Consider the following 97,332-nt stretch of genomic DNA (forward strand, 5'->3'; position numbering starts at 1 on the left):
TGGGCATCAGTTTCACTGAGCAGTTGCCCGATTAAGTCCTCAAAAGCTTGGATGAATCCTGATAAGGGAATGTCGCGTTGCAACTGGTCAAATTTTCCTTGGATAAAGTAACTACGCTGTCGCGCGATTGCCCAAGGGGCAGTGGCAAAGCCAATCGCGGAGCGGGCACTTTGTGCCATCGCTTTGTGGACTTCGTTGACCACTGCTGTCTTGCCCACACCAGGCACACCAGATACTAGTATCATTTCAGTTGTCCCGCTGCTTGTCACTTGCTTAAAAGCAGCAAGTAGGGTTTCAACTTCATATTTGCGACCATAAAGTTTTTGAGAAATTAAGAAACGGTGGGAAATATCCTGTTTTTTTAACTCAAAGGGTAGAATTTTTCCTGTTTCTTGCCACTGTTGCAGGCACACTTCTAAGTCATACTTTATTCCTTGGGCACTCTGATAACGGTCTTCAGGGTTTTTTGCCATGAGTAAGTTGATGATGTCAGACACAACTGAGGGAAGGCTGGGATTCATACTGCTTGCATTTGGTGGTTGTTTGGCAATATGGCAGTAAACTAACTCCATTGGGTCAGTTGTGGTGAAGGGCAACTGTCCGGTGAGAAGTTCAAAGAATGTGACACCAAGAGAATAAAAGTCAGTGCGGTAGTCGATACCTCGGTTCATCCTTCCTGTTTGTTCAGGAGAAATGTAAGCCAGTGTGCCTTCTAAAACGTTCGGATTGGTAAGAATTTGAATTTCTTTCGGCACAAGAGAGGCAATACCGAAGTCAATAAGTTTGATTTCAAGAGTTGTGGGATTAATTAGGATGTTCGCAGGTTTGATGTGTTTGTGAATGACACGGTTACGATACAACTCATGTAAGGTAGAGGTGATTTGAATAGCGATGTGGAGAAATTGTTGTAGAGGCAGGCATTTTGGCGACTCTATATGATTCATGTAATCCTTGAGAGAGATCCCAGCAAAATCTTCCATAACTAAGGCATAGCTGTTTTGGTAGGGTTCCAGACTATAAGGTGTGATGATGCTTTGTAATTCGAGGTTTTTGGCAATCGTATATTGATTGCGCAGTTGTGACAGTTCTTGAAAGCTAGGATACTTACGCCGTAGGACTTTAATGACAACTGGTTTTTGGTCTTGTTCTCTTATTCCTCGGTATACCAAAGTTTTACCGCTTGCATAAATTTGCCCAATAATTTGATAACCAGCCAGTTTCAGCATTGCTGCCTTATATCCCTACGTCATTAATAACCTTATTTAAGATTATTATTCGCCGATTGTGAGTGATAACACGCACACCTAAGGTATGTCAGTAGTTAAATAACACTTCTGTAGTTGGTGATCAGGTTAAGCTAACTTCGACAGCATCTGCAACAGTAATAGGTTGAGGTTGCCATTACCCAGTTTCGAGGCGCTAAGGAACGTGGTGCGTCACGTTCCTTAGTTTCAGAGGTATGTACCTTAAGAGGACGTTGAAAAACTTTAACTGATTTCGCGGAATTCAAGAGTCCGCCATGCGGTGAGGTACTTCACTGTTTTCACCTTTGACTGTTGACTCTTACTTGGGTGGGCTGGTAGTCTGAACCAAGTTTATTGGCACAAAAACCAAAGTCGCGTACTTGATTTGGCTCAACCACTCTTCCCCAGTCTAGAGGCGTGACAACATACTGCGTCCCCCCCTGTGGTTTAAAGTTACCGTTCCAAGAGTTATTAATAGCAGCTTGTTTCATACTAAATGTCATCAGCCAATCGTTAACCTTAGCATTGCTCTGATTCATAATTTTGAAGCTGACACAAAATCCCGTTTGCCAATTTGTATAAATATCAGAAGTGACTGTCAGTTGGGAAGAAGAGGAAGAGATACGGGAACCAGATGAGGGAGATGAGGGAGATGGGGAAGATGAGGGAGTGAGGGAGTGAGGGAGTGAGGGAGATAAGGGGGATGAGGGAGTGAGGGAGTGAGGGAGTGAGGGAGATGAGGAAGAGACTCCTAATTTTGAATTTTGAATTTTGAATTTTGAATTGATTTCTCCCCTGACTTCCCCTACTTGCCCTACTCCTCCACTCGTTTGCACGGGTGCTACTTGAGAAAAATTTACTGGCAGCAGTTGCGATAGTAGTTGCTGCTTAGGAATATCAATACTTAGCCAATCATCTAATAAGATACCACCTGTATCAGCACTGTTAGGATTCCAGCTCCAGTAGGCAAAGCTCAATTTTTTCTGTTTGATATATTTGACAAATTCGTTTTGCCAAATTCCTTCTTTAGAATTTGTATCTACTTCCCGTCCACCAAACTCACCAATAAAAATGGGCGCAATATTTTGACTAGAAATATAGTGAAATCCTATTTGCCAGCGAGCAATAAGATTTTTGGGAAATTTTCGCTCCCAAAACCAAGGCTGATCCGCAACTCTAGGACCATACTCGTGAGGTGAATAGACAAGCTTGTTGCGACGAGATAAACGTATTGGGTAGCGCTTTACTCCTTCTAAATTGCCACCCTGCCAATGCTTGGGTAGCTTTTGTGTAGGAACGTTCTTTTCTACCCCTTCCACAACAATTAGCCAGTTAGGATTAACATCAAGAATAGCATTACCAGCCCGTTCTGCTGCTAGTCGCCAGTCTGTGGCTAAATCGTTAGTACCCCAGCCCGCTTTTCCGTGGGGTTCATTTTTTAGATCTGCACCAATAACGTTCGTTTGATTCTTGTACCTATAGGCTAACATTTTCCAGCTATCAATCCAGTCTGCTTCTGTGAAGCCGTCTTCATACCACAATTCAGAAATGCGGCGATCGCTTAAACGGTGGTTATCGAGTAGAACGAGTAACCCCTGACGTTGTGCTTCCTGAATGATTAAGTCCATGACTTGTATTGGGGTTTTCCCCTCAAGTTCTTTGTTACTACCAATACTGAAGTCAATACCGTTAACATTAGGCGAACGTAGTGCTTCCAGAGAATAAGGCAAGCGAATCAGGTTGTATCCCAAGCTCTTAATCTGCCCCAGTATCTCTTTATAATCTCGCTTCCACAAGCCGTGAGGTACGTGCGTTTCTGTTTCGATACCAAACCAGTTCACGCCTCTAAGTAAAACTTGCTGACCTTTGGCATCGAGAATTTTTGCGCCACGGGTTGAAAGTGGTAATTCCATTGTCATTTCAGCATCGACCACATTTACCTGGCTACGTGCAGGCATCGCCACGATACCCATAATAAATACGACTATAACTACTGAAAATATAAAGAATTGGTTAGAAAACTTTAATTTTTTTCGTTTCTTTTTATGGATGTATCGCATACTATAGTTTCCTTACTCACGGTTGACTTCTTCTTCAATAAAGCAACTCTCTTATGTGTGTATTATCATCTCGATAAATAAAATTAAAATTCATACGAGTGACTTAATCACCGAGCTATCAACGCAAATAGTATGACTATTAGAAGAATAATTGCTGTAGAAATCACCATGGTCGAGAACGATGCTAATTGACCTACAAAAGTTTCAAAAACTTATTTGAAAATAGCTCATGGATGAAAATGATAGCATCGCTTTTAATGCAGTAATTCTTCCGTTAAGGAAGACGGTTTTATTGATTGGCAGACTGACACCAAGTTGCACTTAGACCTAGAGTAAAAACGTTTCCCAGTGTAGGAGTCAAAAAGGTGGAGCCATCAAAGCCAGTTAACATAGATAGATGGTAGGGAGCATTCCGTTTTTGCAAAAATACCGTTTCATCGCGCGTACTGAAAAACTGCGGTGCCTCATTACCAGTTAACTGGTAAGAAGTCCACGACCTTGACGTAAGATGCCCCGAAAGTACTGGTATACAAAAATCACAATCTTTCCTAGGGCGATTTTTCCTCTGGCTCGGCAGATTTTTCGCTCGTTTTGACCCAACCCTACAGGAGGGCGATTTTTCCTCTGGCTCGGCAGATTTTTCGCTCGTTTTTACCCAACCCTACAGGTAAGAAGCTTGAAGCCCACGCACGATGGCTTTGTTTGTATAGCCGCACCCTTGGAGGGTATAAAGTCTTGTTTGAAATGCGCGATCGCATGACTGCGCGCACTTTGTGCCATCGCACCCCAGGCAGGCACTGGGCCCCTTTGAGACACGCTGCGTGCCGAGAATGTCTGCCTGCGCATACGTGCCACCGCCCGTAAGTGCAGTGCGCTACAACCAGCAATCATGTATCCAAAGTTTCGTATGTCGTGTTAATGGGATTCTGAGAAACTAGGTTGCTTAACCTTGTTATAACCTCTAAAAATATGCTAAGATAAAATACTATCCTATAAGTTCTTCACGAAATCAGTTATCAATGAAAAATACTTATTGAAATTTCTTAACTTTTAGTTAAGGGAATAATTAGATAACTGATCACTGAACACTGGTGATGTAGTTCTTTCCAAAAGAGGAATGTATTGCTATAGACAACAGTTGTGCAAACAGGTGAAGCTCAAGAGTTAAAATCTAGCAAATAGCCACATCGCTTCTGTATATATGTTAGTAAGTAAAGTAAAAAAATAGGCAAAAATTATACTTATATCCGACCCAGACTCAAAAGGGGGACTAGATGAAAAAACATACAGCTGACCTCCAGGAAAGTTTGGGTTCTGGAGCGAGAGGATATCGGGAAGTAGCACGCCTGTTTTCTGGTGATAGCCAGTTTGGGTCTCCTGCTACCAGGGAGAGCCAAAAGGTAAGTCAAAATCTCGCAATTTAGTTGCCTTTGACACAAACCATGTGCTGAAAACCGTGGAAGTATCAAAAAAATCCAGGTTAAGCTAGAGAAGAGAGTTAGGGTTAGCTTTGCACCCCTTTGGGGAAGGAGCAAAACTCATTCTCAAGGCAGGAATTTTCTCAAGTTGGCATTGTCCTTACTCCATGCTGCGAATCATTACTCAGCAGGCAGACGTTAGAGCAGAACTACAACGGATCTGCGATCGCACCCATGATGAACAGGTGCTCCACAAAGAAGCAACAGTGCGGGAAGTGTTGCAGACAGTGAAGCGCCAAGGCGATAAAGCTGTACTGCATTACACAGCCGAATTCGATAAGCAAACCCTCAAGCCAGAAGAACTGCGCGTGACAGGCTCAGAACTGGATGCAGCATACCAACAGGTATCAAAGGAATTGCTCCAGGCAATCAGGCTGGCTTGCCGCCAAATTGATACATTTCACCGCCAACGAATTCCCAAAAGTTGGGTACAATTTGGCGATGATGAGGTCGTTTTAGGCAAACGGTATACACCAGTAGACCGAGCAGGGTTATATGTGCCGGGTGGTCGCGCCGCCTATCCAAGCACGGTATTGATGAATGCAATTCCGGCAAAGGTAGCTGGTGTACCGCACGTGGTGATGGTGACACCACCAGGAGCAGACAAAGCAATTAACCCAGCCGTGCTGGTCGCAGCACAAGAAGCTGGAGTGCAAGAAATTTATCGCGTCGGAGGCGCACAGGCGATCGCCGCTTTAGCCTATGGTACAGAAACGATTCCTAAAGTTGATGTGATCACAGGTCCAGGTAATATTTATGTAACTTTGGCGAAAAAACTCGTCTATGGCACCGTAGGCATTGATTCCTTAGCTGGACCAAGCGAAGTGCTGATTATTGCCGATGAAACCGCAAATCCCGTACACGTTGCTGCTGACTTGTTGGCGCAAGCCGAACATGACCCAATGGCAGCAGCAGTTTTGCTGACCACGGATACAGCATTGGCAAAGAACGTACAAGTGGCGGTGGAAAGACAGCTTATAGATCACCCTAGGCGCTTGCTGACAGAAAAGGCGATCGCTCACTATGGTTTGATAGTGATTGTCGAATCCTTGGAAGCAGCAGCCCAACTCTCAAATGAATTTGCCCCCGAACATTTAGAGTTGGAAGTAGAAGACCCCTGGGAGCTACTACCACTCATTCGGAATGCGGGTGCCATTTTCTTAGGGTATTCTACACCAGAAGCCGTAGGAGATTATTTAGCTGGACCTAACCACACCCTACCAACTTCTGGTGCTGCTCGCTATGCCTCAGCCTTGGGAGTCGAAACTTTTATGAAACATTCAAGTATCATTCAATACTCCCAAACCGCACTAGAAAAGGTGGCGGGTGCAATTGATGTGCTAGCAACAGCTGAAGGCTTACCTTCTCACGCTGATTCTGTCAGACGCCGAGTGCAAAAGGAAGAGTAAATTTGAATTTGAATTATTAATTTTTTCCTGAGACATTTGGCAAAACTGAGCCTATGGGTTACAAATGAAACTTTAAGGCTATACAAACTTATGTCCTGAAATTGGGCAGGTTGGTGTAGCCATTAATCTCCTTCTGCCGTTACGTATCTAAAAGGTCTACTCTTGTGGAGACGACATTGGTGCTAAAGACTATTTTGGTTGCTCTGGATGATTCCGAACTTGCAGACAGAGTCATTCAGGCTTTACAAGAATTGGTGCTGCCAAAAGATAGCAAAGTCATTCTCTGCCATGTGTTTCCTACATCAGAGTCCGAGATGGAACTACCAGCAGACCGTCCTCAAAGCGAGTCACCAACATTTTCTTATTTCCATATTGAAAAACAATTGCAATCCTACCAGACAATCTTGCCAGTTGAAAGCGATATAGAAATTGTTACTGGCGATCCAGCAGAAGAAATTATTCGCCTTGCCAATATTTACAAAGCTAATTTAATTATGATCGGTAGTCGCGGCTTAACTGGTATGAAGCGAATTGTTCAGGGTTCCGTGAGTTCTCAAGTGGTGGAAGAAGCCAATTGTTCTGTATTGGTTGTTAAGCCGGGATGAAATAGGTAGGGAAAGAATCATCCCTTAGGGGGATTTTAAAATTAACTCATTATGATTGCACGCTCTGTAGGCACGTTGCGGGAACAAAATTAACAATCTTTGTACCATAAGTTGAGGCTTGTAATTGCGAGGTCACAAACCTTGCAGTTGCTGTATGGCTTAAAGTATTTTTACTTTTATTAAAACGCCGTGTGCGACTTTTTCTTAAGCCTCCTTTTTAACTCTGTTGGGAGATCTAAAATCTGGCTTACATCACGTGAAGATGCCCCCTAACCCCCCTTGAGAAAGGGGGGGAACAAAATAAAGTTGCACCGAAGCGTTTATTAAATAAATTTATAAATTAAGAAATTAAGGATTTATAAAGTTTAAGTGGTTGCCCGAGGGCGATCGCTCTGTGTCATCGCACCGTTTACACAGCATTTCAAACTAAAACAGCGTACATCAGCTTTCGCAGTTTTTGGAGTATAACTTCGGACTTTACCCAATGCCAAGGTTGATCCGGTGTTTTAGGTCAGATTAACCGGGAGCAACGCGAAAAAGTGGGTAAAAGGTTAAAGTCTGTATGGATGGGCACAATCTACCCTAGCAATATTTGCCCATTCCAGAAATCAGCGATAGTTTATGACATTACTTTTAAACAACCGCTATCGAATTCTTCGTACTCTGGGGAGTGGTGGATTTGGTGAAACTTTCTTAGCAGAAGATACCCAAATGCCATCGCTTCGTCGTTGTGTGATTAAACAACTTAAACCGATTCACAATAAGCCCGAGATTTACCAACTGGTGCAAGAGAGGTTTCAACGCGAAGCTGCGATATTAGAAGAATTAGGTGGAAGCAGTGGTCAAATACCAGCTTTATATGCTTATTTCCAGTTAAATGAGCAATTCTATTTAGTTCAAGAGTATATTGAAGGCGATACGCTGACAGCCAAAGTCAAACAGCAGGGAGTCTTGAGTGAAAGTGCAGTTCGGGAACTATTGCTAACTTTATTACCCGTACTGGAGTACATACACTCAAACCACATAGTCCACCGTGATGTCAAGCCAGATAACATTATTTTGCGTCATCGAGATGGAAAGCCTGTACTGATTGATTTTGGTGCTGTACGGGAAACAATGGGCACGGTGATTAATTCCAAAGGGAGTCTCGCTAGCTCAATTATCATTGGAACGCCAGGTTATATGCCCAGCGAGCAAGCAATGGGTAGACCAGTTTATGTAAGTGATTTATATAGTTTAGGAATTACGGTCATTTATCTGCTGACAGGGAAACACCCGCAAGAACTGGAAACAGATCCACACACTGGAGAAATTATCTGGCGTTCTCATGCCTTAAATGTTAGCCCAACGATGATATTTATCATTGACAAAGCAATTGCTTACCATCCACGGGATAGGTTTGCCAGTGCTAGAGAAATGTTGCAAGCTTTGCAGGAGATAGCAAACACAATTTTACCGACACAACCGCCTTCTCAACGACCTAGGATTGCTGCAGCACCCACCGCAAAAACTCAAAACACCATTTCCATAACTCGAGAATCTTCCCAGATACCTTCGTCTCAAGACAGTAAGGACAAAGGAATCCTGATAGGCAGTATAATTGCTGCGGGCGGTTTGATTGGTGCGTCAACAATTATTGGTTTAGTGTTAACAAAATCTTCTCAACCAGTTGCACAAAAAACGGTTTCACCTTCGGTTCAGCTACCATCTGTCACACCCCAAGCTATAGAAACTCCAGATCATCAATCTGTTCCTAGCCCATTGACGCCATCAGTTTTATCTGCAAATGATTACTCTTGGCTTTCTCAAAGATTGGTAACAGATGAAGATTTAGAGGGGAAAAGCGGTTTTGAGCTTGATATTATGCGAAATTCAATTTTTGCACGTTACGGTCGCCGTTTTAACACTCCTGGGTTACAAAAATACTTTAATTTACAGCCGTGGTATCGTCCAATTTATTCACCAATGGAATTTGATCAGCGCAACGTGTTATCTGATTTAGAACGGCGGAATGTTGAATATATTTCAGAATATCAAAACCGTTACGACCGGAGATATTTTAAAAAATAACCTATTGTATAGTTAAGCAAGTTTAGCAACGGTAGGGTTAGTTCCGCCACCACAACTGTGGGTAAGCGATCGCAGTGCTAATTACAGTCAGAAGGCAGCCAACAGCAGTGGCATAAAACCTTACAGGCAGCAGTACCAGATCGCCACCGTGTGTGAGTGTGAGCAAATCAATCACCACCATCACAAGTACCGTGGTTGCAACGCAGCATACAGTGTAGTTTCGAGCTAAACCAATCGGAACGAAGGGAGCTGCCATTATGCTGCAAGCGGTTAACAGCCAAGGATTTTGAGTCAAGTGAATAATTCCTCCCACAACCAACACGCCAATTAAAGTTCCAAAGAGCCGCTGCAACGTTCGTCGCACGGTTGCCCGACTGTCTGGTTGCATCACCATTAGGGTTGTCACTGCCACCCAAAAAGGTCGAGGTAATCCAAGCAGCCCACTTCCTGTAAAGGCGATCGCCGCTACAACACCGTAGCACAATCCAAAGCGTAAACCTGCTGTTTGTCTTGCGCGAATGCGTACCCAGCCTTCATACAGTTTGGATTCGACTATCGGAGGTTTTCGACACAGCAGGTTTTCGATGGCAACCACCAGAATCGTCCAGATTCCACCTGCCAAAAATGCAACTGCCGCTCTATGATCCAGATCAATCAGTTTTGTTCCAAATGCCGACAATTGAGAAGCACCGAAAAGAAACCCAACGACTGCAAATCGACACATCACTTCAATCGCTTTGTGAGAGGTATGCAACCAGCCAGCCGCGACTCCCAGGAGCAAAACGCCTAGATCTACAACAATAGGAAGATTGGCAAACAGTCCACCGAGGTAAGCACATCCTGTGATTAAGATTGCCCCCGTAACCGTAGCAAGCAAGCGATCGCGAAAACTTCCGTCAACATTTGCCACTAAACCAACATACACACTGCCAATCAAGGCAACCACACCATAACGAATCTGTCCGACAGCAACTCCAGCAATCAGCGGGACACTGATCTCTACGGTGTAACGAAGTGCTTGATTCCAAGGCAACAACTTTAACTTAACCCATATCCGATGCAGTGAAGATTGCAGCATTAATCCCTCAACTTCTCAGTGCCTGATGTCATCTATGTGCCTTAGTTCCCGGCATTATTCACAGAGCTAAAGTGTTTACCTACTCCGACCACCAGGTTAAGCTATCGTCATCAATTATCATTTTTATTCCAGCCCAACCCATAGATCAACCCGTTCAGCGAACTTGGTATTATCAGGAACAGCGACGGCAGGTGCTGTCGGCTTAATAGGGGTTTCAAAGAGTTAAGGGACTTCCAAATTAAAAAATATCCAACTTTTTCTTGTGGGATGGGCGAACGTCCTATAAATTGGGCGTTCCGGATTGCCCACCCCATTGTTATTGGATAATTTATTTCTTGGAAATTCTTAATTAAATATCTAGAGAAATTTAGCAAATCAAATCAAAACCTAGTACTATAAATCAAGATAAAGCCGCTGTCAAATCGGATAGGTAAGCAGAACTTTATCTGGGCATGTTTACCAATTTGGTAATATTTAAAAGTAATTCCTAATTGCTCCAGGAATAAAGGAATTGCCGTTTATTGCTGTACTAGCAACGACTAGGAACAACAAATTTAGATTTTTCTAGATTTTGTTGAGCGGTAAAATGTCTGTCGGATGTATTTCTCCTGACAGACGGTAAATATGCAAAAGCTGCTGAACAACCGCTATCGAATTCTTCACACTTTGGGAAACGGTGGATTTGGAGAGACTTTTCTAGCAGAAGATACCCAAATGCCTTCACTCCGTCGTTGTGTCATTAAACAACTCAAACCAATTAAGGATAATCTCCAAATATACCAGTTGGTACAGCAGCGGTTTCAGCGAGAAGCAGCAATTTTAGAAGATTTAGGAGAAGGCAGCACTCAGATTCCGCGATTATATGCTTATTTTTCTGATTTTTCAGAAAGCAGTCAATTTTACTTAGTACAAGAGTATGTAGAAGGACAAACTCTCGCATCAAAGTTACAAGAGCAAGGTTTGATGAGTGAGAGTACAGTCAAAGAAATTTTGACAAGTATCTTACCAGTTCTTGAATATGTTCATAGCAAAGGGATTGTCCACCGAGATATTAAGCCAGATAATATCCTCATTCGCCATGCTGATGGTAAACCCGTTTTAATTGACTTTGGCGCAGTTAAAGAAACAGTAGGAACTCTAATAAGTCCTTCGCTTAATTCCACACAGTCAATTGTCATTGGTACACCAGGATTTATGGCTAGCGAACAATCGGTTGGACGCCCCATGTTTGCCAGTGACATCTATAGTTTGGGACTCACCGCCATTTATTTACTGACAGGCAAAACGCCGCAACAATTAACAACTGATCCAGCTACGGGTACTCTTGTATGGCGACAATATGCTTTAAATGTCACTCCCAGTTTTGCCACTGTATTAGATCAAGCGATTCAGTTTCATGCACGCGATCGCTTTGCCAGCGCTAGAGAGATGTTGCAAGCTTTGTATCTTGGTGCAACGCCTGTGACTCCCACAGTACCAATTGTTCGTCCTATTTCACCGACTTCTCCAATCGTACCTTATGACCGTCCACCAGTATTAACTGTACCGCCTCCTGCAACACCTCAACATAGCATTCCTGTCAGCCCAGGCTCAGCTCCTCTACCTTTTTATCACAGTGGTAGACAAAACAGTGAGCAGAAGGGTTTCGTTCTTGGCAGCATCATTGTAGGTGGTTTGATCGGTGCATCTGTGATCATTGGTTTTGCCCTTAACAGACAACAAACTCAACCAGAGGTGGCACAACCACTGGTACAAAACACACCCATTCCTAGTTTTCCATTAGCTTCAGAACCCAAGGTGGCTGCTGTGTCACCTACTCCCCCTCAAAAGCCATCAACAATTCCCAGTTTTCCAGAACCCACTACAATACCTGTTGAAACTCTAGAGCCTGTGCTCCCAGAACTAACGCCAGTTCCCAGCACTCACCTTCCTAATCCTACCGAAACCCAATCTTCTCCACTTCCTCTGGCAACACCAATGCCAACAAACAATCAGCCCTCACCAGTAGAGGCTGTGCAAAATTATTACTTAACTATTAATCAGGGTCAGTATAGAACAGCTTGGGAGCAACTATCTCCCAGCTACCAAAACAATCAACGTTTTCACCCTAAGGGTTATCTTTCTTACATTGATTGGTGGGGAGGAAAAGTTCAAAGTGTAGAAGTTGAGCAAGTTAGCATAGTAGAAGCAAGTACAGAAACAGCTACAGTATATGCTCAATTAAAATATCTTATGAAAACCGGACAAGTTGTCCCTACTTCTGTGCGCTTTTTGCTTTTGTGGGATGCTGATAACAGCAGATGGGTTGTCGCGGATGTCAGCTAGTTTTTAGGAACAGAGTTATCAGAACGGGATACATTGGGTTTTTATTGTCGTCAGGGTGCTTATATACATTTTTGACACTCCCACAGCTAAAGCCGATGGGATTCTTGGTTCATCCAGTCCACTTACCATAATTAGTTTCCCAATCATGCCAGAGGTGGGTCTGTCCGCAAGCTTTTTGCTCCATTACAGAAGCCAGATCCCGTGTGCCCCACGGTACTGTTTTCAACCAAAACTTTGGTTTTCTGGTGAACCAGCACTGCAGGAGGGTTTCCCGACAGAGGTGACTGGTGAACCCGAAGGGTACTTGGTGCTTGAAGATTTTACCTACACAAGCATTCCTGTGTAGAACCCCCTATCTTCAGTTTTCAAGGTGCGATGCCTTTCGGCTCTGGGTTTTTTAAGTGGTTGAATACCCTACCCACTAGAATAATGATAGCATATGTGAGTAGAATTTACTCACAACATGGAAGAAGTTCGGTTAAACGTTAGACTGCCAAAGGATGAGATGCAGATTTTGGAAAAGTACGCCAAGAAAACAAAACGAACCAAAACAGACTTAGTTCGTGAGTGGATTCGTTCGCTAGAAAAACTTGACTGCAACTAAAGTTGCAACGCATTCATCCCACGGCTAAAAGCCAGTGGGCTTTCTGCTTTTATTGCTGTAAAGTGTACAATGTCCTATTGGGCTGCGTTATATTCTAACCGAATGAGAGCTGGGATAACGGAGCATGACAACCAAGCTGCTGAACAATCGCTATCAAGTTATCCAGGTACTAGGTGCCGGTGGATTTGGTGAAACTTTTTTGGCGGAAGATATGCATATGCCTTCTCGCCGTCGCTGTGTAATTAAGCAACTCAAACCCGTAACTAACAGTCCGCAAACCTACCAACTTATCCAAAACCGATTTGAACGAGAAGCTGCAACCCTGGAGTTTCTGGGCGAAGGTAGTGAGCAAATTCCTAAACTCTTTGCCTACTTTTCTGAGACAGGGCAATTTTACCTCGTTCAAGAATGGATTCAAGGTCAAACCCTAGGAGACATAGTCAGAGCACAAGGGATACTGAGCGAAACGAGTGTTAGGGAAATGTTATTGAGTTTGCTGTCCGTTTTGGATTATGTTCACAGTAAAGGCATTATTCATCGCGATATTAAGCCTGATAACATTATTATCCGCTCCGCCAATCGCAAGCCAGTTTTAATTGATTTCGGCGCTGTTAAAGAAACAATACGTTCAGTAGTTAGTCCTGGAGGATATCCGACACAATCGCTGGTGATAGGGACACCAGGATATATGCCTAGCGAGCAAGCCGTTGGACGTCCAGTTTATGCCAGTGATATCTACAGCTTGGGCATGACGGCAATTTATTTGCTCACTGGCAAACATCCGTATGAACTACAAACGCATCCTCATACTGGTGAAGTTATCTGGCATCACCTCGCCCCTGAAGTGTCCCACGATTTGACGATGGTACTCAATCAGGCAATTAAACCACAAGCTAGCGATCGCTACACTACTGCTAGCAAAATGCTTTATGCTTTAAAATCTGCAACTTCTCTTCCCACAGCAGAACCAACAGCTGCTTATCAACCGACAGTACCCCTATCACCTCCAGCAGCTGGCGCATCATCGTCATCCCGGCACACCCAACCACCGTTAGCTTCCAATCAAAGAGTTCCTGTGATTCCAACTGCTTCCCCAAGCACCAACTGGCAAAAACCAGCTTGGATTGTCGGCAGTTTAATTGTGGGTAGCTTGATTGGGGCAGTCGCGATCGCCAACATAACCCGTCAAGAGTCTGAAGTTCCAATTACCATATCGCCCGCCTCTACACCGCTTCCAGAATCTAACGCTACAATTCCAACTCCTCCAACAGCATCCCCAACTCCTACTTCCGAAGCCACGACACGCAGAAATAGGAGGATTGTTGCACCACCTCCAGTTGTCACTGCACCTAACCCACCACAACAGCAGCAGTCAGAAACTTATACATCTGCCCCACCCTCAGTTACTCCTAACTCACAACAAGAGCCATCAATATTTGAACCAGCACCAGAAGAACAAGTTCCACCAGTAGAATCCCAAACCCCAGCTGCTTCCACGCCAAAAGAAACGACACCGCCAGAATCGATTCCACAACAACAAACTACACCGCAAAAAGCGGAACAGCCAGCTGCTCCTACTCCTACTGCTACTCCTACTGCTACTCCTACTGCTACTCCTACCCCAACCCCAGAGGCTTCCACCCCACCTCCACAGCAGCAAAAAGAAAACACTGCAACTTCCAATACTAGCAGTCGCAGCATTCCTACATTTCCCGTTGGCACCTCGGAAGATACTGTCAAAACAGCGTTAGGAAATCCTAGTAGGGTTTCCAAAGGTTTGTGGAAAACTCGTGCTTATGTTTATCAGCATGACCCAAACCGCGTTGACCTTGGTTATTTATTTGACCGTAAAACAGGAGTGCTGCGTCAAACAGAAGTTTCTTTTGCCCAATCTGTCGAACCACAGGTTATGGAGAGTACATTACAGGGAATACTGGGCGGTAATGCTTCTAGTGACATTAAGCAAGGGCTACAAAAAGTTTATGAGCGTAAAACGAATCAATACTCTTTTAACGTTAGTGGATTAAAAGGGAGCATAGAACGTAATTCAGAAGACCAAATTTACATTGCTGTGTGGGACCCCAACTTGCATCGATAAGAAAATCTCTATCCACGGGTAGGGTTTTTTCTTAACAGTTGCGATAGAACACTGGGTAATGTTGACTGGAGATCTACCATGACAGGCAATAAAACGACCCGGCGCAATTTTCTGATCACCAGCATGGCTGTTGCTGGGGGAATTGTCGGCACTTCAGCTTGTCAAGAATTAACCAACACCACGGAATCACCAGAACATCCCAGTTCTACTGCTCAAACATCTCAAAACCAGCCCGCCTCTGCATCTCGTCAACCCGAGGCAAAGATGCCACAACGAGTGCTGGGACGCACAGGTGTGTCATTGCCCATTCTTGGTTTGGGAGGATCTGCATCACCTCTATCTCGTCCGCCAAAGGAACAGGAGGACAAATCTATAGCGATTATAGAACGAGCATTTGAGCTAGGGATTCGTTACTTCGATACCGCTGCTAATTATGGATCGAGTGAAGAACGCCTAGGCAAAGTACTTCGACCACATCGAAAAGAAGTGTTTTTAGCCACTAAGAGCAACGTTAGAGACAGAGATGGGGCGTGGCGAGAATTAGAGCAATCTCTTAAACGTCTCAAAACCGATTATCTTGACTTGTGGCAGTTTCACTCCGTTTCCTATGATTGGAATCTAGATGCCATCCTAAATACCAAACATGGTGCAATCAGGGCTGTACAAGAAGCGAAAGAGCAAAAAATAGTGCGGTTTGTCGGCATCACAGGACACCATGACCCCACAATCATTGCTGAAGGGCTACGCCGCTATCCATTTGACACCGCTCTTATACCTATCAACGCTGCTGACAAACACAACCCAAAACCTTTTATTACTAAAGTCCTACCAGTGGCTCAGCAGAAAAATACTGGTATCATTGCGATGAAAGTACCAGCATACGGTCGGCTGTTCAAGCCCGGTGTTCTGGAGGGAATGCATCAAGCTATGGGTTATGCTCTCTCTCAAAGCGGTGTCCATTGTTGCATTATTGCAGCAGAAGATGTTGCTTTGTTAGAACAAAATGTGAGAGTCGCTCAAGCTTTTCAGACTCTTTCAAATGATGAAATTTCAGCTATTGAGCAACGTACTGCTGCTGTTTGGCAGGAGAATAGCTTTTTCCGTGAATGGGCTTAGTTTTGATTTCCAGGAAGCTTACTTGTTTCCTACCAAAAGATGACTTATGAATTAACCGCAGAGGACGCTCCAGAACAACAGAGGAGATAAATGGAGAATATAAGTAATTTTAGAGCGGGAAGGGAGTAATACCAAGCATCAGCTAAGTGCTACAAAGTGAAAAATGTTCACTGCTTGCGCGACACCATTGTCCGCTTTAAGTCATCTTAATTCACCTAAATCAAACTCAGGGCTATTTTTGCTTAAGATAATATTTTGAGGCTTTGAACTTAATTTTTCTTCAGTGAGTTTGTAGTTTTTGCCATCAAACTTGAATACTCTCCAATTTTCTTCTCTTAATTCATAAGTAAATACGCGAGCAGCAATATCTAGCCAACCATGACTTCTAGTTGAAAGTACCGCTAGTTCTATAGCGCTTCTCGTTTGAATGAAGTACAAATTTATCTGTGTCCATCTGTGTCCATCTGTGGTTTTTATTTCTTGGTGTATTGCACTCAATTGAGAACCGCTATATCTTAATTTTTAGAGCCTGAGCTTATGACAAAAAACGAACTGTTAGGAACAGCTTTAGCCTTTTTTATCGGTGCGGGCGGTGGATGGTTTGTATCTCAGAGAACTTTTTGTGTATTCAGTGAATGCATTTTGGCTTATGAGGGTAATTCCATCTGGAACGCCAGAGGCTATAAAATTGACGAATTTTGGGTGAAATTAATCCAAGCTTCCCCGTATGCCTGCGGTGGATTAGGGGCTTGTTTCCTGATTGCCAGATTGATTAAGTCGTAATCCAATACTGGCAGCAGATAGAAAAAGAACAACAGAAGAGTTATTACAAGCTACTGCCTTACCCGATAGTCCGTGGGTGAAGTACTTTAACGGTCGGCAGCGCGGCTATGTCGTCTGTGACCTGACTCGCGAACGGTGGCGAACCGACTACCGACTACTGCCACAGTCTGCACCCACCGGATCGACAGTCCCCGACCCCAACGCACCAATTACCACGGCTGCATCTTTTGAACTCCCGGATCGGGGGGTTGTGAGACGAGTGTAGTTTCATTAGTCAATAATCAAAATGCCAGATTTTCATCTGGCACATTCCTCTAATAGCCAAAGCTACCTCTCCCCGCCCTAGGCTCAAAAACTAGCAGCCCAAGTCACACTCGACATTGGGCTGCTAGCTAATCATGACTACGTACTTTCTTGTAATTTAATTACAAATTACTTGACAGTTACCTTGCCGCCAGCATCTTCCAACTGCTTCTTAGCAGCTTCAGCCGCATCCTTGGCGATCGCTTCCTTAACTGGCTTAGGCGCAGCTTCTACCAAGTCTTTTGCTTCCTTGAGGCCCAAACCCGTCAACTCGCGCACGACCTTGAGTACAGCAATTTTCTTATCGGCGGGGACGCTTTCTAGAATGACGTCAAATTCGGTCTGTTCTTCTACTGGTTCAGCAGCAGCAGGTGCACCACCAGGTGCTGCTGCCACAAAGCCTCCAACTGGTGCAGCAGCACTGACGCCAAAGGCTTCTTCAATTTGCTTCACCAATTCAGATGCTTCGAGCAAAGACAAGGTTTTTAGTTGTTCCAAAATTTGATCAGTTGCAGCAGACATGGATATAACTCCTGTAATGTTGATTAATGATTTGAGTTGTTCTAATTAGTACTAACGACTCACTAGGAAGCACTTTCTTCGCCTTCGCCACCTTTTTCCTGATCCGCGACAGCCTGCAACGCACGAGCCAGCGAACCGGGAACTTCGTTGATACCCACAGCAATCTTGGTAGCCAAGGCGTTGATAGCTCCAGCAATTTGCGCCATGAGTTGTTCTTTGGATGGCAAATCTCCCAATGCCTTGACATCAGGTTCTCTCAGCAGGCGACCTTCCATAACGCCGCCGCGAATTTCTGTTTTCTTGCTGGCTTTCTGGAAATCTTGGTAAGCCTTAATTGCAGCAGAGAAATCGTCTTTAACTAGCAAAAAGGCAGAAGAACCTTTGAGCAATTCCGACAGCACTTGCCATTTTTCATCGTCTTGAATGGCAATGCCCATCAGGGTGTTCTTAGTCACCTTGCAAACAGCCCCAGCGGGACGCAGCCGTCGCCGTAAATCTGTGATTTCAGCAACCGTTAGCCCTTGGTAGTCAATCACCAGTGCGAGTTGAGACTGGCTCAAAGTTTCTTTGAGGTCAGCAACTATAGCTTTTTTGTCTTCTATCGTTCTTGGCATCTAGGTTGTTTCACCTCCTTTAAAAATGCTTTTCTTGCTAATGGCTCATTGCCTTTTGTGCTATTAGCTACAAAAACAACAAACCCCAGCTTTCACAGCCGGGGTTTTGCAGTAGAGACGCAGCAGAGAAATGCATCTGTACATTCTGATCCTTATGCAGCAGTAGTCACACAATGCGCGTGAGGTACTTTTAGCAATTAGGGCGCAAACCTCGGCAGGATATTAAGCGAATAGCACCTGCTGTCTTTGGCTGTTGCTTATTTAATTTTGGCAATTTGTTTATAGCAAACGCAAACAGCGCTGACTACGAACGTATTATGCTGCTTCGGTCAATTTTGCATCGCGTAGGGCGTTAATATCTACCCTAATCGATGGTCCCATTGTGGAAGACACGTACACTGTGCGCCAGTAACGACCTTTAGCTCCTGAAGGACGGTTACGGTCGATTGTTTCTTGCAACGCCTTCAAGTTTACTAGTAAATCCTCTGGAGAGAATGAAGCCTTACCAAACATAACATGCACAATGCCAGTACGATCAGCTCGGAACTCTAATTTACCTGCTTTGAATTCGCCGATCGCACTTGCCACGTCGAATGTCACTGTCCCACCTTTGGGTGATGGCATCAAACCACGAGGACCGAGTAACTTACCAAGCTTTGCAACCTGAGGCATGATATCTGGTGTGGCAATGAGCTTGTCAAAGTCCATCCTACCTTTTTGAATTTCGTCAATCAGTTCTTCTGAACCAACGACATCAGCACCAGCATTTGTTGCTTCTGTTACCTTTTCCCCTCTGGCAATGACTGCCACCCGTACGGTTTGTCCTGTTCCTTTGGGCAGTGCTACCGTTGTCCGCAGCTGTTGGTCGGTATATTTTGGGTCAATTCCTAACCTGATATGCGCTTCTGCTGCTTCGGGAAATTTTGCTGTTGCCGTTTCTTTCAAAAGGGCTAACGCCTCTAAGGGTGCATAATCCCTGTCTTCAACTTTTTCTAGTAACGCCTGTATTCGGCGCGATACTTTCTTCGCCATTTTTTTTCTCCTGGGGTCTATTACGAAGCTTTGCCTCTCCCCCGAATAATTTTGGATTTTGAACCGAGTCGTGGACTCGTGGACGCTGATATTTGACTAATCCGTAACTGTGACGCCCATGTTTCTTGCGGTGCCTTCGATGATGTTCATCGCTGCTTCAACATCATTGGCGTTAAGGTCAGGCAGTTTTGTTTGAGCAATTTGCTTCAATTGCTCTCTAGTAATAGACCCAACTTTCTTTTTGTTGGGTTCACTAGAGCCTTTGTCAATTTTAGCTGCCTTAGTAATTAACACCGATGCTGGAGGAGTCTTGAGTACAAATGTAAAACTCCGGTCTTCATACACCGAAATTTCTACTGGAATCACTGTTCCAGTTTGATCTGCTGTTTTAGCGTTGTACTCTTTGCAGAACATCATGATATTAACGCCATGCTGACCTAATGCAGGTCCCACTGGCGGTGCTGGGTTGGCTTTCCCAGCATTCAGGGCCAATTTAATGACCGCTACTACTTTTTTCGCCATTTTTATTAGCTCTGTTTTTCTACCTGATTAAATTCCAATTCTACTGGTGTATCCCGTCCAAAAATCGAAAGCAAGGCTTTGAGTTTACTCCGTTCTGGACTGACTTCAATCACCTCACCTTCAAAATCCTTAAACGGACCAGAAAGCACAATTATCTTATCACCAGCAGCCATATCAATTTTGACAACTGGTTCCTGTTCGCTAGTCTGTTTGAAGATTCTTTCTACTTCTGTATAACTCAGCGGTAGCGGTTTTACGTGACCCCGACCTTTGCCACTACCACGTTTTTGTTCTGCTCCCACAAAATTAATCACATGAGAGGTGTTTCTTACCACCTGCCATGTGTCGTCATCCATCATCATCCTCACTAGCACATAGCCAGGGAAGACTTTTTCTTCCGTGTGCTGGCGACTACCATCTTTACGGATTTTCACTGCTGGTGTGTGTGGAATTTCCACTTGGATAATTTTATCAGCGACATCAAAGGTTTGAATGCGCTGCTCCAAGTTTGTCTTAACACGCTTCTCACAGCCAGAGGCTACTTGTACTGCATACCAGCGGGCTTCTGTTGAAGAAGCATCTGACGCTGTTTCTGCGGCATCATCTGACTGCTGCGTCGCATTGTAATCTCCGTCTGTTGCAGAAGTCATTAGAACACCTGTTGTGCTGCCCAAATAAAGAATTTATCTACCAGAAATATCAAGGATGCGGAGAGAGTCACCATCAATAACACAGCAGCTGATTCACTTATAAGCTGCTTGCGACTCGGCCAAACGACTTTGTCGAACTCTTCCTTTATTCCATTCAAAAAGTTCGCTATGCTAAACCCATTGCTGGTTTCTGTCATTTGTGCTTCGTTTTTTTTGGCCACGGTCTTCTCTCGCCCCCCCATTTCTGAACCAGAAAACTATTGCCTGTTAATTTTATCTTTGTATAACAGCTACTACTCAAACCAACTTGTTTGAAGCAAAAAGCCGCATACACAAAAATTACACCCGAAATTTTCAATCATACTGCTATGTTAGCAGATGTTGCATAATTTTCGGGCTTTATTTTTGCTTTCAGCGCGCCCTGGAGGACTTGAACCCCCGACATCAGGTTTTGGAGACCTGCGTTCTACCAACTGAACTAAGAGCGCACAGGCTTGCTTTTATTCAGTTATTACACTTAATTTACCTCAGTTTAACGCAACTTGGCAAATTTTTTTAGTTGATTTTGGTCGAGGGAACTTAGGAGCGGCTCCCGCCGCTTTTTGTTGAACCCTTGGACCATATCTAGGTCTTACATCAAAGAGCGCGGTCAAAGCGCTGCTTGATTCGGGTAGCCTTACCAACGCGATCGCGTAGATAATAAAGTTTAGCACGCCTTACCTTACCACGACGCAATACTTTGATACTGTCTATCCGAGGAGAATGCACCAGAAACACCCGTTCGACGCCTACGCCTTGGAATACGCGACGGACTGTAATGGTTTCATTGATACCGCCATTGCGTTTACCAATGACCACACCCTCGTACGGTTGTACCCGGTATTTGTCGCCTTCCTTAATTTTGACTCCGACTTTGACTGTATCGCCCACAAATATTTGGGGCAAATTAGATTTTAGTTGTTCCGCTTCAATAGAGCGGATTATTTCTTGAGTATTCATAATCCAGGAAAAAACTCACAATCAACAATAATAAATCGACAACTACCTTACAGTCTACTTATTTTAAAGAGAGAATTTTTTGACGACAACGTCATCGAGAACACAAAACTATTACAAAAAATACATAAACGCTGTGGAAACAAGTGCGAGATGTATGAATTGAGCCGGAATTTCTACGGTATTTTGGGCAATTGCATTCATTTTCAAGGCTACCTGCTGTCAAGTTACTATAAAAATGGGCAGGGGGGTTGCTTGGATGAGTCATGCATTTCTGCGGTTAGTCTCTACAAGTGGAGAAACGTCTTACTCACTGCTGAGTAAGGGTGAGGTGGTGATTGGGCGCGATCCTAGTTGCCAAATTGTCTTGAATTCCAATGATTATGCAATGGTTTCGCGCCGTCATGCCATTGTTCGCTCATCTAAAACGCTAGATGGCAGAACAAGCTATGTGCTGTGTGATTTGAATAGTGCCAATGGGATTTATTTAAATGGAGAGGTTTTGCACCGATGTCAGGAATTGCAAGCGGGCGATCGCATTAAGCTTGGCAATAGTGGTCCAGAATTATTGTTTGAGTACCAATACAACTACCAAGACGTTGGCGAACCACAGCCAGCAGTCACGATAACTTCGATGGCGATGAGTGCAAATCCTCGAGCGTTAGTTAACAGCGATACTGAGGCGAGTTGGTCGCAAATGCTTCCTATTCTTTTTCGACCAAAAGATTTCACTCGCAAGGCTTACTTAGTACCAGGAATCATCACAGTCATACTCGTGGTACTACTGTTTTTTGTGCAAGGATTTTTATATCAAATATTATTAGGTGCGTATTTAGCGAGTGCTGCCTTATATTTTGTTTACCAGTTGTGTGGTAAGCCGAAGGCTTGGTGGGTGCTGATCGCTTCTGCTATTTTTACGATCTTAATTTTGCTCAGCCCTGTTCTGAGTCTATTTTTTTTGGTGTTTCGCAGCATTCTTCCAGGAAGTATACCAGATAACCCTAGTACTGTTAGCTTTGGCGAGTTGTTTCTGCGATACTTTTTTGGTTCTGGGCTGCTGGAAGAATTGCTTAAAGCTTTGCCAGTTATCGGATTTTATCTTTTAGGAAGAGCATTTACATCTCCCACGCGAGAATATATTGGCGTTGAGGAACCTTTAGATGGAATTTTGATCGCAAGTGCTTCTGCAGTTGGCTTCACCTTATTTGAAACTTTAGGTCAGTATGTGCCTGGTACTATTGCACAGGTTGCACAACAGATGGGAACAGATGCTGGTTTGCGGCTGGGGTTAGAACTGCTGATTCCGCGAATTTTGGGTGATGTGGCAGGTCACATGGCTTGGAGTGGATGGTTTGGATATTGTATTGGCTTGAGTATACTTAAGCCACGTCACGCTTGGCAAATTTTGGCTTTGGGATATTTCAGTGCGGCTGGGCTTCATGGGTTGTGGAATAGCAGTACAGGACTAGCAAGTACCTTAGGAATCTTTGTTTTATTGTTGTTGATGGTAGTTGGTGGCATATCTTACGCTTTGTTAGGGGCAGCAATTGTTAAAGCGCGTGCTTTGTCGCCGTCGCGATCGCAGAACTTTGCCACGCGGTTTTATCATTAGATTTTTGAAGTCGTAGAGGCGATCGCCCAAGGGGCAGTGGCAAAGCCAATCGCAAATCAAGGCATTCGTCTCTACCTTAACTACGTTGAAGCCGTGCGAATTCTCCTTAAGAATTGGACTTTTCATAACTTTTATTTATCGTTTTGAAAAAAAAGAAGATTTGCTTTCATTGAGTAGAAAGCCCTAAATTGTAGTCATGCGCTGCCAAGGTACCTGGCTGAGACAAAAATCACTAATTTGATTGACAATTGAACAATTTCCTGCCCTGCCCTCACTTAGAGAAGCAGAAAAGGACAAGGAAGAACAGCATTGAATCATAGTGAATAACAGTTATGACTTGGCTAATTAGCACATTAGTTCTTGGGATTTCTACGGCTTTAGCAACCACATTTGACGATAATTTATACCTGACAGCCTTCTTTGGAAAAGTCAATCGCAGCTTTCGTCCTAAGCATATTGTTCTCGGTGAATTTGTTGGATTCACGGCATTAGTGCTTGCTAGTCTCCCTGGTTTCTTCGGCGGTTTACTCATTCCAGAAGCCTGGATTGGATTGCTAGGTTTCCTTCCAATCACCATTGGTATCACTCAGCTCATGAGTCGAGAAGACGGAGGAGAGGAAGTGCAAACGGTGTCAATGAACTTCACCTCTGATGCCAGATCTCACCGCCGTAAGAAATCGCTATGGGCAACTCTACGCGATCCCCAAACCTACCGTGTTTCCGCAGTCACCATTGCAAATGGAGGCAACAACATTGGGATCTACGTGCCGTTATTTGCCAGCAGCAATCTCCCAAGTTTGGGTGTGATTTTGTGTGTTTGCTATGTGAGTGTTGGAGTGTGGTGCTGCCTTTCTTACTTCATGACTCGTAATCCTCTCATGGCTCCCCTTCTCACTCGCTATGGTCGGAAAATCTTCCCGTTTGTGTTAATCTGGTTGGGATTCTCGATCCTGATGAAAAGTGAATCGTATCGGCTTTTTATCTAGTTTTAAGCTGTTATTGAATGAGGCGAAACTTATAATAAAATTTGTTTGTAGTAAGGACTTTAGTCCTTGCTTTCGTGTAAGAGGACGCCCATTCCTCACTACGAACTTCCCCACTTTCAAAATTGGAAGCCTGAACTGATTTCTGTCAACTGTGTGTGTCGCAGTTGAAATTGTTTGTTCAGATGATGCGTTAGAGCTCACTGAACAGCTTTCTTGCTTAGCTAATCCTGGTTGCTTGCAGTCTTCACTGGTGATATTTTTTGTCGTCGTTCCTGAAGTTTATTTTCAATAAGTTTGGCAAGAAGCCAGGAAATAGAGCGTTCTTCCTCTTGTGCCCATGCCTCCAACTCTGCTTTCAGTTCCGGGGAAATGTAGGTTGTTACACCAGACAATAGAGTTTTGCCGCCCATTTCAAAATCTATATATTGCGTAGATAGTACTTACCATAGCATTTTACTATAGCTTTTATTGTCTTACCTTTCAATAAGCTATGCTAAGCTATGCTACATTAGCATATTGAATTTTAAGCATAGTGAATTTTACCTCTCTCGGCATGAATATCCTTGATACCCTCTTCACCCAGCCCGTTACTCAACGGCAAAGTCGTGGTATTAGCGTCAAGTCCCAACGTGAAATTGAAATCATGCGTCAAGCAGCTTCGATTGTTGCAACTGTGCTTAAAGAGATTTCTCAAATAGTGCAACCTGGGATGAAGACTGCTGACTTAGATGCCTACGCAGAAAAACGCATCCGAGAAATGGGCGCGACACCCAGTTTTAAAGGATATCACGGATTTCCTGGCTCTATCTGCGCTTCGATTAATCATGAAGCCGTGCATGGTATCCCCAGTTCTAAGCGGGTGATTCGACCTGGAGATGTTTTGAAGGTTGATACAGCGGCTTGTTATCAAAATTTTCACGGTGATTCTTGTATCACTATTGCTGTGGCTAAGGTGTCCCCAAAAGCAGAAAAGTTGATTCAAGTTGCTGAAGAGGCACTCTACAAGGGAATTGAGCAAGTCAAAGCAGGAGCGTATCTAATGGATATTGCGGGCGCTGTTCAAGATTGTGTAGAGGCGCACGGCTTCAGTGTTCTTGAAAACTACACTGGGCATGGAATTGGTCGCAATATGCACGAAGAACCTTCAGTGTTCAACTTTCGTACTCGTGAAATGCCAAATGTGAAACTCCGGGCTGGAATGACATTAACAATCGAACCGATTGTGACTGCTGGTTCTAAACAGACGCGTACGCTATCAGACCGTTGGACTGTAGTCACATTAGACAAATCCCTAGCTGCTCAATTTGAGCATACATTGCTTGTGACTGACAATGGATATGAAATCTTAACTGACCGTACGAAAGTTTAGTTATAGCGGTTTGCAACTTTTGTAAGGTACACAAAGAATAATGAACCACAGATGGACACAGATGGACACAGATAAATCTGTACTTCATTCAGATGAAAAACGCTATATATCCAAATCCGGTTGATTAGTTATTATTTAGGGCATGGGTGCAAAAATTTTAAAACAGCAAATTTGCTGCCCCTTTAATTCGGTCTAGCGCTTCCACAGAACGGGGTAAAATCGGTAAGTGAATAATAGTTTGATCGGCAAATAAACCAGCATCAAGTGAGCTATCTTGACTGTAGCGGTTATGCACTATGTAACGCTGGGGAACTCCCATATTTTGCAAAGACTCAGTTAACCGCACTTGTTCTGCAATAATTGCAGCTTGAGCTTGGATGACACCAATAAATTCGGTGTGGTTGGGGTCTTTCAATTTCTTCTGCGCTTGTACAACTTGTTGTCGCAAATTCCGCAGCCGCCCCATGAAATCTACCCTACCTAAAACATTTTGATACTTCATCCACAGCTTGAATATCCAGGCTAACCAATCTGCCAATGCAGATGGCATTTCCAGAAAGCGTAAAAGATGACCGGTGGGGGCAGTATCTAGGATAATTAAATCTTGCTGTTTACGGTTTAATAAGTCCATCACAGTGATCAGGGACAGCATTTCATCAATACCAGGTAAAGCTTGCGCTACAATTTGTCGCCAAGCTTCGGGAGTGTAAGCAATTTTCACCGCCCCTGGAACCGTTCCTTCGCCGCTCATCATTTCGGCTAATTCCCAAAGATAATCATTTCGGAACTGTTCTAAGACTATATCAGCATTGATTTCTTGACCGCTTAAATTGGTTGTTATCTGAGTGGGTTTGTGTTCTAATTTTGCCCCAAAAGCATCTCCCAAAGAATGGGCGGGGTCGATAGAAATGAGGCGAATATTTTTATCAGGATAACGACTTGCTAACGCCCACCCTATAGCAGCTGCTACTGTCGTTTTTCCAACTCCTCCTTTGCCGGCAACAAGGATAAGTTGCCGTCCTTCTGCGATAAAATCGCTGAAACTGGGTAGAACTTTAGGGGGCCATTGTATCGGTGGTGGTGGAGCAATTGCAACTGTATCAATTTTTTGAATTTGGCTAATAATATTGTCTAACGCCGCACTGCCCAGTGGTTCTAATGCCTGTTGCGGTACAATAAAAACAGATTGGTTTCCTGGTAGTTCTACGAATTTTTCTAGCAATTTTTGTTGTTCGCTATAGCGGTCTAAATCTGTATCGGCATCTGTTAAAATCCGGTTAATGAATAAGCCACCGCTCTTAATTTCTAATACTTGCAAGCTTTCTAGAAATCGTTGTGTTTCTAAGAGGCTCATAGGTTCGGCGATCGCCACCACCAAGCAAGCGCTTATATCTTGATTTTGCAGCAGGCGTCTGCCTTCTGCTAATTCATGTTTCATCTTGACCAAAAAGTCATCGACTTCATCGGCGGTATAACTTCGCTTAAAAGTTTGGGTAATGACTCGATGTTTTTCTTGGAATAATTCTAAAGAATTTAAAACTATATCTAAAAAATCTTTGATTCCCAATAAGTTTAAAGTGTGACCGGAAGGAGCCATATCTACTACTATGCGGTCTACGACTTTTTCTGTCAGCAGGCGTTGAATTTCCAACAGACCCATAACTTCATCTAAACTGGGCCAGTCTAAATCCCAAACAGGTGTTAAGTCTTCGCCTTCAATAAAACTTCCCCGCTCAACTAATACCTCTAAAAACTTACCGTTTTTTGCCTTAAATTCTAGGAGTAATTCTTTAGCATCTAACGCCCGAACGCTTAAGTTAGGTAAATCAGGTAAACGTAAGGCGTTGTTTTGCACTTTTATTTGTAGCACATCGCCTAAAGAATGTGCCGGATCTGTAGATATTAACAGTATTTGTTCGTTGGGAAATAATCTGGCCCAGCGCCGAGCAAAACCGCAGGCAATGGTAGTTTTTCCTACTCCGCCTTTACCGCTAAACATTGCTAGGTGAAGCGAGTCGTACTTTACTATATCATCCATCTCTACACGTCCTGATATTTTTTATCTTGAAAAAATCAAGATAGAAATTTTAGAGAAAATGGTAAGGAGGTAGGGCGAGTCCTAACTGTAATTCCCAACGAAAACACGTTTTTTGCCAAGCTAAAAATTGTTCTGCAAGTAAGGGTTCGTCTTGGCGACTGACTAAAAGATAAATCCGCCCTTCTTCACCCTGCGGTTGAACAACAATTGCCGACTTATATATCTGGGTAATCACATGAACTGCGTGATTCCATTCCGCAGTTTGAGCTATTTGAAAGTCTTGCTGTGTTTGATAACGTTGTTTCTTGGCTAAAAAATATTGTCTTCCTCCTGATGACGGCGTTATAACTGGTTCATCTAGGGTTCGAGGAATAAACTTTAAGATATATTCGGCTTTACCATTGAGTTGGCGTAGCTTTTCTAGATATTCCTCTGCGTGGGATTCTAGATGAGTCAGTAAACTTTCTTTTGAGGCAAAGGAAGTGCCGAACCGCAAGGGTAAAATTGTAGTCTGGCGAAATAGTTCGCAAATCACTCGATCATGCGACAAAACTGCTTGGATTAATCGTTCGTCATCGTTCTGCAATGATTCACTAGACACCTCTGGTTCCACCAAAGCTGAAACGCCAGCACGACTGATAAGAAGTACGCTCACGCCAATGCCGACAGGTAACTCCAAAACAGTGGCTGGTGTCAAGAGAAAAGCGTAAGTGTAAAAGTTAGACTGTTCCACTGTACCTTTCATTCAGATTCTTCTGCTGCTTCTTCCAAGGCTTGAATTTTCAGCAAAAGTTCTTCTTCTTGAATTTCAAACTCCTCTTCTGAAATCTCACCTATATCAAATGCTAACTGCAAAGCTAATAACTGTTTTTGCAAATTTTGTGCATCATCTAATTCAGCATTAGCACGCTCTAGAAGTTGCTCTCCTAGCCAGATGATTCCACCTAGTGGTGCTGAAACGGGAAAAGTTAATAGTTCCAGAAACATAATGTTAGTTTCCCTTAAGAAAGCTGGGCAAATGTATAAGGAGCCGTAAAATTGTTGTAGCGAATTCGTAGGCGATCGCCAAATTTATGGTCGATTGCTTGTACTTTTTCGCTAAAGTTAGATTCACTTTCCCAAGGAATCAAATAAGCCGCATTGTAAATCATCTCTTCCGTCATCGTATCGTTTTCCACAAATTCTTCTGCCAAAGCGTTCAATTCACAACGGAAAGCATCAATGATTGCTTGCTTACGAAGTTGCAAACCATTTTCAATCAGCTTACCAATTTCGATGATTTCTGACGTACTTAAAGCTTTACCTTCCATCGCATCGCGCTTTTTTTTCAAGCTGGCATTTGACTCTAATAACCCCTGAATCTCCGACTGGCTATTCCAAAATACCTTGACGCTCACTTCTCTGCGTCCTTCCAATTTTTGAAATAACTCTTCCAGTTTTTCCTTATGGGGACGAGTCAATTGATCAGTAACCGTTTCCCAGGTTTTCACGACCAATCCAAAGCGAAGAGGTAGTAGGGTGCGGAACCCTTCACTCATCGCGAGTTCCAAAACTTTTTCATGGCACAATAAATTGCGTCGGGAAGTGAGATATTTTTCTTTTTTCGCTTCTGAGTATAAAAAGTTGAACCCGTCAACACTATAGCTCTGAACTGGTTGTTGATCTAATCCTTCCAGAACCACTTTTTCCGAAATAGGTGCGGGTAAAATGCCGTAAAGATAAAGACCATTATTCATAATTTTTTTATCAAACAACCTTTCTATCGGTTTTGATGTCAAAATCAGCCGCAGCTTTGCGTGAATCAAATTCAGATTACCCAAGCCCAAATCAACATCGCCATGCACCACGATTCCAATATTTAAAAGTCTGTCTAGCAGTTCCAAGATAGAAGGGTTGTTGCTAGTTTCCCCCGGATAGTAAGTTCCTGGTGGTGGTAAAAGGGTGCCGAATTCTCCCAAATTCACATTCAAATCTGCTGGTTCGATTTCAAAAATTTCGCATAACTGCAACACTTGTTCTTCCAGCTTTTGCAGGCTTTCTGCTGCTTTATCTAACTCGGTTTCGCTGAGAATTTGTTGTTCCATCCGGCGAATGACTTGCGCTTCCATAAGCTGGCGAAGCAATTCTATCACTGTTAACAGTAAAGAAGCCAACCCCGCTTTACTGTTCAATTTGTTAGTGGTAGTTACTATCTCAGGATTTTCAGAGGTTGATCCAAGTAATGCCATAATGCTAATTTTTTACATTTCATCTACAGGGTTAGTGTCCTTTTCAGTAGAGGGATTTCTCGGCACAGAATAAGGGTTTTTTAACTGCTCACTTGCACCGAATTCTATTTGACTGGTAGCTAAAGCTTTGAGCGATCGCATTTCTGCTTCTAAACTTTGCAACCGTTCCTGAAGTTGGCGATTTTCTTCAATTAAAGCCTGGGACTTGCTGGTGAGATAAGGGTCATTTTCCCACCAATTGATTCCCATCTCCCGCGCTTTATCAACTGAGGAAATCAATAAACGAATTCTGATATGCAAAAGTTCGGTGGAGGCGACAGAAACAGAGATATCACCTGCAATCACAATTCCCTTATCCAAAACTCGTTCAAGAATATCCGCCAAAGTTGACCCTTGGGTAGATGTTGTAATTGTTCGATTCGCGTTGGATTGAGAACTTTTTGGCAGGCTCGGCGTAGAAGTCACGATTGTTTCGACTTTTTATGTATAGTAGACGCTTTCCCATGTTAGACGAGAATATAATATTTTTCTTTTTTTGAATCCCCTGAATTGATGTAAATTTCTTTATTAAAATGCCTTTTTAGACCTAGCGTCGCTGCTTTTTCAACAGCAGTTCTACGAGCAAATGCGAGAATCTCTTCTATCTAATAATTTTGGAGTTTGGTCCACGCCTTACGGCGTGCGCTACGCATGCAATCGCCATGCTGGGCAGTGAGCAACAATTGCTCGTAAGAACCGTGGGCTACGCATGCAATTGCCTAGCCTCTTGATAATAAATCGGCTCTCGTGTTTTTAGTTTTTAGGATATTTAAATATATATTAAAACCTCTGCAAAACAATAAAAAGTAGGAAAAGTAGGAAAATTCTCAAAAGTAGGAAAATTCTCAAAAGTAGGAAAAGTAGGAAAAGTAGGAAATATAGAATTTAAACAAAAAAATAAAACCCTTTTACCTTTTAGCTCTTTTAAAAAAAAATATTTATTTTCACGTATTTGCTAGGGTTTTGCAGCAACAATTCAGAAAATTTTCTTCAATTTCAAAAAATTAAACTTAGGACATAGATACAACATTTGGATTTGAAAAGTTCTATTTTTCGTATTAGGATAAAATTGCGAATTAAAAATTTGTAGCCATTAACTTGTTACACAATTTGATATATATCAAAAGAAGTAATCATGGCAGTTGAAACAGTAAACTCATCTTCCAGTCTGGCTGAAGTCATTGATCGCATCCTCGATAAGGGTGTCGTTATCGATGTGTGGGTACGGGTATCCCTTGTAGGAATTGAACTGTTAGTAGTGGAAGCAAGGATTGTCCTGGCATCAGTAGAAACTTATTTGAGGTATGCACAAGCTGTTGGCTTAACCGGTCAAGCTGCTGTACCTCCTGCACGTGCTGTACCTGGTCTACCTGATTTAGGTCTACCTGGTCTACCTGCCGTACCTGCCGTACCTGGTGTGCCCGCGGTACCTGCTGTGCCTGGTGTGCCTGCGGTACAAGATTATGTATCAAGGACGCCCATTCCTTCTGCTGGCAGTTATGCAACAGGTGTTTCACCTTCGCAACCTTCCACTGCTAACCCAACAGATGTCGTGCGAGGGATTGAGTTGTGACTACAGTTGTGCAACCTAACTCCTATAATTTTGTCAATACACCACCAATCAATCGTCTGATTCAGCGTGCGCTGCGCTATCTTCACGCTGGCTTCTCTGTCCACCTGCGCGGTCCGGTTGGAACCGGCAAAACAACATTGGCACTACATTTGGCGAATCTTTTGCAGCGTCCGATTTTGCTGACGTTTGGAGATGATGAGCACAAGTCCTCCGATCTGATTGGCAACCAACTGGGCTATAACAGCAAGAAAGTTGTTGATAATTATATTCGCAGTGTTGTTAAGCTGGAAGATGAATTCCGCCCGATTTGGGTCGATGGCCGCCTGACCACTGCCTGCCGTGAAGGCTTCACGCTGGTCTACGATGAGTTCAATCGTTCCCGTCCTGAAGTTAATAATGTGCTGCTCTCCGTATTGCAGGAAAAGCTACTGGTGCTACCAACCGCTGCTCAGCAACAGGAATATATTGGTGTTCATCCCCAGTTCCGAGTCATCTTTACCTCGAATCCAGAGGAGTACTGCGGAGTTCATGAAACTCAGGAGGCACTGATGGATCGCCTGATAACGATCGATATTCCAGAGCCAGACGAACTGACTCAGGAAGAGATTGTTGTCCAAAAATCAGGATTGACACGACCAGATGCCTCAGTGATTGTGTCTCTTGTCAAGAAGTTTCGGGAGCGCACACCGCATTCAGGAAAGTCCTCCGGTTTGCGGGCGTGTCTGATCATTGCTAAAGTCTGTCAGAGCAATAATGTTCCTGTTGTACTTACCAGCACTGACTTTCAAGATGTCTGTGCAGATGTCCTGCTGTCCCGTTCCAAACTGTCGCACAGTGAAGCAAGCTCGATTTTTGGGGAACTGTTTCAGGAAGTTCGCTCAACAAAAAAAGTTTCTGCTAAACGGAAGGTAAACCAATGATCCTTATTCGCACCATGCGGCAAATTCGTACTGGTGCGACGATTGCTAGTACATGATGGCGGAAATAAACCGACTATTATTGTCACAGAATAAGTAACGAAGAATAAAAGCCATTGTGGGTTGTTTTGAAGGAATCAAGGTGTGGCACGATTAGCTCCAAAAGCATTAAAGTTGGGTCAGCAAGGGTCAATAATCATCTGTAGAAGGGGTAAATGAGCAATCGAACAGAAAGTTACGCGCTTGGCTGTAACCCCTGCTGGGTAAGCATTCCGTCAATCAATATTTTTGGCAATTCTCAATGTACCAATTAACCTATAGGCTATTAGGTACAGTTTTTAGTACGGTACAGCAAGGGTTTGAGGCTTCTAAATTTCAGGAGCTTCAATTGGTACATTTTTATTCCGGGTGGACAGGATGTTGAAAATAGGTCATCAAGTCCTTGGCGTAAATGTCTGTACGGATGCTTATTTCACCCCATCAATGATGCCTAAATCCGTCTAAAAATAAGTTATACCAATTCTCCATGAAGATGCACTTAATATTTATTAAACGAACCGCCAAGACGAGCCAGCGCTGCAGGAGGGTTTCCCTCCGTAGGCGACGCCAGTCGCCAAGCACGCCAAGAGTGAAAGAGCGAGTATTAAGTGCAAGTTTACAGAGAATTGGTATTAGACTAGTAAAATTACTCAATAATGCCTCACTTGTAACCGCTGTAACCGCGTGCAGTCAGAATAGGAGTAATAGTGGAATCAACGTTCTTGCTTCACAAGCCAGTCAGTTACGGAAGCTCCCTTGCAAACTATGTCTTCTTGACGATCCTTTTACTCCACATTATTGCAGGGGCGATCGCACCGATCTCCGCTATTGTGTCCTTCACAGCGCGAAAGGGTAGCAAATCGCACGTGCGCTCCGGACGCTTTTTCGCTTGGTCGATGGTCATCGTGGCACTCACTGGTGTCGTGATCGACGTGGTTCGACTCTGCTTTTTCGTGGAAGAGAACCATACAAAATACGCAGGTTACACCATGCCCAGCACCTATCCGGCACGCTTGGGCTTCCTGTTCGTGGGTCTCTGCATCCTCTATATTTTACGAGAGGTCACGCCGCCACGTGTATTCCGTCGGCAGCTCGGTGATACGGCTGTGACGGTGGTGCCTGCCCTGCTCGTCGCGACCGGGCTACTACTCACGGTGATCATCACTTTGCGACTCAATCCGTGGACTGGTGCGCTGTGGATGATCTGGACTTTCGTCCTCATTGTTGTCGTCGTTGCGCGAACAACCTCATCCCCAAATAATAACCGTGCGACGGCTGTGGCGCAACATCGCTTTGGCATGAGCTGCTTGGCAGCATTCAGTTGGTGGGGTGCGCTTCAGGGGTTTGGACCGGCGATCGGCATCGCAATCAAGGGCGACGATCCAGCTACCAGCGCATACCTGGGCAACCAGCCTGGTTCGTTTTCGCCAGCGTTTTTTCTCTTCCTCGTTGGCTGGGCACCGTTCTTTTTCCTTGCTGCATATCTAATCCGCCGCTTCACCAAGCTGCGTCACACCTAACTAGGCGTAGATATAGCTTCGCTGACACCAGGGGCAAGATAGTCTGAAATTCGTACTGTATAAGCTTTAAGGTAAGGAACTGCTCAGACAGTTAATCCAATATGGACTATGACATACGATCGGCAAACCCTCCTGCATAGGGCTGGTTCACCGCAACGGAGTGGCTTACCATTTCCTCAACTTATCCAGCTTATTAAACACGGGTTTTGCCCATTTCCCACCAAGCAAATCGTGCAGCACAATGTAAAAACAGGGGATAATAAACAGCGTGAGCATTGTGGCGATCGCCATCCCAAAAAACACGACAATCCCCAAAGGTTGCAAAAACTCTGACCCTTCACCAATGCCCAAAGCCAAGGGGAACAACCCCAAGATGGTCGTGACTGTAGTCATCATAATCGGACGCAAGCGCTGAGGAGCGGCTTTGAGGATGGCGACTTGACGAGTACAACCTTCTTCTTCCCGAATTTGGTTTGCCAGTTCTACCATCAAAATTCCCGCGTTCACCACAATACCCACCAACAGGACTACACCGACTATCACCGTTGCGCCGATTGCCGTTTTGGTGATGTAAAGTCCGAAAATTCCCCCAGCCAACGCCAGTGGTACGGTAAACATAATCACCAACGGGTCAATCAGCGAGTTGTATTGCACAGCCATGACGACGAAAATTAAGAATACTGCTAACGCTCCCAAAGTTTTCAAAGAGTTTTGTAGCTGCTGATTAGTTTCTTGGGCGGAACTTGGCACAATGGAAACACCATCAGGTAACTGAACGCTCTTAAGTACCTCATTCACTTGTGCTATGGCATCACCAAGACTAGCACCTTCGCTGAGGTTACCTGCAATGATAAAAACCTGACGCTGATTTATACGCTGAACCTCTCCCGGTGCTTGACCTTCTTCAATCCGGGCAACGTCCAAAAGACGGATTTGTTGGTTATTTTCTGTAAATAGCGGTAATCCTTCTAACTGGGAAGCACGCTGGATTGCTTCTTGATTTAACTCTACGCGCACATCAACTAAGCGGTTCCCGCGTTGAATTTGCGTAGGAACTGAACCTTCTATCGCTGTCTGAATCGTTTCACCAATTTGTTGCGCTGTCAGCCCCAAAGCTGCAACTCTTTCCCAATCAGGGCGAATTTGCACTTCTGGTTGACGGGGGTCGGCATCTGGTCGGAATCTCGCTAATGTTGCCTTTTCTTCCAAAGCTTGCAGCACTTGCCTGCCTGCTTGCTGTAACTTTTGTTCATCTTGTCCTTGCAAGATGACGTCAACTTCTGAACCTTGAGCTGGGGTATTACTCAAGATTAAACCCCGCACCTGACCGGGACTCAGCCGCAGCAGAATTCCTGCTAAATTGAGTTTGTTAAATTCTTTATTAACCGTTTGGACGAACTTCTCGACATCCTTGCCCTGTTTAAGAGTAATAGTGCTACTGGCGCGTAGAGGATTTTCACTGGTAGTGCTGCTAAAGAGAAAACCACCTACTGTTGTGAAAACAAAATCAGTTTCTGGTTGCTTCATTAAAATATCATCCACAACCTGCATGACTTTCTGAGAAGTTTCCAGAGGTGTACCAGGAGGAAACTGCACTCTTAAGTTGGCTTGTCCAGTATTGATGCGTGGTAAGATTTCTTGCGAAATTTGACCTGCCATGAACAAGCTGCCGCCACCTAAAATCACAAAAGCTACTGCGATCGCGATTAGCCGATAACGTACAATCTTCTTTAACAAAGAGCCGTAGAGGATTGTTGCATCTTCAAAGCGGCGGTTAAACTGGCGCAACAACCAAAACTCCCTGATACGACTAGACCAGGGAATTGCCAGCAGTCGAGAGCATAGCATCGGCACTACTGTCACGGCAACGACCAGCGAAGCGGCAACTGCAAAGCTGATCGTCAGAATCATTTCATTAAATAACAGTGAGATAAAGCCGCCAATCAGCAAGAATGGAACTACAGAAACCAAGTTGGCAGCGGTAGCGGCAACCAAAGCAGATTCTACTTCTTGGGAAGATTCAATTGCAGTATCAATAAAGAATTTTGAATTGGGTTTTCTCCCCATCTCCTTGTCTCCCAATCTCTCCATCTCTTTCTGATTGGGGTTCATGCCTGTTTTTTCGGAAATGTTCTCTAAAATAACTACCGATGTATCAATTGCTTGACCAATTCCCAAGGTTAGACCTGCCAAACTGAAGACATTCAAAGTCAAGCCGAACAGCTTCATGAGAGCGATCGCTGCCAAAGTACACAGCGGAATTGCCAAACTGATAATAAATGTTTGCCGTATCGACCCCAAAAATAGTAGCACTGCTGCTGCTGCTAACAATGCCCCAGAAACTGCCGAGGTAATCACATCATTCAACGAATTGCGAATGAAGCGAGATTCATCTGTCGTGGGGGTCAAAATCATATCTTGAGCAATTAAGCCGGACTGTCGCAATTGTTCAATCCGCTGCTTGACGCCATCGACAACCGTGATTGTGTTGGCATCAGGCTGCTTTTGAATTGACACTTTGACAGCTTGCTGACGGTTCAGGTAGACAAATACTCGCTGTTCTTCTGTGCCGTCACTGACTTCAGCAAAGTCTCGCAGATAGACGCGGCGGGGTGGGGAAGGGGGGGAAGTGGAGGAAGATGAGGGGGATGAGGACGATGAGGGAGATGAGGAGGATGAGGGGGATGAGGACGATGAGGAGACTTGAAAGGAGAGGTTACTGATTTCTTCTGCTTTTTTGAACCTTCCTACCGTACGGGTTAATGGTTCGGTATTTTCCCCCAAAATCCGACCACCAGAGATATCTTGGTTACGGGCTGTTAATTCATTGAGTACATCGGTTAACCCAACGCCCAACGCTTGCAAACGTTTTAAGTCAACTAGCACGCGCACTTCTTCTTCAGCAGCGCCAGATACATCAACAGAGGCGACTCCCGGTACGACACTGAGTTCGCGAGATAGTTCTTCATCCGCAAATACCCGTAAATCTTTACCTTGCAGCGAGCCAGATGTCATCGCCAATTCGTAGATTGGTTGTTGTGAGGGATCGAATTTATAGATGCGCGGCTCTTCGATAGTGTCTGGTAGTTGTCCTCTACCTCGGTTAAAAGCAGCAGTGGCATCGTTTAGAGCCTGGTCAATATCGCCTCCTGGCTGGAAAAATAAATCGAGGCTCACCTGTCCCTCACGCGTGCGGGAAAAAACTTGCACCACATTCTCGGTGGCTGATAAAGCTTCTTCTAAGGGTCTAGTGATTTCATCTACTGCGACTTCAGGTGATATACCAGGTGCTTCTAGCCGAACACCAATTCGCGGATAAGTAATTGCTGGTAGCAAATCCACTTGAATTGTTGTGAGAAAAAATATACCTACGACAATTACCGCCACGGTGAGCATGAGTGTGCCTATATGCTGGCGGATGGAAATCGCGCTAATACTGAATCCGCTACCTTGCTTTACCTGCTGCATAATACGTAAATGCTGAGTGAGTACTGCGTGTTGAGTATTTTTGTCTCGGTATGGTAGGTGATGCCCTACGATTTTTTCTCAGAAAGAATTGAAAGACTCACAGCCTCACCATCTTTCAAGGGTTTGCCACTGCGCGCCACAAATCTTTCTCCTGGTTGCAACCCAGATAAAACTTCTACTTTGCCATCAGCCCTTTCTCCAAGCGTTACGGATCTAGGTGCTACCTTCGCTTTGCCATCTACTTCCGTTACAACAAATACTGTTCCCTGGCGATTTTCCCCTTGTCTGCTTGTCTGCTTGTCTGGTTGTCCGCTTGTCCCCTCAGTCCCCTGAAGGGCTGTCTCAGGTATTACCACTCGCGCTTGTGTCTGGCTTTCAAAATTAACTCGTGCCAACAAACCACTGCCAATCTTACTATCATTGTTGGGAATGACGACTTCAACTGGCACTAAGCGAGCTGTTGTATCGGCGGCGGGAGAAATACGCGTTACTTGCCCAGTGTATGTTTGGTTGGGGAAGGCGTCTAACCGCACTTTTACAGGTTGCCCTAAGCGAAGTTTCCCCAGTTCTAATTCCGAAACTTGAACCACGACTTTGACACGGCTGAAATCACCAAGTTTCAAGGCTTCATTCCCTGGTTGGAGGAGATTTCCCGGTTCTGTCAGCTTTTCTAAAACTGCGCCAGTAATTGGGGATGTCAGCCTTGCATACGAGCGGCGCTCTTTAGCTTCGGCAACTACGGCTTGTTGAGCAACGACTCTACCTTGGGCGGCTGCTAGAACTTGCTGTTCTGTACGGACTTGCTCTTGTGCAGCGCGGAGTGCTTGCGTAGCTGTTCGGGCTTCAGTGCGTGCTTGTTCGGCTGCTTGTTGTGCGATCGCCCCCTCTTTCAAGAGTTTCTGCTGCCTTTGTGCGTCTGCTTGTGCTTGCTCTAGTTCTGCTTGTGCGCTAGCTACCTGGGCACGAGCATTGCTTATCTGAGCGTTTGTCCTTGCTACTTCTGACTTGAGAGCTGCTAATTCTGCTTCTGCTTGATTTTGCGCTGTTCTTAAGAGAGCATCATCCAACTGTGCAATGATTTGCCCTTGCTTGACACGATCACCCACATCGACATTCAACGCCAAAAGCCGCCCTTCCACTTGCGATCGCAGTGACACGGTGCGGAATGGTATGGTACTACCTGTATATTCTGGGTCTTGTCGTAACACGCCAGTACGGGCAACTGCTGCATCCACAGGTGTTGCACCGCCTCTTTTTTGGTTACCGCCAGGGCGTTCTGATTGAGCTTCAGCTGATTCCTTCGGAAGTGAACCGCAACCCCCTGTCAGTAGTCCTACGCCAAGTACAGAAGCAATCAAAATCCTATTAACTTGCATTTTTTCGGAGGTCATTGTTAGCTGTCTTAAAAAACAATCTTTGTTTTTCTGCCTTTCGCTATGTGATACTTTAAGCTGTTGATGTCCTTCCAAAACCATCTACTCAGGCTCCTGTTAGGGCAGTTTTGGGTTAACACAATAATTTGATTCTCTAAAACTTAGTATCCTAAGTAAAAGTTCATACAATTAATACATAAAGAGGACAAATGCCCTTTTTACCTCCTGCAGTTTTGCCGGACAAAGCGATTTTTACGTAAAGTCGTGCAATTTTTGTTGAGGTTATTATAACTATTTTTTAATTTTCCTTGACTCTGCCTCAGGGTCAACCCCTTCGCTTAATTCAAAATTCAAAATTCAAAATTCAAAATTCAAAATTGAAGACCCTAAAGGGTGTTGACGGGGGCTTGAATAATTAGCTTGTGCATTTTTCCTGTCCATGAATAAATACATTCGCATATATCCTTTTCTTTTTCGGTCAGCTATCTCATGTCGTTTGCAAGGGCAACTTTACAGACGTAGACACGCAGAAGGCAACTTACCAATCGGTAGTCAGGAAGACAAGAAATCATGTCTGCGGAAGCAAGGTTTATATATAAAGACGAGTCTTTGTGTCTATTGGTTCCAACAACTGCAATATTTCATAATTTGGAGAAACCAAATTTCTCAGTCTTGGTTTCTTACTTTAGATAGTTGTAAAAAAAATAAAAATACTTATTTCTACTATTGTAGCAAAACTATCAGCAATTCTCCTAATCTTAAGATAATCTTAAGAAAAGTAACGATATCTGGTATTTGGGACACAGATAGTGTAGTAAGTCTCAGACCCGATGACAAATTCCCTTTACGTGAGGAAGGATACCAGTGACATCACCGCTCAAACTGACACAAACTACTGACGAATCTCTACTGGCAGAATTTTTTCAAAAATCAGTCGGTAAGTGGCATTCGGAACGGCGCTACTATACATTACCGGATGGAGAAACCAAGGAAATGGTGAGTCTGATCACCATTCGGTTTTTGACACAGGGATGCGATGAATTGCAAAAGCTAGCTCAGATGCACGGTCTATCTGATACAGTCAGTTTAGTCTGTGGCGCTGAAGTGATCTGGGAAAGTGAGAATTCTGTGACGGGAAGGAAGGAGTCTAAAGGTTCAACACTCTTTGGTGCTTTAGGAAATATTTTGTATCGCGATCGCGGTTTTGCCACAAGCAAACCTGTCACCGCCGAGTATCACTTCCCCAATCCCAAAACACTGTGTTTGCGGACTGAATACAATGGTTCAGTGTTTGAGGAAGAGTTAAAGCTGATTGGCAGCAAATACCGCACACGCCAGTCTATTATCTCTCGTGCTGGCGAACAGTTGATGATTGGTCAATATTTGGAAAAGAGAATAGATTAGAAAGCATTTTTGATTTCACACTTGTAATATCAAGTCCGGTTGATTACTTATAATTCCTGCTTTACCTCACCCCAACCCTCTCCAAGGCATCAAAGAGGGGAAGGGAGGCGGGTGAGGTTCTTCGTTTTTACAAGTGTTTATCCGGACATGATATAACTCAAACCCAAGCAAAACTTCTTCTCCAGAAAAGAGTGCTCGGATTTGAACGACCGCCACAGGTAGCGCTGCTAGTTGTTAAGAAGGCAGAAGTACGCGCGGCAGCTATGCTGCTATGCTTCCCCACCAATGAATTCGGGGGATTTAATAAAGTATTTATTCAGTGCTTTTTTGGGTAGGTACGTCAATCAGGATAAGTTGTCACTGCGGGATGCTCTAAACGAGTATCCGGGGCTGGAACCAGCCTTGTTGGAGGCGTGACAACGTTATTTAACTCGCAATTCCCGTAGGCGCGTCTGTTCGCGCAGCGTGCCCGAAGGGCATACGCAGGCAGTCTGATTCTCCCTCAGAGCGAGTCTCCAATCAGCCAATAATCTCTGACCAGATAGCTGAATCGAGCAAAAAGTCAGTCCTTGGATGTGGCCGTACCGCCCCGTTTTCGCGCGCGGGGGAGGGTTCAACAGAGAAACAACAAGTTAAAACTTGTTGTGTCGGGTTTCATCCCCGAATTAAAAGCAAGGGGTTCTCACCCTCCCACTATGCTTTGATAGTTTTAACTTTTTCTTTTCTGACGCTTAATAAACTTAGAGTAAGCATTGGAACAGAAAACGACGCGCGATCTTAGCAGTACAAGAGTACGCTGATTAATCAAGTGGGCGACATAATGGGTATCCAAAATCAAATCCGCCGTTTGTTAAGCATACAGAAGAGTATCGAGTGCGTAAGCGAAAAAACAGCCACTTGTAGGTGGGGTAATGTCAGTCTAGCCGCCATACTACTGTGTTTTCTTCCGGTTGGAACTGCCACCGCAGCTACCAAAGTCATGTCCTTAGGAGACTCTCTATGTGCAAGCAATATTGCCGTTCTACGTAGTGCGGTGGCACAGACCAAACTTGGATCTACCATAGACTGGGTGGGAACTAAAAAAGACGGCGCATATACTGACCCCGATAATGAGTGTCATGGTGGTTGGTCTGCGGCGCAAGTGTTGCAACAACCAAAATCAAATGTTCGTCTTCCTTCGTGGGAGGGGAAGCCAGGAAGCGTTCGGGACTGGGTTCAAGCGACCAAGCCTGATGTGGTGCTGATAATGCTTGGCACCAATGATTTCTTTGCTAGTGATGCACGAGGCGATAACACCTCAGACTTTCTCACAAAATCCCTTCAAGGAATTATCGATGATATCTTGTTATTACGTCCCAACGCCAGAGTTGTGGTCGCCTCAATTCCCCCGTTTAAATGGGAGATTCAGAAGGGTGTTGATACTAGTCAAACGAAAACGAAAGCCAACGCATTCCTTAAGCAGCGTGTACTGCAGCTCTCTGCACGGGGCAAGCGGATCTTCTTCCTAGATATGCATGCCGCAGTACTTGCTCGATTAAAACAGGGCGATATTTTTAGTGGCGACGGTCTCCACTTTAACGATGAAGGCAATAAGTTTATAGCACAGCAGTGGATACGTGCCCTGAAAGCGGTACTCCAAGGGGCACGAACGCCCATTGTTCCGACAACTTCTAAAAACTATTAACATCAACAAGCGCGTTTTTGTACTAAAAATTCTCCCACTCCGTGCTTGTTGAGTGACTTATCATCCAATACGGTTCAGATAAGACCAGAACCCTGATCAAGAACACAATGTAGAGACGCTTTCATTCAGCGCGTCTCTACAAAGAACGCGAATCCCACCAAAAATCCTTAACTGAACTGTATTGACTTATCATCAACAGCACAAAGTGGGATGTTATTCGTATAAATTTATAGCTCACGTTAATAATGACTTCCAGACTTGCGGTGATGCACAGCAGTTACACCATCGTTATCTAGCAATTTGCCATTATCCACAGTCGCATAAACAAGCCAGTGATCGCCTGCTTCCATCCGGTTTTTTACTGAACACTCTAGGTATGCTAGAGCATCAGTAAGAATGGGGGAGCCGTTTTGGGCTTCTTCTTTTGATACACCATCGAATCGGTCTTGTCCTGGACCAAAGGGTTTGAGAAAGTGCTTCATCAACCCTATGTGATTTCCTTCTTTAAGAACGTTGAGGACGAATTTGTTTCCAGAGTGCGTCAGTAGTTCCACAGCGCGGTCTTTAGCCACAGCAACTGTTAAAGCAGGTGGGTTAAAGCTTGCCTGAGATACCCAAGAGGCTAACATGGCACTGGATATATCACCTTGCTTTGCTGTGAGAATGCACAGTGAACCAACAACGCGCCCAACTGCTTGTTCAACATTTGTTGCAGGTTGGCTGGGGGTACGGACTTTTTTAGCTTTCTTCAGGGCTTGGGCAAAGTCGGTTCCTGCTTCTTCACACAATTGCAAGGTAGCATCGTTGGGTTTAAACTTGACGCGGATACTGTCAAACCCAAAGCGATATCCAGCATCTTTCAGTTTGCCTTCGATTAAATCAACTGCTTCTCCACTCCAGCCGAAGGAACCAAAGACACCTGCAAGTTTGTTGTTAGTCGCGGTGGAAAGAACAATACCCAAAGCTGTTTGGACAGGAGTTGGTGCATGACCGCCGAGGGTGGGAGAACCAATGACAAAGCCAGATGCTTTTTCAACTGCAGCGCGGATTTCTTCGGGGTCAGCAAATTCGCAATTAATAGATTCTACACTGACACCTGCTTTGGTGATGCCACGAGCGATCGCCTGCGCTAAAGTTGCCGTGTTTCCATACGCTGAAGCATAAATCAACGCTACCGTTGTATCGGCGGATGTTTGCTGCTGACTCCACTGATAATAACCTTTGGTCAGTTCGACTAAGGCATAGCGCACTAGAGGACCGTGCCCAGTAGCATACAATCTGACGGGCAGCTCGGCAAGTTTATCCAGCGCTGTTTCGATTTGACGGGCATGGGGAGCCATGAGGCAATCAAAATAATAGCGCCTATCTTCGTTAAATATTTCCCAGCCTTCATCGAACACCTGGTCGCTACACATATGCGCCCCAAAAAGCTTATCTGTGTAGAGAATTTCTGTTTGCGGGTCATAAGTGCAAAGTTGATCTGGATAGCGGGGGTTGGGGGTGGGGATAAATTGCAAATTATGACCTTTGCCTAAATCGAGAGTTTCTTCCCCCCGCATAACGATGACTGGCAAATTTGGATTTTCCAATGCACCACGCAAATTTATTGCCCCTGGGTTAGAAGAAACAAAAGTGATTTGCGGCGCAAGTTCCAGCAAAGCTTTTAAAGTTGCGGCGCGATTGGGATTGACGTGACCAAGAATGACATAATCAATATCTGTTAAATCAAACCGCTGCTGCAACGCTTGCAGGTAAATTTCCGTAAACGTTTCCCCTGGAGGATCAATAAGGGCGGTTTTATCTCCTTTGATGAGATAAGAATTGGCAGTTGTTCCTTTTGCCAGAGCGTATTCTATTTCAAATCGCAGGCGTGTCCAACTGCGGGAACGAAGGACAGTTGTGTCAGTAGCGATGGGGAGAACCTGAACGTCACGGGGCTTAGTTTCTGACATAAGTTATATTAAAATTCAATATTGAACATATTTGGCTTATCCTGGAACTGCTCGAACTTATCAGCTTCTGGCGGATCGTAGCCTATTGCCTTGAGTAAGTTGGGATTTATCTCGTCATAAAACTGGTCAAGGGAACTTACACCAATGTGCGGGATGAGTCCAGCAACGAAAACAAGCTGAGGCACTGGACGCTGACTGCCAACGACGGGGATAATTAAGCCTGCCATCGAATGACCAACCAGTACCACATCATCTTCAAATCCTTGCAGCACCTCGCTCACGACTTCGGCATATTGAGCGACACCAACAGCTGGGTCTTCAATAGGCAAATCCACTGCTACTGTCTGATGACCTCGCGCCTCCATCTCTTGGGTAAGTAGATCCCAACTCCACGTACTCAGGTAAGGACCGTGAACCAGACAAAAAAGACTCATCGAAAATTTGGGTCTGAAACCCCGTCCTTTAGCGAAGCGAAGGACGGCTTTACAAAATCTAGTAAGTTACGATCAACCTGTTTGAACGGTGAATCAATTGAATCTTGCTAGACGCTATCTGTCCTAACCGTTTCCAGTTAGCATCGCTGACAGATATTTGTTTTTCGGTATCACCACTGACGTAGCCAATCCCCTTGGGAGATTGAACCAGATCACCTTTTCTGAAGCCGTGGCGGGTAACAGTGCCGCCATACTTGCGTCTAACTCCACCCTTGGCAAAAACCATGAGATGAAGTTGACGCCGTGAGATTGGCGGATGCCGGATCACAGCGAAAGGAGCGGATTGTACTGTCACCTCTCCCCTCCAGCCCATCGAATGAGTTGAGGTGACGCCATATTGAATGAACGCACTACAGGCTAAGGCAACCCCATCAACGGCGTGAGTCGCGGGTATTGCGTCCCCTTTAGAATGCTTCTGTTTTTGCAATCCTAGTTGTTGCCTGATCTGGGAAGTTTGCCAGCCTTCGATCTCGCGTACATTGCCGTACCCTTCCAGATTTTCTAATTGCCACTTTTGCCCAACCATCACTGGACTGAACGCCTTATCACCGCGAGCCTTAACGATTTCGTATGCAACATATGTGATCGGGTAAATCAGAGATAGTTCCTCAAGAACTCGTAACTCTAGCTCGCGATTAGCTCGGATACTAGGGGGTAACTTGGATTGACGCCGATTATTAAAACGTTTCTCGCGGTGAGCGCGTTGATTGTAAGGTAGTTTGCGATTGATTCGTCGCCCTCTACGACCACGCCGCATCATGGCGCGTTGCTCCATCCGCTTTTTGACGATTTCAAAGGGTAACTGTAAGTGAGCAGTCCACAAGGTAAACTTGGCAGATTGAATGGCTACGCCACTATATAATTTACCCGGATCAATACCAACCGCAATTGGTTGAGCGTCTATTGCTCTGGGACACCTAACTAATTGAACTTGGAAGATTCCAAGGTCGTTATAAACAACTTTTGCTTTCCCAAGTTTTAACCAACGACGCGCCCTACTGGCTTTTGTTGGCATCAATGGCTTACCTGATGGTGTTAATACTGGAACTCGTTGCATGGAGATAATCCTTACGAGTAAAGTTTTTAGTCCCCTCGCCCAACTAACTACAGATGTCTTGGCATTACCCAACGACCAAGCAAATGGTCTTAAAGTGTGTCCGAACTGGGGAAGTATCCGGAAGTTTTAACCGCAGTTAGTCTCGGTGGGCTAGTCAAACACGTAAAGTTTGCTCTTTACAAGCTCCGTCCCTTTTAGGGCGGAGTTATTGACAGGCGGTTATCAGTTATTTGGTAGAGTGGACTGCTGTTTTTAATAGTGATTTCCGACTTTACGATGGTGAACTGCTGTGAGTGCATCCGGTTTGGAAACCCGTCCTGCATAAACGGTGCTGTATACAATCCAATGGTCGCCACCATCCATGCGACTGATAACTTCACACTCCATATATGCCAACGCGTCAGCAAGGATGGGCGCACCGTTTTCGGCTGGCTGGGTTCTCACTCCTTCAAAGCGGTCAGCACCTGGGGCAAACCGTTTGAGGAAGTGCTTCATGAGGCGTTGATAATTGCCTTCTTCAAGGGCGTTGAGGACAAATTTATCACCTACTTGCATGAGTGATTCAATTGCCCTATCTTTGGCGACAGCTATGGATATTCCCAAGGGTCTGAAGCTGGCTTGATTTACCCAAGAAGCTAGCATGGCGCTGGACACATCACCTTTTTTGGCGGTGATGATGTATAGTCCGCCGCTGATTCTGCCTAATGCTTTGTCGAGATCAGCACCGAGAGATTTCATTGCTTTGATGCTGCGATCGCGTGTCACCCACTGTCCTAAGTCTGTCCCCGCTTCTTCACATAGTTTGTATGTACCTTCCCCTGGAGTTTCTTTAATCCGAATTCCTGGGAAGGCTGGTGTTAAACCCAAATTCCGGAATTTACTCAGCAACGGGTCAATTGGTTCGTCATCGCCACCGCCTGATTCAAAAATGCCCACAGCTTGCTTTTCATTCACAGAGCCTATAATCGTGCTCAGAGCTGATTGCATACTGGCTGCACTAGAAGCTGGAGGTATTCCGACGACAATTCCAGCACAGCGACCTACAAGTTCTCGCAACTCTTGTAAATCAACGCCAGCACGCAAGTCTACCATTTCTACACCAACACCAGTTTTGGTAATACCGCTGGCAATTGCTTGCGCTAGGCGATCGCTATACCCGTAATCGGAAACGTAAAATACTCCAACCGTCGTTTCTGCCTTTGCCTGGGTTTTGCTCCAACTGCGATAGCGTCCGGTCAGTTCGTCAACATTGTGGTATAATAACGGTCCGTGACCTGTAGCAATCATGCTAATTTTTTTCAGTTCATCCATCCGTTTGAGGGCAGACAGAACTGAACGAGCATTGGGAGCCATCAGGCATTCGTAGTAATATTCAAAATCTGCTTCAATCGTTTTTAAATCTTCGTCAAACGTACTATCTGAGCAATAGTGCATCCCAAACGCATCGCAGGTGAAGAGAGTTTGGGTTTTGTGATCGAAAGAGAAGATGGTGTCGGGCCAGTGTAAATTGGGTGCAATGACAAATTCTAGTTCGTGTCCGTTGCCCAAATCGAGGCGATCGCCATTTTTGACAATTTGCCGCTTAAACGGAGTATGCACCAAATTTTCAAGAAACTGGATTGCCACTTTGGAACCAACAACGGTGACATCCGGCGCGAGTTGCAGAACATCTTTGACTAAACCGCTGTGGTCTGGTTCAGTGTGGCTGATAATGAGATAATCAATCTCTGCTGGATTAATCAGACCTTTGAGAGTATCTAAAAACAGCTGGCGAAATTTTTCATGCGACGTATCGACCAGAGCTGTTTGCTCACCGCGTATGAGGAATGAATTGTATGTAGTACCATTTTGCAGACCAAACTCGATGTCGAAGCGATCGCGATCCCAATCCAGAGAACGGATTGCCGTCGTATCGGGAGCAATCTCGACAGTCTGCATGGTGAGCCTTTTTTTTGTTCTTTCGGTGAGCGCTACCATAACCAGCCTCCTTAGCAACTGAGTATTTATTACTCTGTCCCTATTGTGACACGAGTTAATTGTAAAGTTTTAATAAATAATCTATAGTTGGGTTAAAAAAACCAAAAGTATCACTATGGGTGAGGGGTGTAGGGATTAAACAGCAGATGAGAGACTCTCAGCAGACAACTTGGTTGGGGTTAATGATTGGAAATTCCCGGCTACATTGGGCGTGGTTTACAGGCGAAAGACTCATTCATGCTTGGGATACAGACTATCTACCAGCAAATATTGTCCAGCAACTGTCTGAATCTCAAACACTGCACAACCTACCACCAGAAATTTTCCCACTTAATGAGAAATTTTTCTCTCCCTCATCCCCCTCATCTTCCTCATCCCCCCCTCTTCCCCTGCTCCTCGCCTCTGTCGTTCCCAGTCAAACGGCACTGTGGCAAACTTACCCTAATGTTCGTATTCTTACCTTAGACCAAGTACCCATAAAGGGGATGTATTCTACACTGGGAATCGACCGCGCCTTGGCTTTATGGGGTGCTGCACAGACTTGGGGTTTTCCTATGCTGGTGATTGATGCTGGAACAGCACTGACATTTACAGGTGCGGATGCTAACCATTATTTGGTTGGAGGCGCAATTTTGCCAGGGTTGGGCTTGCAACTTGCCACTCTTAGTGGAAGAACAGGACAATTACCAACAGTTGAATTACCGCAGCAACTTCCCCACCGGTATGCTCTTAATACTCAACAGGCTATGCAAAGTGGGGTTATTTACACTCTACTAGCTGGAATCAAAGATTTTATTGAAGCGTGGTGGCGCGAGTTTCCGCAAGGTAATGTTGCAATTACTGGAGGCGATCGCACTTTGTTAGTAAAGTATATGCAATCGCAGTTTCCTGAAATTGCAGCGCGTTTAAGTGTGGAACAGAATTTGATATTTTGGGGAATGCGATCGCTATTTTTTTAGATAGCTAGCGGCTTGTTTCTGTCCGAATTGCGTTTGAGTAGTAAACCTGCAAGAGCAATACCAAAACCTAATACACCTAAGCCAGAGTTCGATTCAGGGACAGGTTGCTTACGGACAACTTGAAGATTGGTAATATCGTCATGCAGACGCTCTCGAGTTGTGGGATCGTAGAAATCAACACCAAGTCCTATAGAGTAGGAATTGGGGTTATCGGAAAGTTTGGGCAATTCTGAAAGGTTGCCTGAGTAGAGTACAGAAATATCAAATAAACAGGTTAAACCTGGTGCTGTTATGCATCCTGCTGGATAACTAACAGCGCTAACAACCCCTAAATTAGCAGGAAGACCAATAAAATCAGAAGTCAAGGATGGGACGACATTAAAGTCAGTTGTAACGCTGCTCAAATTTATATAGGGCGCTGAAAAAGAGAAGTTAGAGACAGCATTAGGGTATGAAATTCCTGTAACCCCCATCCTTAATAAGGCTGGATCACCAGAGGGAGGAGTGTCCGTTTCTAGGGTAAAAGAACCTGTTGCACCCCTTTCAGTAGTAAAGTTAAAGTCTAGCGGGGCAGCTTGAACTGGAGCTATGGCTAGAGTTAAGACAGCGCTAAATGCCGCTCCTGCAACAGTTATAGATAAGCTTTTGATCTCCATACATATTTCCTTAATCATGTGATTGCCCTTTGGGCACTGCGAAGAGCGCAATCGCACTTTGCTGGTAAACTATATGCGATCGCAGTATCTGGAGATTGCAGCGCGTTTAAGTGTGGAACAGAATTTGATATTTTGGGGAATGCGATTGCAAGAAGGCGGGGCGTAGCCCATCGCTATTTTTTTAGATAACTACCTGCTTCTTTCTGTCCGAATTGCGTTTGAGTAGTAAACCTACGCTTGCAATACCAAAAGCTAATACACCTAAGCCAGAGTGTGATTCAGGGACAACTTGCTTACGGACAACTTGAAATTGGGTAAATTCCTCAATTCCAACCGACTCCCGTGTTATGGGGTCAATTAACATAACACCAAGACCTATACGGTCGGAAGGGTAGGAATTAGGATCATCGGAAAGTTTTGGAAGGTTTCCTGCGTAGCCTACACCAATATTAATGACACAGGTGAAATTAGTTCCCCTTGCACACCCAGCTGGATCATCAACACCAGCAAGAACCGGACTACCAGGAGGACCAAGAAAAATAGATGGGATAACTTCCCAGTCAGCAGTTTCACCGCTCACCTGAAGCTGTGGTGATGAAAAAGAGAAGTTAGAAACAGCATTGGGGTATAAAATCCCTGGATTGTCTGGTCCAAGTCCTAAAGCTGGCTCACCAGAGGGGGGAGTGTCTGTATCTAAGGTAAATGTTCCTGTTGCACCACTTTGACTCTTTAAGCTAAAGTCAAGTAGAGCAGCTTGAGCTGGATTTACAGCTACAGTTCCCAAAGTTATAAACGCTGCTCCTGCAACAGCCATAGATAACCTTTTCATATCCATAAATATTTCCTCAATCATGCGATCGCACCTTACTAGTAAACTATTTGCAATCCCAATTCCCTGAAATTGCAGCGCATTTGATTATGTAAGCGAATTTGATTTTTTGGGGAATGCGGCAAAAAACTATGAGCTATGAATTAAAGCTTGTTTAGCCTTACCTGTTCTGTCGGAATTGCGTTTCAGTAGTAAACCTACGCTTGCAATACCAAAAGCTAATAAACTCAAGCTAGAGCCTGACTCAGGCACAGGTTGTTTACGGACAACTTGAAAATTGGTAATATCGTCAGTGAGCAGCCGCTCTTGAGTTGTGGGATTATAGAATCTAATACCAGCACCTCTAGAGTAGGAAAGTGGATTGTCAGAAAGTACGGGAAGTTCTGAAAGATTTCCTGAGTAAAGTACCGCAACGTCAAATAAACAGGTGAAGCCTGGTGCTGTTATGCATCCGGGTGGATAACTAACACCGCTAAGAACCCCCAAATTAGCAGGAAAACCTATAAAATCAGAAGTAATAGATGGGACAACATTAAAGTCAGTAGTGACGTTGCTCAAATTTATATACGGTGCAGAAACAGAGAAATTAGAGACAGCATTAGGATATGAAATTCCTGTAATCCCAGGTCCAAATATACCCGGCTCACCAGAGGGGGGAGTGTCCGTTTCCAAGGTAAACGAACCTGTTGCGCCGCTTTCAGTCGTAAAGCTGAAGTCTAATAGAGCAGCTTGAACTGGCGCTGTGCCTTCAGTTAAGAGAGCGATAAATGCCGCTCCTGCAACAGCCATAGATAATTTTTTTATTTCCATGTATCCCCTGGATGATTAGTAAAAACAATCTGGTAATGGAGAAAAATTAATCATTTAGCTTGATTTTTGAGCTTTGTAATCTATTGCCCATAGTGCCTATAGGTAGATATAAAAAAACTTAAGTGTAAATTCTTAATAAAGTATTATTATTGTTTTTGTAAAGCTAATACTTAATATTTGCTACGTAGATATCATATATCCAAAAAATATTCTCCTATGCTCCAAGGGCAATTAGCTCACAACTGACATCTTTGCTGCTCCAAGCTGGCTTGGGTTTGCATGACTCTCATTTACGCACATCAGTATATTTATAAACACATAGAAAGTGTATTTATTACGTATATTAAAGAGAGTTGTGAAATATTTTGCGCAAAAATTACAAACGTCCTCATTGATCTTACGTAGGTTAGTAATGTCCTTGACATTTGCAACCCTATTAGTGTCTGCATCGTATAATACTACTTAGAATAAATATATATTTTTTAGGTATTTTTATAAAAAAAAGTCAAATACGAATTTTTTGTATATTTTTGGACTGAAAAACACTAAAAATCAAACAAATTTTCAGTAATTTTTCTTAAAGTCGATGAAAAATTTATGAAAAATAGGGATAAATGAAGATACTTATAGCCGTTTTCAACCCTTGTATAAGACACGTCAATTGTAGGGGCACGAAGCTTTGCTGTGCCCCTACGGCGTGGTATATGCCGATAAGAAAAGCTACAGTTGAAATATGTAATATTTATAACTCTACTTTTTTGGTGCGATCGCCACGCAATCGCGCTTCGCGATCTCTATAGCTCGGGCAATTGACTAACGGCTGTTGAATTAGTTTCAAACGTCTGTGGCAACTGGACTCCAAGTACCACGACTCTTGTTGCCATAAACGCTGATGTCGCCAACCACAAAAGATGGTTACTGTGAGCCGACCACGCCCAAACCGCCACAGGTGCAAATCCCAAGAAAGTTGCTACTTAGGCAGCGTTACGTAGCGATTGCCCTTTTGCTAATCCCGCAAAATAACCCTCCACAATCCAAGGAATTGAAAAACAACTCAAGACCAGAAATAACCAAGGAATATAGCGTTTAAGTGGCTCTATAACTTCGGCATGATTGGTTAATAGCCCAAAAACAGTCTCAGGTAACAGAATCCACGCGCAAGCAGCAACAACTGCTGCTCCTAAGCTAGTTAAGAGCGAAATCTGCAATAGGGGTAATAACTGATCGTTAGCTTCTTGACCTTTAAAGTTCCCAGTTAGGGTTTCCGTAGCGAAGCCTATTCCTTCAACCAAGAACATGATCAGAAATACTATCTGTTGGAGCAAGGTATTTTCAGCTAAAACATCTGTTCCGAAAGTGGCACTCAGATTGAAAAAAATTGTCCAAGTGGACATATAGACTAAAGATCTAACCAATAGGTCACTATTGAGGGAAAAAGTAGCTGGAGTGTGTCTAGTAAAACTTTATAAATTTCTAAGCCCCAGACTCAGCGGAGTCGGGTGAAACCCCGTCCGCGCCTCCCGGCGGGGTAGTTCATCGCTTGATAAAGTCGCGAATATCCCCAGCCACAACTCCAGCGCAGGACTGTGGTAAATCATTTCCTCCGTGAGCAATTGTTTTCAACTGTGCTTGAGGAATATATTGAGCATAAGCCCGACTCATGGCTATAGCTTCTGAGGAGTCTTTTCCACCTTGTAGAATGAGAACTGGGACTGTGATGAATGATAATTGGTCATCCACCAATTCTGCCTTAATTTCTGGATGCTTGCGCTCAAAGAGGAGCTCGCTGGCTGTGGGATATTGCTGCATCACCTGATGAAAATGCCAATCCTGTTCAATTTGTTCATTCAAACCAAAGATTTTGGTGATCGGACGAAGAAGTCGCAACAATTGAAACACCAGTGGTGGACGTTTCAGTATCCGCTGCATTCTCTGCAATCGCTGTTTTTGTCCTTCTATCTCTACACCCTCTGGCGCTAGTAGTACCAAACCATTAATTTGTTCTGGATACTTCAAAGCATAGCTAGCAGCAATCCAACCCCCAAGCGAATCTCCAATTAAATACACCCTTTGTTGCTTCACAGCGTGTAGGAATTGAGCCAAACACTCAATTTGCAAATCAATTGAATAGTGGACATTCGGAAACTCTGACTCACCAAATCCAAATAAATCTGGAGCAAAGCAATGGAAATCCCGCGACAGCATCTCCATAACAGATACCCACTGGCTACTGTCATTCCAAGCACCATGTAAGAAAACTAAAGAGGTTCCTTCACCAATTTCACGCCAAAAAAGTATCCCTTGAGAGAGCTTTATCCGGGAATTACGGAATGGATAATCCATATTATTTAATTATTTAATATAAGAGTTATTTTTAGCAGAATTTGGATTGGGAATTGTTAGCTGTTAATTATAAGTTGGTAGTTGTAGAGACGGTTTCATTCAGCGCGTCTCTACATTTGTTAGTTGTTCTACTAACCACTAACCACTAACCAGTCTTAATCCAAAATCCAAAATCTAAAATCGCATTATGCCAATGTTGTCAAGCCATCTAGATAGTCTTGCAACTGGCGATTATGGTCGTGAGACATCTGTCCTGGAGGTAGGGAATTGAGTGGAAAAGCTTGGATTTCCATCACTTCCAAAGTATCTTGAATTTCCATTTTTCCCCGCACTTCTGCTTCAACTACAATACAAATGGAATGAATTCTAGGATCGCGGTCTGGTGCGGAGTAAACACCAACTAAACGCCGAATTTTCACCAGTTCTAGTCCGGTTTCCTCCATCAACTCTCGTTGGACAGCATTGGGAACATCTTCTCCCCAGTCCACCATACCCCCAGGTAATGCCCACAGACCATTGTCACGCCTGCGGATGAGCACAATTCGACCATCTGGCAAAATAGGGATAATACTCGTGCCTGGGATGGGATGACGGAAGATAATGCCCAGTACGGTTTGTCCAATACGCCATAAGTTACGTGTGGACTGAACAGTCACACCAAAAAAAGCAAGAACGTTCAATTTTCAAATGTCTGCCTTGTAGTGTAGAGTTCCCCCACCACTCACACTTTCTCAACTGTAATGCTGAGTTGTATGTTGTACAACAATGCTCGTGGTTTGGGGTATTATTCTAACGATTTAACGTAGAATTTAAATTAATTCTACCATTTGCTGACAAGAAAAACAGTGTATGTATATATACATATAATTCGGAGTCGATGTAATTTTTAGCTTATAGCAAAAGCATTATACTTGCTGTCACCAGCAGTAAAATCTGTTTTTTGATACAAATTCATCAGATAAATAAAAAAATTCAATCAGTTAAATTGAAAACTCAAATCAGTTCCGCAACTATAATTTGTATTTTTACTTTTCTACAATTTTTTCATCACAATTTCTCTTGATCAAGGAGCAGCTTTCCCTAATAACTACAATACTAAGGCAGGGTTATGGTTAGCTCTCAAATTGGCTTGGTTAAGAATTTGGGCATTCGCGATACGCACAACTACTCATTGTAAGCAGAGTGATCATTCGAGAGAGCAATTGACATCAAAAAAATAAATGTGCTACTATTGTTGACCGTCTGAAAGTATGTAACTTGCAGAACTAGGCTAAAATTGCATAAGTCATACTAATAAGTGTTATTGCCTAAATTGAGCCTAGAGGCAGTTTTTTTGTTGTTTATTCATGAGGTGAACATGGCTAAGCGCCGCAATCCAAAAAAAGAAAAGGCGCTACGGAACCAGGCATACGCCCGAAAGTTTCGTAAACGAACCACAACAGGGCGTTTCCAAAGAAGGTTCCAACAACGACCGCCGAAGAGCGAAGAAGATGAGGGCGCAGCAGCAATTGATGCTGAATAAGTTCCCAGTTGAAATGTTTTTTGCCCTATAGCTCTTTCGGGTATCAGGGCGTACATTTGTACGCCCTGATTCATTATTCAGCGGTAATTTGAGCGCGGGCGGCAACAAGTGCTTGCCTAACTTGGGCAAAACCTGTGCCACCATAGCTATTACGAGCAGCAACGACTTGCCGAGGCGATATCGCCTCGTAAATGTCTGCTGCAAATGCTGGATGCAGTTGCTTCCACTCCTCCAAGCTCAGATCTTTGAGGAGTTTCCCGGCGGCAATACTAGTTTTTACCACTTTGCCCACAAGATTGTATGCTTCCCGGAAAGGTACACCGCGTGCGGCAAGATAATCTGCTACATCGGTAGCGTTAGAGAAGTCTTCTGTCACTGCTTGTTCTAAGCGCGCTTTACGAAATTCCAAACCTTCTTGGAGTAAGATCGTCATTGCTTGCAAACAAGCTTTAACAGTATTGACACTGTCAAATAAACCTTCCTTGTCCTCTTGCAGGTCTTTGTTGTACGCCAAGGGTAGCCCCTTCATCATGACTAACATTGCCTGGAGATGACCAAATACACGTCCTGTTTTCCCCCGCACGAGTTCCGGTACGTCGGGGTTTTTCTTTTGGGGCATAATGCTAGAACCAGTAGCGCAACTATCTTTGAGGGTGACAAAGCGAAATTCCTCTGACGCCCAAAGAATCACCTCTTCTGAAAGACGACTGAGGTGAACCATAATGAGACTGGCAGCACAGAGAAATTCGATCGCAAAATCGCGATCGCTCACTCCGTCCAGGCTGTTTGCATAAACTCCCTCAAAATCCAAAAGTTGGGCTGTATAGTGACGATCTATGGGGAAAGTTGTTCCAGCCAAAGCCCCACACCCCAACGGTGAGATATTCACTCGGCGAGAAACATCTGCTAAACGTTCCCAGTCACGTTGCGCCATATGAAAGTATGCCAGCAAGTGGTGAGCTAAACTCAGAGGTTGGGCGCGTTGCAGATGCGTATAACCAGGAATCAGTGTTTCAACGTGTTGTTCAGCGATATCTAGTAAAACTAGTTGAAATTCTCGCAATTGGTTGCGGATTTGTTGAATTTGGTCGCGTAGGTAAAGTCTGGTATCAGTACCTACTTGGTCATTGCGGGAACGAGCAGTGTGTAACTTTTTACCTAAATCCCCGACAATTTCCACAAGACGCCGCTCAACGGCAAAATGCACGTCTTCCGCTTCGATACCTGGGTGAAATTTGCCTTGGCGATATTCTTGACGAATTTGCTCTAAACCCGCAACGAGTTGCTCTCCTTCTGCTTGAGAAATGATCCCAGTGTGAGCCAGCATTTTGGCATGAGCTTGAGAGCCTGTAAGGTCGTACTCTATTAATTGAATGTCAAAATTAATACTAGCATTAAAGCGAGCTATTGCAGGATGGAGTGCTGATTCAAATCGTTGACTCCAAGTTTGTTGTTCTGTCATGGTGTGCGAAAATTATGAATGCCAAATTATGAATTATGAAATAATTAACGTTAATCTTCAATGACATCCACCCAAAACCAGTTCTGATTGATTTTGAAAGAATCTAAGAGCCAAACAAAATAAGTTAAATTTTTCACTCCAAATATGTGATTTTCGATGGATGTCCCAGTATCGAATCTATACATCCAAGCTGTGTAATTTGGTTCTCCTTTAAACTTACCAACACTGGTAAAGAAAACAATTATTTTAGCTTTCTTATCTTGATCAGCTACAATATTGATTTCTCCACCTCTTTCACCACTTTTAGAAAGATGTGCATACTGAGGTGGTAATTGCATCTGGTAAACTTTGTATCGAATATGATTATCTAACTTTATTCTTTGGGATTCATTTGGTTGTAAATCCCCAGATTTTATCATGGCAACTACTGCTTCACGCTCTCGTAAAAGAGAATAAAAATCTGGTAGGATAATAGGATATTGAGCTAACCACAAACTTATAAAAGTAAGTAGAGTTATCAGTAAAAGAACTATCGATTTATATTGATTGCGTTGAAAATTTTGTAAAAAATACTGAACTGAAAAAATAGAAATAATGATAAAAACTATTAATAAACATAGAAAATAAACAGTTGGAGTGAACAGACTATGTTTTAAACTAATAGATAATATAGAATACAAGAGTGTATAGTTCAAAGAATGAGGTAAAAATAAACTTCTAACTAGAATTAATAAAATACTTATGAACAAAGATGAGTTTAGAATGATAAGCCGTTGTTTTCGTAAATTATCTCTAATCATTTAAATCTCCTAAAATTAACTCATAAAACATGACAAATTCTATTTCTTGATTAGCTATGCTTACAGCGATTTTCTGTAAGGTAGGTATTAATAAGATATCTCAAAGGTCGATTTTATAAGCTTTTATAGGCAAAAAAAGCCAAATGTTAGTGGTCTAATCATAGAAGAAGCACTGTAAATGGCAATATTTTTAGTAATTATCTACTCCTTTGCCGCTATAAGAATACCGATTAAATGAACCACGTTCAAAGCAGGGTACCCTCTGGAAATAGGCACGAAGGAAGAAAGGAAGAAGATAGGTAATCTTGTAGCAATAAGGGAGTCATAAAAAAAGAAACTTTTCAATTAAATTGACTCTCCCACAGGGAATTTGTTCCAAGAACAAAATTTTGTATCTACTTGATGAATAGCTGAAATGAATCTCAAATTAATAGTTTATTGAACTGTTCAAAAATAGAGTTTTAGAAAAAGATTTAGCGTGAGTCAGTATGGCTTATCCTCAGTCAATAGTATAGTTGTCAAGCCCTGGACGGATTGACTGCCCTATATATCAACTTACTTTGACAGCTAATAGGGAGAGTTGAAAATCATGTTTGAAGATAAGCCTAAAACTTCTGCTCTCCCAGAGATAGTCGTACCAGATATCCTACCCAACCAGCCTATTCTTGCGAGTCAGCCCCAAGCATGGAAGGGCATTATCGTAGAACACCATTCTCAACCGCCGTTTGAAATTCCTGAGCATTGCTTGCCACAAGATCTCATTGCCATTCAAACTGGACCTCCTATTAAGGTAGAAAATGTGGTGAATGGACGCTTCCAAAGCGGGTATTCTGTGAGTGGCGACCTAAGTATTCTGCCTGCTCACCAGCTCAACTGGGAGCGTTGGTATGGAAAAGCCGAATATATAGCTATACGCCTTGAGCCAGAATTGGTTGTAAGAGCCACAGAGCGATCGCCCGAAGCCAACCGCATTGAAATTATTCCACATCTGAGAATCCGCGACCCACTCTTGCAACAGATAGGGTTAGCACTGCTCAGAGAAGTCAAAGCCGAGGGAACTATAAGTCGTCTCTACGCTGAATCAATGGCGACTACGCTAGCGGTTCACCTCCTGAAACATTATTCCGCATCTCCACCAACTATTAAAAATTACACCAATAATCTGCCGCCGTCCAAATTGCAAGAAGTCATCGAGTATATCAATGAACATTTGTCGCAAGATTTGTCCTTGGCTGAACTCGCCGCCGTTGTTAATTTGAGTCCAAATTACTTTGTCACCTTGTTCAAACGCTCAACTGGTTTGTCTCCTTATCAGTACGTGATTCATTGCCGGGTTGAACGTGCTAAGGCACTACTAGCTGAGAATAAGTTACCTATTATCGAAGTTTGCGATCGCGTGGGATTCCAAAATCCTAGTCACTTCACAGCAGTATTTCGGCGGTTCATGGGAACAACGCCAAAAGCGTATCGAGAAGAAACCAGAAATTAGCCATCCATACCAAAAATCTTGATCATGCATTGCCAACGTAATTTCGTAAGATTACGACATTCAACGCAAGAATTGGCAAGACAGCAAGAGCCCGAGTTCTGTATGATTGCTACCGATTGAGGAACCAAGGAGAAATCAGCTGTAGGAAAGCGATGAGCAACACAAAAGATAAGAACCAACAATCAGGGGACAGTGGAAAAAGAAAAAATTCTCCGATGACGCGGCGCAAAATGATTGGCGCAGGTGTCGTAGGACTAGCAGCAACAGCAACAGCTCAAAGTGCTTTTGCCAATACCCAAAAACCAGTAGAACCAGAAAGCGGTAAGGTAAATTCTAACGGTAGATTCAAAGACAAGGTTGTACTGATTACCGGAGCAACATCAGGCATCGGCAAAACTACTGCTTACGCTTTTGCCAAAGAAGGAGCCAAAGTGTTCTTTTGTGGTCGTCGCACGAATCTTGGCGAAGCGAATGTTCTTGAAAATCAAGCTTTTGGCGGTGAAGCCACTTATATGCAAGCGGATGTCAGAAAAGAAACCGATGTCAGGAATTTCATTAATGGCTGTGTCCAAAAGTACGGTCGCATTGACATTGCCTTTAATAACGCTGGGATAGAAGCTCCACCAAAGGCGATCGCCGAATTGTCCTTGGAGGAGTGGAATAATGTCATAGCAACTAATGCGACAGGCGTTTTTCTTTCCATGAAGTATGAGATTCCTGTCATGCAGCGGCAAGGTGGCGGTATCATTGTCAACACAGCTTCAGTCGGCGGACACCAGGGATTTCCAAACATTGCGCCTTACGGGGCGAGCAAGGCTGGAATCATGTCCCTCACAAGAACTGCAGCTATGGAACTCACGGGTAAAAATATTCGTGTCAACTCCTTTTCTCCCGGTGCGGTTGACACGCCTATGTTGCGTCGAGCGTTGAGTTCTTGGGGTACGACGACCCAAGCCACTGCTAAAGATTATCCCATCAACAGACTGGCAACGGCAGAAGAGATGGCACGAGTTGTCATGTGGTTGTCTTCCGATGATGCTACGATTATGGTCGGCACCGATATCGATGCAACAGGTGGTTATCTCACCAAATAGTGAAAGTGGCAGATTCTTCCACAAATAGCGTGGATAAAATCTTATTTGCTTAATTTATAAGCCGTTCGCAAAATTTGCCCTGCTAGAACTGCTGCGCCAAAGCCATTATCAATATTCACCACACCCACACCAGCAGCACAAGAGTTGAGCATTGTCAAGAGTGGTGCTAAACCCCCAAAACTTGCGCCGTAACCAATGCTGGTAGGAACAGCGATCACAGGACAATCCGCCAAACCTGCAACCACGCTGGGTAAAGCGCCTTCCATCCCTGCTACAACAATCAACACCGATGCTGATTCGATGACGTGGCGGTTATTGAGCAAGCGGTGAATTCCTGCAACTCCCACATCCCAAAGCCGCTGCACCCGGAAACCAGAAAGTTCTGCGGTGACAGCAGCTTCCTCAGCAACAGGTAAATCAGCAGTGCCAGCAGAAAGAATCCCAATCGTGCCAAGATACTGTGGTTCAATGGTAGGCGGTGTAATGGCACAAATTCGCGCCGAGTCGTAGTAGCACAAACCTTGAACTTTTGTTTCCAGTGCAGCAAAAACGTCTGGTTCTATGCGTGTTGCCATCACCACTGGGTTGCGTTGGCGCATAGCTTCCATAATTTGAGCAATTTGATCAGAAGTTTTGCCAGGTCCCCAAATGACTTCTGGGAAGCCAGTTCTTAAGGCGCGATGATGGTCAATTTTGGCAAACTCGCCGACAGGTTCATAAGCTAAATTTTTGAGTTTTTCTAATGCTGCATCTGGGGTGATGTTACCATTGGCAACGGTTTCTAAGAGCGATCGCAAAGATTTCTCATCTGTCATTTGTCTGTTTTCCTTTGTCGCTTGTTCTTTGTTTAGCAGTCCTTTATCCTTGGTAATAAATGACTAATAACTAATAACTATTGTGCGACTTTAATTTCATACTTGTTCCACAACGCTCCTCTTTGAGAACCCATAGCAGAGAATTTGACATTTTCTAGGCGATCGCGTATCGCTGCTAATGATAAAGGATTCACCAAGTAAACGAAAGGTAAATATTCCTGTGCGAGGCGTTGCGTTTGGGCGTAAATTTCTTTGCGCTTCTGTTGGTCAAACTCTTGCGCTGCTTTTACATAAAGACGACCAATTTCTGCCTCCCAGTCTGGGACTTCTCTACCAATGAGCGGTTCTCGTCCTGGTTGTGATTTTTGGTTAAAGACGTGCAATCCACCATCAGGTGTCCAGATATTTGCTCCATCATGTGGTTCTGGTCCTCCAACAAAGCCTCCTATGTAACTTTCCCAATCGAAGGTATTAGTCAGCTTATCTGTGAGGGTATTAAAAGTCATTGGGTTAAAATCAGCTTGAATACCAATTCTACTTAAATCTTGCTTGATTTGTGAACCCATTGTCACACGGGTTTTATTTTCAACATTAGTTAACAGAGTGAAACGTACGCGATTACCATCAGCATCTAACAATTCGTTCCTAGCATTATATTTAAAACCTGCATTTAATAATAATTCTTTAGCTTTTTCTGGATTGTAATCATATACTTTCACTCCTTTCCTTAAAGGAGTATAAAAGGGGCTTTGAGGCTCAATTGGTGAATCTTGTAGCGTACCAATTCCCCGAAAGACGTTAGTCAAAATTGCTTTTCTATTGATAGCATGAGCAACTGCTTGCCGAAATGCTAACGTATTAAACCAACGAGATTTAACCGGATTAATAAGAGGCTGTCCGTTTTGCCGGCGACCTTTATTTAAATTGAAGGAAATAAAAGTTGTCGTAAATTCTGCCCCTCCATTGTAGATAGTAAATTTTCCCCGTTTTTCTTCACGCTTGAGCAACGAAAAATTTTCAGGACTCACAAGAACTGTATCTAGTCCACCAGAGCGAAATTGTAGAATCATCGTATCAGTCGATTCAATAATTTGCCAAACAATTCGCTCAGTATAAGGCAATTGATTACCTTGGCTATCTTTGCGCCAGTAATAAGGATTGCGCCGAAATACCACACGTTGACTGGGAGCATAACTTTCTATTTTGTAAGGACCATTAACAATAATTTTTGCAGGTTCGGTACCTGTTCCCCAAGTCGAGAGAAATTGAGGATTCCCATTTGCATCCTGAGATTTGAGAGATTCTTCTAAAGCATGTTTTGGCAAGATAGCAATTGAATTTGTTGACCCTCCAGTCGTTGAGTAGAGAAAAGGTGAAAACGGTTCAGGAAAAATAAATTCAACTTGGCGATTGTCTATTTTTCTTATTTTTGGAAAAGCTCCACTCGAACCAACTTTAACCCCATCTTTCCAATCAGTAGGAATTTTTGGGTTAAAAATAATATCTTGATAAGTAAAGATGACATCATCAGCAGTTAGTGGTTCGCCATCAGACCATTTCAAACCCTCGCGTAGGGTAAAAGTCATGCGCTTTTTATCATCAGAAATATTCCATGATTCAGCTAAGGCTGGCTCAATTTTGCCTGTCATAGCGTTAAGGGTTGTCAGTCCTTCAGCCGTAAACAAAAAAACGTGAGGATACTCTTGATTGAAGGCATAGTTAAAGGTTTTTGGGTCACCAATAGTACCTGTTACCCATTGGGAGACTTGCGCCGCATTAGTCTTGAATTTGGCTGGGTTGCAGCTGGTGAAAATTAACTGACAACTGAGCCATAGAGTTAATATCAGTACAATGGAAAACCAGCGGCGACGAAAAGGTAAGAGGGCAAACATGATGAGAGTGAAACACTAATCTCTTCGCATCATACACCTGAGTGTCCAGCTTGTACGACATATGGCAATTAACAAAGCAGTAGATTGGGTATAGCGCAAGCGTTACCCAACCTACTACTATACGACTATTGACTAATCCGTTACTTTGATTTCATGAATGTTCCAGAATGGGCCGCCAAGGGCAGAGTATTGAATGCCTTCAACGCGATCGCGCACCGCCGCCAATGAATAGGCGTTCACTAGGTAAATAAACGGTAAATATTCCTGGGTAATCTGCTGAGTTTCAGCATAAATCGCTTTAACCTTAGCTTCGTCAAACTCCCGTGCGGCTTGGATGTAGAGCTTCGCAATTTCCGCTTCCCAAGGAGCCACCTCCCAACCTTGAATGGGCTTTTGTCCTGGTTGGGGTTTCTGATTAAACATATGTAATCCACCTTCTGGTGCCCAGACATTAGCACCATCATTCGGTTCTAACCCGCCAGTAAGTCCCATCAGAGCAGCTTCCCAGTCCAAGGTGTTAGAAACTTTGTCTGTGAAAGCACTCCATGCTAATGGGGTAAAATCGACTTGAATACCGATTTTGCTCAAGTCTTGTTTAATTTGCGATCCTAGTGCCTCACGGATTTTATTTCCTGCATTGGTGACCAAAGTGAAGCGGACGCGGTTCCCCTCAGCATCTAGTAGCTCACCTCTGTCGTTATACTTAAATCCTGCTTTCAGTAGCAGTTCCTTCGCCTTTTGTGGATTGTAATCGTAAACTTTCAGCCCTTCTTTAGCCGAAAGGTAATAGGGGCTTTGCACAGAAATTGGAGAATTTTGCAGTTCTCCCAAACCACGAAAAGTATTGTTAATCATCGTTTGGCGGTCAATTGCATAAGCTATAGCCTGCCGAAATTCTACAGTATTGAACCAACGCGACTTTACGGGATTGACGAGCGGCTTGCCGTTCCTTTTACCTTTATTTAGATTGAACCAAACAAAATTCGTACCAGCAGCAGGACCACCATTGTAAATTGTGAACTTACCTTGTTTTTCTTGCCGCTTCAGCAAAGAAAAGAATTCTGGCGATACCCCCACAGAATCCAAGCTGCCAGAACGAAATTGCACCAAGGAAGTATCTGTTGATTCCACAATTTGCCAAATCATGCGTTCAATATAAGGCTGGGAATTGCCTTTATCATCCTTACGCCAGTAGTAGGGGTTGCGCCGGAGCACGACACGCTGGCTGGTTTCGTAACGCTCTAGCTTGTAAGGACCGTTGACAATAATTTGGTCTGGAGGAGTATCGATGCGCCACTTTGCTAGAAAGGTCGGCTTCCCCTCTGTATCTTTAGTCTTTACCGATTTTTGCAGCGCATGGGCAGGCAAAATCGGATAACCTGTATTCAGTAGGAAAGGTCTAAAAGGTTCCGGTACGCTAAACTCAACCCGACGTTCATCTACTTTTCGTACAGTAGGTAGCTTTCCACTTTCACCAATCCTCAAGGTGTCCCTGGCATCTGTAGGAATCGCTTCATTGAGGTAAATGTCATTGTAACTAAAGACTACATCATCTACTGTAAGTGGCTGTCCATCAGACCATTTCAAACCCTCGCGCAGAGTAAAAACAATCCGTAGTTTGTCATCAGAAATTTGCCAGGATTCGGCTAGGACTGGCTCGACTTTACCAGTTATTAGGTTTTGGGTGATTAACCCGTCAAAAAGTAATCCAAGAAGGGTTGTTGTTGATGCATCTTGATTGAGTGGGTAGTTAAAGGTTTGTGGGTCACTGAGCATGCTACGTACCAATTGCGGGACTTGAGCAGCTTGACTTTTAAACTGACTGGGATTGCAGCCATTGAGTGCTAACGTTACCCAAATACCCAGTAAAGCCAAAATCCAACTACGTCGAAAAATTTGTTTAAAAATGCCAGTATTCATAAATATTAACTTTATACTTAAGTAACAAGGCTAATATTGTAGCCAATTGAAGTATATTCTAGTGCTGCCAAAGCAGTTTTTCACACCAACGCTGTGTAAATTAATATGCAGCAGACTCAATTAGACTGAGACTGTAGCCAACCAAGTTCTGGGTGTTGCTGAAATACTGAACACCAGTATCTTGTAAAACTTCTGTCACTTCCCGCTTGCCGAATTCTTTAGAATTGCTACTTAAAAATACTTTAGTTTCATTAGGATGCAAGCGTGCGTGGTGAACTATGCACTCCAAAATGAGTTTGTCTATAACGTGTTTTTCTAGAATAGGTCTATTTAAATTTTCCTGAAGGATGCCTGTATTTAATGTAATCATTTCTGCCTTGCTAGAAAGCTGGTTAAAGGCTGAATAAAAAAGTTGCTCAATGTCATTTGTTCGTTTATTAAAGCTAACTCTGGCTTGGTCTAGCAGAGTACGAAGTAATTGTGCATTTTGTGAAGTTTTATCTCGTGCTGCCTCATTGATTTGGATGTCTACTCGTCTCAGGAAGTCTTTACTGTATTTCTCCTCTTGCTCCCATGTCGTAAGAGCTTCTACATAACAAATACTTGGCACTGCTAAACGGACTGATGTCGGCGTATTTTTCAGTAAGTCTTCTGCTTGACAATCTTGCCCTTTAGCAATGCTCATCAAAAAATTTGTCTCAACGTAAAGTATCACCGTTTATTATTAATAAGCTTGAGTGGTTCCCTCTTCTAATAACTGCAACAATCCAATTTTTGCCATCTCTTTAGATGCTGGCGATATTTCTGATTTCCAATGATAAGCTAAGTCACGCAGCCAAGCTTCTGTCAATCCTGTAAGGTAAAGATAAAATATTTTTTTTTGCTAAAATCTGGTTCATAATGACTTAGCACGTTAGCAGTATTAAGGCAGAAAATAGGTTCTGACAAATTCTTCCCGTCCCATTGAAAAATCAGAATGTTCTCCACATCAACAAGCATGACGTAAAGAATTAGAGTTCTTGCTAGTTGCAAGTAATCAATCAGTCGCAAAATTGCATATTTTTTAGTTTTTTCATCTGTAAAATTCAAGGAAAAACCTTTGACTTCAGCTATCAGAATAACTTGCCCTTCTTTATCTAATACCGTTTCTTTGTGAAGCTGCAATATATTTACCCCCGGCTAACGCCGTCCCCCCAAGGCATCGGGGGGACTACAGGGGGGTATTAATTAAGGCGGCGCATCTTCATACAGAATTGGTATAAGGCAACAAAATCTGGACGGTCTATGTCTTCTAAATTTATAGCTTGCATGGCTGTAATTTCCCACCAAGTTATGTTTTGTTTGCTGCTATCAACCATTGATTTCCATCGTATATCAATCCTAAATCATTCATGGATAACAAGATTCCCGACAACTTCGGCGAAGTCGGGAATCTTGGACAGCGCCCACCATACTTGGAAATTTATTCCTGCGTTAGCAAAACAACAGCGTAAGCACTAATACCTTCCTCGCGTCCAACTGGACCTAATTTTTCGTTGGTGGTGGCTTTGACGCCAACTTGATTCGGCTGTATTTGTAAAACTCCCGCTATTTTTTCCCGCATCTTCTCAATATGGGGTTTCAATTTTGGACGTTCTGCTACAACCACCGAGTCAATATTACCTATTTGCCAACCACGTTCTTGAACCAACTGATAGACTTTGCTTAACAGTACCAAACTATCTGCTCCTGCCCATTGGGGATCTGTGGGAGGAAAATAATGTCCAATGTCCCCCAAGGAAAGCGCCCCTAGCATAGCATCCATAATCGCGTGTGTTAGAACATCAGCATCGCTGTGTCCTAGCAAACCCAAGGAGTGGGGAATATTGACTCCGCCCAAAATTAGGGGGCGATCGCTCACCAAGCGGTGGATATCGTAGCCGTTACCAATACGAATATTCATTTTTTGGTTATTAGTCATTAGTCATTAGTCATTAGTCATTAGTTGTGGCTCACAAGTCAAGGATCAAGTAGAGAACCAAGCAAGTGTTAGGATTTGTAATTTTTCCCTTGCTCCCCTGCTCCCTTGCTCCCCTGCTCCCCTGCTCCCCTACTCCCCCGCTTACTCTCCTCCCAACTTTTGAGCAAATCAGGACGGCGCAGGCGTGTTCTTGTAATTTGTTGTTCGTAGCGCCACTTAGCAATTTCGGCGTGATTCCCAGAAAGTAGGACATCAGGAACTTTCCAGTCGCGAAATGTTGCTGGACGGGTATACTGGGGATAGTCCAACAACCCCTCTTCAAAGCTTTCTGCGGTTAGGGACTCAACTTTACTGACAGTTCCCGGTAGGAGGCGCACTACACCATTCATTAATGCCATTGCTGGAATTTCCCCACCAGTGAGAATAAAATCGCCCAAAGATACCTCACGGTCAACTAAATGCAGCACTCGCTCATCCACTCCTTCGTAATGACCACAAATGACGACCAACTGGTCATAATTCGTCGCTAATTCTCGCAACAGCGGCTGATTCATCGTTTGACCTTGGGGGCTCATCAAAATCACCTCTCTGCGGCATAAAATCGGCAGCGACTCCACAGCGGCAAAGATAGGTTCTGGCTTCATCAGCATTCCCACACCGCCGCCGTAAGGTTCATCATCGACTTTCCGGTGCTTATCGGTGGTAAAGTCCCGTGGATTAATCAGATGCACAGAGGCAATCTGCTTTGCTAGAGCCTTACTTATCAGCCCGGAATTGAGAACAGAGGTAAAACAGTCAGGAAACAGCGTAACTATATCAAAGCGCACAGTATTTCGTATTGGAGAACACTAATCTGAAATTGGATGATTTAAAAATGATGTTGTGTCACAGACATCTCAACATGATCAAGCGTATCTAAAAGTACCGGAAATATTGGATCTTCCGTGTGAACACAAGTTTTTCTAATTACTTAATTTATGTTTAAATATTGTCACATCTAGATTTAGATTATTAAACTGAACGTTTGTTAACAACTTCCAGGATGCATCAAGCCAGCCTCAGAAGAAAGCGTGTCAAGACCTGCTTTTCTCCCTTTTCTGGGGGTGTAGGCGGTACGGGGTGAGGAAAGCCCCCAAAAATAAATTTGGGGGACTCAATAAAGAATCTGGTTGTTTTTCTCGATGAACAAATTCAGAGACTTCAAATCAAATTTTCGCTCGTCACAGGTGTTCAAACCCCCCTGTTCCCTAACAACCGAACAGGTGGCTCATTGTCGCCGCGTCTCTACACCCCAACACTTTCCCCTTTTAAGGGCTTTGGTGAAAAACAAGGTGCCGACGAGTGAGGAACGGCAAAGGACACTCCCCACTTCTGAGCATTTTGTGCGTGAAGCACTGTCCTAATCCGAGGCGAAGCGTAAAAAGAATCAGGCGAAAGCTACCTTGTTTAATTCACCTGAAGTTGTTGACAGGAGAAACACAATGCCGCAATTAAAAGCCAAATCGCTGGAAATGAGGACACCCCAAGCAACTAAAACCGCCGTTCTGGTTATCGGAGGCGCAGAAGACAAAGTACATGGACGCGAAATTTTGCGGACATTTGTCAGTCGCTCTGGTGCCAGCAATGCCCATATTACAATTATTCCCTCTGCCTCCCGCGAACCAAGTATCATAGGTGGCAGGTATGTCCGTATATTTGAAGAAATGGGTGCTAAGAAAGTCGAAATCTTAGACATTCGAGAACGAGAGCAATGTGAAGACTCCTACATCCAAGCATCTCTAGAAGGTTGTACGGGAGTATTTTTGACAGGCGGAGACCAATTGCGCCTGTGTGGCGTTTTGTCAGATACGCCAGCAATGAGTATTATCCGCCAGCGGGTCAGGGGTGGACAACTCACCTTGGCAGGCACGAGTGCAGGAGCGGCGGTGATGGGGCATCATATGATAGCAGGTGGCGGTAGTGGTGAATCGCCAAATCGCTCCCTAGTGGATATGGCTACCGGTTTGGGATTTATCCCAGAAGTGATCGTAGACCAACACTTCCACAATCGCAATCGCATGGTGCGCCTGGTGAGCGCCCTGGCTGCTCATCCGGATCGCCTTGGTATTGGCATCGATGAAGATACATGTGCCATGTTTGAGCGGGATGGTTGGTTGCAAGTCTTAGGCAAAGGTAGTGTTACGATTGTAGATCCAACTGAGGTCACTCACACTAATGAGCCACACGTAGGTGCAACTGAACCGTTAAATCTTCATAATCTACGGCTGCACATTCTCAGTCACGGCGATCGCTATCACTTGTACCAACGTACAGTATTACCAGCTGTGTACCGAGTCTCCAGCTGACGGCAAACAGTAGCTGAGGTTACACTGGGTTGACCGCTAAATTCTAGATTGCAGCAGAAAAACAGAGAATAATACGATGTAAGCAGAAAAAACTGTTTACCATGAACAGTTAAGCGGTCAATTCCAGTAAGAAACTAGAATTTTGGTTCCGAATCTCCATCTACCTATTTCCCATGAGAATCCTCAAGATCCAGACTTTACGCGGCCCCAACTATTGGAGCATTCGACGCCACAAGCTGATTGTCATGCGCCTCGATTTGGAAAATATTGCCGAGACGCCCACCAACGAAATTCCCGGCTTTTATGAAGGATTAGTTGAGGCTCTACCCAGTCTGGAAGGTCATTTTTGCTCACCTGGCTGTCGTGGTGGTTTTTTGATGCGCGTGCGCGAAGGCACCATGATGGGTCATGTTGTGGAACACGTAGCCCTAGAACTACAAGATTTGGCTGGAATGCACGTAGGCTTTGGTCGAACCCGAGAAACGTCAACATCGGGAGTTTACCAGGTAGTGTTCGAGTATCTGAACGAGGAAGCGGGACGCTACGCTGGTAGAGCAGCAGTACGGCTGTGCCAAAGTATTGTTGATCGAGGTCGCTATCCAAAGGCAGAATTAGAGCAAGATTTGCAAGACCTGAAAGACTTATGGCGTGACGCGGCTTTAGGACCGAGTACGGAAACACTTATCAAAGAAGCAGAAAAAAGAGGCATTCCCTGGATGCAGCTTGGGGCACGCTTTTTGATTCAGTTGGGCTACGGGGTGAATCAAAAGCGTGTACAAGCGACAATGACAGACAACACCGGCATCTTGGGAGTAGAACTCGCCTGCGACAAAGAAGCCACCAAACGCATTCTCGCCAACGCCGGAATTCCTGTACCAAGAGGTACGGTGATCAACTTCTTGGACGATTTAGAAGAAGCCATTGAACAAGTTGGCGGCTACCCCATTGTGATCAAACCTTTGGATGGGAATCACGGACGCGGTATCTCCATCAATATCACTTCCAGGGAAGAAGCAGAAGCTGCATACGATTCTGCCAGACAGGTTTCCCGGTCAATTATTGTTGAGCGGTATTACACCGGGCGCGACCACCGGGTTCTCGTGGTGGATGGTAAACTCGTAGCAGTTGCTGAACGTGTGCCAGCTAATGTGATTGGCGATGGCAAATCCACCATCTTTGAACTGATTGAGGAAACTAACAAAGACCCAAACCGTGGTGAGGGACATGATAACGTCCTCACCAAAATTGAACTAGACCGCACCAGCTACCAACTGATGGAAAAGCAAGGTCGCACGCTTAACACCGTGTTACCTAAAGGCGAAATTTGTTATCTGCGGGCAACGGCAAACTTGAGTACAGGGGGCAGTGCCGTAGACCGTACAGATGAAATCCATCCAGAAAATGTTTGGCTGGCACAACGGATAGTGAAAATCATCGGTTTGGATATTGCCGGAATTGATATTGTGACAGCGGATATTAGCCGTCCCTTGCGAGAAGTGGATGGTGTGATTGTAGAAGTTAACGCAGCTCCCGGATTCCGGATGCACGTCGCTCCAAGCCAAGGTATCCCTCGTAATGTCGGGGGAGCAGTGATGGATATGTTGTTCCCATCTGATAAAACCAGTCGCATACCCATTCTTGCCGTCACAGGCACCAACGGCAAAACCACTACCACCCGGCTATTGGCACACATTTTCAAGCAGACAAATAAAGTCGTAGGTTATACAACTACAGACGGGACATACATAGGAAATTACTTGGTTGAAGTGGGAGACAATACTGGTCCCCAAAGTGCGCAGCTGATTCTACAAGATCCAACAGTGGAAGTGGCGGTACTGGAAAGTGCTCGTGGGGGTATTCTCCGGTCTGGACTGGCTTTTGAAAACGCTAATGTAGGTATAGTATTAAATGTTACGTCTGACCACCTGGGGATAGGCGACATTGATAATATTGAACAGTTGGCGCATCTCAAGAGCGTGATTGCTGAAGCGGTGTTTCCCGACGGTTACGCAGTCCTCAATGCTGATGATCCCCGAGTTGCTGCTATGGCAGAAAAAACAAAAGCAAATATTGCTTACTTCACCATGAACCCAGATGCGGAATTGGTGCGAAAGCACATTCAACAGGGAGGAGTCGCCGCAGTCTATGAAAATGGCTATCTGTCAATATTGAAAGGCGATTGGACGCACCGGATTGAACGAGCAGAAAATATACCCCTGACAATGGGCGGACGTGCGCCGTTTATGATAGCCAACGCTTTAGCAGCTTCTTTGGCAGCATTCGTACAAAATGTTTCGATAGAGCAAATTCGTGGTGGTTTGAATACCTTTCGCGCTTCGGTGAGTCAAACACCAGGACGGATGAACTTATTTAATTTGGGTAACTACCACGCGTTGGTAGACTATGCGCACAATCCAGCGAGTTATCAAGCATTAGGCGCTTTCGTCCGTAATTGGACTTCTGGTAAACGTATTGGGGTGATCGGTGGACCAGGCGATCGCCGCGACGAAGACTTTATCATGTTAGGCAAACTGGCAGCAGAGATTTTTGACTCAATCATCGTCAAAGAAGATGATGACACTAGAGGACGGGTGCGGGGTACAGCTGCTGATTTGATTGTTCGAGGCATTAAGGAAGTCAACCCCAACCGTGAGTATGAAACAATTCTTAATGAAACAGAAGCCGTTAACAGAGCCTTGGACACTGCTCCAGATAACAGTCTAGTCGTCATTTTGCCAGAAAGCATCAACCGCGCTATTAAGTTAATTACAGCGCGTGGAGTCGTCAAAGAAGAGATAACTCAACAAAATACCAACTCGCCCATTGTAGATTCCCAAATTGGGGTACCATCTTCTGTGGTAAATACAGTATTATGAGTTTTAAAAAAGGAAGAAAGAAGATAGAACTTCATTCTTCAACTTTCTTTCTTCACTCTTGTGTTTTTTCCGGATTAGTATCGTCACTGGGATTCTTCAGTTCCTCCTTAAAACCTCGCAGAGTTTTCCCCAGTGCGCTGCCTAATTCTGGAATTTTTTTTGGTCCAAAAATGATCACAGCAACCAGGGCGATTATACCGACTTCTGGCCATCCCAATCCAAACATAAGTTTCTCCTATCTACGTAACCAAGCAACAGACCTTTATTAACTATAGACATATGTGCTCAGGCTACCACCAATCTCACAAATCTCAAGCCAGAATTTGGGTTTTTTTGGTTGCTGCAGCAGAATATCTCGTATAATTATAAGAAAAATTACAAATTCTCAAAATTTGTAGATTTTTAGATAACTGCTAAGACAAAGATTGTAAAAAATAAAGAAAATATTAAAAATTCGGCTTTTTCAATTTCTTTGTTTTAAGTCGAATGATATTTACCACTCTTTTTGATAAAAATCACGCTTGGAGTCGTATTTTCATGCAACTACTTCCACGACCTCAGCATAACAACCAACAACGCTTAAAGTTGGAGCCTGAGCCACCGTTGAATGTGCCACAACTTTCCGTTTTTGAGCAATCAGATCTTGAAAATGATCATAGCTTAGGACCTTGTCTTTGGAACGATTTACCAAAGAAGAAGCGACACCAACGTGTCGCCATTTTTATTGATGGCGCAAACTTGTTTTACGCAGCGATGCACCTCAATATTGAAATTGACTACACCAAACTGTTACGCTACCTCACAAACGAGCGTCAACTGCTTAGGGCTTATTTCTACACAGGTGTTGATTCTACAAATGAAAAACAGCAAGGCTTTCTCCTCTGGATGCGTCGCAATGGCTATCGTGTAGTGACCAAAGAACTCATTGAACTGCCAAATGGCTCCAAGAAAGCGGATTTGGATGTAGAAATTGCCGTCGATATGATCACACTCGCAAGGTACTGCGATACTTTGGTTTTGTTGAGTGGAGATGGCGACTTGAGCTATGCCGTTAATGCTATCAGCTACCAAGGAGTTCAAGTGGAAGTTGTTGGTTTAAGTTCAATGACCAATGAAAGTCTGATTAAGGTTGCTGACTCTTATACTGACCTTGAATTGATCAAACAAGACATTCAAAAAAAGAATGTCGGTTGGGTTGAACGGAGTAAAAGCCAACGTCAAGCAAAATGATAGGCGTTTTTATTTCCAGTAACAGATTGCCTTGCTGTTAATGAATTTGCCTGGAGGCGGGACGCGCTTAGGCGAGGTATAGAAATAAACTCTAAGAAATATTAGCAAAATTCAAACAGTGATACAGCAGAACTCAGAACTCAGAACTCAGAACTCAGAACTCAGAAGTAAAATTTGCTCTCTGTCTGATTTGTAGATAACAACGTTGTACTTCATTTACTTGCAATGTGGTGTAATTGCTGAGCTTATTTGTGATGGAAGCTTACCAACACCGATAAGAATCGTTTATCTATATAGCAGTCCTATTTAAGTTGTAAAAATTATCAACCGCCAAGACGCCAAGAGCGCCAAGAAAAGAGAGAACAGAGAATTTTACGTTCGCGTAGCGTGCCCAAAGGGCTTATGATTTAGGATTGCTATAATCCTTGTGCTTTAAATCAAAAGTCGCTTTGGTAAAGTTACTGTTATTTTAGTTCCTTTTCCCACCTGACTTTCCAAGGCAATATCGCCGCCATGTAACTCTACACAAGCGTTAGCAATGGCTAGTCCCAATCCAGTTCCAGGGATTGTATCAACGTTACTCCCACGACTGAAAGCTTGAAACAAGTTGTCTTGCTCCTCTATTGGTATGCCAATTCCCTGATCTTTGACACAAAAGATAACTTGTGAGTCATTCCCAATCAGGTGAAACTCTATCTTGCCTCCATCTGGCGAGTACTTAATCGCATTGGACATTAAGTTCACAAAGATTTGCCGCAAAAGTAAGCCATCGCCCCAAAAGTCCTTGTGATTCCCAGTCATCTTATAAATCAATTCATGACGAGAACTCAATTTTTCTCGTTGCTCTTCTATCAAATCAGAAAAAAAGTGGCACACATCGAGCGGCTGGGGCTTAAATTGCGCTTTATTCAAGTCAAATTGATAAAACACAAGCAAATCATCGACCAATTTACCCATCTGGCGGGCTTTCTGTTCAATAATTTGCAGCAACCTCTGGTGTTTCGATTCATCCAGCTTGTCGCCATGCTGCTTTAGAGTTGACGCTGCAGCAAGGATAGAAGCTAACGGTGTTCGATACTCGTAAGAAACTGTTGTAATAATTTGGGATTTAAAAGCGTTAAGTTTCTGTTCTCTCATAAGAGCTGCTTGTGCTTGGGCAAGCAGTTCTGCCTGTTGAATAATCAGACGTTGTCTTTCCCTTGTTTGGCTAAGCACACTTTGCAAGTGCGCGTGCTGAATCACGTTGCGGACTGCTAATTGTAGCACATCTGGTTTGAGACGTTGCTTGCTCAGGTAATCTTGGGCACCTTTTTTCATAGCTTGTACGGCGAGATTTTCATCACCTTGCCCTGTCAGCATAATCACGGGCGCGGGAACCTCAAATTTGTGCTGCTTGAGCTGATCGAGGATTTCTAGCCCAGTCATATCAGGTAGGGAAAAATCGAGTAAAATCACATCGCACAGTATTTCCTGGAACAAAGCAAGCCCGTCCTTCGCCGAGTCTGCTTCCAAAATTTGGTAGGACTGGTGAGGATCTTTCAAAAGATATCGACGATAGATTCTCCGATCCTCTGGACAATCATCAATGATGAGTAACGTCCTGGTTTCTGGCATAGAACGATAAAGGAGAATTATTTTACTCCTTGAACAAGCTTCTCATATATCATAGAATTTTTAACAAAATTTAATTTAAATATAAATAATTTTTAAATTAGGCAGTGTTCGTCTTAGCTTTCTAATGAGTCATTAACCTCCATCGGCGGAGTATTTGCCTCTAACCAATAATTTACAAATGCCTGAATTGTCTTTTGCAACTCTTGAGCATTTATTGGCTTGATGAGATAGCCATTTGCGCCTTTTTGGTAGCAGATCTCAATATCCTTTGGGTTAGATGATGTGGTGAAAACAACAATGGGGATTTTCCTAAGGCTGCTATCTTGCTTCAGCCGTTCCAAGATGTCACGACCATCAATACCTGGTAAATTCAGATCTAGCAGAATCACAGAAGGTCGTGGAGCTCTGTTAGGGTCTTGGTAATTCCCCTGTTGATAGAGAAACTCTAAAACCTCATCCCCGTTAGTACAGCGATATATAGGATTTTGGACAGCCATCCGCCGCATCAGGCGTTGCAGCATCCTAAAATCCTCATTGCTGTCCTCAACAACCAGCAGTGGTTCATTGAGTTTTGTTATCATTTGTTGTTTTCAAAGAATGTAATAAAAATACACTTCTTTTATTAAGATTTTAAACTATTCGAGCGTAAAATAAAATGTTGAGCCAACATCCACGACCGACTCAACCCAGATACGACCACCGTGACGCTCAACAATCTTCTTAGAAATGGCAAGCCCCGCACCGGCACCTCCACCATACTTTTCCTGAGAGTGGAGCCGCTTGAATAGTCGGAAAATACTCTCGTGGTGATGTTCTGGAATACCAATGCCGTTATCTCGTATATAAAACACAAAGGCTACTGAGGTTTCCTGTTGCTCTTCCGTAGTCAGGTAACCAATTTCAACCCATTTTTCTGGCTTGTCATTGTATTTCAACGCATTGATAATCAGGTTACTAAACACTTCACTAAGGAGAACTGGGTCACATTCAATCGTAGGCAAAAGTCTGGGTATGCGAATATCGAACTGACCTTGCGGACGACTAGCACGTAAAAGATGAATCACTTGATCGAGTAATTCGTTGAGGTCAGTTGCTTCTAGCTGCAGTTTCGCTTGCCCTAACTGGGAGAGTCGCAGCAGGGAATTAATCAGAGTTTCCATCCGTTGAGACAAGGAAACTACTGTCTGTAAGTACTCAATTCCATCCTCATCCAGCAGTTGGGCGTAGTCTTCCAATAGCACGCTTGAGTAGTTGTGAATGCCCCGCAAAGGTTCCTTTAAATCATGGGAAGCGGCAAAGGCAAAGGAAGCTAGCTCGCGGTTGCTGCGCTCTAACTCCAGGTTCATTCTGGCTAATTCATCTGCTTTAGAAAGTACGATGCCCACGATCGCATTCCGAAGAGCAATAGCGCTGTCGAGTTCACACGGTTTCCAAGGTAGCGAAGTCAATCGAACCGTTTGTTGCCAACGTTCAAAGGATGCTCGTGGACAAAGGGTAACATTACCATTGGCATCAACCTGAATCGATTCATTTGGATCACCTGCCCAGCTTACTGTTTGGATAACTTCCGGACGAAACCAGAGGATGTAATAACGCCGAACTTTAGAAATCCGCAAAAGCAGCAAACCACTTGCCGTATCTTTGAAGTCAACAGCTTCTGGGTAAAGCTTGGGCAGAGAATCAGTGGAAAATAGGTTGTCGCCGTTTGAAGTATCTACCCAATCAATCAGAAGACGAACCTGCTCAATATTGGGTGTTGATCCTAAAAGCGTAATCTCATCATCCAGATAAACTGCTGCTCCCTGAGCATCGACGATATCAAGCAACCTAGGTTGAGGATTAACAAGCGCTTCTTTAAAATTGTCTGCTTGGGAAATCGACTCTATAAAATCAGACTGTAGCGACTGAAGCTTTACCCTATAGTCCAGTTGCGACTGATTGACTTTGTGTTCTAGTTCTCGCGACACAATCTGCCCTAAGAATTCGCAAATTTTGCGCACTTCGTAAGGAATATGCTTATGTGTTTGATTATGACAAGCAACTAATCCCCAAAGCTTTTGCTCCTTAATAAGCGCTATCACCAGGATGGCTGCTACACCCATGTTTTGATGGTATTCAACACAGCAGGGGTGAGCGCTCCTAAGGACGCAAAAGCTTAAGTCAACAGGTGTAGAATGCGTTTCGGGATTTTCAACTGAAACGAGTTCGACAGGTTGGGCATTCAAATTGGGAATAAATCGTAGCAAATTACGCCTGTATAACTCCCTAACTTGCTCAGGCAGATCCGTAGCGGGATAGTGCAGCCCTAAATAAGGTGATAAATTATGCCGTTTGATTTCGGCAACTACGGAACCCGCTCCCATATGGTCAAATTCATAGACCATCACTCTGTCAAAACCTGTAATTTTTTGCACTTCGGATGCAACAAGTTGCAAAAAATCTGTGAGGTTTGATGTCTTTCGCATTTTGGCGATCGCCTCACCCGCTAAAGCATGGAAGCTCAAAAAGCTGATTTCGTTGACAGAGTCAGTTGGTTCTAGCTCAAGAATCAGACTACTTTCTGTACTATGAGCCATACCATCAAAGTATTGCTTACCTTTTGAAGTCTCGATACACAGCTTAAAGCAATTGACACGACCTCTTTCTTGTTGCCAGCATTGCTCAATAGCTTTGACTTGTTTTGTGTCAAGCAAATTGCTGAGGGGTTGACCGAGTAAATCGTCTGGCTTTTTGCCCAATAAGTCCTCGGTATTGTTGCTCACTTGCAAGATGACTAACTGGGGATTAAGCGCCAGTAGTACGCCATGAGGCTGGATCGAGATGGAAAATTCAATTGGTTCGTGCTGAATGAGATTTGTAATTTGGGTAGGGTTGACTTCAAATTGGCTCATAGCTCGACTCATCAGAACCAAACTTGTTTTTTACAAAATTGTAATTATTATTTACAAATTTTAACATTTTTTAAACATTTAATTAAAAAAGTAGCCATCATGAGCTGGGTACACCATAACAGATGAAAATCTCCTTCTCCTCTGCACGGGGTACTATTTTCATTCTTGTATCAGTGATAAACCCAACCAATCGCTTAATTCATGAGCCAGCCATTCAATTTCTGGTTCAGACTTAATTGGACCATAACCACCGCCAAGCTGATACTTGTGTACTCCAGCCCAAATGATCAATTGAGGGGGAATTTCAAATCTGTTGCCTTCAGAATCTGTTGTAAACGTTTTCGGCGAGTACACCAATTTAGTGATATCCTGTGTTCGCGCTGAAGCAACACGATTGAATTTTAATCCCAGCAAATCCCAGATAAAGCTAATTTTTTCCCGATTTAAACGAAGTCGAGTCCGTCTGAATAAAGGAAATAGAATCGCAGATAACATCTGAAAACCAGCACCCCAAAAGGGAAGTGAGAATAAAGCAAAGGGTATGTTTGCTGGAAAAGGTGCAGCGATCGCGTTAATTGTCCAAAAAAGAATAAAAGAATTCCAGGCGATCGCAAACAAAACCATGAACGTCATCGACGGTTGAAAACCGGTTGGTGGAATCAAAATATCTAAAGAATTTTCATCTTTCTTAAGTTTGATTTTACTACCAGCTGGTTGCCCCATTTTGATGGTTAAACTACGCCCAGACTGATTTTTGTTCAGCTTTGAAGAGACAATTTGTCTTGGCTGCTCTTGAGTTTTGCTTATCCAATGGTTTCCATCCCAATACCAGTTCTGTTTCATCCAGTCTGAAAAGCACATTTCTTCTGGATGTGCCTGTTGTAACAGTGGATGTTCCAAAGCTGCTAGCGCTTCACGCGCCGAACCCAACCGTCGCTCTAAACTGGGTTCACTCATCCACTTCAACCACTCAGTCAAACCGGGACTGAGAATTGCAGCCTGCTCAAAGTCAATTCGGAAGTCCTTTTGGGGTAAATCCGCAGGTTGCGTCCCTGTTACCAAGTAAATTAAAGTCGCACCCAAGCTGTAGAGATCAGATGCAGGAACTGTGCGTCCACCAAATTGCTCTGGTGGCATATAGCCATAAGTTCCGACTACAGTCATTGTCCCGACTTCACCTGCAGCCACAGTCTGTACTGAGCCAAAATCCACCAAGTAGATTTCACCTACATTATTGCCAGAGCGGTTGGTCAGCAAAATATTGCTAGGCTTAATATCGCGATGGATTGTCGGCGGTTTTTGCTCATGTAAGTAAATGAGAATTTTTAAAAGTGCTTTAGCTATCTGTTTGACTTCTGCTTCTGTAAAAGTACGCCCAGCTTTGATATATTGCTCCAAAGTTTGTGCGCTTATATAAGTCTGTACTAAAGCAAAGCCTTTGAGATTTGGTAAAGTTACCTCAAAATAGTCTAAATAGCGAGGAATAGATGGATGTGTTATTTTTTTTAAAGTTTCGGCTTCTCGCTCAAACAGTTTGAGATCATCCCATTCAAAGTCACTGCTAAAAGACAGTAACTTGACAACCACCAATTCACTTGTCAGGAGATCACGAGCCAAAAGCGTCCGTCGCCCAGCCTTTTTGCCCAATTGCTGCTGTACTTCGTAGCGATCGCCTAATACTTGACCATTCATTACCATTACTTATGGCTAAAAAATTAAAACCTTTTTCTTCATTGTATTTTCCTAAGCTAGGCAAATATATATTTTTAACATAATTGTACGGTTCTTTGCTGTTCTGTGATTCTCTGTGGGAAAAAAGGGTACTGTTCATCCTTATCAGCCCTTATTTTTCCAATTTGGCGCTTTTGCTTCGCTTCGCTCAAGGCTACGGCTCACTATGACGCTTTGCGATTTTGAATGCGTGAATTGCTTATGCCCTCCCAACTTTGGCCTTATATTACTCCTGGTATTCCAGATGATTTGTTCGAGCGCTTGCCAGGAATTCCCTTAAGCAAGCGAGAAATTAGACTGCTGTTACTTGCGCAACTGCGCCTTTTACCTAATACCGTGTTATGGGACATTGGCGCAGGGACGGGAACGATTCCAGTAGAAGCGGGGTTGCTATCTCCAGGTGGGCAGATCATTGCTGTAGAACGGGATGAAGAAGTCGCCAACTTGATTCGGCGCAACTGCGATCGCTTTGAAGTGAAGAATGTCGAAGTCATTGAAGGAAGCGCGCCGGAATGTTTACAAGACCTAAAGGTTGCTCCTGATCGCGTTTGTATTGAAGGAGGACGTCCCATCCAAGAAATTATGAAAGCAGTGTGGCGTTACTTGGTTCCCTCAGGTCGAGTTGTCGCCACAGCGGCTAATCTAGAAGGTCTGTATGCAATTTCTCAAAGCTTTGCCCAGTTGCAAGCGAGAAATATTGAAGTCATCCAGTCTGCTGTGAACCGCTTGGAGACGCGAGGTTCTTCTCAGAGTTTTACTGCTGTCAACCCCATTTTTATCCTCAGTGGTGAGAAACTAGACTAGAAATCAAAGTACGAAGAAAGAAGAAGCCAGAAAGAAGATGCAAAAGTTTCTTCATTCTTCATTCTTCATTCTTCATTCTTCATTCTTCATTCTTCATTTTTCACTCTTTTGCCCATGCCTTGGTCTCGGATTTTTAGTGGAATTGTTGCAATAGCCCTTGCTTTGACTGCGACCCTTTTGGGTGGGTGGTACTTTACTATTTTGTTTGCGGTTATCGTCTTTCTAGGTCAACTAGAATATTTTGATTTGGTGCGAGCAAAAGGTATCGCTCCTACTGCTAAAACCACCATGTTTGTTAGCCAAATTTTGCTGGTCATTTGCACTTTGGATGGGAACTTAGCTGATGCCGTGACGCCACTGGCTGGCACTTTTATTTGCTTTTACCTGTTGTTTCAGCCAAAAATGGCAACAATCGCGGATATTGCCGCTTCCATTTTGGGGCTATTCTACACTGGGTATCTGCCAAGTTACTGGGTGCGGTTGCGATCGCTTGATGGTGCAGCCATCACCAATCTACCTGTCGGTGATTACCTGTCCACAATTTGGACAAATCTTCTGGAACGAAACTTTGCCTCTCTTCCCCAAGGTCTGACAGCAACAGCGCTCACCTTCGTTTGTATTTGGGCAACTGACATTGGTGCTTACATCATTGGTAAATTCTTTGGGAAAACTCCTTTGTCGGAGATTAGTCCGAAAAAAACAGTCGAAGGAGCTGTTTTTGGTGTTGCAGCCAGCGTCTTCGTAGCTGTACTTGCAGCCTATTACCTCCATTTGCCTAGATTCCCCTTTACTGGTGTCGCACTAGGTTTGCTCATTGGCATTGCTGGTCTTTTGGGCGACCTAACCGAATCTATGCTTAAGCGCGATGCTGGGGTAAAGGATTCAGGGCAATTAATCCCCGGTCACGGAGGTATCTTGGATCGTACGGATAGCTATATTTTTACTGCTCCTTTGGTTTACTATTTTGTCACGCTTCTGTTGCCGTTGCTAGCAAATCATTGACACTCCCACACCTACAAGGTGTGGGATTCTTGAGGACTAAGCCAAGTCCCCAATATCGCTTAAGCTAATTTGAGTAGGCGGGTTCCCAGGCACACCTTGGAAAGCCGTTATTCAAAGGCACGGTGTCTCCTTTTAGCCATTGTTGATTCAACGGTGGGCGTTTGAAACGTTCTTGAGTTGCTTCGGTTCTGACAAGTCCTGCCGTACCTTTTTGGATTTTAAAACTCTGATTATAGTCAACCCGTTTTGCTGTACTGCGCGGGTTTTTATATTGCCCGCTGCAAGCTTAGTTGACAAGATTAAGTATTTATTACTAATTAATTAGAACTTTGCTAAGTAACAGATATTAAATATATGTGATGAATTATGAAGCATAAACTCTGCTGTGATTCATCCTTTTTCTTTACGTCTACTTTGTTTGCGAAAATTTTTATAGATTCTATTGGTAATTGTAAAGATTACTTTAACTTCTTATAAATATTATGTGCTAATAGTGATGATAACTGTTACTGAAAGCAACACCATGTTTCGGTATCTAACCTTGGGCTAAATTCCTTAGCAAGGGTAACAATTTCCGTTGTTTCGCCTTCAAAGGAAAAACAGTTGCAACTTTGTTTGTATCAAAGAAGCAACACTCAAAAGGTATGTCAATTTCTAAGGCTGAATTTCACGCGCCGCGTGCCAATTCGACTGGACACTTAAGTGCCGATGACCGATATATGTTTTAAAAAGAACGCAGCTTGGACATGCCCATAAATTTAGGGGATTTAACAAAGCTCCGCCTTGTCGCACACTTTCGGCTCGTTCGCGAGTGCGTGAAGGCATAATAAACCTTTTTGTTTTTCAGAAATGAATTTAGGTGCTTGTACCCTAATTAACAATTCTGACTAGTGAGTTCTTTCTTTGGTCATAAGCTAAGAAATTGTGTTCCTGTGCAAGCGTTACTCCCAAAAGTAACGCTCTGCTTAATAGTCGCCCAGGAAGTTAGGTTTACCGACACCAAGCCACTACAAGCTATAGCCAACACGTTTTTGACCTAATTAACGGCAAAAGCCTAGCAGACGAGGTGAAATCAATGCCACAAGAGAAAGCTTTAGCCCTTGATGTGACTAGAGTCGAAGCTCGTAAGAGCGTACTCCCCAAACCACCTCTGCTATCTAGCCACCAAGCTGGATGGGAGAATATGTCTCTGGAATACCACCTTCAACCAGAGTATGAAAGCCCGGAACATTACGCATCACATTACACACTTGCGATTCGTCTAAAAAGTCAGTCAGGGCTCGAGCGATGGCTAGGCGATTGCCACAGAACCGAGAACTGTAGACGAGGCGACGTAGCGGTCATTCCTCCTCAAGTCACCCACAAGATATATTCTCCTCAGGAATCCGAATTTATCGCTTTGTGCTTAGATTCTGAGTTTGTCTCAAATATTGCGGGTGAGTCAGTTGACCCAGATATTTTGGAAATAATACCACACTTTTCCAAACCCGATCCGTTAATTTATCAAATGGGGCTTGCTCTTAAGACAGCACTGGAATCAGATGGACCAGCTAGTCGCCTTTACGCTGAATCAATGGCAACTGCGCTATCAGCTCACTTATTGCAGCATTACTCTGCACCCAAGCACAAACTCCGAGAATATCAAGGAGGATTGCCGAAGTATAAGTTACAGCGAGTCATTGAGTTTATTATTGACAATTTAGCGGATAATTTACTGCTTGGGAGTATGGCACAGGAAGTCAGCATAAGTCAGTACCACTTCGCCCGCTTGTTCAAGCAGTCTACAGGGCTTTCTCCCTACCAATATGTGATTCACTGCCGGATTGAGCGTGCCAAGATATTGCTCCTACAAAGTCAACTAAAAATTTCTGAAATTGCCTCACAGGTTGGTTTTGCTGACCAAAGCCAATTCACACGTCACTTCAAGCGCCTGTTGGGAGTGACACCCAAAGAAATTCGCTCCTCCAGAAAATAGCAAGAATCTTCTAAAACAGCAAGAATGCTCTAGACAGCAGCAATCACGGTTTCATATACCTTAGATAAAAATGAAAGTCTCTATTCTCTATTAATGTCGGCTAGTGGTATTCGAGCCAGTTGAGTCTCCTAATACTTGCCTTGTGAAAACACAAGGCGAAATTCTTGCCCCATTAATCAAAGCAAGGTTGTTCACACAACAATTGCAGCAGCAATAAAGGCTGGGGATAATGTCCTCCCTTATCCCCCGCATTTCTTGTTTTGGAGCATGAAAAAAGCCCTGCCAAATTCAGGGGTGTTGGGAGAAATCGAATGAAAGTGATGAGTATTGCGGTGCATCTCCAAAGAGACGTTTGCAAAAAAGTGCTTGCTGGGCGTTCTACCACTACGTCCTTTTCCTATTTCTTTTTGAGGAGAGCGTATGAACGATAATCGCAAGCCTCGCTGTACTCGCCCTGATGCCACTCGCAATAGTACACCCTTAGAAGTTCAAGCGCAACTTGTTGACATCCTCAACCAAACGCTTGCAACTACTGTTGATTTGAAGACTCAGGTCAAGCAGGCGCGTTGGAATATCAAAAACATGAACTTTTGTGCTTTACACGAACTGTTTCATGAAATTGCAATGGAACTGGAGGTGTATATTGATTTGCTTGCGGAGAGAGTGACAACCCTTGGTGGTTTAGCCAGAGGAACTGCTCGGGCAGCTGTCAAACACTCAGTATTACCTGAATACCCCTTTCATATTACAGAACGTCAAGAACACGTAGCATCCCTCGCAGAGCGTCTATCCATCTATGGCTCTTTGCTGTGGGAGAACATTGACCGTACTGCCATTCTGGGGGATGCAGATACAGCGTACTTGTACGCTGAAATCTCGATGGTAATCGACAAGCGTCTGTGGTTCTTGGACGAACAGCTGATGACCTCATGCTTTGATGAGCATCATCAGGTGGCTTCTTGTAACTAACAAACAACTGTAAAAAATCTCTTGTGTTCTACTGAGTACAGAATTGCATCTGTTTCGTAAGGATTGCTGGTTCAGGTACGGTAAGCGCAATTACCAGCCACAGTCCTACGAAATTAGAAAAACTGTACTCAGCTTCACTATCATTTTTTCTAGCTAAATTTTCTAGCTAAATATATCATTAAAAATAAATAATTTCCTGTTTTAGTTTCTTATTTTTAATGATTAGGGGTTGACGTTAATCCGTCCACGACACACTAACTGCCCTGGGACGAGAGTTAACTCTTGGATATCAACATCTGATCCTAGATTGAAATACAGGTCTTGGTGATTACCCTCAAACTGCGAGCCAGTATTGCTTTTGACTTGGATTGATGAGAGTTGCAATTCCTGTGTGCTCAGTAACTCCGGGCTCATACTAATATCTAAGTCAGTCGGTTCGCTTTCGTCTGCCAAAATAGCGCAGAGTATTGCTTTACTCTTGTGAAGCTGAATTTTTTGCCAACTGATAGACTTGGATTTTGGGCAGTGTTCTGGTAAAAGTTTAACCAGAACATCATTGAGAGCACTTGGTAATAAGGCAGATGAAAGGGAGGCATTGAGATCATCCTCTGACTGAATCAACTCGCCAACTACTGGTACTGTTTCTAACAGTCGCAGTGGCTGTCCCTTAAGTACGGAGCCAATGTTGACCCGAATGTTTTCTGCAACTAGTTCAATCTGTGTAAGATGGAGACCTCGATAAACTGCATGACTGGCAAAAATAGATACACTCGGAATGCAACCAGAGAGAATTTGGCGATCGCTCGCTTTAATCTCTACTTCCAGTTCGGAGATTTGGCTCACTTGTGTTTTCAACCACAGCTTTAGTGCTCTGGTTAGTATAGTTGTAACAATCCGTACCTTGTTTGATTTTGTTGAGTGTGAATTTAACTCTTGCATCTAACCGTTCTGCTTATGAATATGCAATTAACAAACGCCAAGTACTGTAATAGGCTATTACTTTACCATTTACAGTGATTCAGGACAAAATTTAAATATATTCTTTGTTTATCAACGATTTTCATCACTTATAAGTAATTTCCACATGGAGGCGCGGTTACAAAAAATTCTTTCTCAGTGGGGTATAGCCTCACGTCGTGAAGCTGAAGAAATGATCAAAGCCTCACGCGTGCGGGTTAATGGTGAATTAGCACATATGGGTCAAAAAGCTGATCCCCAAACAGATACGATCACGGTCGATGGTGAGCTTGTGTCTTTTGTGCAACGTCCAGCTTTAATGTACCTGTTACTGCACAAACCAACCGGAGTCGTAACGACTTGCGAGGACCAGCAAGGAAGACCTACAGTCTTAGACTTACTACCTAAACAAATAAGTTCCGGTAAAGGTATTCACCCAGTAGGTCGCTTAGATGTAGACTCTACAGGAGCTTTAATACTTACAAACGATGGCGACCTAACATTTGGGCTAACCCATCCCAGTCACAGTATTCCCAAAACATATCGTGTTTTGGTCAAAGGACATCCTCCACAAGAAGTGCTACAGATGTGGCGTCAGGGTGTGGTCTTGGAGGGGAGAAAAACACGACCAGCACAAGTGCGAGTCGTAGAAAGGCTTGCCAATTCTAGCTGTTTAGAAATTATTTTGAAGGAGGGGAGAAATCGTCAAATTCGCCGTATCGCCGAACAGTTGGGATATCCGGTGATAAGACTACATCGCACTGCTATCGGTTCAATTCAATTACAAACGCCAGGAAAAGGCTATTTAGCTGAGGGTGAGTATCGTCACCTAGAAGAGTTTGAAATTCGCTTTTTAAAAAAAGCAATTGCTGCAGATTCCTATTAATGATTCAGCGTGGTTTAAGGAGTGTAACAGAATATGAAATGGCTAAGAAGGAAAGACAAGTTAGAGTCAACACCTTCAATAGAGCAACAAAGAGCCGAAATTCTAGCGGACATGGGTGCTCAACTTTGGACTGTGCGCTTGGAACAAGGTCTATCCTTACATGAAATGGCCCTGTTGACCAAAATTTCCCCACGACTATTGCAGGCGATAGAACAAGCTAATTTAGCTGAACTGCCAGAGCCAGTTTACACTCAGGGTTTGATACGGCAATTTGCTGATGCACTGGGGTTAAATGGAGCAGAATTTTCTAGCACTTTTCCCATAGGTATGAACCGCGTGAGTCTAAAGCCAGGCTGGAAAACCAACGGGGTAGATCAATTACGCCCCGTCCATCTTTACGTGCTATACATATTTGTGATTTTCTGCTCTGTCAGTGGCTTGTCTGGATTACTCAACAGCGCGACTTCACAAGTAAGTTATAGCCAAAGCAATCCGAAACCACAAAGACAGCGTCTTGCACAACCACCAGTCACTCAAAATAATCAGACACAGCAACGCCAAGCTTTGAGCGAATCCTTTAGCAGCACTAACGCCAATCAGCAGGTGCAAATTGGTCTGACTTTGAAAGAGAAGTCTTGGATTCGAGTGGTAGCCGATGGCAAAGTTCAGTACGAGGGTGAACTTCCACAGGGAAGCCAACGAACTTGGATTGCGCAGGGAGAACTGACTGTCAAAGCAGGTAATGCGGGTGGCGTGCTAGTGAGTGTCAACAAGCAACAACCCAAGCAACTAGGAGAACCTGGGAAAGTGAAACAAGTTACGATCGCAGCTAATACTGAGTATTGAGATGGAGGAGTGAGGGAGTGAGAAAGTGAGGGAAGAACTAGAAATTCTCCTTTGTCCTCCTCATCTTCCTCATTTCCTCCCAGTAAAGAGTCCCTAATCCCTAGTCCCCAGTCCCCGTGAACTTCCTCACTTAGGTTGAGGCGCACGTCCAGAGAATCTGGTGAGAGTTTGTAGGCGATCGCCTAACTCCTTCGTCAAAGCATCCGCCTCATATCGCCACTCCCAGTTTCCTTCAGCAATACTAGGGAAATTCATCCGCGCTTCACCTCCCAATCCCAAGACATCCTGGAGTGGGAGAATTGCCTGATTCGCCACAGAAGTCATAGCCAGTCGAATAAAATCCCAGGCAATACCTTCAGGGCTTTGACAACCCAGGTAGAGCAACAAGGATTGCTTTTCGTGTTCTGTCGCTTTATTGAACCAGCTTACGGTTGTGTCGTTGTCGTGAGTCCCGGTGTAAACTATGCTATTGCGTTGGTAGTTGAACGGTAAAAACGGATTACCCGCGTCATCACTAAAAGCAAACTGCAAAATTTTCATCCCCGGAAATTCAAACTTGTCTCGCAGCGCTTCTACATCTGGCGTAATATCACCTAAATCCTCCGCCATGATCGGTAGTTTGCCCAACTTCAGTTTAATCGCCTCGAACAACTCTTCTCCAGGGGCTTTAATCCACTCGCCATTTATCGCTGTTTCTTCCCCTCTTTTCACAGCCCAGTAAGTTTCAAACCCTCGGAAGTGGTCGATGCGAATCACATCAACATAATCTAGCAAGGCCTCAAAGCGCCCTATCCACCACTTATAGTCTTGTTTTTTCAGTTCTTCCCACTCATAAACTGGGTTGCCCCACAATTGACCAGTAGCGCTAAAGTAATCTGGTGGAACTCCCGCCATCAGTGCCGCTTCTCCCGTCTCTTCATCCAGGCTAAAAATGTCGCGATGGGACCACACGTCGGCGCTATCATGGGCTACGTAGATGGGGATATCGCCGATAATTTGAATACCGCTCATATTGGCATAAGTTTTGAGTTGCGACCACTCGCGGAAGAATTCATATTGGGTGAATTTGTGAAAAAAGATTTCCGCAGTCAGTTCCCGCTGTACCCGTTCCAACGCTTCCGGTTCGCGCTTAGCAAGTTCTGGCTTCCATTTATGCCAGCTTATTCCATCGTGAGCATCTTTAAGCGCCATAAACGCGGCATAATCATCCAACCAATAAGCCTTGCTGTCACAAAAACCAGCAAATTCCGTTTGCTGTATGGGCGATGCCTGGTTTTTAAAGTTCTCACAGGCTTTTTTGAGCAGCTCAATTTTAATTGGTCTAACTTTGTCGTAATCTACCTTGGACACCTCAAATGTTGGTAAATTAGCAAAGTCCTCCTGTGCTAGCCAACCCTGCTCTACAAGTTTGTCTGGACTAATCAGCAGGGGATTTCCAGCCAATGCTGAAAAAGAAGCATAAGGAGAATTACCGTACCCAGTTGGTCCTAAAGGTAGAACTTGCCAAAATTGCTGACCGCTCTCTCTGAGAAAATCAATGAAGCGATATGCTTCTAAGCCTAAATCCCCAATGCCAAATCGACCGGGAAAGGAGGTGGGATGTAGCAAAATACCACTGGATCTAGGAAAAGGCATACTTAACCTGCTATTAATTGAGGACGCGATGGCGCTATCGCACCGAAGTTTATCACGGAACAGTAACTGGCTATGAATCCACTAAACTCGCGTTGTTTATCCTTTGTCCAGCCGATACCATTAGCTCACAGTAAAAATATTTCACTGTTGACTCTTGACTCATGACTAATGACTAATGACTAATAACTATGAGTTACCGAAATCCTGCTCCGACAGTTGATATCATCATCGAATTAGGTGATCGTCCTCATCGACCTATAGTGTTAATTGAGCGACATAATCCACCTTTAGGCTGGGCTATCCCTGGTGGTTTTGTAGATTACGGCGAATCTGTGGAGATTGCGGCGCGGCGCGAAGCTTTGGAAGAGACTGGCTTGCAGGTGGAGTTAATTGAACAATTTCATGTATACTCCGATCCGAGCCGTGATCCCCGTCAGCACACATTAAGCATTGTGTTTTTGGCAACGGCGACGGGTGAACCCAAGGCGGGGGATGATGCTAAGGGTATAGGAATTTTTGAGTCTTGGCGCGTGCCTGGTCAATTGTGTTTTGACCATGATAAGATTCTGCGGGATTACTGGCGTTATCTACATTATGGGATACGTCCAAGGTTGGAGTAGATCAGGAACCACAGAGGCGCAGAGGGCGCAGAGGAGGAGAGATGAGTAAAAGGGTTATTCGTACTGATAATGCACCTGCACCAGTGGGACCATATAATCAAGCGATCGCAGCTTCTGGTGAAATGATTTTTGTGGCTGGTCAAATTCCTCTTGATCCCAATACGGGAAAGATTGTTGGTGAGGGGGATGTGACTGTGCAGACACAACAGGTGATGGCAAATTTAGAGGCGATACTTACGGCTGCTGGGGCGACTTTTCAGGATGTCGTGAAAACGAGTGTGTTCTTGGCAGATATGAATGATTTTGCGGCGATGAATGCGGTGTATGCAAAGTCTTTTGATGAAGCGACAGCGCCAGCGCGTGCGTCTGTGCAGGTGTCGCGTTTGCCTAAGGATGTGTTGGTAGAGATTGAGTGTATCGCGGTGATTTCAGGCTGAGTCATGGCGAATGAGTTACCACTTGCTCAAGAATATGAAGAATTCTTGGGCGAACTCAAAGAACGTATAAGACAAGCTCAAGTACAGGCGGCGCTTGCTGTCAACCGCGAATTAATACTTTTGTATTGGCAAATTGGACGAGATATCCTTTGGCGACAGCAACAGCAAGGCTGGGGAGCAAAGGTGATTGAGCGTTTGCCTGCTGACTTACGCAAAGCTTTTCCAGAGATTAAGGGGTTATCGTCTCGCAATCTTAAGTATATGCGGGCTTTTGCTGAGGCTTACCCTGATCAAGAATTTGTGCAGCGGGCTGCTGCACAAATTCCCTGGTTTCATAATTGCGTCCTCATAGATAAAGTTAAAGATAGTGCTGAACGCGAGTGGTATATTCGTCAGACAATACAACAGGGTTGGAGTCGCAATGTATTAGTTCATCAAATTGAAAGTGGACTTTACCACAGGCAAGGAAAGAGTATCACTAACTTTGAGCGTACTCTTCCCAAACCTCAATCAGAACTAGCACAGGAAATTATTAAAGACCCGTATAATTTCGATTTTCTTAGTTTAGGAGAAGCAGCGCAAGAGCGTGATTTAGAGAAGGCGTTAATTAACCATATTCGTGATTTCTTATTAGAACTGGGAGTAGGTTTTGCTTTTGTAGGAAGCCAGTATCATTTGGAAGTTGGAGGCGAAGATTTTTATATAGATTTATTGTTTTATCACTTGCGTTTGCGCTGCTTTGTAGTAATTGACTTAAAGATTGAAGAGTTTAAGCCTGAGTTTTCAGGCAAGATGAATTTCTACGTTTCTGCTGTGGATGATTTGCTAAGACATCTAAACGACGAACCCAGCATTGGGATGATTTTGTGCAAGAGCAGAAATAAAACAATTGTAGAATACGCTTTGCGAGATATGAATAAGCCGATTGGTGTTTCTACATATCAATTAAGACAGGCTTTGCCGGAGAATTTACAAGGAAGTTTGCCTACAGTTGAACAGTTGGAGGCAGAGTTAGATGCGGTGTCGGTAGAAATTCAGGAATAAAGATGAAGTAAAGAAAATATTAAGTAGGGTGTGTTACGGCACAAGGTGACTAAAGATAGCGAGAATAAATATTTTTGCCGTAACGCACCGTTAGGAATGGTGCGTTGCGCTGCGCTCTAACGCACCCTACTGGCTGGTTTCTGTTAACAATAGTATCCAAGTAGAAATCATTCGATATGCGGCTTAGATTACCAAATTAATACATTGACAAGTGAGCGAATATGTGATTGCCTTTCTTCATTTGGGAACACTGTATTTAGGTATCCCAAAGGAGTATGAAAAATGGCAGACAATCGGATTAGTGCTAGCTTTTCCCAAAGCGATCGCCAAGCTGTGATGCAGGCTATTGCTACCATTCGCGAAAAATTACCGTTTTTGATTGATTTGACAACTGAAGAACGGCGCACAATGCTAAAGATGGGAGATAAAAGTCGGGCTTTTGTCAGCAAAGCGTTAGAAGTGGCGACGCAAAACCCAGATTTTCTTCCCCGTTCTTTTGATTTGGAAGAGATGCGCCGGGATATGATGTTGTATGAAGCGTTATATCCCGTGCTGCTGTCTCTAACGCAACTGCAAGAATTAGTGGATGATACGTGTATGACCGCTGGGAGTGAAGCGTATACATCAGCGCTAGCAGTTTATAGTTATGCCAAAGCAAGTGGAAACGTGATGGGTTTAGATGCGGTTATTAATGAGATGGGGCGCAGGTTTACCCGTCGTACTAAGAAAAAAGCATCGGATATTTCAGCTAGCTAAGATTTGGAATACCTCATTCTGACATTAGTTCGTAGTTGGCGCTTTAGCGCTTCAGCGCTAACTACAAACCTATCAAGCTTAGTCAATTACCCAGTAGGGTGTGTTAGGCGCACCCTTGGATATGATTTATAACGAAGAACATGAGCAAAGCGCCTAACGCACCGGCATTAACAAGTTGAGCTTTTGAGAGTCAACGTTGAGCTTTTGAAGGTGAAGTTTGAGCTTTTGAGAGTCAACGTTGAGCTTCTGAAGGTGAAGTTTGAGCTTCTGAGAGTCAACATTGAGCTTCTGAAGGTGAAGTTTGACCTTTTGAGGCTCAACGTTAAGCTTCTGAGGCTCAGCATTGAGCTTTTGAAGGTGAAATGTGAAGCTTTGAGATTCAATGCTGAGCTTCTGAGGGTGAAATGTCACTCCTGCTCAATCAATTATGAAAATTACTGCTATGTTTTAGGAAAAGCAATGTGAGACGTTGTTTTAATAAATAGGATAAGTACTTCTACCAGGTAAATAATACAACGGCTATGAGCAGCACACCAGGAATCCGCGTCACTCAGCCCGGTCAATTAAAAAGGAAACCTGAGATTAAGCAGCGAGAGCTTTGGATAGCATTAGCCAAAACAATAGCAAATCTTGCGACTGTTAATTTGAGCAACGTGCCAGAAAATCTTGTAGATATTGGAGCATCACTTGGGCGCACAAAACAACCAGGAGAACTTGCTTGGCTGCTAATTCTTCATTCTCTCAAGCAAGCGATAGAGAGCTTGGTGAAAGACTATCGACAGATATATACGCAAGTAACTGAGAATATCATTGCGGTACTTTCTGAATATTGCCTAAACCAATTTTTAATAGGTAAAGAACTGACTATTTATCCTGGCTTTTTTGACAACCCTATAGTATGGCTTATTATTAAATCAAAAGAAACTCCTGTTGCTCCAGATAACGAAACTTATTTTATTCAAGCAGTTAAAACTCCTTTTGCAGAATGGTTAGAAAGTTTTGGTCTTAATAAGGCACAGGTAAAAGTCATCAGTGATAGGCTTCCCACTCAGTTTGTTTATGCTTTGCATCAAGAGTGGAATAATAATAGTGATAAATATATTCCTTTGCAAGAAGAACTCAATAGCCCTTTTATTGCGGCTGCTGAACGCGAAGGTAAAAAGGAACAAGCATGGCGGTTGTATTCAGCATGGCTGCAAAACCAAGTCAATCAACGAATTTTTGATGAAGCTTTTACCCTGAGAGATGTTTATGTTCCCTTACGTGCATACTATGAGCGTGAGATTAAGGGGAAAAATGATGATGATGCCCAGCGCCAGACAACAAAAAATAAACAATGTGAGAAAATAGTTGTTGAGCTAGAAAGTGAATTAACAAATTGGTTAAATACTGCTGAACCTAAAGATGCTATCCGCGTTATTAGTGGAGGACCAGGAAGTGGTAAATCTTCTTTTACTAAATGGTTTGCAGCTAAACTGTTAAAGGAAGAAAAAAAAGAAATAAAACACAATGTTCAAGTTTTATTTATTCCTTTGCATCTTTTTGATTTAAAGGGTGATTTGGTAGATGAAATCAGCAATTTTATTGAATCTACACATCGAATTCCTTTGCCTCCAAATCCCTTAAAACGAGATAATTCTGTATCACGCTTACTGATTATTTTTGATGGATTAGATGAGTTGTCAATGCGGGGAAAAATTGATAAAGACATTGCCCAAGAATTTGTTAGTGTTGTGCAGAGACAAGTAGAAAAGTTAAATGACTCTGACAATTGTAAATTGCAAGTCTTAATTAGTGGTCGTGAATTGGTAGTCCAGCAAGCACATAGCAGTGTGTTGCGCCAAACCCATCAGATTCTGCATATTTTGCCTTATTTTGTAACGCAAAATGAAAACCGAAGAAATAATTACATTGATGATAAAAAGTTGTTAGAACAAGACCAGCGGAACCTTTGGTGGCAGAAATATGCTAAAGCAATAGGTCAAGATTTCGATGGATTACCATCAGATTTAGAGTCAGAAGATTTTACAGAAATTACTTCCCAACCTTTGCAAAGCTACCTAGTCGCATCTGTTTTTGTCGAAGGTAAATTGCAATCAGAACAAAGCAGCAATTTAAGTTATATCTATGGGCAGTTATTACAAGGAGTTTATAAACGAGGTTGGGCAGATAATAAACAACACGCGGCAGTTAAGGAATTTGATATTAAAAATGATGAAGATTTTGCCCGCATTCTTGAAGAAATCGCTATAGCTTGCTGGCATGGAGATGGCAGAACAACAACAGTTAAAAAGATTGAAAAGAAATATGCTAGCACTCCGCCGTTAAAAAAACTTTTTGAAGAATATAAGCAAGTTGCAGAAAAAGGGGTTACTCGTCTTTTGACTGCCTTTTATTTCCGCAAAGGTGAGGTTAAGGATGATGAAAATACTTTTGAATTTACTCACAAAACTTTTGGTGAATATTTGACTGCAAGACGCATTGTGCGGGGAGTCAAAACAATTTACGAAAATTTGGAAGACCGCCAAAATAACTTTGAGAAAGGATGGGATGAAAAAGACGCTCTAAAAGCGTGGGCAAACCTTTGCGGTTCAACTGCTATGGATGAGTACATTTTTAAGTTTCTTCTGGGTGAAATGCGGTTGAAGGATAAAGCTGAAGTTGGCAAATGGCAGCAGACACTCTGCCACCTCATTAGCTATATGCTGCATGATGGTATGCCAATGGAAGAATTACATTTAGGTCAATTTAAAGAACAAAACCGACAAGCACGTAATGCAGAAGAAGCGCTGTTAGCTGTTTTGAATGCTTGCGCTAGAGTCACAGAAGAAATTTCTCATATTAAATGGCATGATTCAGTCAAACAAACTCCAGGAAAAGAAGAGACAGAATACTTTAAAAATTTTGGTGTTTGGATTTCTCGACTGCATGGGCAGAGAGTTAATTATGATGATCAAGTGTTTTGCTTAAAATGCTTGAGTTTTTTAGATTTGCAAAACTGCATTCTCATCCACAAAGATTTTTATATGGCGGTCGTTAGAGGGGCGGACCTTACTGGGGCAAACCTTATAGAGGTGGACCTTAGTTGGGCGGACCTTAGTTGGGCGGACCTTACTGGGGCAAACCTTAGAGAGGCGGACCTTAGAGAGGCGAAGTTTACAGAGGCGGACCTTAGTGGGGCGGACCTTAGAGAGGCGGTCCTTAGAGGGGCGGACCTTAGTCGGGCGGACCTTAGAGGGGCGGACCTTAGTCGGGCGGACCTTAGAGGGGCGGTCCTTAGAGGGGCGGTCCTTAGAGGGGCGGACCTTAAAAAGACAAAGCGTGAAGGGGCAAACTTTGCAGGAACAATCCTTGAGGGCAAAGATTTAACATACTTAGATGAAGATTCAACGTCTGATGAATCTTAGCAAAGCCTCAGCTGTGTCAGCGCCAGCGTCACACTCCAAATTTAAAGAGCCACAGATCCCCGACTTCTTTAAGAAGTCGGGGATCTTGTTTTTCGATGGAGTGCGATCTTCGCAGTGTCAATGAGAACCGCTATATTGCATCATAAGCTTGATAATTGAAACACCAGTACCATATTACCAAGCTCATTCATGACCTCTGAACGCGAAAGGGTCGATAATGATTCACCGTGGAAAGAAATCTTAGAAGCTTACTTTCCCGAAGCAATGGAATTCTTCTTCCCTCAAACGGCTGCATTAATTAATTGGAAACGTCCCCATGAATTTCTCGATAAGGAATTTCAACAAATAGCCCGCAATGCCGAACAGGGAAGAAGATATGCAGATAAATTAGTGAAAGTTTGGCAAATTAAAGGAGAAGAAATTTGGCTGTTAATCCATGTCGAAATCCAGGCGAAACCGGAAGATAACTTTGCAGAAAGAATGTTTTCTTACAACCTACGAATTTTTGACAGATTTGCGAAACCAGCCATTAGTTTAGCGATTTTGTGTGATACAGACCCGACATGGCGACCAAATCAATACAGTTATAATTATTCCGATACGAGTGTGCATTTTCAATTTGGAACCATCAAGCTTCTCGATTATCAAAACCGTTGGACGGAATTAGAGAATAGCAATAATCCTTTTGCAACGGTTGTGATGGCACATTTGAAAACACAGCAGACGATTGACATACTCCCCGCCCTATAAGTGCGGGGATTCTAGGCTCAAACAACAATTGCAGGCGTTGCCCGTCTTACATCGTCTAACCTGTGCAGTTGATGCCCCAACTGCACAAATATTCTTAGCTGCGTTTTCGTCCCTCCCATTCACTGATTGACAAGAAGGACAACGCCACTCTCTAACTGACAAATCTAATTTTTCTAGAACGTGTCCACAAATAGAACAAGTTTTGGTAGACGGATACCATTGATCTATAAATACGACTTGCTTACCTTTGTTTTTGGCAATCCACTCTAGAATTTGTAGAAATTCCCCAAAAGCCAAGTCTGATATCTTGCGTCCCCAAAGACGTTGCATTCCTTTGAGGTTGAGTGTTTCAAAACATAACACATCAAACTTGTTGGTTAGCTCATGGGCAAGTTTCCAAAACCAATCACGTCTTTGGTTGGTTACGTGTTCATGCTTGCGTACCAGATTCTTTCTTGCCCGTTCTCGATTAGCTGACCCTTTCAACTTTTTGGAGTGCTGTCTACTCGCTTTTTTGATAGCGTTAAGGGACTGTTTGAGAAATTGCGGTGATTCAATCTTGGAACCATCAGAGCAAGTAAGAAATGTCTTGAGTCCAAAGTCAAACCCCGCTATTCTACCAGTCGTGAATTCAGCTTCAGATTCAGGACAATTATCAACGACAACAACCATAAACAATTCACCCAACGGTGTACGCTTGATAGTTAGTGTTTTGACCGTTCCCTCAATCTCTCTAGACTTCCAAAATTGATAAACCCGATTTCCAATTTTGACCCTATTACCCCCAATAAACTTGTATCCTGCTTGTTTAAGGGTGAATGATTTATACTTCTTAACCTTCTTGAATCCCGGTGGTCTAACTCCTTTTTTGTTATGTTTGAAAAATAGTTGGTATGCCTTCTCAATGCGTTGACAAATATCTTGTACTGCTTGAGAACCTACTGACTGCCAGAATGGGTTACGTTTCCGCAACTTAGCAATGTGAGATTGAAGTTTTCCGCAAGCTAGGTGTTTGCCCCACATACGGTAGTACCGACGATGAAGAGCAATGCAATGGTTATAAATCACCCCAGAAGCGTTAATCTTTCGCTTGAGGTGTTTATTGCGCTTCTGGTTGTAGAACTTAAACTTCAATGTTTTCATGCTAATATTGTACATCAATAATACGTACAATTCGCATGAAGAAACGATTAGATTTTAGACTAGAAGAGTATGAACTTGAAATTCTTGAAGATTACTGCAAGGCAGTTGGTAGGACAAAAACCGACGTGCTTAGGGAACTCGTTAGAAGCTTAAAGACAAAGAAAAAGCCGTCCTAAAAGGACGGGGCTTTAAACCCAATTTTTCGGTAAAAAGCCAGGAGAACGCAAAACTTGGAAATTTAGCTTAATTCGCCGATTGTACGAATTAGGTTTTCCAGAAAAAGATATTCGTAACCTTTACCGCTTCGTCGATTGGGTTATGATTTTACCAAAAGCATTAGAAGCAGAGTTTTGGCAAGATTTTAAGGAGTTTGAGCAGGAGCGTGCAATGAGCTATATCACTACAGGCGAGCGCATTGGCTACGAACGTGGACAGCAAGAACTCGTTCTACGGCTACTACAAAGACGAGTAGGAGAGCTATCTCAAGAGGTTAAAAAGCAAGTACAGGCTCTTTCACTGGAAGATTTAGAAGCACTTGGCGAAGCCTTATTAGATTTTACAGCAATGGGTGACTTGCTAAATTGGTTACAAGCACATCCTAATGAAACTGAAAATTAACAATTTTCGCAGCTTAACCAAGCGATCGCATTTATTGTAACCGACCACGCGGGCGATCTTTGCAGCTTAAGGAAGCGATGGGCTGCGCCCCGCCGTAGGCGATCGCGCCATCGATCTTGCACCGAGACACAGATCCCCGACAACTTTTGCGAAGTCGGGGATCTTGTTTTTCAGCTATAGTAATGTGCATTTTAAATTTGGAACCATCAAGCTTATTCCCCCCCTCCTCGCTTGCGGGGAGGGGTTGGGGGTGGGGTTCTGAGTTCAGGTTTTCTAGCCAATACCCAAAGAAGGACTCAGCACTGATTGACTTTTTCTCCTAAAAGCTTAATAATATTTTCTCTTAATAACAATCTTGTTAAAACACATTCTCAAAATTATTAAGAAACTTTTCTAATGGAGGGTGGCAAATGAGTGTGAGGAAAAAGGGTTTCTTGAGTGCTGGCGCTGCGTTTGCAGTGCTGACAGGGTTAGTTGCTGGTTGCTTTGGAGGTATGCAAGCTATTGCTAACTCAACCCGAAATCAGAAGAGTTCAACCTTAGTTGCTCAAACAGAGCAAAAAACTTTAACAGTTATCTTTCCTAATAGGTCTGATTCTACAGACTTGCAAAATAAAGCAAATGCAGTCGCGACATTTTTGTCCAAAGAACTAGGAACACCAGTTCAGGCAAAAATCGGCGATGATACAGCTGCTGTAGAAGCCTTGAGAGGAAACACCGCTGATGTGGCTTTTTTAAGCAGCCGTCCGGCGTTGAAAGCTGAACAACTCGCAGGCGCACGCTTGTATTTAGCAGAGGTACGTCCGACTTACTCTGGAAGATACACTTATAATTCAATTTTTGTTGTCCCCAAAGATAGCTCGCTCAAAACTTTAGGCACATCGAAAGCGACCTTGGAACAGCTGCGGGGTAAAAGAATGGCATTTACTTCGCCCACTTCTGGATCGGGGTTTATCTAGTGGGGGTTCGGGGGCTATAAGACCCGCGCTATAATCTTCGATTTAGC

At 43.6% G+C, this 97,332-nt stretch carries 89 protein-coding genes, 1 tRNA gene, 6 pseudogenes and 1 other annotated feature (1 of these 97 running past the window's edge); of the genes and pseudogenes, 43 read left to right on the plus strand and 53 right to left on the minus strand.

Features of this window, described 5'->3' with window-relative positions; translation table 11 throughout:
* Together AACT52_RS23125 and AACT52_RS23130 are read right to left on the minus strand one after the other, a co-directional pair.
* Nucleotides 1-1,226, minus strand: partial view of a trifunctional serine/threonine-protein kinase/ATP-binding protein/sensor histidine kinase gene (locus AACT52_RS23125; protein ID WP_073627302.1) — the beginning only. The gene continues 4,471 nt to the left of window position 1, outside the view; the window shows 1,226 of its 5,697 coding nt (coding positions 1-1,226); it begins with the start codon at nt 1,224-1,226; the stop codon falls past the left edge of the window.
* 317 nt (nt 1,227-1,543) lie between these two features.
* On the minus strand, nt 1,544-3,304 hold the full coding sequence (locus tag AACT52_RS23130) for a cellulase family glycosylhydrolase (RefSeq protein WP_073627304.1): 1,761 nt from the start codon (nt 3,302-3,304) through the stop codon (nt 1,544-1,546).
* Between the two features lie 1,274 nt (nt 3,305-4,578).
* Between AACT52_RS23130 and AACT52_RS23135 the strand changes: the two genes are divergently transcribed.
* The 4 genes from AACT52_RS23135 (at nt 4,579) to AACT52_RS23150 (ending at nt 8,866) form a co-directional block, all read left to right on the plus strand.
* Entirely contained in the window at nt 4,579-4,728 is a 150-nt protein-coding gene (locus AACT52_RS23135; RefSeq protein ID WP_158054494.1) for a hypothetical protein, read from the plus strand.
* Nucleotides 4,729-4,889: 161 nt separating this feature from the next.
* Nucleotides 4,890-6,191, plus strand: a complete 1,302-nt coding sequence (gene hisD / locus AACT52_RS23140; protein WP_073627306.1) for a histidinol dehydrogenase — start codon at nt 4,890-4,892, stop codon at nt 6,189-6,191.
* A gap of 179 nt (nt 6,192-6,370) precedes the next feature.
* Nucleotides 6,371-6,796 carry a universal stress protein gene (locus AACT52_RS23145; RefSeq protein WP_073627308.1) on the plus strand — a complete coding sequence of 142 codons (426 nt, stop codon included), beginning with the start codon at nt 6,371-6,373 and terminating at the stop codon, nt 6,794-6,796.
* 621 nt (nt 6,797-7,417) lie between these two features.
* Nucleotides 7,418-8,866: a protein kinase domain-containing protein gene (locus tag AACT52_RS23150; RefSeq protein ID WP_073627310.1), complete on the plus strand. Its 1,449-nt coding sequence runs from the start codon at nt 7,418-7,420 to the stop codon at nt 8,864-8,866.
* Nucleotides 8,867-8,903: 37 nt separating this feature from the next.
* Here the strand turns inward: AACT52_RS23150 and AACT52_RS23155 are convergent, their stop codons facing one another.
* Nucleotides 8,904-9,944 carry an FUSC family protein gene (locus AACT52_RS23155; RefSeq protein ID WP_073627312.1) on the minus strand — a complete coding sequence of 347 codons (1,041 nt, stop codon included), beginning with the start codon at nt 9,942-9,944 and terminating at the stop codon, nt 8,904-8,906.
* 71 nt (nt 9,945-10,015) lie between these two features.
* On the opposite strand from AACT52_RS23155, the gene AACT52_RS23160 reads away from it, so the two are divergent.
* The 5 genes from AACT52_RS23160 (at nt 10,016) to AACT52_RS23180 (ending at nt 16,087) form a co-directional block, all read left to right on the plus strand.
* Nucleotides 10,016-10,150, plus strand: a complete 135-nt coding sequence (locus AACT52_RS23160; RefSeq protein ID WP_272937056.1) for a hypothetical protein — start codon at nt 10,016-10,018, stop codon at nt 10,148-10,150.
* Nucleotides 10,151-10,568: 418 nt separating this feature from the next.
* Nucleotides 10,569-12,269: a serine/threonine-protein kinase gene (locus AACT52_RS23165; RefSeq protein ID WP_073627314.1), complete on the plus strand. Its 1,701-nt coding sequence runs from the start codon at nt 10,569-10,571 to the stop codon at nt 12,267-12,269.
* Nucleotides 12,270-12,732: 463 nt separating this feature from the next.
* On the plus strand, nt 12,733-12,873 hold the full coding sequence (locus AACT52_RS23170) for a ribbon-helix-helix protein, CopG family (protein WP_073627317.1): 141 nt from the start codon (nt 12,733-12,735) through the stop codon (nt 12,871-12,873).
* A gap of 124 nt (nt 12,874-12,997) precedes the next feature.
* Nucleotides 12,998-14,971, plus strand: a complete 1,974-nt coding sequence (locus AACT52_RS23175; protein WP_073627319.1) for a serine/threonine-protein kinase — start codon at nt 12,998-13,000, stop codon at nt 14,969-14,971.
* Between the two features lie 78 nt (nt 14,972-15,049).
* A complete protein-coding gene (locus AACT52_RS23180; RefSeq protein ID WP_073627321.1) occupies nt 15,050-16,087 on the plus strand; it encodes an aldo/keto reductase in 1,038 nt (345 codons plus the stop codon).
* Between the two features lie 201 nt (nt 16,088-16,288).
* Here the strand turns inward: AACT52_RS23180 and AACT52_RS23185 are convergent, their stop codons facing one another.
* Nucleotides 16,289-16,585 carry a hypothetical protein gene (locus AACT52_RS23185; RefSeq protein WP_143172704.1) on the minus strand — a complete coding sequence of 99 codons (297 nt, stop codon included), beginning with the start codon at nt 16,583-16,585 and terminating at the stop codon, nt 16,289-16,291.
* Nucleotides 16,586-16,624: 39 nt separating this feature from the next.
* On the opposite strand from AACT52_RS23185, the gene AACT52_RS23190 reads away from it, so the two are divergent.
* Together AACT52_RS23190 and AACT52_RS23195 are read left to right on the plus strand one after the other, a co-directional pair.
* Nucleotides 16,625-16,870 carry a hypothetical protein gene (locus tag AACT52_RS23190; RefSeq protein WP_073627324.1) on the plus strand — a complete coding sequence of 82 codons (246 nt, stop codon included), beginning with the start codon at nt 16,625-16,627 and terminating at the stop codon, nt 16,868-16,870.
* A gap of 76 nt (nt 16,871-16,946) precedes the next feature.
* A complete protein-coding gene (locus AACT52_RS23195; RefSeq protein WP_198940820.1) occupies nt 16,947-17,135 on the plus strand; it encodes a hypothetical protein in 189 nt (62 codons plus the stop codon).
* Between the two features lie 167 nt (nt 17,136-17,302).
* Here the strand turns inward: AACT52_RS23195 and rplL are convergent, their stop codons facing one another.
* The 8 genes from rplL to rplS all read right to left on the minus strand — a co-directional run bounded on the left by rplL (nt 17,303) and on the right by rplS (nt 21,512).
* Entirely contained in the window at nt 17,303-17,695 is a 393-nt protein-coding gene (gene rplL, locus AACT52_RS23200) for a 50S ribosomal protein L7/L12 (RefSeq protein ID WP_073627325.1), read from the minus strand.
* A gap of 62 nt (nt 17,696-17,757) precedes the next feature.
* Nucleotides 17,758-18,309: a 50S ribosomal protein L10 gene (gene rplJ / locus AACT52_RS23205; protein WP_073627326.1), complete on the minus strand. Its 552-nt coding sequence runs from the start codon at nt 18,307-18,309 to the stop codon at nt 17,758-17,760.
* 68 nt (nt 18,310-18,377) lie between these two features.
* Nucleotides 18,378-18,577 (minus strand) — a sequence feature (ribosomal protein L10 leader region).
* Between the two features lie 47 nt (nt 18,578-18,624).
* Nucleotides 18,625-19,341 carry a 50S ribosomal protein L1 gene (rplA, locus tag AACT52_RS23210; RefSeq protein WP_073627327.1) on the minus strand — a complete coding sequence of 239 codons (717 nt, stop codon included), beginning with the start codon at nt 19,339-19,341 and terminating at the stop codon, nt 18,625-18,627.
* A gap of 96 nt (nt 19,342-19,437) precedes the next feature.
* The gene (rplK, locus tag AACT52_RS23215) at nt 19,438-19,863 is read right to left on the minus strand and encodes a 50S ribosomal protein L11 (protein ID WP_041036644.1); all 426 of its coding nucleotides are present in this window, start codon (nt 19,861-19,863) and stop codon (nt 19,438-19,440) included.
* A 5-nt stretch (nt 19,864-19,868) separates the two neighbouring features.
* The gene (gene nusG, locus AACT52_RS23220; protein ID WP_073627329.1) at nt 19,869-20,513 is read right to left on the minus strand and encodes a transcription termination/antitermination protein NusG; all 645 of its coding nucleotides are present in this window, start codon (nt 20,511-20,513) and stop codon (nt 19,869-19,871) included.
* Nucleotides 20,513-20,734: a preprotein translocase subunit SecE gene (secE, locus tag AACT52_RS23225; RefSeq protein ID WP_073627436.1), complete on the minus strand. Its 222-nt coding sequence runs from the start codon at nt 20,732-20,734 to the stop codon at nt 20,513-20,515. Before secE ends, nusG begins: the two co-directional genes overlap by 1 nt.
* Nucleotides 20,735-20,928: 194 nt before the next feature.
* A tRNA-Trp gene (locus tag AACT52_RS23230) sits at nt 20,929-21,001 on the minus strand.
* A 148-nt stretch (nt 21,002-21,149) separates the two neighbouring features.
* On the minus strand, nt 21,150-21,512 hold the full coding sequence (rplS, locus tag AACT52_RS23235) for a 50S ribosomal protein L19 (protein ID WP_041036650.1): 363 nt from the start codon (nt 21,510-21,512) through the stop codon (nt 21,150-21,152).
* 256 nt (nt 21,513-21,768) lie between these two features.
* Between rplS and AACT52_RS23240 the strand changes: the two genes are divergently transcribed.
* Nucleotides 21,769-23,121, plus strand: a complete 1,353-nt coding sequence (locus AACT52_RS23240; RefSeq protein ID WP_073627438.1) for a PrsW family glutamic-type intramembrane protease — start codon at nt 21,769-21,771, stop codon at nt 23,119-23,121.
* A 332-nt stretch (nt 23,122-23,453) separates the two neighbouring features.
* Entirely contained in the window at nt 23,454-24,107 is a 654-nt protein-coding gene (locus AACT52_RS23245; RefSeq protein WP_073627331.1) for a cadmium resistance transporter, read from the plus strand.
* A gap of 221 nt (nt 24,108-24,328) precedes the next feature.
* Here AACT52_RS23245 and AACT52_RS23250 read toward each other — a convergent pair whose 3' ends face one another.
* Nucleotides 24,329-24,517 (minus strand): ribbon-helix-helix domain-containing protein, encoded by a 189-nt coding sequence (locus AACT52_RS23250; protein ID WP_073627333.1) that lies wholly within the window; start codon nt 24,515-24,517, stop codon nt 24,329-24,331.
* 143 nt (nt 24,518-24,660) lie between these two features.
* Here AACT52_RS23250 and map point away from each other — a divergent pair, with 143 nt between their 5' ends.
* Nucleotides 24,661-25,476 (plus strand): type I methionyl aminopeptidase, encoded by an 816-nt coding sequence (gene map, locus AACT52_RS23255; RefSeq protein ID WP_073627335.1) that lies wholly within the window; start codon nt 24,661-24,663, stop codon nt 25,474-25,476.
* 157 nt (nt 25,477-25,633) lie between these two features.
* Here map and AACT52_RS23260 read toward each other — a convergent pair whose 3' ends face one another.
* From AACT52_RS23260 to gvpJ, 6 genes and pseudogenes are all read right to left on the minus strand, one after another.
* Nucleotides 25,634-27,514, minus strand: a complete 1,881-nt coding sequence (locus AACT52_RS23260) for an ArsA family ATPase (RefSeq protein ID WP_073627337.1) — start codon at nt 27,512-27,514, stop codon at nt 25,634-25,636.
* Nucleotides 27,515-27,563: 49 nt separating this feature from the next.
* Nucleotides 27,564-28,259 (minus strand): GvpL/GvpF family gas vesicle protein, encoded by a 696-nt coding sequence (locus tag AACT52_RS23265; RefSeq protein ID WP_233153783.1) that lies wholly within the window; start codon nt 28,257-28,259, stop codon nt 27,564-27,566.
* Nucleotides 28,256-28,501 (minus strand): gas vesicle protein GvpG, encoded by a 246-nt coding sequence (locus AACT52_RS23270; protein WP_073627339.1) that lies wholly within the window; start codon nt 28,499-28,501, stop codon nt 28,256-28,258. The genes AACT52_RS23265 and AACT52_RS23270 overlap by 4 nt, the downstream gene beginning before the upstream one ends.
* 14 nt (nt 28,502-28,515) lie before the next feature.
* A complete protein-coding gene (locus AACT52_RS23275) occupies nt 28,516-29,250 on the minus strand; it encodes a GvpL/GvpF family gas vesicle protein (protein ID WP_073627442.1) in 735 nt (244 codons plus the stop codon).
* Nucleotides 29,251-29,274: 24 nt separating this feature from the next.
* A pseudogene (locus tag AACT52_RS23280) lies at nt 29,275-29,742 on the minus strand (gas vesicle protein K); the annotation flags it as partial.
* Nucleotides 29,743-29,754: 12 nt separating this feature from the next.
* Nucleotides 29,755-30,207: a gas vesicle protein gene (gene gvpJ, locus AACT52_RS23285; RefSeq protein ID WP_073627341.1), complete on the minus strand. Its 453-nt coding sequence runs from the start codon at nt 30,205-30,207 to the stop codon at nt 29,755-29,757.
* Between the two features lie 709 nt (nt 30,208-30,916).
* Here gvpJ and gvpA point away from each other — a divergent pair.
* The 3 genes and pseudogenes from gvpA to AACT52_RS23300 form a co-directional block, all read left to right on the plus strand.
* Nucleotides 30,917-31,126, plus strand: a pseudogene (gvpA, locus tag AACT52_RS23290) (gas vesicle structural protein GvpA); the annotation flags it as partial.
* 224 nt (nt 31,127-31,350) lie between these two features.
* Nucleotides 31,351-32,274 carry a gas vesicle protein GvpN gene (gene gvpN, locus AACT52_RS23295; RefSeq protein WP_073627343.1) on the plus strand — a complete coding sequence of 308 codons (924 nt, stop codon included), beginning with the start codon at nt 31,351-31,353 and terminating at the stop codon, nt 32,272-32,274.
* A gap of 743 nt (nt 32,275-33,017) precedes the next feature.
* Nucleotides 33,018-33,830 carry a hypothetical protein gene (locus AACT52_RS23300; protein ID WP_073627345.1) on the plus strand — a complete coding sequence of 271 codons (813 nt, stop codon included), beginning with the start codon at nt 33,018-33,020 and terminating at the stop codon, nt 33,828-33,830.
* Between the two features lie 165 nt (nt 33,831-33,995).
* On the opposite strand, the gene AACT52_RS23305 is transcribed toward AACT52_RS23300, so the two are convergent.
* A complete protein-coding gene (locus AACT52_RS23305) occupies nt 33,996-37,298 on the minus strand; it encodes an efflux RND transporter permease subunit (RefSeq protein WP_073627347.1) in 3,303 nt (1,100 codons plus the stop codon).
* Between the two features lie 65 nt (nt 37,299-37,363).
* On the minus strand, nt 37,364-38,689 hold the full coding sequence (locus tag AACT52_RS23310) for an efflux RND transporter periplasmic adaptor subunit (protein ID WP_073627444.1): 1,326 nt from the start codon (nt 38,687-38,689) through the stop codon (nt 37,364-37,366).
* 846 nt (nt 38,690-39,535) lie between these two features.
* Here AACT52_RS23310 and AACT52_RS23315 point away from each other — a divergent pair.
* Both AACT52_RS23315 and AACT52_RS23320 read left to right on the plus strand, forming a co-directional pair.
* Nucleotides 39,536-40,075: a phycobiliprotein lyase gene (locus AACT52_RS23315; protein ID WP_073627351.1), complete on the plus strand. Its 540-nt coding sequence runs from the start codon at nt 39,536-39,538 to the stop codon at nt 40,073-40,075.
* 820 nt (nt 40,076-40,895) lie between these two features.
* On the plus strand, nt 40,896-41,759 hold the full coding sequence (locus tag AACT52_RS23320; protein WP_143172705.1) for a GDSL-type esterase/lipase family protein: 864 nt from the start codon (nt 40,896-40,898) through the stop codon (nt 41,757-41,759).
* A gap of 239 nt (nt 41,760-41,998) precedes the next feature.
* On the opposite strand, the gene AACT52_RS23325 is transcribed toward AACT52_RS23320, so the two are convergent.
* From AACT52_RS23325 to AACT52_RS23335, 3 genes are read right to left on the minus strand one after another with little or no spacing between them, the layout of a single operon-like run.
* Nucleotides 41,999-43,711 (minus strand): diflavin flavoprotein, encoded by a 1,713-nt coding sequence (locus AACT52_RS23325; RefSeq protein ID WP_073627355.1) that lies wholly within the window; start codon nt 43,709-43,711, stop codon nt 41,999-42,001.
* An 8-nt stretch (nt 43,712-43,719) separates the two neighbouring features.
* Nucleotides 43,720-44,145: an esterase/lipase family protein gene (locus tag AACT52_RS23330; protein ID WP_073627357.1), complete on the minus strand. Its 426-nt coding sequence runs from the start codon at nt 44,143-44,145 to the stop codon at nt 43,720-43,722.
* Nucleotides 44,146-44,203: 58 nt separating this feature from the next.
* The gene (locus AACT52_RS23335) at nt 44,204-45,262 is read right to left on the minus strand and encodes an RRXRR domain-containing protein (protein WP_073627359.1); all 1,059 of its coding nucleotides are present in this window, start codon (nt 45,260-45,262) and stop codon (nt 44,204-44,206) included.
* Here AACT52_RS23335 and AACT52_RS23340 point away from each other — a divergent pair.
* Nucleotides 45,261-45,392, plus strand: a complete 132-nt coding sequence (locus tag AACT52_RS23340; protein ID WP_272937057.1) for a hypothetical protein — start codon at nt 45,261-45,263, stop codon at nt 45,390-45,392. The two genes, AACT52_RS23335 and AACT52_RS23340, sit on opposite strands and share 2 nt — an antisense overlap.
* Nucleotides 45,393-45,514: 122 nt before the next feature.
* Here the strand turns inward: AACT52_RS23340 and AACT52_RS23345 are convergent, their stop codons facing one another.
* Nucleotides 45,515-47,239: a diflavin flavoprotein gene (locus AACT52_RS23345; RefSeq protein WP_073627361.1), complete on the minus strand. Its 1,725-nt coding sequence runs from the start codon at nt 47,237-47,239 to the stop codon at nt 45,515-45,517.
* Between the two features lie 146 nt (nt 47,240-47,385).
* Here AACT52_RS23345 and AACT52_RS23350 point away from each other — a divergent pair, with 146 nt between their 5' ends.
* Entirely contained in the window at nt 47,386-48,198 is an 813-nt protein-coding gene (locus AACT52_RS23350; protein ID WP_073627363.1) for a pantothenate kinase, read from the plus strand.
* On the opposite strand, the gene AACT52_RS23355 is transcribed toward AACT52_RS23350, so the two are convergent.
* The 7 genes from AACT52_RS23355 to AACT52_RS23380 form a co-directional block, all read right to left on the minus strand.
* Nucleotides 48,195-48,854 (minus strand): hypothetical protein, encoded by a 660-nt coding sequence (locus AACT52_RS23355; RefSeq protein ID WP_073627365.1) that lies wholly within the window; start codon nt 48,852-48,854, stop codon nt 48,195-48,197. The genes AACT52_RS23350 and AACT52_RS23355 overlap by 4 nt on opposite strands.
* Before the next feature lie 181 nt (nt 48,855-49,035).
* Complete coding sequence (locus AACT52_RS23360; RefSeq protein WP_143172706.1) at nt 49,036-49,689, minus strand: hypothetical protein; 654 nt, start codon at nt 49,687-49,689, stop codon at nt 49,036-49,038.
* Nucleotides 49,690-49,812: 123 nt separating this feature from the next.
* Nucleotides 49,813-50,472 carry a hypothetical protein gene (locus tag AACT52_RS23365; RefSeq protein WP_073627369.1) on the minus strand — a complete coding sequence of 220 codons (660 nt, stop codon included), beginning with the start codon at nt 50,470-50,472 and terminating at the stop codon, nt 49,813-49,815.
* Nucleotides 50,473-51,235: 763 nt separating this feature from the next.
* The gene (locus AACT52_RS41500; RefSeq protein ID WP_143172707.1) at nt 51,236-51,448 is read right to left on the minus strand and encodes a hypothetical protein; all 213 of its coding nucleotides are present in this window, start codon (nt 51,446-51,448) and stop codon (nt 51,236-51,238) included.
* A gap of 19 nt (nt 51,449-51,467) precedes the next feature.
* Nucleotides 51,468-51,887 carry an MATE family efflux transporter gene (locus AACT52_RS23370; protein WP_073627371.1) on the minus strand — a complete coding sequence of 140 codons (420 nt, stop codon included), beginning with the start codon at nt 51,885-51,887 and terminating at the stop codon, nt 51,468-51,470.
* Nucleotides 51,888-52,026: 139 nt separating this feature from the next.
* On the minus strand, nt 52,027-52,836 hold the full coding sequence (locus AACT52_RS23375; RefSeq protein WP_073627373.1) for an alpha/beta fold hydrolase: 810 nt from the start codon (nt 52,834-52,836) through the stop codon (nt 52,027-52,029).
* Nucleotides 52,837-53,021: 185 nt separating this feature from the next.
* Nucleotides 53,022-53,516 carry an NUDIX domain-containing protein gene (locus tag AACT52_RS23380; protein WP_073627375.1) on the minus strand — a complete coding sequence of 165 codons (495 nt, stop codon included), beginning with the start codon at nt 53,514-53,516 and terminating at the stop codon, nt 53,022-53,024.
* 677 nt (nt 53,517-54,193) lie between these two features.
* On the opposite strand from AACT52_RS23380, the gene AACT52_RS23385 reads away from it, so the two are divergent.
* Nucleotides 54,194-54,358 (plus strand): hypothetical protein, encoded by a 165-nt coding sequence (locus AACT52_RS23385; protein ID WP_198940821.1) that lies wholly within the window; start codon nt 54,194-54,196, stop codon nt 54,356-54,358.
* A gap of 73 nt (nt 54,359-54,431) precedes the next feature.
* Here AACT52_RS23385 and argH read toward each other — a convergent pair whose 3' ends face one another.
* On the minus strand, nt 54,432-55,820 hold the full coding sequence (gene argH / locus AACT52_RS23390; RefSeq protein WP_073627379.1) for an argininosuccinate lyase: 1,389 nt from the start codon (nt 55,818-55,820) through the stop codon (nt 54,432-54,434).
* 50 nt (nt 55,821-55,870) lie between these two features.
* Nucleotides 55,871-56,620 carry a hypothetical protein gene (locus AACT52_RS23395; protein WP_073627381.1) on the minus strand — a complete coding sequence of 250 codons (750 nt, stop codon included), beginning with the start codon at nt 56,618-56,620 and terminating at the stop codon, nt 55,871-55,873.
* Between the two features lie 589 nt (nt 56,621-57,209).
* Between AACT52_RS23395 and AACT52_RS23400 the strand changes: the two genes are divergently transcribed.
* Both AACT52_RS23400 and AACT52_RS23405 read left to right on the plus strand, forming a co-directional pair.
* Nucleotides 57,210-58,109, plus strand: a complete 900-nt coding sequence (locus tag AACT52_RS23400) for a helix-turn-helix domain-containing protein (protein WP_073627382.1) — start codon at nt 57,210-57,212, stop codon at nt 58,107-58,109.
* Between the two features lie 152 nt (nt 58,110-58,261).
* Nucleotides 58,262-59,203, plus strand: coding sequence for an SDR family NAD(P)-dependent oxidoreductase (locus AACT52_RS23405; RefSeq protein ID WP_083629975.1), 942 nt, complete (start codon nt 58,262-58,264; stop codon nt 59,201-59,203).
* 41 nt (nt 59,204-59,244) lie between these two features.
* Here AACT52_RS23405 and larB read toward each other — a convergent pair whose 3' ends face one another.
* The 9 genes from larB to trmD form a co-directional block, all read right to left on the minus strand.
* Entirely contained in the window at nt 59,245-60,018 is a 774-nt protein-coding gene (larB, locus tag AACT52_RS23410) for a nickel pincer cofactor biosynthesis protein LarB (RefSeq protein WP_073627383.1), read from the minus strand.
* A 77-nt stretch (nt 60,019-60,095) separates the two neighbouring features.
* Entirely contained in the window at nt 60,096-61,910 is a 1,815-nt protein-coding gene (locus tag AACT52_RS23415; RefSeq protein ID WP_073627384.1) for an ABC transporter substrate-binding protein, read from the minus strand.
* 132 nt (nt 61,911-62,042) lie between these two features.
* Nucleotides 62,043-63,830, minus strand: coding sequence for an ABC transporter substrate-binding protein (locus AACT52_RS23420; RefSeq protein ID WP_073627385.1), 1,788 nt, complete (start codon nt 63,828-63,830; stop codon nt 62,043-62,045).
* A gap of 100 nt (nt 63,831-63,930) precedes the next feature.
* Entirely contained in the window at nt 63,931-64,545 is a 615-nt protein-coding gene (locus tag AACT52_RS23425; protein ID WP_272937058.1) for a PIN domain-containing protein, read from the minus strand.
* A gap of 9 nt (nt 64,546-64,554) precedes the next feature.
* Complete coding sequence (locus tag AACT52_RS23430; protein WP_272937059.1) at nt 64,555-64,680, minus strand: hypothetical protein; 126 nt, start codon at nt 64,678-64,680, stop codon at nt 64,555-64,557.
* Nucleotides 64,677-64,994 carry a hypothetical protein gene (locus AACT52_RS23435; RefSeq protein ID WP_233153784.1) on the minus strand — a complete coding sequence of 106 codons (318 nt, stop codon included), beginning with the start codon at nt 64,992-64,994 and terminating at the stop codon, nt 64,677-64,679. The genes AACT52_RS23430 and AACT52_RS23435 overlap by 4 nt, the downstream gene beginning before the upstream one ends.
* Nucleotides 64,995-65,053: 59 nt before the next feature.
* Nucleotides 65,054-65,188: a hypothetical protein gene (locus tag AACT52_RS23440; protein ID WP_272937060.1), complete on the minus strand. Its 135-nt coding sequence runs from the start codon at nt 65,186-65,188 to the stop codon at nt 65,054-65,056.
* A gap of 104 nt (nt 65,189-65,292) precedes the next feature.
* On the minus strand, nt 65,293-65,772 hold the full coding sequence (gene ispF, locus AACT52_RS23445; RefSeq protein WP_073627447.1) for a 2-C-methyl-D-erythritol 2,4-cyclodiphosphate synthase: 480 nt from the start codon (nt 65,770-65,772) through the stop codon (nt 65,293-65,295).
* Nucleotides 65,773-65,858: 86 nt separating this feature from the next.
* Nucleotides 65,859-66,617, minus strand: coding sequence for a tRNA (guanosine(37)-N1)-methyltransferase TrmD (gene trmD, locus AACT52_RS23450; protein WP_073627386.1), 759 nt, complete (start codon nt 66,615-66,617; stop codon nt 65,859-65,861).
* 354 nt (nt 66,618-66,971) lie between these two features.
* Between trmD and AACT52_RS23455 the strand changes: the two genes are divergently transcribed.
* From AACT52_RS23455 to cphA, 3 genes are all read left to right on the plus strand, one after another.
* Nucleotides 66,972-67,193: a hypothetical protein gene (locus AACT52_RS23455; protein ID WP_143172708.1), complete on the plus strand. Its 222-nt coding sequence runs from the start codon at nt 66,972-66,974 to the stop codon at nt 67,191-67,193.
* A 78-nt stretch (nt 67,194-67,271) separates the two neighbouring features.
* Complete coding sequence (locus AACT52_RS23460) at nt 67,272-68,135, plus strand: cyanophycinase (protein ID WP_073627387.1); 864 nt, start codon at nt 67,272-67,274, stop codon at nt 68,133-68,135.
* Between the two features lie 173 nt (nt 68,136-68,308).
* Entirely contained in the window at nt 68,309-71,011 is a 2,703-nt protein-coding gene (gene cphA / locus AACT52_RS23465) for a cyanophycin synthetase (protein WP_073627388.1), read from the plus strand.
* Between the two features lie 52 nt (nt 71,012-71,063).
* Here cphA and AACT52_RS23470 read toward each other — a convergent pair whose 3' ends face one another.
* Complete coding sequence (locus AACT52_RS23470; protein WP_073627389.1) at nt 71,064-71,237, minus strand: Sec-independent protein translocase subunit TatA/TatB; 174 nt, start codon at nt 71,235-71,237, stop codon at nt 71,064-71,066.
* Between the two features lie 311 nt (nt 71,238-71,548).
* On the opposite strand from AACT52_RS23470, the gene AACT52_RS23475 reads away from it, so the two are divergent.
* Nucleotides 71,549-72,241 carry a LabA-like NYN domain-containing protein gene (locus AACT52_RS23475; protein ID WP_073627390.1) on the plus strand — a complete coding sequence of 231 codons (693 nt, stop codon included), beginning with the start codon at nt 71,549-71,551 and terminating at the stop codon, nt 72,239-72,241.
* A gap of 432 nt (nt 72,242-72,673) precedes the next feature.
* Here the strand turns inward: AACT52_RS23475 and AACT52_RS23480 are convergent, their stop codons facing one another.
* The 4 genes from AACT52_RS23480 to AACT52_RS23495 all read right to left on the minus strand — a co-directional run bounded on the left by AACT52_RS23480 (nt 72,674) and on the right by AACT52_RS23495 (nt 78,438).
* On the minus strand, nt 72,674-73,855 hold the full coding sequence (locus tag AACT52_RS23480) for a hybrid sensor histidine kinase/response regulator (RefSeq protein WP_073627391.1): 1,182 nt from the start codon (nt 73,853-73,855) through the stop codon (nt 72,674-72,676).
* 113 nt (nt 73,856-73,968) lie between these two features.
* On the minus strand, nt 73,969-74,436 hold the full coding sequence (locus AACT52_RS23485; RefSeq protein WP_073627392.1) for a response regulator: 468 nt from the start codon (nt 74,434-74,436) through the stop codon (nt 73,969-73,971).
* A 54-nt stretch (nt 74,437-74,490) separates the two neighbouring features.
* Nucleotides 74,491-76,746 carry an ATP-binding protein gene (locus AACT52_RS23490; RefSeq protein WP_083629978.1) on the minus strand — a complete coding sequence of 752 codons (2,256 nt, stop codon included), beginning with the start codon at nt 76,744-76,746 and terminating at the stop codon, nt 74,491-74,493.
* 159 nt (nt 76,747-76,905) lie between these two features.
* Complete coding sequence (locus tag AACT52_RS23495; protein ID WP_073627393.1) at nt 76,906-78,438, minus strand: serine/threonine protein kinase; 1,533 nt, start codon at nt 78,436-78,438, stop codon at nt 76,906-76,908.
* A gap of 240 nt (nt 78,439-78,678) precedes the next feature.
* Between AACT52_RS23495 and cbiT the strand changes: the two genes are divergently transcribed.
* Together cbiT and AACT52_RS23505 are read left to right on the plus strand one after the other, a co-directional pair.
* Nucleotides 78,679-79,281: a precorrin-6Y C5,15-methyltransferase subunit CbiT gene (gene cbiT, locus AACT52_RS23500; protein WP_073627451.1), complete on the plus strand. Its 603-nt coding sequence runs from the start codon at nt 78,679-78,681 to the stop codon at nt 79,279-79,281.
* A gap of 114 nt (nt 79,282-79,395) precedes the next feature.
* Entirely contained in the window at nt 79,396-80,283 is an 888-nt protein-coding gene (locus AACT52_RS23505; protein ID WP_073627394.1) for a phosphatidate cytidylyltransferase, read from the plus strand.
* Between the two features lie 654 nt (nt 80,284-80,937).
* Here AACT52_RS23505 and AACT52_RS23510 read toward each other — a convergent pair.
* Nucleotides 80,938-81,108: a hypothetical protein gene (locus tag AACT52_RS23510; RefSeq protein WP_158054498.1), complete on the minus strand. Its 171-nt coding sequence runs from the start codon at nt 81,106-81,108 to the stop codon at nt 80,938-80,940.
* A 250-nt stretch (nt 81,109-81,358) separates the two neighbouring features.
* On the opposite strand from AACT52_RS23510, the gene AACT52_RS23515 reads away from it, so the two are divergent.
* Complete coding sequence (locus tag AACT52_RS23515) at nt 81,359-82,258, plus strand: AraC family transcriptional regulator (protein WP_073627395.1); 900 nt, start codon at nt 81,359-81,361, stop codon at nt 82,256-82,258.
* Nucleotides 82,259-82,678: 420 nt separating this feature from the next.
* Complete coding sequence (dps, locus tag AACT52_RS23520; RefSeq protein WP_073627396.1) at nt 82,679-83,227, plus strand: DNA starvation/stationary phase protection protein Dps; 549 nt, start codon at nt 82,679-82,681, stop codon at nt 83,225-83,227.
* Nucleotides 83,228-83,449: 222 nt separating this feature from the next.
* Here dps and AACT52_RS23525 read toward each other — a convergent pair whose 3' ends face one another.
* Nucleotides 83,450-84,166, minus strand: a complete 717-nt coding sequence (locus AACT52_RS23525) for an LmeA family phospholipid-binding protein (RefSeq protein WP_073627397.1) — start codon at nt 84,164-84,166, stop codon at nt 83,450-83,452.
* A 145-nt stretch (nt 84,167-84,311) separates the two neighbouring features.
* Between AACT52_RS23525 and AACT52_RS23530 the strand changes: the two genes are divergently transcribed.
* Together AACT52_RS23530 and AACT52_RS23535 are read left to right on the plus strand one after the other, a co-directional pair.
* Nucleotides 84,312-85,070: a pseudouridine synthase gene (locus AACT52_RS23530; RefSeq protein ID WP_073627398.1), complete on the plus strand. Its 759-nt coding sequence runs from the start codon at nt 84,312-84,314 to the stop codon at nt 85,068-85,070.
* A gap of 33 nt (nt 85,071-85,103) precedes the next feature.
* Nucleotides 85,104-85,916: a helix-turn-helix domain-containing protein gene (locus AACT52_RS23535; protein ID WP_073627400.1), complete on the plus strand. Its 813-nt coding sequence runs from the start codon at nt 85,104-85,106 to the stop codon at nt 85,914-85,916.
* 126 nt (nt 85,917-86,042) lie between these two features.
* Here the strand turns inward: AACT52_RS23535 and malQ are convergent, their stop codons facing one another.
* On the minus strand, nt 86,043-87,551 hold the full coding sequence (gene malQ, locus AACT52_RS23540) for a 4-alpha-glucanotransferase (protein WP_073627402.1): 1,509 nt from the start codon (nt 87,549-87,551) through the stop codon (nt 86,043-86,045).
* A gap of 188 nt (nt 87,552-87,739) precedes the next feature.
* On the opposite strand from malQ, the gene AACT52_RS23545 reads away from it, so the two are divergent.
* From AACT52_RS23545 to AACT52_RS23575, 7 genes and pseudogenes are all read left to right on the plus strand, one after another.
* Nucleotides 87,740-88,171: an NUDIX domain-containing protein gene (locus AACT52_RS23545; protein WP_073627404.1), complete on the plus strand. Its 432-nt coding sequence runs from the start codon at nt 87,740-87,742 to the stop codon at nt 88,169-88,171.
* Between the two features lie 41 nt (nt 88,172-88,212).
* Nucleotides 88,213-88,608 carry a RidA family protein gene (locus AACT52_RS23550; protein WP_073627406.1) on the plus strand — a complete coding sequence of 132 codons (396 nt, stop codon included), beginning with the start codon at nt 88,213-88,215 and terminating at the stop codon, nt 88,606-88,608.
* Between the two features lie 3 nt (nt 88,609-88,611).
* On the plus strand, nt 88,612-89,652 hold the full coding sequence (locus AACT52_RS23555; RefSeq protein WP_073627408.1) for a PDDEXK nuclease domain-containing protein: 1,041 nt from the start codon (nt 88,612-88,614) through the stop codon (nt 89,650-89,652).
* A 282-nt stretch (nt 89,653-89,934) separates the two neighbouring features.
* On the plus strand, nt 89,935-90,408 hold the full coding sequence (locus tag AACT52_RS23560) for a hypothetical protein (RefSeq protein WP_073627410.1): 474 nt from the start codon (nt 89,935-89,937) through the stop codon (nt 90,406-90,408).
* Between the two features lie 183 nt (nt 90,409-90,591).
* Nucleotides 90,592-90,873, plus strand: a complete 282-nt coding sequence (locus AACT52_RS23565) for a hypothetical protein (protein ID WP_143172709.1) — start codon at nt 90,592-90,594, stop codon at nt 90,871-90,873.
* Nucleotides 90,874-90,929: 56 nt separating this feature from the next.
* Complete coding sequence (locus AACT52_RS23570) at nt 90,930-93,815, plus strand: pentapeptide repeat-containing protein (protein WP_073627414.1); 2,886 nt, start codon at nt 90,930-90,932, stop codon at nt 93,813-93,815.
* Between the two features lie 189 nt (nt 93,816-94,004).
* Nucleotides 94,005-94,541 (plus strand): annotated as a pseudogene (locus tag AACT52_RS23575) (hypothetical protein); the annotation flags it as partial.
* A 41-nt stretch (nt 94,542-94,582) separates the two neighbouring features.
* Here the strand turns inward: AACT52_RS23575 and AACT52_RS23580 are convergent.
* Nucleotides 94,583-95,708 (minus strand): annotated as a pseudogene (locus tag AACT52_RS23580) (RNA-guided endonuclease InsQ/TnpB family protein).
* Nucleotides 95,709-95,900: 192 nt separating this feature from the next.
* Between AACT52_RS23580 and AACT52_RS23585 the strand changes: the two are divergent.
* Nucleotides 95,901-96,326: pseudogene (locus tag AACT52_RS23585) on the plus strand (DUF4351 domain-containing protein); the annotation flags it as partial.
* Nucleotides 96,327-96,357: 31 nt separating this feature from the next.
* Here the strand turns inward: AACT52_RS23585 and AACT52_RS23590 are convergent.
* Nucleotides 96,358-96,516 (minus strand): hypothetical protein, encoded by a 159-nt coding sequence (locus AACT52_RS23590; RefSeq protein WP_158054500.1) that lies wholly within the window; start codon nt 96,514-96,516, stop codon nt 96,358-96,360.
* A gap of 220 nt (nt 96,517-96,736) precedes the next feature.
* Between AACT52_RS23590 and AACT52_RS23595 the strand changes: the two are divergent.
* A pseudogene (locus AACT52_RS23595) lies at nt 96,737-97,282 on the plus strand (PhnD/SsuA/transferrin family substrate-binding protein); the annotation flags it as partial.
* Between the last annotated feature and the right edge of the window lie 50 nt (nt 97,283-97,332).

The organism is Scytonema sp. HK-05 (genome assembly GCF_963872035.1).
Classification (GTDB): Bacteria; Cyanobacteriota; Cyanobacteriia; order Cyanobacteriales; family Nostocaceae; genus Kalymmatonema.

Coding starts and splice junctions, on each gene's coding strand:
- AACT52_RS23130 (WP_073627304.1), bottom strand. CDS start 3,304: ATGCGATACATCCATAAAAAGAAACGAAAAAAATTAAAGTTTTCTAAC.
- AACT52_RS23135 (WP_158054494.1), top strand. CDS start 4,579: ATGAAAAAACATACAGCTGACCTCCAGGAAAGTTTGGGTTCTGGAGCG.
- hisD (WP_073627306.1), top strand. CDS start 4,890: ATGCTGCGAATCATTACTCAGCAGGCAGACGTTAGAGCAGAACTACAA.
- AACT52_RS23150 (WP_073627310.1), top strand. CDS start 7,418: ATGACATTACTTTTAAACAACCGCTATCGAATTCTTCGTACTCTGGGG.
- AACT52_RS23155 (WP_073627312.1), bottom strand. CDS start 9,944: ATGCTGCAATCTTCACTGCATCGGATATGGGTTAAGTTAAAGTTGTTG.
- AACT52_RS23165 (WP_073627314.1), top strand. CDS start 10,569: ATGCAAAAGCTGCTGAACAACCGCTATCGAATTCTTCACACTTTGGGA.
- AACT52_RS23170 (WP_073627317.1), top strand. CDS start 12,733: ATGGAAGAAGTTCGGTTAAACGTTAGACTGCCAAAGGATGAGATGCAG.
- AACT52_RS23175 (WP_073627319.1), top strand. CDS start 12,998: ATGACAACCAAGCTGCTGAACAATCGCTATCAAGTTATCCAGGTACTA.
- AACT52_RS23180 (WP_073627321.1), top strand. CDS start 15,050: ATGACAGGCAATAAAACGACCCGGCGCAATTTTCTGATCACCAGCATG.
- AACT52_RS23190 (WP_073627324.1), top strand. CDS start 16,625: ATGACAAAAAACGAACTGTTAGGAACAGCTTTAGCCTTTTTTATCGGT.
- rplL (WP_073627325.1), bottom strand. CDS start 17,695: ATGTCTGCTGCAACTGATCAAATTTTGGAACAACTAAAAACCTTGTCT.
- rplJ (WP_073627326.1), bottom strand. CDS start 18,309: ATGCCAAGAACGATAGAAGACAAAAAAGCTATAGTTGCTGACCTCAAA.
- rplA (WP_073627327.1), bottom strand. CDS start 19,341: ATGGCGAAGAAAGTATCGCGCCGAATACAGGCGTTACTAGAAAAAGTT.
- rplK (WP_041036644.1), bottom strand. CDS start 19,863: ATGGCGAAAAAAGTAGTAGCGGTCATTAAATTGGCCCTGAATGCTGGG.
- nusG (WP_073627329.1), bottom strand. CDS start 20,513: ATGACTTCTGCAACAGACGGAGATTACAATGCGACGCAGCAGTCAGAT.
- rplS (WP_041036650.1), bottom strand. CDS start 21,512: ATGAATACTCAAGAAATAATCCGCTCTATTGAAGCGGAACAACTAAAA.
- AACT52_RS23240 (WP_073627438.1), top strand. CDS start 21,769: ATGAGTCATGCATTTCTGCGGTTAGTCTCTACAAGTGGAGAAACGTCT.
- AACT52_RS23245 (WP_073627331.1), top strand. CDS start 23,454: ATGACTTGGCTAATTAGCACATTAGTTCTTGGGATTTCTACGGCTTTA.
- AACT52_RS23250 (WP_073627333.1), bottom strand. CDS start 24,517: ATGGGCGGCAAAACTCTATTGTCTGGTGTAACAACCTACATTTCCCCG.
- map (WP_073627335.1), top strand. CDS start 24,661: ATGAATATCCTTGATACCCTCTTCACCCAGCCCGTTACTCAACGGCAA.
- AACT52_RS23260 (WP_073627337.1), bottom strand. CDS start 27,514: ATGGATGATATAGTAAAGTACGACTCGCTTCACCTAGCAATGTTTAGC.
- AACT52_RS23265 (WP_233153783.1), bottom strand. CDS start 28,259: ATGAAAGGTACAGTGGAACAGTCTAACTTTTACACTTACGCTTTTCTC.
- AACT52_RS23270 (WP_073627339.1), bottom strand. CDS start 28,501: ATGTTTCTGGAACTATTAACTTTTCCCGTTTCAGCACCACTAGGTGGA.
- AACT52_RS23275 (WP_073627442.1), bottom strand. CDS start 29,250: ATGAATAATGGTCTTTATCTTTACGGCATTTTACCCGCACCTATTTCG.
- AACT52_RS23305 (WP_073627347.1), bottom strand. CDS start 37,298: ATGCAGCAGGTAAAGCAAGGTAGCGGATTCAGTATTAGCGCGATTTCC.
- AACT52_RS23310 (WP_073627444.1), bottom strand. CDS start 38,689: ATGACCTCCGAAAAAATGCAAGTTAATAGGATTTTGATTGCTTCTGTA.
- AACT52_RS23320 (WP_143172705.1), top strand. CDS start 40,896: ATGGGTATCCAAAATCAAATCCGCCGTTTGTTAAGCATACAGAAGAGT.
- AACT52_RS23325 (WP_073627355.1), bottom strand. CDS start 43,711: ATGTCAGAAACTAAGCCCCGTGACGTTCAGGTTCTCCCCATCGCTACT.
- AACT52_RS23330 (WP_073627357.1), bottom strand. CDS start 44,145: ATGAGTCTTTTTTGTCTGGTTCACGGTCCTTACCTGAGTACGTGGAGT.
- AACT52_RS23340 (WP_272937057.1), top strand. CDS start 45,261: ATGGAGATAATCCTTACGAGTAAAGTTTTTAGTCCCCTCGCCCAACTA.
- AACT52_RS23335 (WP_073627359.1), bottom strand. CDS start 45,262: ATGCAACGAGTTCCAGTATTAACACCATCAGGTAAGCCATTGATGCCA.
- AACT52_RS23345 (WP_073627361.1), bottom strand. CDS start 47,239: ATGGTAGCGCTCACCGAAAGAACAAAAAAAAGGCTCACCATGCAGACT.
- AACT52_RS23350 (WP_073627363.1), top strand. CDS start 47,386: ATGAGAGACTCTCAGCAGACAACTTGGTTGGGGTTAATGATTGGAAAT.
- AACT52_RS23355 (WP_073627365.1), bottom strand. CDS start 48,854: ATGGAGATCAAAAGCTTATCTATAACTGTTGCAGGAGCGGCATTTAGC.
- AACT52_RS23360 (WP_143172706.1), bottom strand. CDS start 49,689: ATGGATATGAAAAGGTTATCTATGGCTGTTGCAGGAGCAGCGTTTATA.
- AACT52_RS23365 (WP_073627369.1), bottom strand. CDS start 50,472: ATGGCTGTTGCAGGAGCGGCATTTATCGCTCTCTTAACTGAAGGCACA.
- AACT52_RS23370 (WP_073627371.1), bottom strand. CDS start 51,887: ATGTCCACTTGGACAATTTTTTTCAATCTGAGTGCCACTTTCGGAACA.
- AACT52_RS23375 (WP_073627373.1), bottom strand. CDS start 52,836: ATGGATTATCCATTCCGTAATTCCCGGATAAAGCTCTCTCAAGGGATA.
- AACT52_RS23385 (WP_198940821.1), top strand. CDS start 54,194: ATGGCTAAGCGCCGCAATCCAAAAAAAGAAAAGGCGCTACGGAACCAG.
- argH (WP_073627379.1), bottom strand. CDS start 55,820: ATGACAGAACAACAAACTTGGAGTCAACGATTTGAATCAGCACTCCAT.
- AACT52_RS23395 (WP_073627381.1), bottom strand. CDS start 56,620: ATGATTAGAGATAATTTACGAAAACAACGGCTTATCATTCTAAACTCA.
- AACT52_RS23400 (WP_073627382.1), top strand. CDS start 57,210: ATGTTTGAAGATAAGCCTAAAACTTCTGCTCTCCCAGAGATAGTCGTA.
- AACT52_RS23405 (WP_083629975.1), top strand. CDS start 58,262: ATGAGCAACACAAAAGATAAGAACCAACAATCAGGGGACAGTGGAAAA.
- larB (WP_073627383.1), bottom strand. CDS start 60,018: ATGACAGATGAGAAATCTTTGCGATCGCTCTTAGAAACCGTTGCCAAT.
- AACT52_RS23415 (WP_073627384.1), bottom strand. CDS start 61,910: ATGTTTGCCCTCTTACCTTTTCGTCGCCGCTGGTTTTCCATTGTACTG.
- AACT52_RS23420 (WP_073627385.1), bottom strand. CDS start 63,830: ATGAATACTGGCATTTTTAAACAAATTTTTCGACGTAGTTGGATTTTG.
- AACT52_RS23440 (WP_272937060.1), bottom strand. CDS start 65,188: ATGGTTGATAGCAGCAAACAAAACATAACTTGGTGGGAAATTACAGCC.
- ispF (WP_073627447.1), bottom strand. CDS start 65,772: ATGAATATTCGTATTGGTAACGGCTACGATATCCACCGCTTGGTGAGC.
- AACT52_RS23455 (WP_143172708.1), top strand. CDS start 66,972: ATGAACAAATTCAGAGACTTCAAATCAAATTTTCGCTCGTCACAGGTG.
- AACT52_RS23460 (WP_073627387.1), top strand. CDS start 67,272: ATGCCGCAATTAAAAGCCAAATCGCTGGAAATGAGGACACCCCAAGCA.
- cphA (WP_073627388.1), top strand. CDS start 68,309: ATGAGAATCCTCAAGATCCAGACTTTACGCGGCCCCAACTATTGGAGC.
- AACT52_RS23470 (WP_073627389.1), bottom strand. CDS start 71,237: ATGTTTGGATTGGGATGGCCAGAAGTCGGTATAATCGCCCTGGTTGCT.
- AACT52_RS23475 (WP_073627390.1), top strand. CDS start 71,549: ATGCAACTACTTCCACGACCTCAGCATAACAACCAACAACGCTTAAAG.
- AACT52_RS23480 (WP_073627391.1), bottom strand. CDS start 73,855: ATGCCAGAAACCAGGACGTTACTCATCATTGATGATTGTCCAGAGGAT.
- AACT52_RS23485 (WP_073627392.1), bottom strand. CDS start 74,436: ATGATAACAAAACTCAATGAACCACTGCTGGTTGTTGAGGACAGCAAT.
- AACT52_RS23490 (WP_083629978.1), bottom strand. CDS start 76,746: ATGAGCCAATTTGAAGTCAACCCTACCCAAATTACAAATCTCATTCAG.
- AACT52_RS23495 (WP_073627393.1), bottom strand. CDS start 78,438: ATGAATGGTCAAGTATTAGGCGATCGCTACGAAGTACAGCAGCAATTG.
- cbiT (WP_073627451.1), top strand. CDS start 78,679: ATGCCCTCCCAACTTTGGCCTTATATTACTCCTGGTATTCCAGATGAT.
- AACT52_RS23505 (WP_073627394.1), top strand. CDS start 79,396: ATGCCTTGGTCTCGGATTTTTAGTGGAATTGTTGCAATAGCCCTTGCT.
- AACT52_RS23510 (WP_158054498.1), bottom strand. CDS start 81,108: ATGCCTTCACGCACTCGCGAACGAGCCGAAAGTGTGCGACAAGGCGGA.
- AACT52_RS23515 (WP_073627395.1), top strand. CDS start 81,359: ATGCCACAAGAGAAAGCTTTAGCCCTTGATGTGACTAGAGTCGAAGCT.
- dps (WP_073627396.1), top strand. CDS start 82,679: ATGAACGATAATCGCAAGCCTCGCTGTACTCGCCCTGATGCCACTCGC.
- AACT52_RS23525 (WP_073627397.1), bottom strand. CDS start 84,166: ATGCAAGAGTTAAATTCACACTCAACAAAATCAAACAAGGTACGGATT.
- AACT52_RS23530 (WP_073627398.1), top strand. CDS start 84,312: ATGGAGGCGCGGTTACAAAAAATTCTTTCTCAGTGGGGTATAGCCTCA.
- AACT52_RS23535 (WP_073627400.1), top strand. CDS start 85,104: ATGAAATGGCTAAGAAGGAAAGACAAGTTAGAGTCAACACCTTCAATA.
- malQ (WP_073627402.1), bottom strand. CDS start 87,551: ATGCCTTTTCCTAGATCCAGTGGTATTTTGCTACATCCCACCTCCTTT.
- AACT52_RS23545 (WP_073627404.1), top strand. CDS start 87,740: ATGAGTTACCGAAATCCTGCTCCGACAGTTGATATCATCATCGAATTA.
- AACT52_RS23550 (WP_073627406.1), top strand. CDS start 88,213: ATGAGTAAAAGGGTTATTCGTACTGATAATGCACCTGCACCAGTGGGA.
- AACT52_RS23555 (WP_073627408.1), top strand. CDS start 88,612: ATGGCGAATGAGTTACCACTTGCTCAAGAATATGAAGAATTCTTGGGC.
- AACT52_RS23560 (WP_073627410.1), top strand. CDS start 89,935: ATGGCAGACAATCGGATTAGTGCTAGCTTTTCCCAAAGCGATCGCCAA.
- AACT52_RS23570 (WP_073627414.1), top strand. CDS start 90,930: ATGAGCAGCACACCAGGAATCCGCGTCACTCAGCCCGGTCAATTAAAA.
- AACT52_RS23590 (WP_158054500.1), bottom strand. CDS start 96,516: ATGCACATTACTATAGCTGAAAAACAAGATCCCCGACTTCGCAAAAGT.